Source organism: Tenacibaculum sp. A30, assembly GCF_051200845.1.
Taxonomy (GTDB): Bacteria; Bacteroidota; Bacteroidia; order Flavobacteriales; family Flavobacteriaceae; genus Polaribacter.
This window is the reverse complement of record NZ_CP195160.1, coordinates 927,501-1,042,843: the sequence shown is the minus strand read 5'-3', so window position 1 is coordinate 1,042,843 and position 115,343 is coordinate 927,501. Positions and strand designations below refer to the sequence as shown.

Genomic DNA, 115,343 nt, shown 5'->3' with positions numbered 1-115,343 from the left:
TAGAAAAAGGATTCAAAGAAGCTATGAAGAATGGTCCTTTAGCAGGATACGAAATGGATGCAATGAAAGTTACTTTAGTAGATGGTTCATTCCACCCTGTAGATTCTGATCAATTATCATTCGAATTAGCTGCTAAGTTAGGTTACAAAGCTGCTGCAAAAGCTGCCAGAGCCGTAATTATGGAGCCAATGATGAAATTAGAAGTGTTAACTCCAGAAGAAAATATGGGTGACATTGTTGGAGACTTAAACAGAAGACGTGGACAAGTAAACGATATGAGCGACCGTGCTGGATCTAAAGTAGTAAAAGCTATCGTTCCATTATCAGAAATGTTTGGATATGTTACTTCATTAAGAACATTATCTTCAGGTAGAGCAACTTCTACTATGGAATTCTCTCACTATGCAGAAACTCCTAGTAACATTGCAGAAGAAGTAATCGCTAACGCTAAAGGTTAATTAAGATGAGTCAAAAAATTAGAATAAAGTTAAAATCTTACGATTATAATTTAGTAGACAAGTCTGCTGAAAAAATCGTAAAGACAGTAAAGAGTACTGGAGCTGTAGTAAACGGACCAATTCCTTTACCAACAAATAAAAAGATTTTTACAGTATTACGTTCACCACACGTAAACAAAAAATCTAGAGAGCAATTTCAATTATCTGCTTACAAAAGATTATTAGACATCTATAGTTCATCATCAAAAACTATTGATGCTTTAATGAAACTTGAGTTACCAAGTGGAGTTGAAGTTGAGATTAAAGTATAAGTAAATCAATAACTTTCGGTTTAATTTTGTTAAGCCGAAAGTTTTTTATACTTTTGCACACCGAAATTTATGTTTCGGCGTGTAAATATTTCTGTAAAGTATACAGAAATGACATGTCCTGAGGGTTTCGCGAAGGAAAAATGGTAAAAACAAATTCAGAGTGAAGGTGTTTTTCGCTCTTTTTTTTTGAAAAATTCAAAGGAAAAAATAGAAACATTCGTTTCAAATAATCATTTATTAATAGACGCGCTGGATAAAATATATCTATTCGTCTGAAAATTAACAAATATGTCTGGGTTAATAGGAAGAAAAATTGGAATGACCAGCTTATTCGACGAGAACGGGAAGAATATTCCTTGTACTGTAATCGAAGCAGGTCCTTGCGTTGTTACCCAAGTCAGAACCGAAGAGGTTGACGGCTATAACGCTTTACAACTTGGTTTCGATGACAAAAAAGCAAAAAGCTCTAATAAAGCTTTAGATGGTCACTTTAAAAAAGCTGGTACATCTGCTAAAAAGAAAGTTGTTGAATTCCAAGAGTTCGAAGGTGAGTACAAATTAGGTGACTCAATTACTGTTGAATTATTTACTGAAGGAGAATTCGTTGATGTATCAGGAATTTCTAAAGGTAAAGGATTTCAAGGTGTTGTAAAACGTCATGGTTTTGGCGGAGTTGGACAAGCAACTCACGGTCAACATAACCGTTTAAGAGCTCCTGGTTCAATTGGTGCAGCATCATACCCTGCAAGAGTATTCAAAGGAATGCGTATGGCAGGTCGTATGGGTGGAGACAAAGTAAAAGTTCAAAATTTAAGAGTATTAAAAGTGGTTGCTGATAAGAATCTTATCGTAGTAAAAGGAGCTATTCCTGGTCACAAAAACTCTTATGTAACTATCGAGAAATAATGAAAGTAGCAGTATTAGATATTACAGGAAAAGATACTGGTAGAAAAGTTGAACTTTCTAACGAGGTATTCGGAATTGAGCCAAATGATCACGCAATTTATTTAGATGTAAAGCAGTATTTGGCTAATCAAAGACAAGGTACTCACAAATCGAAAGAAAGAGCTGAGATTGCTGGTAGTACAAGAAAGATTAAAAAACAAAAAGGAACTGGTACAGCTCGTGCGGGTAGTATCAAGTCTCCAGTTTTTAGAGGTGGTGGACGTATTTTCGGTCCAAGACCAAGAAACTACTCTTTTAAGTTAAATAAAAACTTAAAGCGTTTAGCACGTAAGTCAGCTTTAAGTATTCAAGCAAAAGAAAACAATTTAGTAGTTGTTGAAGATTTCAACTTTGAAGCTCCAAAAACTAAAGAGTTTATCAATGTATTAAAAGCTTTAGAATTAGACGCTAAAAAGTCTTTATTCGTATTAGGTGAAGAAAGTAAAAATGTTTACTTATCATCTCGTAACTTAAAAGGTTCTAAAGTAGTAGATGCTTCAGGAATTAACACGTATAGCGTTTTAAATGCTAACAAAGTAGTTATTGCTGAGAGCTCTCTAGAAGGAATTGAGTCTAATTTAAGTAAATAGGGAAGAAGATGAGTATTTTAATTAAACCTATTATTACAGAAAAAGCTACAAATGATAGCGAGTTAAACAACCGTTATACATTTGTTGTAAACAAAAAAGCTAACAAGTTAGAAATCAAAGGAGCTGTTGAGGCTGCTTATGGTGTAGCGATCGAGTCTGTAAAAACTATGAACTATCCAGCATTAAGAAAAACTAAATACACTAAAAAAGGTTTAGTTTCTGGATTAACAAGTGGATACAAGAAAGCAATCGTTCAGTTAGCTGAAGGAGAAACTATTGATTTTTATAACAATCTTTAAGAAAAGACAGAATGTCAGTTAGAAAATTAAAACCAATAACACCAGGTCAGCGTTTTAGAGTTGTAAATGGGTTCGACACCATTACTACTGATAAGCCGGAGAAATCTTTATTAGCTCCGAAAAAACGATCTGGAGGTCGAAACAACCAGGGTAGAATGACTACACGTAACATCGGTGGAGGTCATAAACAAAAATACCGTATTATCGATTTTAAAAGAGATAAGCAAGGTGTTCCTGCAACAGTAAAAACTATCGAGTACGATCCAAACCGTACTGCATTTATTGCATTAGTTAGTTATGCTGATGGTGAAAAACGTTATGTAATTGCACAAAACGGTTTAAAAGTAGGTCAAACAATCGTATCAGGAAAAGAAGCTACGCCAGAAGTTGGTAACGCTATGTTCTTAAGCGATATTCCATTAGGTACTACAATTTCTTGTATTGAGTTACACCCAGGACAAGGAGCTGTTATGGCTCGTTCAGCTGGTTCATTTGCTCAATTAATGGCAAGAGATGGTAAGTATGCAACAGTAAAGTTACCTTCAGGTGAAACAAGATTAATATTATTAACTTGTATGGCAACTATCGGAGTTGTGTCTAACTCTGACCACCAATTATTAGTATCTGGTAAAGCAGGTAGAAGTAGATGGTTAGGTAGAAGACCAAGAACGAATGCTGTTCGTATGAACCCAGTTGATCACCCAATGGGTGGTGGTGAAGGACGTTCTTCTGGAGGACATCCAAGATCTAGAAACGGTATCCCAGCTAAAGGATTTAAGACTAGATCTAAGACCAAAGCTAGTAACAAGTATATTATAGAACGTAGAAAGAAATAATAAACCATGGCAAGATCATTAAAAAAAGGACCTTACGTTCACTATAAGTTAGAGAAAAAAGTGTTAGCTAACGTAGAAGCAGGAAGTAAATCAGTTATCAAAACTTGGTCTAGAGCAAGTATGATTACTCCAGATTTCGTAGGGCAAACAATTGCAGTTCACAACGGACGTCAGTTTGTACCAGTTTACGTTACTGAAAACATGGTAGGTCATAAATTAGGCGAATTTTCACCAACACGTTCTTTTAGAGGGCACGCTGGTGCAAAAAATAAAGGTAAAAAATAGTAGGAAATTATGGGAAGTCGTAAACATAACATGGCAACACAGTTAAAAGAAGCTAGAAAGTCTAGAGCTTTTGCTAAATTAACTAATTGTCCTACATCACCAAGAAAAATGCGCTTGGTAGCAGATTTAGTAAGAGGAGTAGAAGTAGAAAAAGCTTTACAAATCTTAAAATTCAGTCCAAAAGAAGCATCACGTAACTTAGAAAAGTTATTGTTATCAGCTATCGCTAACTGGCAAGCTAAAAACGAAGATGCTAGCATCGAAGATGCAGGATTATATGTAAAATCAATTTGTGTTGATAGCGCAGGTATGTTAAAAAGGTTAAGACCAGCTCCACAAGGGCGTGCACACAGAATTCGTAAGCGTTCTAATCACGTAACTTTAGAGTTAGGAACTAAAAATAACAGTAATTAATCAAAGTAGAAATGGGACAAAAGACAAATCCAATAGGAAATCGTTTAGGAATTATCAGAGGATGGGAATCTAACTGGTATGGTGGAAATGACTACGGAGATAAGATTGCTGAAGATGATAAAATCAGAAAGTATATCAACGCTCGTTTATCAAAAGCAAGTGTTTCTCGTATTATTATTGAGCGTACTTTAAAACTTGTAACCGTTACTATCACTACTGCACGTCCAGGTATCATCATTGGTAAAGGAGGTCAAGAGGTAGACAAGTTAAAAGAAGAGCTTAAGAAAATTACAGGAAAAGAAGTTCAAATTAATATTTTCGAAATTAAGCGTCCAGAATTAGATGCAAACTTAGTTGCAGCTAGTATCGCACGTCAAATCGAAAACAGAATTTCTTACAAGCGAGCTACTAAGATGGCGATTGCTGCTGCAATGAGAATGAACGCAGAAGGAATTAAAGTGCAATTATCAGGTCGTTTAAACGGAGCTGAAATGGCACGTTCTGAGCATTACAAAGAAGGAAGAATTCCTCTTTCTACCTTCAGAGCAGACATCGACTATGCACTTGTTGAAGCACATACTACATACGGAAGAATCGGTGTGAAAGTATGGATTATGAAAGGTGAGGTTTATGGAAAGCGTGAATTATCTCCATTAGTAGGATTATCTAAACAAAAAGGTAACTCTAACAAAGGTGGTGGTAATGCAAAACGTCAACCTCGCAGAAGAAAATAATTTTTAAAAGAAATTAAAAATGTTACAGCCAAAAAGAGTAAAATACCGTAAGGTACAGAAGGCGAAAGGAAATATGAAAGGTAACTCTGGTAGAGGTACTCAACTTTCTAACGGAATGTTTGGTATCAAATCATTAGACCAGAATTTACTTACCTCTCGTCAAATTGAGGCAGCTCGTATTGCGGCAACTCGTTATATGAAAAGAGAGGGGCAACTTTGGATTAAAATTTTCCCAGATAAACCTATCACTAAGAAACCATTAGAGGTACGTATGGGTAAAGGTAAAGGTGCACCTGATCATTTTGTTGCTGTTATTAAACCAGGTAGAATTTTGTTTGAAGTTGGTGGAGTACCAATGGAAGTAGCAAAAGAAGCTTTACGTTTAGCAGCTCAAAAACTTCCTGTAAAAACGAAGTTTGTAATAGCAAGAGATTTTGATTATAACGCTTAATTCTATTTAGATCATGAAACAATCAGAAATTAAAGAATTATCAACAGCTGACTTACAAGAAAAGCTTGGAGCGTTGAAGAAAAATTATACTGATCTTAAGATGGCTCACGCCATAACTCCATTGGAAAACCCATTAGAGTTACGTAGCTTAAGAAAAACTGTGGCAAGAATTGCTACAGAGTTAACTAAAAGAGAATTACAATAATTCTAGTCAGTTTTAAAGATGGAAAAAAGAAATCTTAGAAAAGAGAGAATCGGTGTAGTATCTAGCAACAAAATGGAGAAATCTATCGTAGTTAGCGAGGTAAAAAGAGTAAAGCACCCAATGTACGGAAAGTTCGTATTAAAGACTAAGAAGTACGTTGCACATGACGAGAATAACGATTGCAACGAAGGTGATACTGTAAGGATCATGGAAACACGTCCTATGAGTAAATCTAAGCGTTGGAGATTAGTAGAAATCCTAGAAAGAGCTAAATAATATGTTACAGACAGAATCAAGATTAAAAGTCGCAGATAACACTGGAGCAAAAGAAGTTTTAGTGATTAGAGTTTTAGGAGGAACAAAAAAGCGTTACGCTAGCGTTGGAGACAAAATCGTTGTTACGGTAAAATCTGCAACTCCAAACGGAACTGTAAAGAAAGGTCAAGTATCTCGTGCAGTTGTTGTTCGTACTAAGAAGGAAGTTAGACGTAAAGACGGATCATATATCAGATTTGACGATAATGCTTGTGTACTTTTAAATCCTTCAGAGGAAATGAGAGGAACACGTGTATTCGGTCCTGTGGCTCGTGAATTACGTGAGAAACAATTTATGAAAATAGTATCATTAGCACCTGAGGTGTTATAAAATCAGATTTTAAAATGAAAAAATTTAAAATTAAATCAGGAGATACTGTTAAAGTTATAGCAGGAGATCACAAAGGATCTGAAGGTAAAGTTTTACAAATCATCAAAGATAAGGATAGAGTTGTAGTAGAAGGTGTAAACATGGTGTCTAAACACACTAAACCTTCAGCAGCTAATCCACAAGGAGGAATTGTAAAAAAGGAAGCTCCATTACATATATCAAACGTTGCTTTAGTTGAAAACGGTGAAGCAGTAAGAGTTGGTTACAAAGTAGAAGGAGATAAGAAAGTAAGAGTATCAAAAAAATCAGATAAAGCAATATAACCATGAGTTACGTACCAAGATTAAAAGAAGAGTACAAGAGCAGAGTTATCAAAGCTCTTACTGATGAATTTGGTTATAGCAATGTAATGCAAGTACCTAAATTACAAAAAATCGTTGTAAGTAAAGGTGTTGGTGCAGCTATAGCAGATAAGAAATTAATAGAATATGCTATTGATGAGTTAACTACAATTACAGGTCAAAAAGCAGTATCTACAATCTCTAAGAAAGACGTTGCAAACTTCAAATTACGTAAAGGAATGCCAATTGGTGCAAAAGTTACGTTAAGAGGTGATAAAATGTACGAGTTTTTAGATAGATTAGTTACAGCTTCTTTACCACGTGTAAGAGACTTTAACGGAATCAAAGCAAACGGTTTTGATGGTAGAGGTAACTACAACTTAGGTATTACTGAACAAATCATCTATCCAGAGATTAATATTGATCAAGTGAAAAAAATTAGTGGTATGGATATTACTTTCGTAACATCTGCTAACACTGATAAAGAAGCAAAATCATTATTAGGAGAATTAGGATTACCATTTAAAAAGAATTAATAAGATGGCTAAAGAATCAATGAAAGCGCGTGAGCGCAAAAGAGCTAAAATGGTTGCTAAGTATGCTGAAAAGAGAAAAGCTTTAAAAGAAGCTGGAGACTACGAAGCATTACAAAAGTTACCAAAAAACGCATCACCAATTAGAATGCACAACCGTTGTAAGCTAACTGGACGTCCTAAAGGATACATGCGTCAGTTCGGAATTTCACGTGTTACTTTCCGTGAAATGGCTAACCAAGGATTAATTCCAGGAGTAAAAAAAGCAAGCTGGTAACAGCTCTTTACTATACAAGTAAAAGGTGTATAACGATAAAACGTTATGCACCTTTTTGTGTTTAAAAAGGTAGCTTTTTAAAGAATTATCACTCTATTTTAAAGGATAAAATTTAGTTTTTAAAGGCTGAAAAATCCGCAATAAATTAGTACTCAAAATGATAATTATTAAAATGGTTTGATTTTTAAAAAGTTTATGTATATTTGCACACTGTTTTTATAGGGTAAATTGTGCCTTGTAAGTAAATACTTGTAGCAAGTATAATACCTATGAGATTTTACCCAAAAAACGAACTAAATAAATATTAACTGGTTTCAGGTTTAGTATCAGTAGTTTACCTAGTAAAGTAAGGACGCTAAAAACCAAAACCGCAATTTAATTAACTATGTATACAGATCCAATCGCGGATTTTCTTACTCGTGTGAGAAATGCTATTGCAGCTAACCACAGAGTAGTTGAAGTTCCTGCTTCTAAATTGAAGAAGGAAATGACGAAAATTTTGTTCGATCAAGGTTACATTTTAAGTTATCAGTTCAATGACGATAAAGTGCAAGGAACTATCAAGATAGCTTTAAAATACGACCGTGATACGAAAGAATCAGTAATCAGAAAGATTCAAAGAATTTCAACACCAGGTTTACGTAAGTACGTTGGCGCTAAAGAAATGCCAAGAGTATTAAACGGTTTAGGTATTGCTATTGTTTCTACATCTAAAGGTGTAATGACAAACAAAAAAGCAAGACAAGAGAACGTTGGTGGAGAGGTATTATGTTACGTTTACTAAAAAAACATTTTGTAAGATGAGTAGAATAGGAAAAAATCCAATCGCATTGCCACAAGGTGTTGAAGTAAAAGTAGACGGAAACGTGGTAACAGTAAAAGGTAAATTAGGAGAGTTAACTCAAGAGTTATCTTCTGATATTACTGTAAAGGTAGAAGATGGTACAATCACTTTAGAAAGACCATCAGATAGTAAAGAACACAGAGCTGCACATGGTTTATACCGTGCTTTAATCAATAATATGGTTGAAGGTGTAAGCAAAGGATTTACTAAAGAGTTAGAGTTAGTAGGTGTTGGTTATAGAGCATCTAACCAAGGACAAAAATTAGATTTAGCCTTAGGTTTCTCTCATAACATTATTTTAGATTTAGCTCCAGAAGTTAAGGTTGAAACAGTATCTGAAAAAGGTAAAAACCCAATCGTAAAATTAACTTCACATGACAAGCAATTAGTTGGTCAGGTTGCAGCAAAAATTCGTTCTTTCCGTAAGCCAGAGCCTTACAAAGGAAAAGGAATTAAGTTTGTAGGAGAAGTATTAAGAAGAAAAGCAGGTAAATCTGCATAATAAATTAAGAGAAATTATTATGGCATTATCAAAGCTTGAAAGAAGACAACGAATTAAGCATAGAATTAGAAAAATAGTTACTGGTACCGCTGAAAAACCAAGATTATCAGTTTTTAGAAGTAACAAAGAAATCTATGCTCAGTTAATTGATGACGTTGCTGGTGTAACATTAGCATCTGCATCTTCAAGAGATAAAGAAATTACATCTAGTTCTAAGGCAGAAGCAGCAACAGCAGTAGGTAAAGCTATCGCTGAAAAAGCTGTAAAAGCTGGTGTTGATACTGTTGCTTTTGATCGTAACGGGTATTTATACCACGGTAGAGTTAAAGTATTAGCAGACGCTGCTAGAGAAGCTGGTTTAAAATTTTAAGAAATTATATTATGTTAGGATATAAAAACGTAGAAAGAGTAAAACCAAGCGGATTAGAGCTTGTAGATAAATTAGTAGGAGTACAACGTGTTACTAAAGTAACTAAAGGAGGTAGAGCATTTGGTTTCTCTGCAATCGTAGTAGTTGGTGATGGTAACGGTGTTGTAGGTCACGGATTAGGGAAATCTAAAGATGTTTCTTCTGCTATTGCAAAAGCAGTAGAAGATGCAAAGAAAAACTTAGTGCGTATTCCTATTTTAGACGGAACATTACCACACGAGCAAAAAGGTAAATTTGGTGGAGCTAAAGTATTCATCAAGCCAGCTTCACACGGTACCGGGGTTATCGCCGGGGGTGCTGTACGTTTGGTATTAGAATCTGTTGGAATTAAAGACGTATTATCAAAGTCTCAAGGATCATCAAACCCTCATAACGTAGTAAAAGCTACTTTTGACGCTTTATTACAATTACGTAGCGCAGCAACTATTGCTAAGCAAAGAGGTATTTCTTTAGAGAAAGTTTTTAACGGTTAAAATTTAAGACGATGAGTAAAATTAGAGTTACACAAGTAAAAAGTCAAATCGGTCGCCTTAAAAATCAAAAAAGAACGTTAGAGGCGTTAGGTTTACGTAAAATGAACCAAACTGTAGAGCATGATGCAACAGCTACAATTTTGGGTATGGTAAATAAAGTTCAACACTTAGTTTCTGTAGAAGAAATTAAATAAGATAATAAAAGATGAGTTTACACAACTTAAAACCAGCAGCTGGAGCAACTAAGAACAAAGGGAAGCGTGTAGGACGTGGAGAAGGTTCTGGTAAAGCTACTACTGCAGGAAGAGGACACAAAGGAGCTAAATCTCGTTCTGGTTATTCTCGTAAAGTAGGATTTGAAGGAGGACAAATGCCACTTCAAAGACGTGTGCCTAAATTTGGATTCACTAACATTAACCGTAAAGAGTATGTTGGTGTAAATTTAGACAAGTTACAATCATTAGTAGATAACGGAAAGATAACAGATACAGTTAATTTAGATGTTTTAGTTGAAAACAGATTAGCTCGTAAAAACGACTTAGTAAAAATATTAGGTGGTGGAGAGTTAAAAGCTAAATTAAATATAACTGTACATAAGTATACAGCATCAGCAAAAGCAGCTATCGAAGCAGCAGGAGGTGAAGCAGTAACTTTATAATAATTGTAAATGATGAATTTTATAAATACTTTAAAAGACATTTGGAAGATAGAAGAGTTAAAAGAAAAATTACTTTTAACTTTAGGTTTAATTGCTGTTTACCGTTTTATGGCAGCAGTTCCATTACCAGGAATTGATCCAACTCAATTAACAGCATTAAAAGACAGTACTTCTGATGGACTTTTAGGTTTATTAAACGCATTTACAGGTGGGGCATTTGCTAGAGCGTCAGTAATGGCACTTGGTATAATGCCTTATATTTCTGCTTCTATTGTAGTACAGTTAATGGGTATCGCAGTACCTTATTTACAAAAACTACAAAAAGATGGAGAAAGTGGACGTAAGAAGATTACGCAAATTACAAGATGGCTTACGATTGCTATTACGTTGTTTCAAGCACCTACTTATATTGGAGTTATCCAAAATCAAATGGGATTACCAGCTGAAGCATTCTTAGTAACAGGAGCAACATTTTGGGTATCATCTATTATTCTTTTAAGTGCAGGAACAATTTTTGCAATGTGGTTAGGAGAGCGTATTACTGATAAAGGAGTTGGTAATGGTATATCATTATTAATTACTGTAGGTATTATCGCAAACTTCCCAGCAGCATTTATTCAAGAATTAGTTTCTAAGCAAACTGCAGGAGCAGGAGGAATTATGATGATTTTAATCGAATTAATAGTTTGGTTTGTGGTAATCTTGTTAACCGTATTATTAGTTACCGCAGTACGCAAAGTTGCAGTTCAATATGCACGTCGTACAGCAGTTACAAACATTAAAGATGTTGATGGCGCAAGACAGTACATTCCTTTAAAATTGAATGCAGCTGGTGTAATGCCAATTATCTTTGCTCAAGCAATTATGTTTTTACCAATTGCATTAGGGCAAAAATACCCAGCATTAAACAGTTTAACTGATATTAACGGTTTATGGTATAACGTTATATTTGCTTTATTAATTATTGTCTTTAGTTACTTTTATACGGCTATTACTATTCCAACGAATAAAATGGCAGAAGACTTAAAGAGAAGTAATGGTTTTGTTCCAGGGTATAAACCAGGTGAAGAAACAGCTAACTTTTTAGATTCAGTATTGTCAAAAATTACATTACCAGGATCAATCTTCTTAGCAGCTTTATCTATTTTACCAGCAATCATTGTAAAGTTTGGAGTTACTCAAAACTGGGCAATGTTTTACGGTGGAACTTCATTAATCATTATGGTAGGAGTTGCAATAGACACCATTCAGCAAATAAACTCGTATTTATTAAATAGTCGTTACGACGGTTTAATGAAAACAGGAAACAGTAACAGAAAATCATTAAAATAATATGGCTAAGCAATCAGCAATTCAACAAGACGGAACTATTACAGAAGCTTTATCAAACGCTATGTTCCGTGTAGAATTAGAAAACGGACATATTGTTACGGCGCACATTTCAGGAAAAATGCGTATGCATTATATAAAGTTATTACCAGGAGACAAGGTAAAATTAGAAATGAGCCCGTATGATTTATCAAAGGCAAGAATTACTTACAGATATTAAAAACACACACTGATGAAAGTAAGAGCATCATTAAAGAAAAGAAGTGCTGACTGCAAAATTGTACGCAGAAAAGGCCGTTTATACGTAATTAACAAAAAGAATCCTAGATTTAAACAAAGACAAGGATAATAAATAAGACACTAGTCATTAGTAATTAGTAGTTAGATGAATCTGCTTGAAATAGAAATGTTTAGGATTCTAACAACTAAAAGCTAACAGCTAAAAACTAAATTATATGGCAAGAATCGCAGGTATAGATATTCCAAAGAATAAAAGAGGTGTTATCGCTTTAACATATATCTTTGGTGTAGGAAGAAGCAGAGCTAAAGAGATTTTAGCAGCTGCTAACATAGACGAAAGCATCAAAGTTCAAGATTGGACTGATGATCAAATTGCAGCAATTCGTGAGCAAGTAGGAACTTACACTATTGAAGGTGAGTTACGTTCTGAAGTTCAATTAAACATTAAACGTTTAATGGACATCGGATGTCAAAGAGGTATTCGTCACAGACTTGGTTTACCATTAAGAGGACAAAGAACGAAGAATAACTCTCGTACAAGAAAAGGTAAGAGAAAAACTGTAGCTAACAAGAAAAAATAATCATTGATTATTTTTTACTAATAGTAAAGAATTATGGCAAAGTCTAAAGTAACAAAAAAACGTAAAGTTATAATTGAATCAGTTGGTGAAGCTCACGTAACTGCATCATTTAACAATATTATTATTTCTTTAACAAACAAAAAAGGTGATGTAATTTCTTGGTCATCTGCTGGTAAAATGGGCTTCAGAGGTTCTAAAAAGAACACTCCTTACGCAGCTCAATTAGCAGCAGAAGATTGTGCAGAAGTTGCAAAAGAAGCTGGTTTACGTAAAGTAAAAGTGTATGTTAAAGGACCAGGTAACGGTAGAGAATCTGCAATCAGATCTATCCACAATGCTGGTATCGAAGTAACTGAAATCATCGATGTTACTCCAATTCCACACAACGGATGTCGTCCACCTAAAAGAAGAAGAGTATAAGTTGAAGTAATTCAACTTATACTTTATTTAGTGTACCTTTGTACACAAAAATTAAGTATTTTAACAACAGTAGGATTAAAAGATTATCGAAGGAGTACGCCTTAATTCATAATCCCTACTAAATTAATTAGAAATGGCAAGATATACAGGACCAAAAACTAAGATTGCTCGTAAGTTTGGCGAGGCAATTTTCGGAGATGACAAAAACTTCGAAAAAAGAAATTACCCTCCAGGGCAACACGGAATTTCTAAACGTAGAGGTAAAAAATCGGAATATGCTATCCAGTTAATGGAAAAGCAAAAAGCTAAATATACCTATGGTATTTTAGAGCGTCAATTCCGTAACATATTTAAGAAAGCACAAGCATCAGGAGGAATTACTGGTGAGGTGTTATTACAATTATGTGAGTCTCGTTTAGATAACGTTGTTTACCGTTTAGGTATCGCAACTTCACGTAGAGCAGCTCGTCAATTAGTATCTCACCGTCACATTACAGTAAACGGTGAAATCGTAAACATTCCTTCTTACAGATTACAAGCAGGAGATGTTGTTGCAGTAAGAGAAAAATCTAAATCATTAGAAGCTATCGAAAATGCATTAGCAGCTAACAGCGCAGTTTACGAGTGGTTAACTTGGAATGCTGATTTGAAATCAGGAACTTTTGTAAAAGCTCCAGAAAGATTACAAATTCCAGAGAACATTAAAGAGCAATTAATCGTAGAATTGTACTCTAAGTAATAAATTAATTATATTGGTATTCAGCCAAAGGGTTTATTCGAACTTCTTCAAACTTATAAACCGCGCAACTGACTAACAATTAAAACGAAGAAAACAAATTAATATGGCAATTTTAAATTTTCAAAAACCTGATAAAGTAATCATGATTGAATCTACTGATTTTTCAGGAAGATTCGAATTTAGACCTCTTGAACCAGGTTTTGGATTAACAGTTGGGAATGCTTTAAGAAGAGTGTTATTATCTTCATTAGAAGGATTCGCTATTACATCATTACGTATTGATGGAGTAGATCACGAGTTCTCAACTATTCAAGGTGTTGTAGAAGACGTAACTGAAATTATCTTAAACTTAAAACAAGTTCGTTTTAAGAAGCAGATTGAAGAATCTGACAGAGAAACAGTTTCTATCGCAATATCAGGACAAGAGCAATTAACCGCTGGAGATTTACAAAAATTTATCTCAGGTTTCCAAGTATTAAACCCAGAGTTAGTACTTTGTAACATGGATAAATCAGTAACGTTAAATGCTGAAATTACCATTGAAAAAGGTAGAGGTTTCGTACCAGCAGAAGAAAACAAAAGAGCTGGAGCACCTTTAGGAACAATTTTTACAGATTCTATTTACACTCCAATTAAGAATGTAAAATATGCAATTGAAAATTTCCGTGTAGAGCAAAAGACCGATTACGAAAAGTTAGTTTTCGATATCGATACTGACGGTTCTATCAACCCTAAAGATGCCTTAACCGAAGCAGCTAAGATTTTAATCCACCACTTTATGTTATTCTCTGACGAGCGTATCACTTTAGAGGCTGATGAAATTGCACAAACTGAAACATATGATGAGGAATCATTACATATGCGCCAGTTATTAAAGACGAAATTAGTTGATATGGATTTATCAGTTCGTGCTTTAAACTGTTTAAAAGCTGCAGAAGTTGATACTTTAGGAGACTTAGTATCATTTAACAAAAGCGATTTAATGAAGTTCAGAAACTTTGGTAAAAAATCATTAACTGAATTAGATGAGTTAGTGGCTAACAAAGGTTTAAATTTCGGAATGGATTTAAGCAAATACAAATTAGATAAAGATTAACCTTTCATAGTTTGCTCCTCTAAATTAGAGTAGTAGCAAGATGAGAGCTAAAACCAAATGTCATGAGACACGGAAAGAAATTTAATCATTTAGGTAGAAAAACAGCGCACAGAAAAGCGATGTTATCTAACATGGCTTGTTCTTTAATCGAGCACAAGCGAATCAATACTACAGAAGCTAAAGCGAAAGCTTTACGTAAGTTTGTTGAGCCTTTAATTACAAAATCTAAAGACGATACAACTCACAACCGTCGTGTAGTATTTAGTTACTTACGTAACAAAGAGGCTGTTACAGAATTATTTAAAGAAATTTCTGTAAAAGTAGCAGACAGACCAGGAGGATATGTACGTATCATCAAGTTAGGAAACCGTCAAGGAGATAACGCTCCTATGGCAATGGTAGAATTAGTTGATTACAACGAGTTATACAATCCAAAAGGAAACAAAGCTAAAAAGAGTACTCGTCGTAGCCGTCGTGGTGGAGCGAAGAAAACTGAAGCTGCCGCTGTTGAAACTCAAACTTCACAAGAAGAAGAATAAAAATGAAAGTTTTTATAAATTAAATCAAAGGGATAAACATTTTAATGTTTATCCCTTTTTTTATATATTTTTGCAACCAAATTACACAACACCACTAAATGAAATATCAAACACGTAAAAAAGCATTAGTTCTATTAGCAGACGGAACCATTTTCTACGGAAAATCAATTGGAATAGAAGGAACCGCTACAGGAGAGATTTGTTTTAACACAGGTATGACAGGGTACCAAGAAATTTTTACTGATCCATCTTACTATGGACAACTTATGGTAGCTACCAATGCACATATTGGTAACTATGGAGTTAATGACGAAGAAGTAGAATCAGAAGGAATTAAAATTTCAGGATTAATTTGTCGTAATTTCAGTTTTACACATTCTCGTGTAGATTCTGATGGAAATTTATTTGATTGGTTTAAAGAACACAATCTAGTAGCTATTTCTGATGTTGATACTCGTGCGTTAGTATCTTATATTAGAGATAATGGAGCAATGAATGCTATTATTTCTACAGAAGTAGATAATATTGAAGAATTAAAGAAGCAATTAGCTGATACTCCAAATATGGAAGGACTAGAGTTAGCTTCTAAAGTATCTACAAAAGAACCTTATTTTGTAGGAGACGAAAACGCACCGATTAAAATTTCAGCTTTAGATATTGGAATCAAGAAAAACATTTTAAGAAACTTAGCGAAAAGAGGCGCTTATATTAAAGTGTATCCTTATAATGCAAGTTTTGAACAAATGAGCGATTTCAATCCAGATGGGTATTTTATTTCAAACGGACCTGGAGATCCTGAACCTTTAGAAGAAGCTCAAAAGACAGCTAAAGAAATTATAGATAAAGATTTACCATTGTTCGGAATCTGTTTAGGGCATCAAGTTATAGCGTTAGCTAATGGTATTTCAACATATAAAATGCACAACGGTCATAGAGGAATTAATCATCCTGTTAAAAACTTATTGACAGGAAAAGGAGAAATTACTTCTCAAAACCATGGTTTTGCTATAAATCGAGAAGAAACAGAAGCGCATCCTGATGTTGAAATTACACATGTGCACTTAAATGATAACACGGTAGCAGGTATTAGAATGAAGTCTAAAAATGTATTTTCAGTACAATACCACCCAGAAGCAAGTCCAGGGCCACATGATGCAGAATACTTATTTGATCAGTTTATAGAAAATATCAAAAAAGTAAAAGCTTAAATAAATAAAAAATAAAGAAATTCCCGTGAACTAATATTCACGGGAATCTATAATTAAAAATAAATTTCACACCACTCTTAGCCTAGTTTAAGAGAAAAAAATAAACACTATGAGTATCATAATAAATATCCATGCACGTCAAATTTTTGATTCAAGAGGAAATCCAACAGTTGAAGTAGATGTAACCACTGAAAACGGTGTTGTTGGTAGAGCTGCGGTACCATCAGGAGCTTCTACAGGAGAACATGAAGCTGTTGAGTTACGTGATGGAGGTGATAGCTATATGGGGAAAGGTGTACTAAAGGCAGTGGAAAACGTAAACACTGTTATAGCACAAGAGTTATTAGGAGTATCAGTATTTGAACAAAACATGATCGATCAATTAATGATTGATTTAGATGGAACTCCAAATAAATCAGTTTTAGGAGCAAATGCTATTTTAGGTGTTTCATTAGCAGCAGCAAAAGCAGCAGCAAATGAATTAGGATTACCTTTATATAGATACGTTGGTGGAGTTTCAGCAAATACATTACCAGTTCCTATGATGAATATCATCAATGGAGGTTCGCATTCAGATGCACCAATTGCATTCCAAGAATTTATGGTTATGCCAGTAAAAGCCCAAAACTTTACAGAAGCAATGCAAGTAGGTTCTGAAATTTTTCATAATTTAAAGAAAGTATTGCATGAACGTAACTTGTCTACAGCAGTAGGTGATGAAGGAGGTTTTGCTCCAACTTTAGAAGGAACTGAAGATGCCATTGAAACTATTGCTTTAGCAACTAAAAATGCAGGATATAAATTTGGAGAGGAAGTAATGATTGCACTAGATTGTGCTTCAGCTGAATTTTTTGTAGATGGAAAATACGACTACACTAAGTTTGAAGGAAACAAAGGAGCAGTTAGAACTTCTGAAGAGCAAGCAACTTATTTAGCAGAGTTATGTGAAAAGTACCCTATTATTTCTATTGAAGATGGAATGGATGAAAATGATTGGGACGGATGGAAAATGTTATCAGACAAAGTAGGAGATAAAGTTCAGTTAGTAGGAGACGATTTATTTGTTACTAATGTAGAACGTTTGTCAAAAGGAATTGAAAATGGCATTGCAAATTCAATTTTAATTAAAGTAAATCAAATTGGTACCTTAACAGAAACAATTGCAGCAGTAAACATGGCACACAATGCAGGATATACTTCTGTAATGAGTCACCGCTCAGGAGAAACAGAAGATAATACCATTGCAGATTTAGCAGTAGCATTAAACTGTGGGCAAATTAAAACAGGTTCAGCTTCACGTTCAGATCGTATGGCAAAATACAATCAATTATTACGTATTGAAGAACAATTAGCGGATGTAGCTTATTATCCGCAAGAAAAGGCGTTTAAAGTAAAATAATTTACTACTACATAAATTAAAGAAAGCTCGTGCATTTGTACGAGCTTTTTTGTTGAGTATGGTATTGTTTTTGATAAAAAAATCGGTTAAAAACAACAAGTAAAAAGTAGGGTAAAATCCTTTTAGCTTTTTATAGAGGTGTTTATAAACAAAAAAGAACTATGAAAAAAACATTCCTACTTATTTGTAGCTTATTTGCTGTATCATTATTTTCTCAAGAAAAACAAACACAAAGCGTTTGGAGAATTAATTTTTTAAATCCTGGAGTAGAGTACGAAACTCCTACAGGGAATAATTCAACCTTATCTATAGGAGCAGGGATAGGATATAGCGTTAGTTATCCGCACACAGACCATACAGCAGGTTCTGGTTTTATCACCTCTTTTAATCCTTTTTTAGATATACAGCATAAATGGTTTTATAATTTTGATAAGCGTAAAACAAAAGGGTTAAATACAAGCAATAACTCAGGTAATTTTATCTCTGCACGATTTTTAACAAGAAGTGAATCATTGTTTGGAAATTCTAACGGAACCGACGGTCTAGATTTTGCAATAGGTCCAACATGGGGAATCCAACGTAAATATGGTGAAAATTTCCACTTCTTATTTGATATGGGACCTATATACTACTTTGATGTGAATGGAAATGGTTATTATTTTCCTTTGATGCTACAACTCAACTTAGGGTTTGATTTATAGAAATATAGAATGTGTAAACAACAACCTTGCTAGTTTTTAGTAAGGTTGTTGTTGTTTGACTAAACGAATTAAAATTGTTTTTTATGAAAAATAAATTGCTTGCTTTACTTGTAATGTTGTTTATTAGCGCATTTTCAAATGCTCAAATAAGTATTTATGATGCAGTACAAACAGGAAAAGAAATTACTAAAGATGAAAAGAAACCCAATGAGTTGCCTCCAAAATTTGTTCAAACAGTTGAGTTTGGTATATCATTACCAACTGAAATTAATTATGATTTTTTTGATGGAGATTATACTGGAAAAGAGTTAAAAAGGCGTTTGTCATTTGATTTGTTTTATAACATTGGTTATCCAATTTTAAAGAAGCTTACTTTTGGTGCTGTGGCTGGTGTACAGCATCAATCGCAAGGAAGTATTACAGGCTTAAAATTGGGCGTAAGTTTACGTTACTACTTAAAAAATTATGAAGGAGTTAACCTGTATTTAATGACGGCAAGAAGTATTGGTATTTCAAGCAATGTAAAGAATGAAGCAGGTAACGGTAATATTAGAGTAGGTTTACAATTTCCTATTAAAGAGTTAACGGATTTTGACAATTTTCGTGTAGTTTTTAATATTTTTTTAGATCATGATTCTTATGAGTTAAAAAAACCTTTGATAAATAATGAAATACCAGACGATATCATTTTTAGAAAAGGATATGGTTTAGCAATAGGGTTACAGTTTTAAACAGGACTTCACATAAGTAAAAGTTTTTTAGATAAAAAAACCTACCTATTCACTCTTTTAAAATACCTTTAAAAAAGTAAAACAAAAGCTGTTTTTAAATTATAAAAACAGCCTTTGAAATCAATTTCAATTCGTTTATTTTAGTCGATTATATTTTAATTTAAGTTTAAGAATTCTTCTTCAGAAATTTCTCCTGAAGCAATTTTTTGTAATTCTTCTAAGTGCGCTACAATATGCTCGTGCTGACCTTGTTCGATAGTAGCAGGCTTAACTAATTCTAACTTTAATCTACCACCTTTTACATAATAATCATAGTAGTAAAAAAAGTTTGCATCAAAGTTTCTGTTTGAATAAGTACCGTTATCCCCTAATAAGTAACCTAACCTAAAAGCAGATCTTCTTTGTGCAGCTGTACCATGAGAACTACCATTAGGACCAGCTAATGTTTGTGAGAAGTTGTAAGCACCCGCTGCAGTATTCCAATTACTAGTATAAGTTCTACGAATAAAATATCCTCCAAAACCATCAGCTTCTAATTCAGTAGCACTAACATGATTGCCGCTAGGAATGGTATTGTCTCTAAACTGTACTTGATGTGCCATTTCATGAGCAGCAACATAAGCAATAGCAACATTACCATAATTTAAAGCACTAGCTAGCAATTCTTCTCCCCATACTACATAACCATTAGAATAAGAAAGAGCATTGAAAGTTCCGTCTCCACCTGCTAAGTATAAAGGTACATTACCCATTCCAAAAAAACTCGCAGCTTCGTTGTGTTCAGTTTTTAAAAAATTGGTGGTAGATTGGTTAACTATATAATCAGCCCAATAAGAGTTTGGACCAAAACCGTCAACAGTGTAACACTCAGCATTGTTAATTTCTAGCATGCTTGGAGAGTTAATCCCCATAGGGGCGTTGTCGCTTGTTAAATTATTGTCTTCTTTGGTACATTGTACGGCAAGAATTGATATGCATAATAATGCAATAATAAATTTAATTTTTTTCATTGTGAAAGGGTTTTATGAATTGAATTAATTTTTTCTAAAAATATATGTTGTTTTGTTAACGGAGTTAAATAAAAGATATTGTGTATTTAATTTGTTATCAAGAAAAAAATACACACTCTAAAAGAATACGGAATTTGGTATGCTTAAATAAGTTTGTAAGGTCTGAAAAAATAAGAGAATTAAGATTAAATCAATTTTATAAGAGAAATTAATTGTGTCTTTCTTCTAGGTAAGGCGTTGTATTATAAGTAAGATTAGATTTGTTTTTTTTAATAAAATAAACTGATTTTTACATATTAAAAATCTATCAATTCTAACTTTTAAAATAATTCAAAAAATGGTATATTCGCAACTCACTTCAATCATTAAAATTTAAGAAATTTAAAATGTCAGATATAGCAAAATTACAAATTGGCGAAAAAACGTATGAGTTTCCTTTAATAAAAGGAACAGAAAATGAAACTGCAATTGATATTAAGGACTTAAGAGGAGCCACGGATGGTGTTATTACCATTGATCCAGGGTATAAAAATACAGGTTCATGCCAAAGTGCTATAACATTTTTAGATGGTGAGAAAGGAATTTTAAGGTATAGAGGATATTCTATTGAAGAATTAGCTGAAAAAGCAGACTTCTTAGAAGTAGCTTACTTGTTAATTTTTGGTGAATTACCAACAAAAGAGCAATTAGATAAATTCTATGCAGATATTTTGGATGAAGCAATTGTAGATGATGATATTAAGAAAATCATCGATGCTTTTCCTAAAAATGCTCACCCAATGGGAGTGTTATCATCGTTAACATCTGCACTAACAGCTTTTAATCCTTCTTCTGTAAATGTTGATTCAGAAGAAGATATGTATAAGGCGATCGTTAAAATTATGGGTAAATTCCCTGTTTTAGTAGCTTGGACGTTACGTAAAAAACAAGGATTACCATTGCACTACGGTTCTCGCAAGTTAGGATATGTTGAAAATATCTTAACAATGATGTTCCAAAAGCCAAACGATGAGTATGAGTTAAACCCTATTATGATTAATGCTTTAGATAAGTTATTAATCTTACATGCAGATCACGAGCAAAACTGTTCAACTTCAACAGTACGTATCGTAGGTTCTTCTCATGCAGGTTTATTCGCATCATTATCAGCAGGGATTTCTGCTTTATGGGGACCTTTACATGGTGGAGCAAACCAAGCTGTACTGGAAATGTTAGAAGCTATCAAAGAAGATGGTGGAGATACTAAAAAGTACATGGGTAAAGCAAAAGATAAAGAAGATCCATTCCGTTTAATGGGATTCGGACACCGTGTATATAAAAACTTTGATCCAAGAGCAAAGATTATTAAGAAGGCAGCTGATGAAGTGTTAGGAGATTTAGGAGTTGAAGATCCAATTTTAGATGTAGCTAAAGGTTTGGAAAGAGAAGCTTTAGAAGATCAATACTTTGTAGATAGAAAATTATATCCTAACGTAGATTTCTATTCAGGTATTATTTACCGCGCAATGGGTATTCCAGTAGAAATGTTTACTGTAATGTTTGCTTTAGGACGTTTACCAGGATGGATAGCTCAATGGAGAGAAATGCGCTTACGTAAAGAACCAATCGGTCGTCCACGTCAAGTATACGTTGGAGAAAATTTAAGGGAATTCGTAGAGATAGATAAAAGATAAAACATGAAAAAAAGTGTCATTTAGTAAATTAAATGACATTTTTTTTATTTAATATAATTGATGATGAAAGAAATTAAAATTATCAAAAATAGATCAGATATTGGAGCAGGAACTCGTGGTTCTGATATGGGAGTTGATGCTATTGAAATAGCAGCGATAAATAAAAAAAGTAATTACTTTGATTCGCATGATTTTGAAGACGTTATTACCGAAAATGAATCAATTTATAATAAAGTAAACAATTCATTTGCTAAGCGAATAGACAGTGTTTTTAATCAGTGTAAGCGTTTAAGTAACCATGTAAAAGTTAATTTACAGGAAGGGAAATTTCCAATTGTATTGTCAGGAGATCATTCTTCAGCATTAGGAACCATTAGTGGAGTGAAGGCAGCTTATCCAACACAAAGGGTAGGTGTAGTTTGGATTGATGCCCACGGAGATTTACATTCACCTTATACTTCTCCTTCAGGAAACATTCACGGTATGCCTTTGTCAGCAGCAATATCAGACGATAATTTAGATTGTCAAATTAACGATGTAAGTAGAGAAACCTCTGAGTTGTGGGAACGTATGAAAAACATCGGAGTTCCAGGGCAGAAAGTATTACCAGAAGATATTATTTTCTTTGGTGTTCGAGATACTGAAGAACCAGAGGATAAGCAAATGGAGAAATATGGTATTAAAAACTATATGGTTGCTGAAGTTCGTTATCGTGGATTGGATGTTTGTGTAAATGAAGCTTTAGAAAAGTTGTCAAATTGTGATGTAATTTATGTATCGTTTGATGTAGATGCAATGGACTGCGATATGATTTCTTACGGAACAGGTACACCAGTTCCAAAAGGATTTGATCAACATGAAATTATTGATATAATCAACGGATTATTAGCAAGTGAAAAAGTAGCTTGTGTAGAGTTTGTTGAAGTAAATCCGTTACTAGATTTCAAAGGAAACAAAATGGCAGAAACTGCTTTTGAAGTGCTTGAAGAAGTAACTAAGAAGGTTAAAAGTCTGTAGTTTTAAAAGATTTTTTAAAAAAGCGAACTTATTTAAGTTCGCTTTTTTTTTTAAAGAAGAAAATAAACAAGTACATTTGCGAGTATAGATTCTACTTGTTAGTATACACAAATAAAGAATTTATACATTTAATTTATTTCGAGGAAAAGTTTTAATACTTACTCTCGATTATCGAGTAAACTTTAGGAGTAGCTAGTTCGCTAGTTTGAGAAAGATCCTTTGAACCTGATATGGTTAACACCAGCGTAGGGAAAAGTTGTAAAATCTTATTTAGGCATTGTTTTTTGTAAAACAATTCTGAATTCCTTCTACAGTTTACTTTAAATAGATCAATATGATAACAATAAAAGTAAACGATAACCAACAAGAATTTTTAACCGAGGTGACATTGCAAGAATTAGTAGAAAAGCTACAAATTCAAACCAATGGAATTGCCATTGCTGTAAATAGTAGTGTGGTAAAAAAATCAGATTGGTCTTCAAAATTACTCCAAAATAATGATGCTATTTTAATCATTAGGTCTACCCAAGGAGGATAATATTTTCAGAAAACAAAACGTATAAAGCAATAAACAAGCAACCCTAAAATGAAGAAAAAAGATACAGCACCAAAACAAGATGGTGTAACAAGACAACCATTTCCGAATTCAAAAAAAATATATGTTCAAGGAAACATCCATCCACAGATAAAAGTAGCCATGCGTGAAATTGAATTGAGTGATACTGTGGATTCGATGACTAAAAAAAGAACTCCTAACGAACCAGTTACGGTATACGATACTTCAGGTCCTTATACAGACCCAAACAAAGAGATTAATATCCATAGCGGATTAGAACGTATTCGTGAACAATGGATTTTAGATAGAGGAGATGTGGATGAGTTAAATGAATTTACTTCTGATTATTGTAATGAGCGATTGAATGATAAAAGCTTAGATCATCTTCGATTTAACTTAAAACATAAACCTAAGCGGGCAAAAAAAGGACAAAATGTAACACAGTTACATTACGCAAAAAAAGGAATTATTACCCCAGAGATGGAATACATTGCCATTCGTGAAAATCAACGAATAGATGAAATGACACGTTTATCGAAACAACATCCAGGGCAAGATTTTGGGGCGAGTATTCCAGCAAAAATAACTCCTGAGTTTGTTAGAGAAGAAGTAGCAAGAGGACGAGCAGTTATTCCTTCAAATATCAACCATCCAGAAGCAGAGCCTATGATTTTAGGTCGTAACTTCTTGGTAAAAATCAATGCGAATATTGGAAACTCAGCTACCACCTCATCCATAGAAGAAGAAGTAGAAAAAGCAGTTTGGGCATGTCGTTGGGGAGCAGATAATATCATGGATTTATCTACAGGTAAAAACATCCATGAAACCCGTGAGTGGATTATTCGTAATTCACCTGTACCTGTAGGAACCGTACCTATTTATCAAGCTTTAGAAAAAGTAAATGGAATTGCTGAAGATTTAACTTGGGAAATTTTTAGAGATACTTTAATTGAACAAGCTGAGCAAGGAGTAGATTACTTTACGATTCACGCTGGTGTTCGTTTACGTTATGTACCTATGACGGCAAAACGTATTACAGGGATTGTATCTAGAGGAGGTTCTATCATGGCAAAATGGTGTTTAGCACATCATAAAGAAAGCTTTTTATATACTCATTTTGAAGAGATTTGTGAAATCATGAAAGCTTATGATGTTGCCTTTTCCTTAGGAGATGGTTTACGTCCTGGTTGTATTGCCGATGCGAATGACGAAGCACAGTTTGCAGAATTAGAAACTTTAGGAGAGTTGACTAAAATAGCACGTAAACATGAAGTACAATGTTTCATTGAAGGACCGGGTCATGTACCAATGCACATGATTAAAGCGAACATGGATAAGCAGTTAGAAGCTTGTGATGAAGCCCCGTTCTACACTTTAGGGCCTTTAACTACGGATATTGCTCCAGGATACGATCATATTACTTCAGGAATAGGAGCAGCGATGATTGGTTGGTATGGTTGTGCTATGTTGTGTTATGTAACTCCAAAAGAACATTTAGGCTTACCAAATAAAGAAGATGTTCGTACAGGGGTGGTTACCTATAAATTAGCAGCCCATGCAGCTGATTTAGCAAAAGGACACCCAGGAGCACAACACAGAGATGATGCTTTAAGTAAAGCACGTTTTGAGTTTCGTTGGGAAGATCAATTCAATTTAGGATTGGATCCAGAATTAGCTAGAGAATATCACGATGAGACCTTACCTGCAGAAGGAGCTAAAATTGCACATTTTTGCTCTATGTGTGGTCCAAAATTCTGCTCTATGAAAATATCGCAGGAAGTGCGTGACTTTGCAGCCGAGAATGAAGTAGAAGGAGATGAAGTCTTTGCAAAAGGAATGGAAGAAAAATCAAAAGAATTTAAGGACAAAGGTTCAGAAGTATACCTATAAATCCTGAACTTAGAATTATGAATTACGAATTGACAATTTCTAAATTAGTAATTCATAAATTAAAACTGATTATATGATTGTTCTAATAGCTCCAGAAAAAGACATTCCGAATGAAATTGAAATTCTTCAGCAATTATTTGAAGAAGGATTGGAATATTATCATTTCAGAAAACCTGATAAAAATTATGAAGAGCATGTAGCATATTTGAATCAGATAGATGAAAAGTATCATAACAGAATAGTTACACATTATTTTCATGAACTCATTAATGAATTCAACCTAAAAGGAATTCATTTTCAAGAGCAAAAAAGAAATGATGCTTTAGAGAATGGAAGTGAGTATTTTATTGGATTAGATATGATAGGAAAAACAATGAGTAGTTCTTTTCATGAACCTTCAGCCTTAGCGAATTGTGATATTGAGTTCGATTATCATTTATTAAGTCCTGTTTTTTCTTCTATTTCAAAGGAAGGATATGAAGGGAGAGGCTTTGATGTAAACCATATTGATAAAACCATTATCGGTATGGGAGGAATCAATACAGATACCATTCAAGAAACCTTAGAGTTAGGTTTTCAAGGAATTGGTGTTTTAGGAGGAGTTTGGAATACAGAAAACCCAGTTGAAAGCTTTAAAGATATCAAGCGTCATTATGAAGAACTTAAGATGAAATAAACTTTTAATCAAACTATATTGTATTAATAAAAGTAAAAACGTCATAGTCAAATCAAGTCATTAAAATCCACCGTAAGAAGTGTTAAAAATGAAAAGCTGTTTGAACGGAGTGAGTTCTTTTCATTTAACTTCGAGGATGAGATTTTATGAACGAAGAGGTGACAAGACTAGATTTTTTTGTTTCTTTTTTCATCAATGGAAAAAAGAAAGTATAGTAAAAGAATGAAGCGAAAAAATTACATATTAACAATTGCAGGATTTGATCCGTCAAGTGGAGCAGGATTGACTTCGGATATTAAAACTTTTGAAGCACATGGTTTATATGGATTATCGGTATGTACAGCAGTTACAGTTCAAAATGATATTGATTTTAAAGATTGTGTTTGGGTTGATAAAGAAACCATCATCAATCAAATAGAAACTTTATTTGAACGCTTTGAAATATCAGTAGCAAAAATAGGAATCATCCAATCTTGGAATGTATTATTGGAGGTTATTCAAACACTAAAAAAATACAATTCATCCATAAAAATAGTTTTGGATCCTATTTTAAAAGCCAGCGCTGGATTTGATTTTCATTCCGAAGAGAATATAAAAGTGTTTGAAGAAGTATTACAACACTGTGATTTTATCACTCCAAATTATGATGAAATAAAAGCTTTGTTTTCTAATAAATCGATAGAAGAAACCATTGAATTTATTTCAGAGAAGACTAATATCTATTTAAAAGGTGGACATAGAGAAGCTAAAAAAGGATGGGATGAAGTATATCACAGTAAGATAGTACAGTTGAATATTCCACCTAAAGCTACATCCGTTTTTGAAAAGCATGGAAGCGGTTGTGTATTGTCTTCAGCTTTAGCTTCAAATATAGCCAAACAACTTCCTTTAGAAGATGCATGTACAAATGCCAAATGGTATACAGAACAATTTTTAAACTCTAATAAAACGCTCTTAGGAGAGCACAACTATACATGATAAGTAAATTACACTATATAACTCAAGGGAAAACTCCAGAAGAGCATCTAGAAAATGTTCAAAGAGCTTGTGCTTCTGGGGCAGAATGGGTGCAACTTCGATTAAAGAATATAGATCCGAAAACTATTTTAGAAACAGCACAAAAAGCGAGAGAAATTACGAGTCATTTTCAAACTCGTTTAATCATAAACGATTATTACAAAGTAGCGAAAGAAATCAAAGCAGATGGAGTTCATTTAGGAAAAACAGATACGTGTCCGTTAAAAGCAAAAGAGTATTTAGGTGATTTATATATTGTAGGAGGAACAGCAAATACTTTAGAAGATTGTAAAATGCTACTAGAGAAAAAAGTAGATTATATTGGTTTAGGTCCTTATCAGTTTACTGAAACTAAAAAGAATTTGAGTCCAGTTTTAGGAACTACTGGTTACCAGATGCTTTTAGAAGAGTTGAAAACAACCACTCCAATAATAGCTATCGGTGGAATTACCACAGAAAATATACCTGAAATTATTGACACAGGAGTATATGGAGTCGCTGTTTCAGGAGCAATTACACAAAATTTCAACTCGATTCCTACATTTCATAAAATTTTAAAAGCTCCAAGTACCAATGAACAAGTGTACAAAATAGGAACGCAATAAATTAGCAATAATGAATACCAATTTAACAATAGCCGATAAAACATTTACCTCACGATTATTTACAGGAACAGGAAAGTTCAGTTCCTCACAATTAATGAAAGAGGCTTTGCTAGCATCAGAAAGTGAATTGATAACAGTAGCTTTAAAAAGAGTAGATGTTCAAAACGAAGAAGATGATATTTTATCACATTTAAGTCATTCAAGAATCAATTTATTACCGAATACTTCGGGAGTCCGTACAGCAAAAGAAGCTGTGTTTGCGGCAGAATTGTCTAGAGAGGCGTTAGAAACGAATTGGGTAAAATTAGAAATACATCCAGATCCAAGATATTTATTACCAGATCCCATTGAAACCTTAAAAGCTGCTGAAGAGTTAGTAAAAAAAGGGTTTGTAGTGATGCCTTATATTCATGCAGATCCGGTTTTATGTAAGCGATTAGAAGAAGTAGGAACGCAATGTGTAATGCCTTTAGGAGCACCTATTGGAAGTAATAAAGGATTAAAAACGTTAGAGTTTTTAGAAATTATCATAGAGCAATCAAATGTTCCTGTGGTAGTAGATGCGGGAATTGGAGCGCCTTCACACGCAGCGTATGCTATGGAATTAGGCGCCGATGCTGTTTTGGTAAATACAGCTGTTGCGGTATCACAAAATCCGGTAGCTATGGCACAGGCTTTTAAAATGGCGGTGGAAGCAGGAAGAATGGCATATGAAGCAAAACTAGCTCCTGTAAGAAGACAAGCAGAAGCGAGTAGTCCGTTAACAAGTTTTTTAAATTAAAGCTGTTGGCATTTCGCTAGTAGCTTATTTAAAATTAATACGATGTTAGTAAACAAAACAGAAAGTAGTAGCCAAGAGCTAACAGCCAAAAGCTTTAAAACTATATTCAACCAATACAATTGGGACGAAACCTTGCAAAGCATTTTTAATAAAACAACCGTTGATGTTGAAAGTGCTTTGTCAAAGAATAAACTCGATTTGGAAGATTTTAAAGCATTGATATCTCCTACAGCAAAACCTTTTTTAGAGCAAATGGCGCAAAGAAGTCGTATGCTGACAAAAAAACGATTTGGAAATACCATTCAAATGTATGCTCCGATGTATTTGAGTAATGAATGTCAGAATATATGTACGTATTGCGGATTCAGTTTTACGAACAAAATTCCGAGGAGAACCTTAACCGATGCAGAGATATTAAAAGAAGTCGCTTTTTTAAAAACGAAAGGATACGACCATATTTTGTTAGTAACCGGGGAGGCCAATAAAACAGTTGGAGTTGATTACATTAAAAATGCGATTCAGTTGATTCGTTCTCAGTTTTCAAATATTACTATTGAAATTCAGCCTTTAGATCAACATGAGTATGAATTGTTAATTGAAAGCGGATTATACGCGGTGTTGGTATATCAAGAAACCTACCATCAGCAAGAATATAAAAAACATCATCCAAAAGGGAAAAAATCAAATTTTGAGTACCGCTTGGAAACGCCTGATAGATTGGGGAAAGCAGGAATTCATAAAATAGGATTAGGAGCTTTATTCGGGTTGGAAGATTGGCGTGCTGATAGCTTTTTTACAGCATTACATTTAAAATATTTACAGAAGACCTACTGGAAAACAAAGTATTCTATTTCATTTCCACGTTTAAGACCACATTCAGGAGGATTAGAACCCAAAGTAGAAATGACGGATGCAGATTTGGTACAGTTAATCTGTGCATTTAGACTATTAGATGAAGACGTAGAGCTATCAATGTCTACCCGAGAAAGTGAAGTTTTTAGAAATAATATTGTTAATTTAGGAGCTACCTCAATCAGTGCAGAGTCTAAGACAAATCCAGGAGGATATATTGTTGAACCACAATCGTTAGAGCAATTTGAAATTTCAGACGAACGAAGCACCGAAGAAATTGTTCAGATGCTAAAAGGTCAGGGATTGGAAGTAGTTTGGAAAGATTGGGAGCAGTTTGGGTAGATTGGCTTTTAGCTGTTAGCACTTGGTTTTTTGAGGTAATGATTAAGGTTGAAAAACAAATAAAAAAGCTATGAGAAATTATCGAAAGTTTGAAGTGTGGAAAAAATCACATGAGCTAGCATTAAAAGTGTACGAGTTAACTAAAGGCTTTCCTAAAGAAGAAATATATGGAATAACCTCACAATTAAGAAGAGCTTCATTATCAGTTCCAACGAATATTGTTGAAGGAGTTAGTAGAAATACAGAAAAAGAATTTGCTTATTTTGTTAATATAGCATCAGGTTCATCAGCTGAGGTTGAGTACCTTCTAGAATTTGCAAGTGAATTGAATTATTTGTCGTACGAAGATCATGAAAATTTAAATAGAGAAATAATTTCAATAAGAAAAATGTTAAATGTATTATACTCAAGGTTAAGAAAATAAAGTTGTAAAATAAATACTAATAACCAAAAGCGAATAGCTAATAGCCAAATGCTAACAAAAGAAGAACAAAAGCAATATAATCGCCATCTTATTCTAGATAAAATAGGAGAAGAAGGGCAACTAAAACTAAAACAATCAAAGGTTTTGGTAATAGGGGCAGGCGGATTGGGTTGTCCTATACTACAATATTTAACGGCAGCAGGTGTAGGTACGATTGGAATTATCGATGATGATGTAGTAGATCAAAGTAACTTACAGCGTCAAGTATTATATACAATAGATGATATAGGGAAGTCTAAAGCGGAAACAGCAGCAAAACGCTTGTCAAAGTTAAATCCTTTTGTTCAGTTTCATGTGTATAAAGAAAAATTAACGAATCAGAATGCTATTTCTTTATTTGAGAAATATGATGTAGTTGTAGATGGTAGCGATAATTTTGCTACTCGTTATTTAACTAACGATGCAGCGGTACTCACTCAAAAACCATTGGTGTATGGTGCTATTTTTAAGTTTGAAGGACAGGTAAGTGTGTTTAATTATCAAGGAAGTGCTACGTATCGATGTTTATATCCAACTCCTCCAAAACCAGAGGAGTCACCTAATTGCTCAGAAATTGGTGTAATAGGTGTATTACCTGGAATTATAGGAAGTTTACAAGCAAATGAAGCTATTAAGATTATTTGCGGAATAGGAGAGGTGTTAGCCAATAAATTATTGATGTATGATACCTTAAGCATGCGTCAAATGATATTGAATTTTGAAAAGACAGACAAAGCAGAGGTTATTGAATTAGATAGTGACTATGAATTTTTCTGCGGAATTAAAACTGCTGCTAACGAGATAACGTTAGAAGAATTACAAAATAATCCGTCAGCTTATAATTTATTGGATGTTCGTGAAAATAGGGAACGGGAACAACATCATATAGGAGGGCAACACATTCCGTTAGGAGAACTTACTCAACGATATGATGAAATAGACATCGAAAAACCTGTGGTAGTTTATTGTAAATCAGGAGTACGTAGCCAACGAGCAATTGATTTTTTAGAACAACAATTCAACTCTGTTACTTTTCTAAATTTAAAAGGAGGACTAGGATAAACACAACATCAGCCTAATGATTTATAAGGCTGATGTTGTAGTATAAAAAGTAATATTCTTACTCTTTTTTTGAAAGAATATAAAATTTAGAAAGTTCTCCTTCAATTACTTTTCCTTCAGTATCTAAAGCAATCACAGAACCTTCGATACATTTATATTGAGGGTTTCTATCAGGAATATTTAAAGTAATATTTGTTCCTTTTTTGTCCCATGTAAAACTTCCTTTTTCAACAAAATTGTTTTGTTCTTCATCTAAGTAAACTTCAGTCAATTCAAACGTTAAATCAGCGTTTAATTTAAGTGTAGTGTTAATTCCAGGACAGCTAGCACAAGGTAGTGTACCTTCATAGATTCCGGCCCAATCTAAAGAGTTTTTAGCATTGTGCTCATCAACAAATTCTTGTTTAGGTTGTTGTTCAACTTTGTTTTCAGTAGTACTATTGCCTTGGTTTTTACAAGATAAAAATACTAACGAAGTCATGGCTAAAATAGCAGCCGATTTTTTAATTGTTTTTCTAGTCATTTTTTTAAAAGTTTTATCAAAGCTTTTACTAGCAGTTATTATGCCATAAATTACTTTTGAATATAAGAAAATAACATAAAATAATATTAAAATCTGTTACCTTCGCAGTATGCAACAAACAACGAATACAATTTTAATGATTCGTCCTGCAAATTTTAGGATGAATGAACAAACAGCAGTAAATAATTATTATCAGCAAGAGTTGTCGGGTATGCTACCTGCTTCTATCAATGCGAAAGCACAAGAAGAGTTTGACGCTTTTGTAGAAAAATTAACAGCTGTTGGAGTAGAAGTCCTAGTGATAGAAGACACCAAAGAACCTGACACCCCTGATGCGTTGTTTCCTAATAATTGGATTTCTTTCCATGAAAATGGAGATATTGCTATTTATCCGATGTTTGCAGAAAATCGTCGTTTAGAGCGAAGAGAAGATGTATTAGAGGTTTTGGAAGAAAAAGGTTTCTCAATAGAAAATGTAATTGATTATTCCGAAGCGGAAGAAGAAGGAATCTTTTTAGAAGGTACAGGAAGCATGATTTTAGATAGACAAAACAGAAAAGCTTATTGTGCGTTGTCTCCCCGAGCGGATGAAGAATTATTTATTGAATTCTGCGAAGATTTTGAATTTACTCCTGTAATTTTTGAAGCGAACCAAACAGTTGATGGACAAAGAGAAGCGATCTATCATACCAATGTCATGATGTGTGTTGCTGAAACTTTTGCTGTAGTGTGTTTAGATTCAATAGATGATAAAAAAGAAAAGAAAAACCTTTTAAAACATTTAAAGTCAGATAAAAAAGAGGTGATTGCTATTTCTGAGGAACAGGTAACTCAGTTTGCGGGGAATATGTTACAAGTTAGAGGGAATAATGACGAACGTTATTTAGTAATGAGTACCTCTGCATACGAATCGTTGACAAATCAGCAGTTGAAAAACTTAGAAAAGCACACAAAAATAGTCCATAGCTCATTACAAACTATTGAAACCTGTGGAGGCGGAAGCGCACGCTGTATGATGGCTGAGGTGTTTTTACCAAAAAACTAAGTAGCCATTGAGTTTGAAACTTTATAATTTTTATAGTATTGCATTAAGATAAAAGAACAAATTACCGAAGAGGCAATTCCTTCAATAGCCAGTGCAAATACAACTAGAGGTAAACTTAACTTTTGTCCCCAAAAAGAAGATTTTTCAAGAACATTCATAAAGCTTGGGTCAATAAAGTCTACATAAATAATTAAACTTACAATAGTTAATGCTACAGCAACAATAGAAGTTCCTATTCCCAATAAAAAATTGCTGAAGTATACTGACTCATGATTTCTAATAATGTTTGTTTTAATAGCTCTGTTAATGCCATACAGAACAAAAGCAAAGTTTAAAAAACGTAGTTCAGCAACATCTTCTAACCCAAAAATTTTCATAACTAAAAAGTAACCAGCAATGCCTGCAAAAATTAGCAAAGCATTGCTGAATATAATTCTATTGCTCGCCATAATATACTTTTTAAGATTTAGTAGTCTTAAAAGTACGAAATAATCGAATGAAAATCAATGATTTATAGCAAAGCTTCTCTTAAAATTGTTACAGGATGTTTTGCGATGCGTTTGGTTCCATCATAAATTTGATGACGACAACTTGTACCCGCAGCTACAATTTCTGTATAGTTTGAACAGTTTCTAACTTTAGGAAACAGAGTATCTTCACCTACTTGCATGCTTACTTTGTAATGCTCTTTTTCGTAACCAAAAGAGCCTGCCATTCCACAGCAACCTGTATTCATAATAGTAACCTTATAATTTTCAGGAATATTTAAAATTGAAAAGGATGCATGGGTACTCGATAAGGCTTTTTGATGACAATGCCCGTGAATTTTCAATGTTTTAGTTTCATTGGTAAAAGCATTCGTGTCAATGTTTCCTTTTGAATGTTCTGAAGCTAAAAACTCTTCAAGAGTAAAACAGTTTTCAGAAAGTTTTTTCGCTGCTACCTTATCACTTGCGATTCGCAAGTATTCATCTCTAAAGGTTAAAATAGCTGAAGGTTCAATCCCAACAAGAGGTGTTTCTTCAGAAATTAAGTTTTTAAAAGTAGCTACATTTTTATTAGCAATCTCTTTAGCTTCTTTTAAAAATCCTTTAGAAATATAGCTGCGTCCGCTTTCTTCGTGGTTTACGGTTTTTACTTCGTATCCTAGTTTTTCTAATACAACTACTGCATCTTTACCTATTTCAGCATCGTAGTAGTTCGTAAACTCATCGTTAAATAAGTAGATTATTTTTTGAGACTTCTCGACTGCGCTCGAAGTGACATTATGAATTTTCAACCAAGCACTTAAAGGCTGTTTAGCCAATTTAGGAACCGAACGTTGTGTAGCAACTCCCATTACTTTTTTAGCTAACGTAGTATTGGTAAAGAAGTTTGTTAATGCAGGAAATTTGCTTCCAAGCTTGTTGTATTTTGCATTGTTAGCAAATAATTTACTGCGGAAAGAATAACCGTTAGTTTCTTGATATTGGTACAAAAATTCTGCTTTCATAGAAGCGATATCTACATTACTTGGGCATTCACTAGCACAAGCCTTACAACTCAAACACAGGTCAAGAATATCTTTCAATTCTTTTGAATCGAATTTGTTTTGAGCAGTGTTGTTAGTTAAAACTTCTCGTAGTGTATTGGCTCTAGCACGAGTTGTTTCTTTTTCGTTTCGAGTTGCTCGATAACTTGGGCATAAAGTACCACCAGCTTCAGGAGATTTACGGCAATCACCTGAACCGTTACATTTTTCGGCTAATTTTAAAATACCTTCACTATCTGAAAAATCTTGAAGGGTTTCAATGTTAGGTTCTGTTCTATCTACCTCATAACGTAAGCTTTGATCCATAGGAAAAGCATCGGTAATTTTTCCTTTGTTGAACACGTTATTCGGATCAAAGGCTTTTTTAATTCTTCGTAATAACTGATAGTTTTTATCACCAATCATTAAAGGAATAAACTCTGCACGTACAATTCCATCGCCATGTTCACCACTAAAAGAACCTTGGTATTTCTTAACCAATTCTGCAGTTTCAGTAGTTATCTTTCTAAACAACGTAACATCTGCAGATTTCTTTAAGTTTAAAATAGGACGTAAGTGCAATTCACCAGCTCCTGCATGTGCATAATACACCGCATCTTGCTGGTATTTATCCATAATTTGCGTAAACTCCTCAATATATTCTGGTAAATCTTCAAGCGCTACTGCTGTATCTTCAATACACGCCACTGCTTTCATATCTCCTACAATATTACCTAATAAACCTAAACCTGCCTTACGCAACTCGTGTACTTTGGCAATATCGTTTCCGTATACTTTCGGGTAATGATATCCGAAGTTATTTGCTTTTAAATCTTCAATTAAATTATTAGCCAATACTTCAGCTTCTTCAATAGTATCAGCAGAAACTTCTAACATCAACACCGCTTCTGGATCTCCTTGTAAAAAGAAACGATTTTTAGTTTGTTCTCTATTGTTTTTGGTACAGTCTAAAATTACTTTATCCATCAATTCACAAGCATATAATTTGTGATTCATGGCGGTTACCGTCGCTTTTAAACTCTCATTAATACTACCAAAATGCGGACAAACCATAATGCTTTGCGTTGGAGGTAAGTCGTCTAATTGAATAGTAATAGCAGTAGAAAACACTAAGGTTCCTTCACTACCGGATAAGAACTTTGCAGGATTGATTGTAGGTTCTGTTCCTCCAAATAAATCAGAGGTTAAAAACTCATCAACAGCATACCCTGTATTTCTTCTATGAATACTTTCCTTAGGAAACTCATTTTTAATTTCTTGTTGAGCCGCTTCTGAAATAAGTTCAGTGTAAATTGCTCGATAGATATTTCCTTCTAAGGTGTTTTCTATTTTTTTCTGATTGAATTCTGCCGAAGTAACTTCAGAAAACATTACTTCACTACCATCACTCAACAATCCTTTAATAGCAATTACTTTATCTCTGGTAACACCATAACGGATAGAAGTACTTCCAGAGGAATTGTTACCAACCATTCCTCCAATCATACAACGGTTAGAGGTTGAGGTATTCGGACCAAAGAACAAGCCGAAAGGTTTTAAAAATCGATTTAAATCATCACGAATAATTCCAGGCTCTACTGTAATCGTTTTGTTAATTTCATCAAAAGCTAAAATATTCGTGAAGTGTTTAGATACGTCAACTACAATTCCGTCTCCTACACATTGTCCCGCTAAGGAAGTTCCTGCTGTACGTGGAATTAAGGTGATATTATTTTTAGTAGCAAAATCGATTAATTGCTGAATATCTTTTATATCCTTAGGATATGCCACAGCTAAAGGTATTTTACGATATACCGATGCATCGGTAGCGTAAATGTTTTTATGTAAATCGTCAAAAAACAATTCTCCTGTTAACGATTTTTCTAAGGCTTGTAGTTGTGTTGTTTGTGTCATTATCTAAATTACCTAAAAGGCTATTGTATTGATTGGGTAAAGTATTACTTTATCGTTACAAATATCTATAATTAAAATTTGTAAAAGAGTTTAATTGATGTTTACTCTATGGGGATGTTTCTTTTAAAACAGGTGTCAAAACATATAAAAGTATCGGTACCCGCTACTCCGTTTATCAAATGTACTTTGTCGTAGAGTATTTTTTGTAAATGTTGATTGTCTTTTGCGTAAATCAAGATGAAAATAGCGTAGTTTCCGGACACGAAATTACATTCTGTTATCTCAGGAATTTTTTCTAATTCGCGCATTACATCTTTCGCAAAACGAGCTTCACGTAAACGAATACCTGTGTATGATTTAGTTTTGTAGCCTAAGCTTTTTTCTTCTAAAACAAACTCTGCATTTTTAATTACACCTTCCGCAGTTAATTTTTTTATGCGTTGATGAATTAAGGAGTTAGAAACTTTTAACTCATCTGCAATTTGCGAATAGGCTTTACGGGCATCTAAACGAAGTTTTGATAGTATTTGTTTGTCTATATAATCAAATTGATTTTCCAAAAGAATAATGTTGTTTAGTTAGAATAAACCCAATGTAAGCTACAAGATAAAGAATCTCTTTAATGAAAAAAAGCGTAGCCACAAATTTACATTTACGGCTACACACTTTTTTTACTGTTTGATTTTATGATTAAGCATTTATTTCTGCCAAGCAGTTTTGTATGCTTTCATCTTGCATATCTTCATACCATTTTGTTAACGTATAAACAGGTTCCCCTAAATCTTTTTCAAATAAATCTTGATTTGAAGTACCTTGGTATTCACGTTTAGCATCATCTGTTCCTAAGTTTGAGGCAAAAATTCCTGCTGCACTTACAGGTAAGAAATCTTCGTAAACCATAGGTTCTATACTTAAATAACCATCCTCTAATAATTGGTTTACATCTACTTTTGTATACACTTTATCTTTAGATAAAGTAGCTGCTTTATTAGTAGTAAAGTAATGGAAATAAGCTAAATCTTCAGAATATAATTCTTCATAGTTATCAGGGAAAACTTTAAAATTTTCTGCTAATAATTCGTTGTATTCTGAGGCATTTTCGGCAGTTGGTGATCCACCAATAGCTTTACGTGTTTTACCTAACAGTTCATGATACAAATCAAGTCCTTTTTGAGTTAACGCTACACCACGTTGTTCAATCTCACCAAAACGAGCTTTGTGTTCACCTATTTCTTCTTTTTCAGCATTGTTTTTAAAAGTTACTTTTTCAGTCAATGCCTTAAAACTTGTTTGACGTAATAGAATAGGGCATTTTCTTGCTGGAGGTCCTTCGATATTGTCTTTTGGTGGAATATTACGAGCCTCCATGCTTACTTGCACCTTGTCTATGTCTAAGGTTCTAGGAGTTAGGTGGTTGATGTGAGGTCCTTTGAAAGCAACAACATCAGCAATTAATCTGTGTTGATTTAGTAAGGCTTCGTACATTTCATAATCTACGGTAGCAGTATCGTGCCAACGAAAAGTTTCCAATGCTTCTAGTACAAAGATTTCGGCATCTTCTTTATTTAACCCTCCTTCTTTTTCAGATTTATCAATAAGTTGTAAAACTTTTTCTGTAAAAATTTGACGTTTTTCTAAAATAGTTTCAACATTGTTACGAAGCTGAGGATCATCAATTAAATCTATACGTAATAAAGAGGTAAAAACTCTGAATGGAGCTTGATTAAGAGCGGTGCTTTCAATAGCTCTAAACGCTGTAGAATGAACAGGAACACCGGCTGGAGCTAAATCATAATAACCAACAGGATACATTCCCATTACTTTAAACAAACGTCTCATCGTAAATAACTCATAAGGCTTACCCAAACGAATTGCTCCGTGGCGTTCCATATTTAATCGAGTTAATTCGCCAGTATGTGCTAACTGTTCTTCAATTTCTTTAGATTCTGAAAGAACATTTTCATTTATGCCATGAACCAAATCAAGAAGTTCACCATAAAGAGGTACCTCTTTTTTATACATATCAGACATAATTTTAGAAAAGCGGTTACGAATGTATTCTGGAGAGACAAATTCTTCAGCTGTATATTCTAGTTTATTTTTTGAGGACATAGTTTGTTAAAATTTGTTGCAAATTAAATGAATTTAATCTTTTTTAATGTTTTTGAAAGTGAATTTTGTTTTATGGATGTTTTTTTTGAGTTAATTTAATTCTTTAAAGGAGGTTTGTTTAAATCAAAAAGACAATTTTCATAAAAAAAGTGTTTTTTAAAAGTCAATTTGACTTTGTTTTAGGGTATAAGCTTTAGTAAAACGTCTTAGAGTTTTTAGCAAACCAAGAGTAATTTAAAACCTCACATTATTCAATGTAGAGTTCTTTATTTTGAAGAGATTTAAAAGTATACAGACTCCCCATCTTCTGGAATAGCAACTTTTTCTTCTAGATTGTTTTGAATCAATATTTCTTTAAGCTTTTTTCGGGTTAAAGGACAGTGATTTATTGATTCCATGTGATTTGCCATAACTAAGCCATGTGAGTTTTTAACAAATTTGATGATATCGTCTACATTCATAATAAGATTTTTAAATACATCAAATTGAGCAGCACCACTAGCTAATACACTAATTTCAGGTTTGTATTCTTTATGTGAAGAGTATAGGTTGCTAAACTCACTAGAAAAAGATTGATCTTTTTGCGTAAAACCAATGGTAGAAAAATATACCATTGTAATAAAAAGGACGCTTAAAAATCGTAATATCTTATTCATACTACAAAATTACTTTAATAATTAAAATTAAAACCGATTATTAGTTAATTTTTAAGGCTTTCATTAATTTCTTTAAAAATAGTAGGTTTATCAGCAAGAACAATTAAAATGTCAGCAGCATTTATTGTCGTTGAACCATTAGGAGTTATATAGTTACCATCTCTTTTTATCAAGGCTATAATGGCGTTTTTAGGGAAATCTAATTCTACAATTTTTTTGTTTGCCGACTTGCATGATTTTGTAATTATAATTTCTTGCATTAAAGCTTTCGGATTTTCTTCTAAGAGCATATCTGTAGCACTGAGTTTTTTTGTTTCTTCAGGTAAAGCAACATTTAACCATTTTGCAACAATACTAAGCGTTGTACCTTGTATTAAAATAGAAGTAACCGATATAAAAAATACAATGTTAAAAATAATATTAGCTTTATCTATACCCGCTAAAAGAGGATAGGTTGCAAATACTATAGGAACCGCGCCACGTAAACCAACCCACGAAATATAAAAACGTCTTCTTAACTTCATTTTAAAAAAGAGTAAACTAATAAAAACTCCCACAGGGCGAGCAATAAAAATTAAGAAGAGAGAAATGATAAGTCCAATACCAATGTAAGGAACAATTTGTGAAGGAAAAACAAGTAATCCTAATGTTAAGAATAGTACAATTTGCATTAACCAAGCTAATCCATCAAACATTTTTAAGATCGTTTTTTTATGAATTAAGTTTTGATTTCCTAAGTAAACAGCACAAATGTAAATAGCTAAAAAGCCATTACCGCCTATAAAATTGGTAAAAGAAAAAGTAATAAACATAAGAGCAATAACCAAGACAGGATACAACCCTTCAAAGTCAAGCTTTATTGAGTTTATTATTTTTTTACTAAGCATTCCGAATAAAAAACCAGCAATAGCACCAACTCCCATTTGCTGTAAAAATAAAGGTATTATAGAGGCTAAACTTTGATCTTGATGGGTAACCAATGTTAAAAAAGCAATAGTTAGTACGTACGCCATGGGGTCGTTACTACCACTTTCTAACTCTAAAGTAGGACGTAAATTTTCTCTTAACGCTAAGTTTTTAGAGCGTAAAATAGAGAATACTGCAGCAGCATCGGTAGAAGAAACAATAGCTCCTAATAGTAAGCTTTCATAAATTGTAAAATCGGTAATATTCCATACGAAGAGACCCAAAGAAACAGCGGTAAGCAATACGCCTAAAGTAGAAAGTACCAATCCTTCTTTGAGTATGGGTTTAACAGCCTTCCAGTTTGTATCTAACCCTCCAGAAAATAGAATAAAATTTAAAGAAACAATTCCTATAAATTGTGCAGCTTTCGGGTCATCAAAAATAATGCCACCAATACCATCAGACCCAGCGAGCATTCCAATAGTTAAAAATAGTAGCAGAGTAGGAACTCCAAATTTATACGATGTTTTTCCAACTATAATACTTATTAAAAGTAAAACCGACCCTATTAATAAAATATTTTCAATGGTTAAATTCATGCAAGGAATGTTTTAAACAAATATATAGGTTTTCGTATTTTTATTATTAAGTTTTTATATGAAGAAAAAGCCAAAGCTATATAGCTTTGGCTTAACTAATAAAACCAAGTATTAGTGTCATCGGAGTTAGCTAACCAATGAACTAATGTTGTTAGTGTCAACTATATTTTAATGAAGACTGATAATTCTTGTCATTTGCCATTTATTATTCTCTTTTTTCCAAATAGCAATAAACTTACTTGGAACCGATTTGGCATCTGGTTCTTGATTGTTGAAAAACTCATGATATCCAATTTGCACTGCACCATATTGATTTATGGGATATACCTCTATACTTCCCTCAATTAATGTGCGTTTAACCTTGTTGCAAATATTCTTTTTTGTAGCAGCTATAATTTCACTTTTAGAAGTAGATAAACCTCCCATATCATGAAAAAACTCAATATCCTCACTTAAAATATCTGCTTGTGTTTTCATGTCACAAGTATTGTAAGCGTTAAAGTATATGCTATCCATTTTTACAATTTCGTTGTGTAACTTAATATCAACAGGTTTGTAATCTGGAATTTCTTGTACTTGTCCGTTCATTACCCATGATAGTAATAAGCTATAGAGTAGTGTAACTATTTTCATAAAGAAGTTACCTTTAAAAAAGAAGTCGAATAAATCATTCATAGTTTTTCAGTTTATGAGATTACCAAGTTTTAAAAGCTAATTCTCCATCTTCATCATACAATCTACGGAAACCTTTAGAGATATTATCTAGTGTATTATTAGCGATTGTAATAGTACCTACATGACCATCGTTACAGTCTACTTCTAAAACAAGTTTATCAATTGTTTTGTTCTTATTGAATTTAGAGCTGACAACGTTTATGTTTATGTTTTTACGATCCTCGAACCAATTAATTAATTTGTTAAGCTCATCTTCAGTAGTTTTTTTAGAAATGATAAATTCAGCTTTTATATCATTTATAGTACTGTCAAAAAGGAAACTTACTTCATCATTATTGTCAGAATTCCAATCTTCAGACTCTTCATTATTGTTGATGTCCTCTTCATCACAATCCATACATTCGAAACCTTTAGATGTCATTTTAAAATGATGATTAGCCATATCTCGATCATATATATTTTGTGTGTTTTTTACATCATCTAAGAAATTACGAGATGATCCTTCAAAATAAATAGTTGTTCCTTCAGGAATGTATATTACTGCGTTTATCTCTTCATCTTTCCAAATATTTTTAAAAGCACTTAAAAAGAAGGCGTCAAAAACAATAGTATTGTTATCGCTTTTATAAGCATATTTTATAGCTTCTGCATTATTGTTTGCATCATTACGCTTTTTTCCTTCAGATGTTTTTTTAATTTCAATATATGCGCTATCAGTTTCACTTTTGCGGACATCAATATTAATATTGTTAGAATACTTTAGTTCTTTATCGTCAACATTTACCAACATAGCGTTATCACGATTTCGCAAATTATGTTGGTAATGAATATTATCATCGTTAACAACTCGAATCTTTAAAGGTTCTTGCAGATTATAAGTAATACTATGTTTAGTAACATGTGTACCATCATACGCATGAGATGTTGCAAACTCTATTCCTGTAAAGCCTATTGCTAATAATGAGATCAACCATAAACCAAATAAGGTTAAAATAGAAGCAGTGCTTAATTTTTTAATATTCGGAGATAAAATTCTTAACCCTAAAATAAATAAGACTACAAAAGGAATACCGATTAAGAAAAACAAGAAGGTCATTAATAACCATTTAGGCATTACTGAATCGTAGAAGAATGGTGGGTATTGAACCATGTCTCCATCGAAATTTAAAATCTCTAAGCTTCCTACAGAGAATAAACCTAACAATAATGAAATGATAGTAATACCTGCAATGAAAATTAATAAAACGCCCATGAATTTACCGAACACTTTGAATAGTGTTAGTAAGATTTTACCCATTGTGTCTAAAAAATCTTGTAATCCTGATTTCGTTTGGTTACGTAATTTTTGGTAATCAGCATTCGAAATTTTATCCGATAAATCATGGGCGCCTTCCTTTACCTTTGATGATAAATTTTCAAATTCGTTACGAATTTTTTTTTCAATATTATCAATGTTTACGGCTTCACCTTCCATTTGTAATTTCTCAGAGGTCGTTTTAGCTTCAGGTAGAATAACCCATAAAATGATATATCCGATGATTCCAAAACCGAAACCAGCTAAGGTTAAAATAAGGAAAGCTAAACGAATCCAAACAACATCAATATTAAAATAGTGTCCAAGTCCAGAACAAACTCCTCCTAAAAATTTATCGTCACCATCTCTAAACATTTTTTTGCTAGCGGTGTTTCTTTTATAGTTGTAAGAAGTGTTTTCGCTATACGCTTCTTCAGCTTCAGCATAATCTTCAGGTTGGCCCATAATAGCGATGATTTCTTCAATATCGCTTTCATTTACTACTTGGCGAGCGTCTGTAATTCTTTCTGATAATAATTCACTAATGCGTGCTTCGATATCGGCAATGATTTCGTTTTTTCCTTGCGGATCATCACTTAACGAACGAGCGATAGCGTCTAAGTATCGTTTTAATTTCTGATAGGCAGTTTCATCTATGTGGAAGAAAAATCCGCCCAGGTTTATATTTATTGTCTTATTCATCTTTAGTTGATTTTGTACTTGTTACTTGGTTTACTGCGTTTACTAAATTATGCCATGTTTTGTCTAATTCTTTCAAGAACATTCCGCCATTTTCGGTGAGTACGTAATATTTTCTTGGAGGTCCAGAGGTTGATTCTTCCCATCTGTAACTTAATAGTCCTGCATTTTTTAAGCGGGTAAGTAACGGATATATGGTTCCTTCAACCACAATCATTTCTGCACTTTTAAGGTTAGAGAGTATCTCAGAGGTATAAGCATCTCCTCTTTGTAAGATTGATAAGATGCAATATTCTAAAACACCCTTACGCATTTGTGCTTTTGTGTTTTCTATCTTCATGTAATGCGGTTTATGGTTATTTTATAAATTTTATTGTAAAAGGGTAGTGATATAGTTCACCTTTATTTGCCTTCATAGCAGCGATAATTATCAATGCTATTTTTATCAGTGCTATAAGTCCTGCTAACGAAGTAAAACCTAAAATGCCAAATAGGCCTCCATAGCCATGATGTCCTCCAAAGTCGATGTCTATTCCATTAAATCCATGGAATATGTTTCTAAATAAGAACGGTAAAAATGAAGCACTAACTATAAAAATGTATAACCCGAAACTAATATTAAAGTTTACGGCTTCTTTACCGTGTTCATCTAAAAATACACTTCTCTCTTTTAAAGTTTGCCATAAGATTAAAGGAGTAATGATACTTCCTAGTGGGAATAAATATCCTGCAAATGCAGATATATGTATTAAAAAGGCATTGGTATTTTGGTTATTGTGTTGCATAATAAAATGAATTATATAATACTTTACAATGCAAATATATATCTTTTAGAAGGTATTATGCAATACATAGTACTAAAGATTAACAAAATTTAACGTTTGAGTTTCGTGATTTAATTGAATAAAAAGCCGTACATTGCCTGTAAATACTGAAAAAATGAAGTTTACACCTAGAAAAGTTAATGCTTTTTTATTTTTTAAATTACCTTCAGCTTTTTTTACTGGAGTACGTTTAAAATCACTTACTGATGATACTGCTGAGGTAAAAGTTACCTACAAATGGGTAAATCAAAATCCGTTTAAATCGATGTTTTGGGCAGTGCAAGGAATGGCGTCTGAATTAGCCACAGGAGTTTTGGTAATGAAAGAGATTGCAGCGTCAAATAGAAAAATTTCGATGTTAGTAACCAACATGAATGGGACTTTTACAAAAAAGGCAACAGGAAAAATTCGTTTTAAATGCAACCAAGGACAATTAATAAGAGAAACGATTCAAAAGGCGATTGAAACAGGTGAAGGACAAACAGTAATTGTTGCTGCAGAAGGTTTTAATAAGGAAGGAGTTTCGGTGTCGAAATTTGAATACGAATGGAGTTTGAAAGTTAAAGAGTAACTAACGATGAGGTTTAGCTTTTTTTTAATAATTACTGTGTTATTTTTTTCTTGTAAAAACGAAGAAAAATCTAAAAGTACTAAAGCTGAAACGAAGTATGTGGTTAAAGATGATTTTCAAGAAATTATTGATAAAGCCAAGCTAGAGGGAGCCATTCTTATTTACGATTTAAACAATGACACTTTTTACTCAAATGATTTTGATTGGTGTAACAAAGAAAATTTACCAGCATCGACATTTAAAATACCGAACTCTATCATTGGTTTAGAAACGGGAGTTCTAAAAAATGAGAATGTTGTTTTTAAATGGGATGGAGAGCCCAGATACTTAAAAATTTGGGAGCAAGATTTAACGTTACAACAAGCTTTTCATTTTTCTTGTGTGCCATGTTATCAAGAAATTGCCAGAAATATTGGGTTAGAAAGGATGAAAACTAACTTAACAAAGTTAAATTTCGGTTTAATGGATGTAAATGAAGGGAATTTAGACAGTTTTTGGCTAAATGGAAACTCTAAGATTAATCAATTTGAGCAAATTGATTTTTTAAAACGACTTTATAATTCAGAATTACCAATTTCTAAACAAACTGACAGTATTATGAAAAAGATGATGGTAATTTCTGAAAATAACCTCTATGTGTTAAGAGGAAAAACAGGATGGTCAATTAGGGGAGAAGAAAACAATGGCTGGTTTGTTGGATATATTTTGGTTAAAAAGAACGCTTACTTTTTTGCGACCAATATTATTCCTAAAAAGAATTTTAACAAGAAGTTTTTTAATAAAGAAAGAAAAGAAATAACTTTTAAAGCTTTAAATATACTTAAAATAGTAGGAGAAAAGGAATTGTTTGTAACAAAACAATAAAAAGTTCTTCTTATATATAAAAACTAAAAAATATGAATGCACACGAAATAGATTATCGCATTTTTGGAGAAGAAATGCAGTTTGTAGAAATAGAATTAGATCCGCAAGAAGGGGTAGTTGCCGAGAGTGGTAGCTTTATGATGATGGATTCTGGTGTAGGAATGAATACCATTTTTGGAGATGGCTCAAATCAAGAGAAAGGATTGTTGGGAAAGATTTTTTCTGCAGGAAAACGAATTTTAACAGGGGAAAGTTTGTTTATGACGGTGTTTACGAACGAAGGTCAAGGAAAAAAACAAGTTTCTTTTGCTTCTCCATATCCAGGAAAGATTATTCCAATCGATTTAACTGAGTTTGGTGGAAAGTTTATCTGTCAGAAAGATGCTTTTTTATGTGCAGCTAAAGGTGTATCGATAGGAATTGAATTTTCTAGACGTTTAGGTAGAGGTTTGTTTGGTGGAGAAGGTTTTATTATGCAAAAGATGGAAGGTGATGGTATCGGATTTGTACATGCTGGAGGTACGATGGCAAAGAAAGTATTACAACCAGGTGAAGTTTTGAAAGTAGATACAGGTTGTATTGTAGGTTTTACGCAAGATGTTGATTATGATATTGAGTTTGTAGGCGGAATAAAAAACACTATATTTGGAGGTGAAGGATTGTTTTTTGCTACTCTTAAAGGCCCAGGTACCGTATATATTCAATCGTTACCGTTTAGTCGATTAGCTGGAAGAGTATTGGCAATGGCGCCTCAAACAGGAAAAGGAGATAAAGGAGAAGGAAGTGTGTTAGGAGGTTTAGGTAATCTTTTAGATGGAGACAATCGATTTTAGAAAATAAACTGCATAAAAAAAGCCGCTAAATCTAGCGGCTTTTTTTATGTGTATAGGTTGTTTAGATTCCTAATTCATCAAACATGCTGATTAATTTTTCTCCTTCAGATGGAGCAGGAGCATTAGGACTTACAATATTTCCATCAGGATCAACGATGATAAATCTAGGCAACCCTTTAATTAAGAAGTTTTGAGCCCAGTCTAATTTTAAGTGACTATCTCCAGCCATTAACTGTACTCCAGTCATTTCTCTATCTTGGATTGTTTCTTTCCATTTCTCTTCATTTCCTTTATCATCAACATTAATACTCACAAATTCAATGTTTTTACCGTGGTATTCTTGCTCTAATCTTTTTAATAAAGGAATTTCTCTTTTACAAAAACCACACCATGTAGCCCAAACATCAATGTATAAGTACTTACCTTTACCTAATAAATCATCCATAGAGGTTGTTCCTCCATTATAATTAACGTAATCCTTAAATTTAGGAGCAGGTTGTCCTTTTGCAGTGGTTTTTAATAATTCATAATCTTCAGTAATTTCTTCTTTATGCGCTTCATTGGTAGAATAAGCCATAAACTTTCTATAAAACTCTTTTAAATCACTTGTATAGGTAATACTATTTTGGGCGCTTTTGTATAATAAATCGTTTTTAGCTACAGTGTCAGTTACTTCTGTATGAACAGTTTCTAAATAAGTTAAATATAAATCTTCACCTTCCTTATTTTTTTCTTTAGCGATTTTATTCAATTCAGTTTCTAACATAGCTCTGTAAGAAAATGAGTTTACGTAATCATCACCACTACTATAATTAAAGTTTTCTAAAGGATTTGGGAAGTTTTCAGAAACTTTAAAATCCTTGTTTCTTGTTAAAGTAGCATGAAAATCTTGGTAATTATATAAGTTTCTTAAGCACTCGTAATCAATATTTTTAACTTCGTGTTTTAAGAAATCAGCAGGTAACTGTTTAGAAATTGAAAGTTCAGTTAAGGCTTCTTTATATTCATCGGTTTTAGCTAAAAATTCCTCTTCTTCCAACGCAAAAAATTGGTTAGCACTAACAATAATATCACTCCAAGTCTTTTGCTTCTCAACAAAATAGTTGTTAATGTTTGCGTGTGCACCTTCAAAATTAACAACGTCAGCATTTTTATAATCAAATACAAGACCTGCGTCGTCTGTTTTAGTTAGGTATAGGTTAAGAGGTGTTTTGTTGAAAAACAAAGTATAGTAACCATCTCTATCAATTTTAAGGGTATCAACAAAAGAACCAGTTTCTCTATCAAACTTTATTTTTTTCTCAAATTTAAAGCCAGATAAAGTAATATCTCTTCGTTTAAAGTTTTCAACTTTACCAGATAAAATCAGATAGTCTTTTACAGGTGCTTGTTCCTCTTTTTTACATGAAATTATGGTAACTCCTATGAGGGCTAAAAGTACTAGTTTTTTCATTATTTCTCGTTTAATAAATATGGTGTTCAAGGCGTCGAAGTTAGTTTTTTTAACGTTTTTATCAAAGAAATTAACATATTATTTAAATACCCCTACTTTTTTGTACGAAAAGATCTTGAAAATTTATCTTTTTTTAGGTTCTTTGTACACCTCAAAAATATTAAAATGGATACTACACATATAATAAGTTCACAACCAATAGGTTTAGAAGATATTCATAGTATTGTATTACTAGATAAAAAACTTTCATTATCAGAAGAATCAAGACAAAAGATACAAAAGTGTCGTACGTATCTTGATGAGAAAATGAAAACACATAGCGATCCTATTTACGGAATTAATACAGGATTCGGTTCGTTGTGTAATGTGAAGATTAGCGGAGATAATTTACAACAATTACAAGAAAACTTAGTAATGAGTCATGCTTGTGGAACAGGTGATGAAGTGCCACAAGAGATTGTAAAATTAATGTTGTTATTAAAAATTCAATCGTTAAGCTACGGACATTCAGGTGTGCAATTAGCAACAGTTGATCGTTTGATAGATTTTTACAACAACGATATTCTTCCAGTAGTTTATACCCAAGGATCATTGGGTGCTTCTGGAGATTTAGCTCCGTTAGCACACTTATCGTTACCGTTAATTGGTTTAGGAGAAGTATATGTTGATGGAGAACGAATTTCAGGAGAAGCGTTGTTAGCAAAGTTTGGATGGGAAAAAATCAATCTACAATCTAAAGAAGGATTAGCCTTATTAAACGGAACTCAGTTTATGAGCGCTTACGGAGTGCATAATTTATTAAAAGCGTATAAATTATCGTACTTATCAGATGTTATTGGTGCGGTTTCGTTAGAAGCTTTTGACGGAAGAATAGAGCCTTTTAATGAGTTGATTCATTTAGTACGCCCGCACAACGGACAGTTAGCTACAGCAAAACGTATTTCTGAATTGTTAGCAGGAAGTGAGTTGATTGCGCAACCTAAAGAACACGTGCAAGATCCGTATTCGTTTAGATGTATGCCACAAGTTCACGGAGCAACCAAGGATACCTTAGAGTTTGTGAAGAAAACATTTGTTACAGAAATTAATTCGGTAACGGATAACCCAAATGTGTTTGTAGATGAAGATATCGTGGTTTCTGGAGGAAATTTCCACGGACAACCGTTAGCGTTAGCTTTAGACTATTTAGCAATTGCGATTGCTGAATTAGGAAATATTTCTGAAAGAAGAACCTATCAGTTAATTTCTGGTTTACGCGGATTACCAGCGTTCTTGGTTTCTAACCCAGGGTTGAATAGTGGATTTATGATTCCACAGTATACAGCAGCAAGTATTGTAAGTGCTAATAAGCAGTTCTGTACACCATCGAGTATTGATTCTATTGTGTCTAGTAACGGACAAGAAGATCACGTAAGTATGGGAGCAAATGCAGCTGTAAAAGCTAAAAAGGTAATTGACAATGTATGCTCGGTATTAGCTATTGAGTTGATGAATGCTTCACAAGGATTATCTTTTAGAGAGCATAATACTTCTGAGTTCTTGGCTTCTTTTGTAGAGATGTTCAGGCAAGACGTACCAGTGGTGAATGACGATAGAGTATTACATAACGACATTAAAAATGCAGAAAGTTTTATTAATAACTTAACTATTGAAGTAGAAGAGTTGTTTTAAGGAATAATAAAATCATATAAAAAAACTCCAGCTGTAATTTCCAGTTGGAGTTTTTTGTTTTTAACGGTCTTGTGTATGAAAAGTAGCAGAGTAAAAATACGATCACTTTTCAAGTTTATTAGAAAGATAGCAGAAAAGTATAAATCTTAACTGTTTGTACTTAACTGCTATTTTTTATATACGTGGTTGTGGTTTGTATTATTTTCGGATTACTTTAAACCCTCTTGTTCCTGTATAAGTCCAATCAACATCGTATTTCAAAATTCTATTTTCATATTTCTCTACAATAATTACTTTAAAATAATTGTGATTTTTGGTTATCGGCATTGGTCCAAGTATTTTATCTTCCTTTCCTTTTATTTTGTTTAAACTTTGTTTATAAAACAAATATTCTCTGTCGGATAGACCTTTTACTTTTTCTATTTTTATTTTTTTTAAATTTCTGATACTACAAGTGTCTACCCTAAACTTATTTCTCAAAAATTCAAATGTTTCTCCTTGAATAAAAAAATATATTTTATCATTAGTAGTTTTTTTTACATCCTCTTTAGAATCATACATCACATACTTGGTTTGCTTTGAAAACTTTTGCCCATTTATAAAAAAATAATTTGATGTTGATTCTTGAGAATATGATTTTACAATGATAAATAAAAACAATACTATTTTTCTCATAATTAATTACAATTTGAAGTTCCGTTAAAAAATATTGATTTAGTATGTCAATAATAGCTTGTTGTTCTGTAGAAGTTAAATTTTGCCAAGTAACAGTACTTTTATTATTTTCCTCATATGTTTAAATCAATTCAAAATATTATGAATAATTAAAAAAAGTAGTAGGGTAAACTACTACTTTTAAAATTTAATCGATAATTGAATCTTCCCATTTAACACAATACACATATATGCAATCATCTCGTTTCTCATAAAGAAAGATTTTTTGAAAGATTTGATTCTTTTTTTTAACTATAATTTTGTTGTCCTCTTTATTAATATTTTTTAATTGATGTGCTCTATTTAAAAAGCTATTCATTCTTAAAACTTCTGGCTTTAATTTTTTTTGAATACTTATGATTCTATAACAGTCTTTATCTTTGAAGTATGTAAAACTATTTTCACCTATAAAAAAAGTTACTGTCTTATCTGTTCTTGTTTTTATGTTTTTTTCTCCAAACAAATTATATGATAAATGAGCTTCCTGACAAAATAGAGAAGTACAACTTATTATCATTATTAAAATCAATAATTTATTTCTCATTGTTAATTACATGTTTTAGTTCCTGTGCTTTTATAATTTTTAACAGTATTTATTATTCTATCTTTTTCTGAACTAGAAAGATTATTCCAAGTAACTGTATTTTGTAACCCCTCCCAAGCTAAATCCGTATATAACGAATTGGTGTTTTGAGAATTATCAAATTCCTTCAGCATGTCTGCTATAGTTTCAACATAATGAGCAGCCATTTGTTCATGTTGCCAGTTTTTATGTCTTCTATAATAGTCATAAATTCCAGGAAAATCATTTATAGATACTTTATAGTTTACAGAACGCAATTTCCTGTACATTTCAGCATGTATAGTTTCATGAATCAATGTTCGTGCCAATCCCAATGCTGTTCTTTGAGAAAGGTTATTTCCATTTAATTTAATCTCAATTATATATTCACCACCATTATCTGTAATAGCATTAACACTATCAGGAAGAGAATCATCAACAGAATACTTTAAATGACTCACTGGAAAGTCACCATCAAACTTTTGCATCATATTTTTAAACCCTGTACTTGAATTTTTTAGTTTATTGTAAACACACTCCGCTTTACCTTCAAGTTTATTAATTATTTGTTCTTCCGTATCAATACAATACCCATCATAGGTTACATTATCATACCCTGGTCCACAATCCATGAGTATTTGCTCTCTCATATATTCAGATTTGTACACTTCATCTCCAGTGTGTGGTGTGTCGCACGAATAACTTGTATAAGTATAGGTTTGTGTTGTTGAACCTAAATATACCGATTTATAGGGTACGTCTGCTACTGTCATACTTCCTTCTACCATGTTTCCATTAGAGTCAACTCGGTAAGATGCTTTATAGTAATCTTGATAATGATGTGTTGTTTCATGAACATAAAGTATTGAAGGAACCTCTGTACAAGGCTGAACTTTTGCTTGGAAAGTTCCATCTTCTTTAGCTCTATTTAATGTGTTTCTTTCTATAGGTAAGTAGTTATCTTTGTTTGATTTTATCAAATATCCTTCTATATAAGCTTCTGAATTCTCTAACTCTCCCTTATCATTAAAATACCTAAATGAACCTGAGAAAGCTCCTAAATTAATAAAATCTATAGGGAGATTTTCTAAACTATAATCATATGCTCTTACCTCTATATATTTAATTATAATAGCGTTGTTTTCTTTATAGACTATTACATAAAAACTAGGGCTGTTAAAACTTTCAGAGGAGTTTTTTAAAGGAGCTATTAGTTCTGTTTTAAATTCATAGAACTCTAAACCATCACTTGTTATAATATTATAGTTGTTCCAGTCAACTGTTAAATTGTTCTTAGTATAAGGAAGGTCTATTAAGTCGGTGTTTATTCTATTTTTAACTTTACTTATAAAGTTGCTTTGTGTTTCTAACAAAGACTCATTTTCACAATTCCACAGAAATAAAGAAATACCAAAGAGAAAAATACCTACTTTGAAAAGGTTACTTATTTTGTTTTTTCTGTTTTTCATATCTGTTAAATTTAAGATTATTAATTCAAATTATTGAGTTACAATTTTTTCGTTTTCATCAGCCGTTTGAGTAGGGATATGAACCACAACGGTCTCCTTTACTTTGATATTATTAAATTTAACAAGAGTAGAGAGGAGAACTCGAACGGTCTTTAGGTAATACCTATTACACGTAATAGTCCTCTCTACTTCTTGCACGACGTTTAGTTGAACTACTTGGAATACCTAGCCACTATGGCTCATTAAAGGAAATAGTTGCAAAACGTCATTAATCATTAATTTTTTAAATATATGAAAAAAGTAAGAGATGTAATTGGGATTGATGTATCAAAAAAGACCATTGACGCCACCTTATACAACAGTAGGCAACATGCGGTATTTTCAAATGATGAAGAGGGATATGAAGAGCTTATCCGATGGAGTAAACGTCATTTAGAAACATCAGAGTATTTTTTCTGTTTTGAAAATACAGGGAATTATTCCTTAAAGCTATCGGTCTCCTTTACTTTGATATTATTAAATTTAACAAGAGTAGAGAGGAGAACTCGAACGGTCTTTAGGTAATACCTATTACACGTAATAGTCCTCTCTACTTCTTGCACGACGTTTAGTTGAACTACTTGGAATACCTAGCCACTATGGCTCATTAAAGGAAATAGTTGCAAAACGTCATTAATCATTAATTTTTTAAATATATGAAAAAAGTAAGAGATGTAATTGGGATTGATGTATCAAAAAAGACCATTGATGCCACCTTATACCACAGTAGGCAACATGCGGTATTTTCAAATGATGAAGAGGGATATGAAGAGCTTATCCGATGGAGTAAACGCCATTTAGAAACATCAGAGTATTTTTTCTGTTTTGAAAATACAGGGAATTATTCCTTAAAGCTATCGGTTTTTTTGTCGTCGCTATCACTTATTTATGTAGAAGAAAGCCCTATGCGAATTAAACGTAGTACAGGTCTTGCTAGAGAGAAGACAGATAAACTAGATTCCTACATGATTGCCCGATTTGGATGGATGTACCGAGAAGAATTAGAACCCAGTAATGTAAAGCCAAAAGAGTTTCAAGAGATTGGTAGGCTTTTAGCTTTGCGAGATCAAATGGTAAGAGACCGTAGTGGTTTAAAATCTACTTTAAAAGAGCAAAAGCATTTGCTTTCAAGTCCGTCAACAGACCCTTGTTGTAAGATATTAGAACGCTCAATAAAGTACATTGACAAGCAAGTATTATCTATAGAGAAACGTATGAAAGAATTATTAAAGACAGATGATAAGTTACAGCACAACTATGAGTTGTTAAGGACTGTAAAAGGAGTAGGTCTGATATTAAGTTGTCAATTACTTTATCATACATCCAATTTTATGAAATTTAATAACTGGCGTTCATTTTCAAGTTATTGTGGAATCGCCCCATTTGAATATAGCTCAGGAAGCTCTATTAGGCGACGAAAACAAAGCCACTATATAGGCGATAGAAAAATGAAGACATTATTAAGTATGGCTGCTGTTTCAGCGATACAGTCTGATCAGGAGTTAAAGAATTATTATCACAGAAAGTTAGAGGAAGGCAAACATAAAATGATTGCATTAAACAACGTTAGAAATAAAATTTTAGCACGCAGTTTTGCAGTAATTAAAAGAGGTACTCCCTTTGTAAATATAGCAGCAGTAAATTTCTAAAAAAAAACTTGTTTTTTACCTTGGAATACGTATAACCGTCAGTTACGGGATTAAAGATAATGTTTTCAGTTTAGCACTGATGTTAGCAATTCCGAGTGGATTCGGACGCAGTCGAATCCGCCGTAATTGCGGTTATACATTGTTATATAGCATTATCACTCTTTTTCTTTAAATTACTCTTAAACCCTTTATTTATAATGGTTTTGTGTTTTTGTCTAATGCTAAATAATGCAATAAAATACGACTAAAAGTTAGGTTTGTTATACCTAATGTTGTACCTTAGTATTGCGTTGCACTAGTTTGCATAGCTTAAAACCAGAGTTTTATGTCATCAATAAAAGTAGTTTTAAGAAAAGATAAAATAGATAAAGCAGGAGAAGCACCTCTTTATTTACGTGTAATCAAAGACCGTAAAACTAAATTTATTTCATTAAGTCTAAAATTACAACCTAATGAATGGGATGAAGATAAACAAAAAGTAAAGAAGAATCGTCAAAATTCTACTAGACTTAATGCGTATCTTTCTAAAAAGGTAGCTGATGCAACAGGAGAGGTTGCAGACCTTGAAAGAAAAAACAAAGCCACATCAGCCAGAAAAATTAAAGAAGCCATTAAAGGGAGGCCTTTAACTAATTTTTTTGACTATGCTTATAATCGTTGTGAGCAGTTAAAAGATACCGTTACGCTATCTACTTACAGAAGTTACAGAAACAATATAGAAAAGTTTGAAAGGTTTATAGGGCATCGTGAATTAATGTTTGATGATATTACAGCTACTACCTTAAAGGATTATGCAGCATATTGCAGTTCAAGGCTAGGTAATAACAATACAACTATTAATTACGCTTTCAGAATCCTAAATCTAATGTTTAGAGAAGCAAAGAAAGAAGATTTAATCTCCAATGAGCTTGTACCTTTTACAAAGTTTAAAGTAAAGAAAAACAAGACTACAAAGCGTTATTTAAACACAGAACAGTTTGAAGCCTTTATCAATTTAGAAGTACCACAAGAACATAAAGCACAAGTTATTAAAGATATGTTTATCTTTTCTGTTTTTTCTGGTGGGTTACGATTTGGTGATATTATTGAACTACAATGGAAACATTATGATAGCAAAAACCTTAGAATTACAAAGACGATAAGAAAAACGAAAAGACAGCACAGTATTAGAATAGGTCAAAAAGCGGTTGATATTTTAGAGAAATACAGAACCCAAGACCAAAAGCAAAACGATATAATTTTTCCTTTTGCTAAAGTTGATGAGTTGTATTTTAAAGACAGAGAATACAGAAGCTTAATAACTAGCAGAGCAATTTCATTAAGTAATATGTATTTGAGTAGAATGGGAAAAGAATTAGAATTGCCCTTTAATTTATCGTTTCATATAAGCCGACACACCTTTGCTACTAGAGCTTTAAATAATGGTATGCGAATAGAACACGTTTCAAAACTAATGGATCATTCCGATATAGGTATAACCCAAGTATACGCAAAAATAATAAGTAGTGAATTAGATAATGCAGTAGATAAATATATCAATTAAGCTATGACAAAAATAATATTTGATAGTTTTAAAAGCACACTGCAAGAAGTGAGGTTTTTAAATAATATTCTTAATAAAGAAAAAGTTAGTAAGTCAGAATTAATAAAGGGTTTAAATCAAGCAAAAGACTTATTGTTTTCTAGTTACAGTAGTTTAAGTATATTTTCTGAAGTGATTAAAAACGAAGTTTCAATTGGGTATAAAATAGATTTTAATGATAAAAAACAGAAAAATAATATATCTAAAACAGAAGCTAAAGTAATTTATAATGAACTACTAGGGATTATAAAATCGGAACTTGACGAAGGAGTTTTAAAACCAAAAGAATCTTTAATACTAGAAAACCAAATATCGGCAATGGGCTTACATTTAGTTTCAGCTTCAATAGATGAGGACTTTCGGAACTTTAATAATAACTTTAATAATGAGGAGTCAACGCTTAAAGAATTGTCTATTTCATTAAATAAGTATGTTGGAGTTATTGTAAAATACATAGAAGATATTTTGTTGTATGATGTTTTTATAATCTTTGAAAAACCAGACATTGTTTATACTAAAGAAATCTTATTTACGACCGACTACAAAAAAGAATACATAGATAAATGGTTGAATTGTACTGTAACTTTTAATGAATTAAGGAGAAATAAAAGAACAGATCATTGGGCAGAAATATATAAGTTGAATTTAGATTTCGAACATATAGATAAAATCGAAAAACATCAAAAAAAACTCTTTAACGAACGTATTGAATCTGAAATTAGAAGTGCTTTAAATGATTTTGATGAATTAGAAGATGATGTTAAAAAAGAAGCTTTAAATAAAGAAATTAATTTAATTCAAGACTTTTTTAATAGTAATACATCGAAGACCATTGTTAAAAGGCTTAAAAATATTATAAGTTTTTCAAAACCAAAAGAGGTTATTCTAGAGTATGATAATATTTTAAGGGATAGGTTACTGTTAAGTGATTTTAATATTTATTCAGCTGGTAAATCAACTTATTCTTCAGTATTCGTTGCATCTTTTTTTATGAGGTATTTAGATCAATTAAAAGAACATACAAAAGGACTGAATGGAGGTATTGTTCCAGTAAAAGAATTAAAAAAAGATTTTACTACCCTTATACCACAAACTAAAAAACAAGATTATATTTTGCAGTTACTAGAAGATTTAAGTATTACAGTAAATGGTAAGTATGCATTAAGTCCAAAACGTAAAGGAGCTATAAGAGGAGTGGTAGAAGCACTTAGAGAAAAAAATATTGTACAAAACTTAAGCTTAGAAAAGCTAAACAACGCAATAGCTTCTAAAATAGATCTAGAGTTAAAATCTAAACTTGACTGGTCTAAAACTTCAGATGATTACAAAATGAAAACATTCAAATACATAGAAAATAAACCATTTCAAAAAGAAACATAAGGTCTTAAAAGGTTAAATAAGGTCAACCTTATAATAACTAAAAACAGGTGCAATCTTGCGGTATAATTTCAAAATATATCAGCAAATGAGCGCAATTATTTTAACAGAACAACAGTACAAAGACCTTGTAAGTCGTTTAGACGAACTAAACAAAAAACTAGAAAAACAAAACCAAAAACCTCAAAATACTTTTTTAGATAACCAAGAGTTTATCCAGCTAATGAATATTAGCAAAAGAACAGCGCAAACTTGGAGAGACGAAGGTAAAATATCATTCTCTCAAATAGGTAGTAAAATTTACTATCAAATGAGCGATGTACAAAAGCTATTAGATAAAAACTACAACAAAGCATTTAATAGTAGAAGGTAATTAAGTTGTATGATACATTAAAAATAAAGTATCAAGTAACCCATTTACCTAAAGAAGTTATAGAAAGTACTGAACAATCTTTTATATGGAAAGGATTAACTTGGAATCCTACTTTTAACGATGCAACTCAAAAAGTAAACGGTTACAAAACCAGAGTAAACAATTTAGATTTACGCTTAAAAGGAAATACTATATTTTGTAATAACTCATTACAAAAATGGTATATGGGTAATAATTACGAGCCTTTTACCTACATAGAAGTAGTAAAAGCAATAAAAAAATTAAACCAAATACTACCTTTTAATGTGTACGAAGCTAAAGTGATTCTTTTAGCAGTTGGTATAGTTATAGAAGCAGAAGCAAAACCAATTCTAAATACTTGGTTAAGTCTAAATGGTAAAACACCAATACCAATGCTAGGTGCAAATAAACAATACGGTAAAAAATTCTATCTTACAGATTATAACGTAAAAGGCTATGATAAAACGTATGAGGTTAAAACGCATGACCGTAAAAAATTAAACAGGCAACTATTTCGATTCGAGTTAGAAATCTATACACGTAACTTAAATAAGCGTAAAAACGCTATAGGTATTTATAGTGTTAAAGACTTGATAGATAAATACAAATATCAAATGTTACTCGATGAGTTACAGAATAAGTATGAAAAAATAGATAAACAACAAGCTATTTCATTATCACAGCTTACTAATAAAGAAAAAGAAATACTAGCCTTGTTTCAAAATCAAGAAATATTACAACAGTATAAAGAAGATCATTACGAGAGTTATCGAAAAAAAAGAACCACTTACAATAAAATAAAAAAACAATCTAATAGTCAGTTTTTAAGTCATATAAAGCAAAAATTAAAAGCAAGTGTACAAGTCCTTTTTAATACTTGTAATATAACCTAAAACAAGGGTAAAAAGTAAATATATTAACTAGTAAAAGCATATCAATTTATATTTATATTTTTACCTCTAAAATTGAAAATAATAAATGAGCCAAAATATACTACAGTACGAATCTAAAGTGTGGTCTACTGCCGACCTTTTAATTGGTGCAGGAATTAAGCAATCAGACTTCCCAAAATATATGATGCCTTACTTTGCAATGATAATGTTGGAAAGTAGATTAGTTAGGCATTACAAAGAGTTATTAAAAGACTTTGATGCAGAAACCATTAAAGATATTGAAAATATAGACGACTTTTTAGAAGAGTTTAAAGATTACAATATTGGGTACAATGATTTAGTAATTAGAAGCCAAAAAACATTAGCTGAAATATGCAGAAACGATAAAACTTTTGACAACGATTTTGATGCCTACTTAAAAGCATTCGACCCAGAAACTAAAGAGTTATTAGGTGTTGATAGAGGGAATACAGAAGAGAAGTATTTAGATATTTCAGGAGTTAGTGGTCAACTACGTAAAAAAGATATTCTTTTTGATACCGTAAAAAAATGGAGTGAGATTGATTTAACACCTTTCAATAACTCGGATATAACAACTTTAGAAGAACACATAAAACGTAAATGGGCTGATATTTCTGCCGAAACTGCTGGAGAGCAATATACACCTGATGATATTATATCCTTAATTTCAGAAATTATATTATCTAAAATTGAAGATAATAACGAGTTTTTAACCATATACGACCCAACCTGTGGTGGTGGTAACTTGCTATTTGGTGTAGAAGATAGAATAAAAGAAAAGTTCAACAGACCAACAAAAACATACGGTGAAGATTGGAGCGATAGTTTATACGCTTTAGCAAAAATAGAAAGTCGTTTTCGTAATGATTCAGATATTAAGTATGGTAACACACTTACTAAAATTCATTTTATTGAAAAGCAATTTGATGTCATTGTAGCAAATCCACCTTACGGTGTAGATTGGAAAGGCTATAAAAAAGATATTGAAAATGATACTACAGACCGTTTTCACGCTTTGCCTTCCATTTCAGATGGTCAGTTTCTGTTTACGCAGCATATATTATCACAATTAGATACTAAAGGATTATCAGTAGTTGTACATAACGGTTCAACGTTGTTTAGTGGCGATGCAGGTAGTGGTGAGAGTAACATTCGTAAATACTTCTTTGATAACGATTGGGTAGAAGCTATTATACAAATGCCAACAGATGAATTTTTCAACACAGGTATTTATACGTACCTATGGATATTCAACAAAAACAAAGCCGAAGAACGCAAAGAAAAAGTAATACTAATTGATGGTAGTAACTTTTGGGAACCATTAAAAAAGAGCAAAGGTAAAAAGCGCAGAGAAATGGTTTTTGATAACAGAAAAACCATTGTAGATACCTTAACCGATTTTAAAGATACTGAACACGCAAAGGTATTTGATAAGTGGCATTTTTATTATAATAAACAGGCTATAATGCTAACCAATGTAGATGAAAATGGAAAGACTTTTGAAGACCAGTTACCAATTAAGAAAAACAAACAAGGTGAAGAAATTAGAGCTAAATCGATAAAGTTAAATCCTACTAAAATAACGCAAGTTTTAGAGGAAGAAACAATTGAGCTTACAGACTTTGAAATTACATCTTATGATGCTTCTAAATATAATTCTTTAATAGAATATTATACCGAAGGTTTAAAACCATTAATTGATAGTATAGACTATAAAGAAGCAGACTTAAAAGTATTTACAGCCAAAACAAGCTATTATTTTGATGAAGATAAAGAAACAATTATTGAAGTTTCTAAAAATGAAGATGGGTCATTGAGCGAAGTCGAAATGGGTTGCGGTAAAATAGTAGTAAAAGCATCTTATAAAAAAGCTACTAAAACTAAAGAAGCGCGTATTGAAATTTCTGTGGAGTTAACACCTGACTATGAGAAAGATTATGAAATAATTCCTTACAATCCTAACGAGGTAGAAAACCATCAAAACATTGCCGATTTTATGGCAAAATACATTACAAAGCCTTTTGATTACATAGAAAATACAATTGGTGTTGAGATTAACTTTAATAAAGTCTTTTACAAGCCAGAACAGTTGCGTTCATTACAAGAAATCACATCAGATTTAGAAGAATTAGAAAGTGAATTAAAGAAAATCGAACAGGCATTAACCCACTAAAACTGTCATCCTGAACTTGTTTCGGGATCTCAAAAATTATGAAACAACACTTAAAAAAATACAATAATTATAAAGATTCTGGTATTGAGTGGTTGGGTGAAATTCCTGAACATTGGATATTGGGAAGAGTAAAAGATTTAGTTAAAATAAAAGGTGGTCAAGATCAAAAAAAAGTTTTGAATCACAATGGTAAGTATCCTGTTTATGGTTCAGGTGGTATTTTTGGTAGAGCTGATAAATATCTTTACAATAAAACTTCAGTTCTTTTAGGAAGAAAAGGTACTATAGACAAGCCACTTTATGTTGATATCCCATTTTGGACAGTAGATACAATGTATTATACTGAAATTTTTAAAAACACAAATCCTAGGTTTTTCTATTATCGTTGTACTTGTATATCTTTTGATTTGTATCAATATGGCTCTGCAATCCCTAGTATGACACAAGGGGATTTAATCAATATAAATTTTGCTATTCCACCCCTAAAAGAACAAACTCAAATAGCCAACTATTTAGATGCTAAAACCACAGCTTTAGACAAAAAAATAAACTTATTAAAACAAAAAATAAAACACTATAAAGCCTACCGTAAATCTTTAATTAATAGTGCCGTTACCAAAGGTTTAGATAAATCGATAAAATTAAAAGATAGTGGTATAAATTGGATAGGTGAAATTCCAGCACATTGGGAGATAAAAAGAGTTAAAGATATATTTTCAATTAGTCGTGGTAGAGCTATTGGTAAAACAGAGTTGATGTCAAATGGTAAATATCCTGTTTACTCTTCTCAAACTAAAAACAAAGGTGTTTTAGGTTATATAAATACTTATGACTTTAATGCAAATTTATTAACCTGGACTACTGATGGTGTTAATGCTGGTACAGTTTTTATAAGAGAAGGTAAATTTAATTGCACTAATATATGTGGTACGTTAATACCAAAAAAGCATCCAAAACTATCTCTCGACTATATGGCTTTTGCAGTTCAAGAGAGCACACAACATAATAAACGTATAGATACAAATGGTGCTAAAATAATGAGTAATGAAATGGCGGTTATTGATATCGTTTTCCCACCAATTGAAGAACAGATTAAAATAGCTAACCATATTAAGTCAAAAACAGAGATTATTTCTAAAGTGGTAAATAACATAGAAACCCAAATCAATACCTTAAAAGAATTACGTAAAACCCTAATTAATGAGGTTGTAACGGGTAAAGTAAAAGTAACAGCATAATTTTATGGACGAACTAATACTACAAGATAAATACTTAATGAGCTTCTTTACCAATCCTACCAATGGTTTAGGGTATAAAGAAGTAAAAGCTAATACAGTATCAAAACTTCATTTTGTTGTTGAAGATTTAAAAGAGTTCATTAGCGAAACTACTTTAAATAAAAAAGCATACAGAACATTATTAAAGAAATTTAATAATAACGAAAAAGTGCTACTTCAAGAATTTCAAGAGTTTTTAAACAAACGTATTGGTGAGTCTATGAATATGGCATTATTTATTAATAATAATAAATCTGTCACATTCAAAGGGGTTAAAATTAACCTCTTCTATCCAAGTGGTAGCATCACGCACGGTGATAAATTATTTGAAGAAAACATATTTTCTGTAGTACAAGAATTACCATATATGTACCATTATCAAGGTAAAAAACAGTTCAGTTTTAGACCAGATATTACCTTTTTTGTTAATGGTATATTTTTAGGGTATTCAGAGCTAAAATCAAATTACAATAATCAAACTGCTAGTAAAGATGGTAAAACTAAAATAGCAAACGATTACCAAAAAGCAGTAACTAATTATTTAGAAATAGCAGATGGTAATGATGTAGATAAAAGTATTCGCAAAGACTTTTTAAAAATATTTGAAAAGGCAATACATATAACAACTACAGATGTTCAAGATACGTTTATTATTAGAAACATAGGTAATCACTTTGATACCATAAAAGCTAAAGTTGAAGATAAATCCTTTGATTTTGAAGAGTATAAAACTAAAGTCGCTTACGATTTAAAATCATATCCAGTACTAAACAGAGAAGCCAATAAGCAAGAACGTTTTGAAGAAGTTTTTAAAGCCTTGTACGGCAAAAAAATGATTGAGCGTGAGATATTGTATTACAACTTTATTGAGCGTGAATTAATAAAATCAGAAAAAGGAAAACAAAAAGAATACAAGCATAATGATGGTAGGCTAATAGCACCAAGACCAAAACAAAAATTCGGTGCAGATAAAATCATTAGCAAAATTGATGAGTTTTTAGAACACGAAGACGAGCCAGATTATTTCATAAATAAACTACGCCAACAACTAACTGAAAAAGGTTTAGGAGCTTCACAAATTGAAGAATTAATTAATAAAAGGCAGAAGTATCAAAACAACAAAAACGTCTATTCATTACTATTGCAATATGCAGCAGGTTTTGGTAAAAGTAACATTATAGGTTGGTCATCTTTAATGTTGAAAGATTTACGTAAAAATGATGAGTTTGTCTATGATAAAATAATGTTGGTTGTAGATAGAGTTCAATTACGCGATCAGTTAGATAGTAAAATGTATAATATGAATATTGCTAATAGTATGTTCATAGAGGCTAATAGTAAAAAATCATTTTTAGAAGCCTTAAATACAGATAAACGTATTGTTGTAGTCAATCTTCAAAAGTTCAATTCAATAAGAGAGTTTTTAGATGATGAAGTAGTAAAGACATTATCAACTTTGCGTATTGCTTTTTTAATTGATGAAATACACCGTTCTAATAGTGGTACACAGCACGAAGAAATGGTATCGTTATTTGATGAATTACAAAATAGCTTCGATTCTAATAAAGAATATAAAAAGGAATACAAAAAGAAAAACCTAATCATAGGTTTTACTGCTACACCAAGCGATGTTACTTTAGCTCGTTTTGGGGAGTATAATAAATATGCCGAAGCTGAAAAAATATGGGTTCCGTTCGATAGTTATACAATGAAAGAAGCTATTGAAGATGGTTATATTTTAAACCCAATTAAAGGTATTGTTCCGGTATCAGCTAAAATGTATTTTGAAAAGCCAGATGATGCAACAGAAGGTTTTGAGGGAGATACAGGGTATTATGAGCAATCATTACCTGATAATCCAGATGCTGGTGTTGATGCTAATGGTAAGAAATACAGAATTAGTAAAAAGAACATTTACGAGAACGAAGAACGTATTGAAGCTATTTCAAAGTTTGTTGCCAAACGATTAGTAACTGCGGTTTATCACAATATTCGTGGTACAGCAAAAGCAATGTTTGCAGCTTCTTCTATCAAAGCAGCTATAAAATATCGTAAGTATATACAGCAGTATTTTAATGAGTTAGTAGAAGAAAAGAAATATGAACGTTTTAAAGATGCACCAATCTATATAGTGTATAGTTCAGATGGTCAAAAGTATGAAAGCGCAACAACGCTAAACGGTGGTTTATCAGAAGCCAAAGTATTACAAAATTTTGCTATTAAAAAGAATGGTTTAATCATAGTAGTAGACAAACTACAAACAGGTTTTGATGAACCTAAATTACATACCTTATTTTTAGATAAAGAGATTAGCGGTATCAATGCGATACAAACAATTTCAAGAGTTAATAGAACAGCAGGTAAGTATAAAAAGGATTGTAAAATTATTGATTTGTCTTACAAGAATGTAAATGTTAATAATATAAAACAGGCGTTCGAGCATTTCAGTAATGTTGTAGTAAGTGACTTTGACCCATTAGGGCAAGAACAACTATTACAAGAAATATACGAGGGCTTAAATCAAGATAATATCTTCAAACAACATTTTCAATCCTTTAAACTTTATCAACAAGGAAAGAAAGAAGATATACAGCCTATTCAAGATTTTGAAAATACAGTTACTCAATTTGTAAGAAAACAACCAGAAGAAGCTAAAAAGCTAAAGCATAACATTAATAAATATTTCAAAATATTAAATCTAATAGCATTTGTAATAGAAATTGATGATAAGTATAGCGAAGAGCATTTTACAAGATTTTGGCAAAAATTCAGTATTCTTTATAACACCTTAAATGGTACAACAGTGTTGATAGATGATGTTGAAGTATATTTTGATAACAGAATAGGTATAGTTGCACCACCAGAAGAAAAAGAAAAGAAAGAGCGTACTTCAGAGGTAAATGAGCCAAGTGGAACTTATGGAGGAAAGCAATATAAATTTGATATTTTAGCAGTAATAGAAAAACGTAATGAAGAGGAAGAAGAAGTAGAAGCCTTAATAGTAGATTTTCAAAACAAAATAGAAGCCTTTTTTGAATATGTAAATAAGGAAGGTGCTCGTTTAATTGCAAAAATGAAAAGTACTAAAACCGTTTTTGATGAAGACGAAATCTATAAAGACTTTGAAATAATCTATAAAAAATACATCAGAAGAAATCGTAAAACATTAGGTCAATTCTTCATTAAAGAAACAGAAGATATAGTAAACCAACTTTGCGATGATTTTGAGAAAGCACTTTAATTAATTATTTAAAATGGCAAAAAAAGATAAAAGTAACCCTTACAATAGAAAAATTAACAAGCCTATATTTTTCAAAATTCATACACCTCCAGATATATGGCATCATGTATATGGTTTAACTTCTGCAATTGGTTTATTGATTACGGTTGGTATCATTGTCTATAATTACTTTAACCCCAATACTGAAAATAATTTTAATTACATTTTAACAATATTAGTTGTTTTATTAGCGTCTGTTTTACTGATGTTTTTAATCAGTGTGATTTATTACGGCAATAGGTTGAAAAAGTATTCGCAAATACCTGCAGATTATAGCTTTTTAAAAGAACAAACTGAACGTCATGATATTATTTTAAATCAATTATGTGAATGTTCACATATTATAACTCATTATTATAGAAATTTAGACTTTTTATTGCAAGACATTATTGATGTTGACGAAAAACAAGTTTCTAATGATAGCTTAATAAATGTAATTAATAAATTCGATTATTTTCTCATTAACATAACCACTAATCTTCAATCATACTTTAGTCAGGTAACCGATGATAATTGTTCCATAACCATAAAGCTCTTAAATTTTAATAATTCAGATGATGGTTCCAAAACGCTTGTTCGTACTTACTTCAGAGACCCAGTTAACTTTAAAAAAAGACGAAATTCAGACACTGTTTGTAGTCCTTGTTCTGTTAATGACAACACTGCTTTTTCAATTATTATGGATTCAAACTATCAGAATATTTATTTTTCAGAAGATAATTTACCTGATCTATATGATATACATCAATATAAAAATCCAAATCTAGATTGGTATAAATATTATCATAGTACTTTAGTTGTTCCAATATCCATTGTAACGGGAGCTAATAGTCGCAGTATATTAGGTTTTTTATCGGTAGATAACTTTAAAGGCGGTTTAGCCACAAATAGTAATAAGGAATATTTGTTTTTTGTGGCAGATTTATTATATTTAGCTTTCAGTAAATTTAATAGTATTATTGAATTAGCTAAAACTAAAAACTTAACAAATGAAAAAATCGACAGGTACACGAATTGGAATTAGTGTGGATAAATCTTCTGCTGCAAAAAAAGTGGTAATTAGAGATACTGTTTTTAGAAAGGGTTCTGTTTTAAATTCAAATAATAATTTTTACAGAGAAGAGAAGGTATCAATAGGGTTTAAAGTGAGGAGGTAAGTCAATTAAATAATTCTCCCCACAAAATAAAACCCAGTTTTTTCGTATCTCAAAATCCTCTGTCTTTTATTTTGTTCCGCTTGCCAATGCGCTTGTAGTTTTTGGTTGCTAAGTCTCACACAGCATATTACTTGTTTTATTTAAACGTTTATATTTTAATAAATAAGTACAATAAAAAAGTAAAAAGCTGTTGCCAACGCTCACACCAAAAACTACCCAAAGCTATGTTTACATAACAGGTAGTTATAGCCCTCTTTCGTAAACTACAGGGTCTATAACCTAATTATGTAAAATAGCCGCTATTCCAACGCTCAATTTACAACTACAAAGAGTAATTAGTTATCTCATTCAAGCTGCACAAAACCATCGTTAAGTCCAAGTATTCCTTACCTCAAGTCTTTGTTTGTTTCATTTCGTTAACAAATATCATAGTCCACTTTTCCCCACCACCCAAGTCAGCGGTTATAAAAAAATAGGTTTATAAAGTGTAGTGCTACGCCATAGCATATTCCTTTTTATCGTACCTCAAAAAAGCAATAAGCTATTGTCTAAAAGTCCTGTATAAGTAGCTTTTTTAAATGCTGTTTTATCAAACAACTATTTAAAACGCTACCCATACAATCGCTACATCCAACGCTCAATTTTGCAATAACCTATTTTTTTAAGAGTTTATACCCCAAAAAGTATAAAACAATAAACTAAAAACAAATTAAGATGATTACAAAAACTATTCAAATCACAGAAGTTACAGTAGAGGAATTAGCAGATGAGGTAGCAAATAAATTAATGCTTAAAATTGAAAACTACCTAAAAGAGTTATCTAAAAAGAAAAATGATGAAATACTTACAAGACAGGAAGTAGCCGATTACTTAAAGATAAGTTTTGCAACAATATACTCTTGGAATAAACACGGTATTTTAAATCCAATTCGTATGGGTAACAGAGTTTTTTACAGAAAACAAGACATATTAAATGTTTTAGAACAACAAAAAATAAATAAAAAAAAGTAGCAAATGTATGTGGCTGCAACAGCCAACGCGTAAGGCTATAAAGGTCAAGCCCTGCGGGTTTTAAATAAAACTTTTTAATAGCCTTTTCTATTTTATCAAATATTTTTACTCAAAAAAACTTTTATCCAAAAACCTTGACAGCCTTATCCACGCCACAATAATAGAAGCTATCATTTTTTTCTTTTCAAAAAAATAATGGTGCGAAGCGTAGCGAAGCAATTTTAAATTGGATAGCTATGTCAACTTTTGAACTGAAAACCCACCAAATCGGAAGAACCTACTCGAACCCTCATTTTTTTATCCTAAACAAAGGACTTAACAGCGGAAAACCTCTTTCAAATCCTTGTCCTAACTGTTTTGTAGTAATCACAAAAACCGAAACAGATAAAAACACGCTTTTTCATTTATCTATGATGTTGCAAATAGGCGGTTTTTACGCTTATTATTTAAAGGGTAGTGTTATTCCGTTTATTTCTGTAGATGATTGCAGAAACACGCTTAAAAAAAGTTTAAAATCTACTTCAAACATAAACGACCAGATGCAAAAGCATATTAAAGCGGTTGAGGTTATCAGTAAAAAAGAAAAGGAGCTACAAAATGTCATTGATAAAATGGCAGTTTTAAAGGTTGCATACATTCGTAATTGTTTCAAACTAATGCAAACAAAAGAAGCCTAATGCAAAGGCATCTCACAAGCCTAAAACAGTAACAAAATGGCATAATTCTCGTTATATTAGTAATGAAAACAAGGTTTAAAAGCAATGTCAAGTCCGTACCAAGTCCGAACAAGTATTAATTTTAAATAGTAATAAAAATGGGAAAGATTTCACAAGGTATTTTAGGAGGATTATCAGGTAAAGTAGGTAATGTTATAGGTGGTAATTGGAAAGGTATTGACTATATCAGAATAAAACCATCTAGTGTAGCAAACCCAAGAACTGAAGGGCAAGTAAATCAACGTAATAAATTTACTATCACGTTGGAATACTTACAAGCAAACAAAGATTTTGTAAAAATTGGTTACAAGTCTTTTGCAACAAAAAAAACAGAGTTTAATGCAGCGATGTCTTATGTGTTAAATAATGCGGTAGGAGGTACGGCACCTAACTTTACGATAGATTATTCATTAGCTCTTTTAAGTAGAGGTTCTTTATCAGGTGTTTTAAATGGTATAACAGATTTAGCAACACCAGGACAAGTGGATTTTGGTTGGGGAGATAACTCGGCAGAGGGTAACGCAAATGCAACAGATAAAGTAATGGTGTTGGTTTACAATCCAAGTAAAAAAGAATCTGTTTATATTTTAGATGGTGCAGACAGAACAGCAGGTTCTCAATCGGTAACAATTCCAAATACCTATGCAGGAGACACAGTAGAGCTATTTATGGCGTTTGTTTCTGCAGATGGTAGTCAAGTATCAAATAGTGTGTATTTAGGCTCTGGTACGGCTGCTTAATAACTTTAAGTTTAAATACATTTTGAAAATCGTTTTTATTAATTTAGAAGCGGTTTTTTTATACCTTTAGATCACTTCTAATTATAGGTTAAAATGTTATACCTATGTTGTACCTTTTTTAATTAAATCTATTAATCCTCTTTATTTATAGGGGTTTGTTGAGTTAATTAATATAATACATTGTTGTAACACGTTTTTTTATTTCCACTTTCATTATTTAAATCCGATATTTCCGTTCATAATTAAGTCAAAATTGCACTCAATATTCCGAGAATAGCCGTTATTAGTAACATAATTCCTGAAAATCGCCTCAACTTATTTGACTTCCCTTTTAATTTTTCATTTTCTCCCTCAACTTTCCATTTTAGTTTGAACATTGAGTTAAGCATTAATTCGTATGATGAAAAAGAGAAAGGATTTAAAATCGGAAATAATGGATATTTATTTTGGTCAGCAGAGTAATAAATCCAAAGATTCATATAAATCGCAATTCCAAACGAAAAGAAGCTCAAAGCAAATCCAATAAAAATTATTCCGAAAACAATGTCATTCATAAGTATTTGAGTGGTTTTTCAAATGTGTTACAACTAGTTTATATACGTAATAAAATTACTATTACACGGCTTATCTAGAAGTATATGCAGAATTTTTAGCAATTTTATTCTTTTTCAATTTGAGAGCTAAATATATTAAAAAAACCTAAGTGGTTGCTTAGGTTTTTTATTTTTAGTGTTTTTATACTGTTTTGGTATATGACTTTTTAGTTTTAAAATTATTTAACGGCAATAATGGCACTTGCAGGTCCTGTTAAATGCATCATTCTGGTGTCGTATTTAGAAAAATCAATATCACGAGCTAACTTCATAAAATTTCCTATCTGAACACCAGACATTCCATGTATAAATTCTCGGAGCCTGTTTTCATCGGCATAAATCGCTTCAAAAAGCGGTTTACCACCGTTTTTTGTTTCATTCTGTGGTTTTCCGGTTAGTAAAGCTTCTTCTAAATTGTTCCAAAAAGGATACAATCGGTTGTTAGACATTTCTAAAATACCACCGATGTAACTGGGTTTGTTTTTGTCTAAAAATAAGTTAGAGTCTTCAGAATTGCTATAGGTTGCATTTTCTTTTAATCCAGAACTATTTAAAAAACCTAAGGCAACCAGGGTGTCAAGAAAATCGAAAAGAGATCTGTCATGAAGATTGAGTTTCTCTTGGATTTCTTTTCCTGATAGTTCACCATTGGCTAAATGTGTAAACAAGCCCATTTTAAAAGCGGTAAGTAATGTTTTGGAAGCCCAAAATTCCATACCTACTTCCATAATTCTTGAGGGTGTAATTTGATTTTAAGTAGTAGAGTTCATAGTTTAGAAGTTGTAGTTAATAATTTAGTTAAGCTCAATTATTAGGGATTAATCAAACTATTTTATGAATGAGGGAAAATCAAGGGAATAAAAAAATCCCAAGTACTTTAGTGCTCGGGATTTTTATTTTTTAATTATCTTCGTCTATTTCTGTTCTAGACTCTTTAGGTTTTTCGCCTTTTTCTATTTTGATGAGTAGTTTTTGATCTTTCTCATCTAAATCCATAAAAATAGAATCTCCTTCGTCTAGTTTTGAGTTCACAATCTCTTCAGCCAAAGCATCTTCAATATATTTTTGAATCGCTCTTTTTAAAGGACGTGCTCCATATTGCTTGTCAAAACCTTTATCGGCAATATAGTCTTTAGCTTTTTCACTTAAGGTAAGCTTGTAACCTAAATCGTCAATACGTTTTAGTAACTTGTCTAATTCAATATCAATAATCTTATGAATGTCTTCACGCTCTAATGAGTTGAAGATGATAACATCATCAATACGGTTTAAGAATTCAGGTGCAAACGACTTTTTTAAAGCGTTTTCAATCACGCTGCGTGCATTGGCATCTTCTTGTTCCTTTTTAGAGGTAGTACCAAAACCAACACCGCCACCAAAGTCTTTCAACTTACGAACACCGATGTTAGAAGTCATGATAATCACCGTGTTTCTAAAATCGATTTTACGACCTAAGCTGTCCGTAATATGTCCGTCATCTAACACTTGTAATAACATGTTGAACACATCTGGGTGTGCTTTTTCAATCTCATCTAATAAAATTACCGAGTAAGGCTTACGACGTACTTTTTCGGTTAACTGCCCACCTTCTTCGTAACCTACATATCCTGGAGGCGCACCAATTAAACGAGAAATCGCAAATTTTTCCATGTATTCACTCATGTCAATTCTAATAAGAGAATCTTCAGAGTCAAATAACTCACGAGCTAATACTTTTGCTAATTGCGTTTTACCAACACCAGTAGAACCTAAGAAAATAAACGAACCAATTGGTTTGTTCGGGTCTTTTAATCCTACACGGTTTCTTTGAATTGCTTTTACCACTTTAGTAACCGCTTCTTCTTGACCAATTACCTTACCTTTAATTAATTGAGGTAACTCTGCCAATCGACTACTTTCAGCTTCGGCAACACGATTTACAGGGATTCCTGTCATCATCGATACTACTTCGGCAACATTGTCTTCAGTAACCGTTTCACGGTGTAATTTAGAATCTTCTTCCCATTGATGTTGAGCAGATTCTAAGGCTGTTTCAATATTTTTTTCGTCATCACGAAGCTTAGCAGCTTCCTCATATTTTTGTCCGCTAACTGCTTTGGTTTTACGATCACGAATTTCTTCAAGTTTAGACTCTAACTCTAAAATTTGTTGAGGTACTACGATGTTTGTAATATGAATTCTCGATCCAGCTTCATCCAACGCATCAATTGCCTTGTCTGGTAAAAAACGATCGGTCATATAACGGCTCGTTAATTTTACACAAGCTTCAATAGCTTCATCAGTAAAGGTAACATGATGATGTGCTTCATATTTCCCTTTGATGTTGTGTAAAATTTGAATAGTTTCTTCTACTGTGGTAGGATCAACAATTACCTTTTGAAAACGACGTTCTAAAGCTCCGTCTTTTTCAATATTTGTTCTGTATTCATCTAGAGTAGTGGCACCAATACATTGAATTTCTCCTCGTGCTAAAGCAGGCTTTAACATGTTAGATGCATCTAACGAACCTGTTGCTCCACCAGCACCTACGATGGTGTGAATTTCATCAATAAAAAGAATAATATCATCGTTCTTTTCAAGTTCATTCATCAACGCCTTCATACGCTCTTCGAACTGACCACGGTACTTCGTTCCTGCAACTAAGCTAGCCAAATCTAAAGAAACGATACGCTTGTCGAATAAAATTCGAGACACTTTTCTGTCAACAATACGCAACGCTAATCCTTCTGCAATGGCAGATTTACCAACTCCTGGTTCACCAATTAGCATTGGGTTGTTCTTTTTTCGTCTACTTAAAATTTGAGAAACGCGTTCTATTTCTTTTAAACGACCAACTACAGGGTCTAACTTACCTGCAATGGCTAAAGCTGTTAAATCACGCCCGAAATTGTCTAAAACAGGTGTTTTAGATTTCTTTACTTGCTTGCCTTTTTGAGGTTGTTGCCCATAAGGATTTGTTTTATCATCAGCAAAATCATCTTCAGAAGGCGTTTCACTTATAGGAGAGATGTACGTGTCGTCATCAACATGTAACTCTTTGTATAAGCTTTTTGCTTGCTCGTAATCTACATCATACTTTTGAAGTAGTTTTGTTGTAGGGTCATTTTCGTTACGTAAAATACATAATAATAAATGAGCAGTGTCAATAGCATTGCTTTGATATAATTTAGCTTCTAAAAACGTTGTTTTTATAGCTTTCTCTGCTTGTCTTGTAAGGTGTAAACTCTTTCTTTGAGAGTTTGCTATAGATGGGGTTGTAGGGTTTAACTTCTCTAATTTATTGCGAACTAAATCTAAGTCTACATCGAAAGTAGTTAATATTTCGATGGCTTTCCCGTCACCTTTCCTTATCAAACCTAACAATAGATGCTCTGTTCCGATAAAGTCATGACCTAGTCGTAAGGCCTCTTCTTTACTGAAAGTGATTACATCTCTTACTTGTGGTGAAAAATTATCGTCCATAAATTTATTTTCTGTCTTTGTAAAGTTAGTAAGTTTTTTTCTTAAAAATTACAAAAAAGGTGCCAATAGTTTTTAACTGACATTATGACGAGTAAAATAAGCGTTTTTAATGTTTAAAACCTCGTGAAATTGTTAATAAGTATCTTAAAAGAATAGGGATATTTTTTGTGTAAAACTGAGGGTTGTAGTATCTTGCAATGTTTTAGAAAATGCGACAAATAAAATTGCATTTTAAAAGTGAGTTTTATCGAGTGTAAAATTCACTTTTTTAACGAAAATAAATACTAATATTTTAAAAGAAAATATATGGCAGATGGCGAAAAGTTGATCCCTATCAACATTGAAGAGCAAATGAAGTCGGCATACATCGATTATTCAATGTCGGTGATAGTATCTAGAGCATTACCAGATGTAAGAGATGGTTTAAAACCAGTACACAGAAGAGTGTTGTTTGGAATGCATGAATTAGGAATAAAAGCTACAGGAGCATATAAGAAATCTGCAAGAGTTGTAGGAGAGGTGTTAGGTAAGTATCACCCACATGGAGATACTTCGGTGTACGACTCTATGGTGCGTATGGCACAAGACTGGAGTGTGCGTTACATGATGGTTGATGGACAAGGGAACTTTGGTTCGGTTGATGGTGATAGTCCAGCAGCAATGCGTTATACAGAGGTACGTATGCAAAAAATATCAGAAGAAATGTTATCTGATATTGAAAAAGATACGGTAGATCACAAGTTAAACTTCGATGATACTTTACAAGAACCAACGGTTTTACCAACACGTATTCCTAATTTATTAGTAAATGGTGCTTCGGGTATTGCAGTAGGTATGGCAACAAACATGGCGCCACACAACTTAACAGAAGTTATCAACGGTACTGTTGCTTATATAGACAATCGTGATATCGAAATTGATGAGTTAATGCAACACATCAAAGCTCCTGATTTTCCTACAGGGGGAATTATCTACGGGTATGACGGTGTAAGAGAAGCGTTCCATACAGGACGTGGTCGTATTGTAATGCGTGCAAAAGCTACGATTGAAGAGGTAAAAGGTCGTGAGTGTATCGTAGTAACAGAAATTCCTTACCAAGTAAATAAAGCAGAGATGATTAAGAAAACTGCTGACTTGGTAAACGAAAAGAAATTAGAAGGAATTGCGAGTATTCGTGATGAATCTGACCGTAAAGGAATGCGTGTTGTGTACGTATTAAAGCGTGATGCAATTCCTAATATTGTTTTAAATAAGTTATTTAAATATACACAGTTACAAACTTCGTTTAGTGTAAACAATATTGCCCTAGTAAAAGGTCGTCCTGAGCAGTTAAATCTAAAGCAGTTAATTCACTATTTTGTTGAGCACAGACATGAAGTAATTGTTCGTAGAACAGAGTTTGAATTAAAGAAAGCAGAAGCTCGTGCGCATATTTTAGAAGGGTTGATTATTGCTTCGGATAATATTGACGAAGTTATTGCAATTATCCGTGGTTCGTCAAATGCAGATGAAGCACGTGAAAAGTTAATGGAGCGTTTTGAGTTGACAGAAATTCAAGCCCGTGCCATTGTAGAAATGCGTTTACGTCAGTTAACAGGACTAGAGCAAGATAAATTACGTTCTGAGTATGATGAGATCATTAAGACTATTGCAGATTTAAAAGATATTCTTGCTAATGAACCGAGACGTTACCAAATTATTAAAGATGAATTACTTCATATTAAAGAAAAATATGGTGATGATCGTCGTTCAGTAATTGAATACGCTGGAGGAGATATGAGAATCGAAGATATGATTCCTAACTCTAAAGTAGTAGTTACTATTTCACATGCTGGTTACGTAAAACGTACAAATTTAGACGAATATAAAGTTCAGAATAGAGGAGGTCGTGGACAAAAAGGCGCAACTACTCGTAACGAAGATTTCTTAGAGCACTTATTTGTGGGTACGAATCATCAGTACATGTTATTCTTTACTCAAAAAGGAAAAGTGTTCTGGATGCGTGTGTACGAAGTGCCAGAAGGAGGTAAGAGTACCAAAGGTAGAGCAATTCAGAATTTAATCAACATTGAGCAAGACGATAAAGTAAAAGCATTCTTAGTAACAGGTGATTTAAAAGATGAAGACTATATCAACAGTCACTACGTAATCATGGCTACAAAACAAGGTCAGGTTAAGAAAACTCCTTTAGAGCAATATTCTCGTCCAAGAGCTAATGGTATCAACGCTATTACTATTAAGGAAGGAGATGAGTTATTAGAAGCGAAGTTAACTACCGGAGATAGCCAAGTAATGTTAGCGTTACAATCAGGAAAAGCGATTCGTTTTGAAGAAGAGAAAACACGTCCGATGGGTAGAACAGCTTCAGGAGTTCGTGGTATAACTTTAGCGCATGATAACGATGAGGTAATCGGTATGGTTGCTGTAGATGATGCTGAAAGTGATATTTTAGTAGTTTCTGAAAAAGGATATGGAAAACGTTCTAAATTAGAAGATTATCGTATTACCAACCGTGGAGGTAAAGGTGTAAAAACATTGAATATTTCAGATAAAACAGGTAATTTAGTAGCAATCAAGAATGTAGATGATTCTAACGATTTAATGATTATTAACAAATCTGGGTTAACCATCCGTATGGCAGTAGAAGATTTACGTGTTATGGGACGTGCAACTCAAGGGGTTAAGTTGATTAATATTAAAGATAATGACGATATTGCTGCAGTTGCAAAAGTAATGCATGAAAAAGACGAAGAAGAAAATGGCATAGAAATTGAAAATGAATCAAACGAAAGTCAAGAACAACAATAAATAAATCATAACTAAAAATGAAAAATCAATTTATAGCCCTTTCTTTAGGATTGATGTCGTTAGGGGCAGTGGCTCAAAAATCAGAATTAAAAGAAGCTGAAAAAGCAATTAAAAAACAAGATTTTACTACGGCATTAAGTACTCTTAAAACTATTGAAGGGTCTTTAATGATGAATGGTGAAGACAAGTACAAGTCTAAGTTTTACTTTTTAAAAGGTAAAGCATTAGCAGCACAAAAAGATTACAAAGGAGCAGCAGAATCTTTAAACGCTTTATTTGCAATGAATGAAAGCAAGTACGGAGATGAAGCTCGTCCTATCTTAAATCAGATGATTCAAGAAGTATCAAATAAAGCTGTTGATTTCTATAACAATAAGAAAGATTACAAAAATGCAGCTGAGAATTTTTACTTAACCTATCTTTTAAGTCCTGTAGATACTTCTTTTGCTTACAATGCAGCAGTTTCAGCTACACAAGCTAAAGATTATGATAAAGCTATTGAGTACTACAGAGAGTTACAAAAAATAGGGTACACAGGAATTGAAAAAGAATTCGTTGCTACAGATAAAGCTTCAGGAAAAGTAGAAAGCTTTGGTAATGACAAGGCAAGAAGAGATTTAATGGTAAAATCAGGTGGTTACCTTAAGCCAGATGTAAGATCTTCAGAGTCAAAAACAGCAACCATAGTTAAAAACGTAGCTTTAATTTTAAAAGAGCAAGGAAAAACAGAAGAGGCAATTGCAGCTTTTAAAGATGCTCGTACATCTAACCCTAAAGATCTTAACTTAATTTTAAACGAAGCTCAATTATATGTTGAGATGGGTAAAATGGATAAGTTTGGTGAATTGATGAGCGAAGCAGTAGCTTTAGATCCTGAAAATCCAACGTTATACTATAACTTAGGAGTAGTAAACTTCAATCAAGGTAGAATGGAAGATGCTAAGAAGTACTACGAAAAAACAATTGAATTAAAGCCAGATCATGCAGATGCTTATATGAACTTAGCTGTAGTAATTTTAGATCAAGAGAAAGCGATTGTTGAGGAAATGAACAAGAACTTATCTAACTTTAAAAAGTATGACGAGTTAGCAGCTAAACAAAAAGAAGTTTACAAAGAAGCAATTCCGTTTTTAGAAAAGGCAGATAGCTTAAACAGAAGTATCGATACAGTTAAAACTTTAATGAATTTATATGAAGTTTTAGAAATGAGTGATAAAGCTTCTGAATACAGAGAGTTATACAAATCTATGCAATAAATAATTGTTGTAAGACATAAAAAAAAGCGGAACTAAATTTAGTTCCGCTTTTTTATTATGATAAAAAGTTGAAAAATGTTTAGTCAACTAAACGTTTAATAACTCTTAGTTTATGCGTGTGTTGATGTGTGTCAACATTGTAAATACCACTATGATCCAATTTATCAATACGAACTTTTCCGTGGGCGTGAATAATGTTATAATCGTTCATGATAATTCCAACATGAGTAATAACACCTTCTTCGTTATCAAAAAAGGCTAAATCACCTGGTTCACTTTCTTCAATAAAGCTTAACACTTCTCCTTGAGTTGCCTGTTGTTTAGCGTCTCTAAGAAGGTTGTATCCGCATAATTTATATACGATTTGTGTAAATCCAGAACAGTCGATTCCGAAAGGAGATTTACCTCCCCATAAATAAGGAACATTTAAAAATAAAAAAGCGGTTTCTACAATAGTAGATTTTTCTAATTTATTACCACAAACTTTACCGTCATAAACAAATGAAGTGTTGTTAATGTTTATTTTATTTTCCTTGAATAATGGAAGACGAGCTCCCATAGGAATTGTTGTTAGATTACTATTGTTATCCGTAATAAAATCAATTAACTCACCAGCATACTGCTTTTTTTCTTTTGATAGAAGTGTATGTGTTTCTTCTGAAATTTCTTCGTATTGTTTGTTGTCGATATATCCTTCGTAGCTATCAAAATCTAAACGAATTTTACTCCATTTTTTTGACTTTTCTATAACTTCAAAGTGTTCACCAAAAAGAACCTGACTAACCATTTCCGAAGCATCAGAAGGTTCTAATCGAAGAGGAACAATACTTAAATTACAAATTCCGTAAGACATTGATGGGTTTCTATTGATTATTTATTATTGTTTATTTGAGTGGAAATTGTTTTTCTTGAAGCGACAAAAATAGAAGTCAATTCTTTAGCTTCTTCAATAACAATACTTAATTTAGCTACAAAAGAACGTTTAGATTGTCCTAAACAAGCAGCTCGGTAATTACTACCAACAGATGTTGAAGCTCTAACTAATTGTCCTTTTATGTGATTTCCAAGGTAAGTATTCGGTAATGAAAGAGCAACGTCTACAGCTGTGTGTGCAAATAATCTTGTTCGTTCTAAAAGTTGCTCTTTCATTAATAATTAGTAAATATAATTAAAAACTATACTCTTTCAATTACCATTGCGCTAGCACCACCACCACCGTTACAAATACCAGCAGCACCAATTTTAGCGTTATTCTGTTTTAAAATTGAAGTTAAAGCTATGATAATTCTAGCTCCTGAAACTCCTAACGGATGCCCTAACGAAACAGCCCCACCATTTACATTTACTTGATCAGCTGATAGTCCTAAGATTTTCATATTTGCTAAACCAACTACAGAGAATGCTTCATTTAATTCGAAATAATCAACATCTTCAATAGCAACTCCAGCTTTAGCTAAAGCTTTTGGTAGTGCTTTTGCAGGAGCGGTAGTAAACCATTTTGGTTCGTGAGCAGCATCTGCATATCCTCTAATTTTAGCTAATGGAGTTAATCCTAACTCAGCAGCTTTATCAGCAGACATTAATACTAAGGCAGCTCCACCATCATTAATAGTTGATGCATTGGCAGCAGTTACGGTTCCTTCTTTAGTAAAAGCAGGACGTAAAGCTGGGATTTTATCCATTTTTACGTTTTTGTATTCTTCATCTTCAGAAAAAATGATAGGCTCACCACGACGTTGAGGTATTTCTACAGGAACGATTTCATCTGCAAATTTCCCTTCGCTCCAAGCTTTAGCAGAACGGTTGTATGATTCAACAGCAAAAGCATCTTGGTCTTCTCTAGAAAATTCATATTCAACAGCACACTCATCAGCACAAACTCCCATAGCCACTTGCTCGTAAGCGTCTACTAATCCGTCTTTTTGCATTCCATCTTCCATCTTAATAGGTCCGAATTTAGAACCAGTTCTAGCATGTTGGTAATGAGGAATCATACTCATGTTCTCCATACCACCAGCTACAACGATTTCAGCATCACCTAAAGCAATGGTTTGTGCAGCTAACATGATAGATTTCATTCCCGAAGAACAAACTTTGTTTACAGTAGTGCAAGGTACAGTATCAGGAATTCCAGCAAAAATAGCAGCTTGACGCGCTGGTGCTTGACCTAAACCTGCCGAAACTACATTTCCCATAAAAACTTCTTCAACCATTTCTGGCTTTAAGTTAATTTTATCTAAAGCTCCTTTAATAGCTACCGCACCTAACTTCGGCGCTGGTATAGTTGATAAGGACCCTAAAAAACTACCAATTGGAGTTCTAGCTACTGATACTATTACTACTTCTTTCATTTGTTATATTGTTAATTGTATTCTTTTTGATAAACCTTTTAAAGGGTAGGTTTATTGTATTGAATATGTTGTATTAAGATTTGCTTTGCGAAAATAACCATTTTATAGTAAGTACTCAAATAATAGAGAAAGGTTATATTTACATTTTATAAATATCTAAAATGAACGATTTAATCAATAGGTTATATAAAAACAATACGATAATTTACAAAGTGTTATTGTTTTTAATAACAGTAATAGCTATTGTGTATTTATTTCCGAAAGGAGGGCAGTTTAAGTACGATTTCCCGCAAGGTAAACCTTGGCAGTATGATAATTTATACGCTCCTTTTGATTTTGCTATTCAAAAAACTCCTGAAGAAATTGCAACAGAGAAAAAGGAAATTGAATCAAATTCAAAAAAATATTTCGAAGTTGATACTTCTGTAAAAAATGACGTGCTAAATTCTTTTTCAAAAGATATAAACTCATTAGATTCACTATCAACCTATACTATAAGGGATTTAGTTAAAGAAGGAGAGAGGATTATCGATAAGATTTATACCTATGGTTTTTTAGATGATGCAAGTAATGATAAAGCTCGTATAAATGATATCGTAGTTTTAAGAAAAGGAAATTCGATAGATGATGTTCCCTTCTCAAAATTGATACAATCTAAGGAAATATTAAAGTTTTTACGGTTAAATACAGAAGCGTTTCCGTATTACAAACAAAGAATACTCATAAACTACTTATCGAGCAATTTAAAACCGAACGTAACGTATGATTATAAGTTTAGCGAGAAAGAATTAAATGAGCTTTTAAAAAACATTTCTTATGCAAAAGGAAAAGTATCAAAAGGAGAATTAATTATTTTAAAAGGAGATATTGTTGAAGGAAGAAAATTCAATGTTTTAAAATCGTACGAAGTAGCTTTTAGTTCTCTCATTTGGACAAAATCTAATTACAACTGGATTGTTTTCGGCTATACCATTTTGGTGGCATTTGCGCTTTTGATGTTATTGCTTTTTTTAGAAAAATACAGACTTGAAATTTTTAATGATAACAACAAAGTAACGTTTATCTTCTTCAATGTCTTTTTGATGATTTTGGTACAAACCATGGTGGTAAAGTACAATTCAGATTATTTGTATGTTGTTCCGCTAAGTATTTTGCCAATTGTTTTAAAAGCTTTTTTTGATGCACGTTTAGGGTTGTTTACACACGTGCTTACTGTGTTGTTACTTGGGTTCATAGTGCCTAACAGTTTTGAATTTATTTACTTACACATTATTGCAGGAATTGTAACCATTTTAACGGTATCAGAACTTTATAAACGAGCGAGTTTATTTATGTCAATAGGACAAATTACGTTGATTTACATGCTTACTTATTTTGCATTTTCTATTTTAAAAGAAGGAAATGCAGATAAAATAAATTGGGAGTATTTCGGATTATTTGCAGCTAATGGATTGTTGTCGTTTTTAGCGGTATTCTTCATTTATTTTTATGAAAAACTCTTCGGATTGGTTTCTGATGTCACATTGCTAGAGTTATCGAACACAAACTCTAAGTTATTGAGAGATTTAAATGAAAAAGCTCCAGGAACCTTTCAACATTCTATGCAAGTAGCAAACTTAGCTGAGGCAGCAGCGAATGAAATAGGAGCAAACTCGATGTTAGTTCGTACAGGGGCTTTATATCATGATATAGGAAAGATGGTGAATCCGATGTACTTTACCGAAAACCAATCAACTGGGGTGAATCCGCACAACGATTTGTTACCAGTAGATAGCGCTCGTATTATTTTAGATCATGTAATTAACGGAATAGAAATAGCTAAAAAGAACAAGTTACCAGATAGAATCATTGATTTTATTCGAACACACCATGGAACAAGCGTTACGTATTACTTCTATAAAATGGAGTTAGAAAACAACCCTGAAGTTGATATTAAGAAGTTTCAATACCAAGGACCGATTCCTTTTTCTAAAGAAACAGCTATTTTAATGATGTGTGATGCTGCTGAGGCGGCTTCTAAGAGCTTAAAAAACCCAACAGCACAATCTATAGATCAGTTAATAGATAGGATAGTTGACAAGCAAAAAAACGATAATCAGTTCATAAATTCGGATATTACGTTTAGAGAAATAGAAAAAATAAAAAAAATTATAAAGAATAAGTTAATGAATATCTATCACTTACGTGTAGAGTATCCAGAATAGTGATTTTTTTTCGAAAAAAAGTTTGTAGAAACGTATTTATAGTTATACATTTGCACTCGCAATTTTTAATTCACGCTTAGGCGCAGAATTAAGGAAGGAGAGGTGGCAGAGTGGTAATGCAGCAGCCTGCTAAGCTGTCATCGTTTTTCGATGCCCGGGTTCGAATCCCGGTCTCTCCGCAAAAAAATTGTAGATGACCCAATCGGGGTGTAGCGTAGCCCGGTCATCGCGCCTGCTTTGGGAGCAGGAGGTCGCAGGTTCGAATCCTGCCACCCCGACATACTGGTCGCGTAGCTCAGTTGGATAGAGCATCTGCCTTCTAAGCAGACGGTCACAGGTTCGAATCCTGTCGCGATCACTGGAAGCACAATTAAAATGTGTCAAAACCTTGCAAACTATATGATTTGCAAGGTTTTCTAGTTTTTAGACTATCATATTAAATGGTATAATTTGATACAATTCGGTGACACTTTCGGTGACACCTAATTAAATTTAATTGAGTGTTACCGAATTGGATGTAAGAATCTTGTTTTTAAATAGTTGATTTGATTTTTGTCTTAGGTAATTATTAATTTTTAAGACAGTAACTATGAAAACAAACCAATCATTTAGCCTGCTATTTTGGGCTAGAACTTCAAAGGATAGTGCTTTAAATGCTTCAATTTATGCGAGAATAACCGTAAACGGTAAAAGGATAGAATTTAGTTTGTCTAAGAATATTCTTAAATCAGAGTGGGATTCAAAAAAGGGGAGAGTAAAAGGAAGCAAAGAAAATTCCAGAGTCATTAACAACTACTTAGAGCACGTAAAAGGCCAAATAAATATGGCTTATAACGAGTTGTTACAAGAAGGTAAGCTAATTACTTCAGCATCCATTAAAGCTAGGTACTTTGGCGAAGACACAAAACATTACACAATTAAAGAGTTGTTTGAGTATCACAATACTGTTTCAGAGCATAAACTTAACAAGTATACAATGAAACATTACAAAACAACTCAAAAGTATATCAAGCTTTTTCTAGCAAAAAAATATAAAAAAAATGATGACTACCTAAGAAACCTTAACTATGCTTTTATCGTAGATTTTGAACACTTTTTAAAAGCACATACACCAAACGATCATCAACGAAAGATAAGTAATAATACGGCTATGAAACACCTTCAAAGACTTCGTAAAATGGTGACGATGGCTTTTCACAATGAATGGATTGATAGAGATCCATTTGTAAAATTCAAATCATCGTTTGAAAAAAGAGAACGAGAGTATTTAACAGAAGAAGAATTAAAAAGATTGGTGGAATTTAATAGTTCAATTAATCGATTGAATATTGTTAAAGATTTGTTTGTTTTTAGTTGTTATACAGGAGTATCGTATATTGATATTATGCAGCTGACTAGTGATAATATAATGAAAGGTATTGATGGAGAAGATTGGATAGTTACAAAAAGACAAAAAACAAATACTTCTATCAAGGTTCCATTGTTTGATATTCCCAAATATTTAATAGAGAAATATCGTGATCATCAAAGAACAGCTTTTTCCAATACATTATTTCCGGTAGTCTCAAACCAAAAAGTAAATAGCTATTTGAAAGAGATAGCAGATATATGTTCTATAAAGAAGAACTTAACATTTCATATGGCTCGTCATACGTTTGCAACGACAATAACACTAAGTAATGGAGTGCCAATTGAAACTGTTTCAAAACTGTTAGGGCATACGAAGATTGCTACGACACAGATTTACGCTAGAATCTTAGATAAGAAGGTGAGTGAAGATATGAGAGAGTTAAAAACACGGATTTCATAAAAAGTAAGTGTTAACTCTATGTTTTTAAAAATAATATATTCATTTTTAATGTGTTATGTTTGGTGTTTCGATTTTTTTTACAAAATTGAGGTGCTAAAAACTATGAAATGATGTCCCCTTCAATTGAGAACTATGAGTCTCAACAAAAGAGAACTGCCCAAGAGGTAGGTTCTAAAGTAGAAATACTTAAAAAGCACATACATAAAGCAAAGGTTTTTCTGTATGAACTTAGGCTTTTTATACGTGAAAATCATTTTGAATCTGATAAAGATGAAATTCATTTTTTCAAAAATGTAAAACCAAAGATTTGTGCAGATTTAACTTTTTATTCAGAGCAACTAGAGTATGAGGTTTTAAAACCGAATTCATCAATAAGTGTTCAAAAGCAATATGTAAAGTCTGTATTGAAAAAGCTGGAATCTCATAAAAGGAAGAATATAGTCTTCTATAAATACTACAAGCAAAAAGGGACGGTGTTAGATCATATTTATTTTCTAAGAGGAAACGAGCAGCTAGAATTATTCAATGTGAGTCTAATCCCATCCTTAGATCCTGAGTTTTTTACGAGTCATTGTCTTTTAGCATCTCAGGTGTTGAGTTATGATTTATTGACAGAATTTTACAAAAAAGAGCTTTTAAACTTTAAGAAAATTGAAAGCGGTCATTTCAATACCTCAGTAGAATCATCTATAGATTGGAATATCAATTGGACAGCATCTAAAACCGATTTAATAGAATTAATTTATGCGTTAAAAGTTTCTGGAGCTATAGATGGCGGAGTAGGAAATATCAATCAAATCTCTAAAGTACTTTCAGAATTATTTAATGTAGAATTGGGTAATTTTTATAAAACCTATTCAGAAATCAAGAATCGAAGTAAAGACAGAACTAAATTTCTCAACAAATTAGTCCAGAGTTTACAAGCAAAACTCGATTATGATGATAGTTTATAACTATTCGTAATACATACGTAACTACGATAGTAGTTTTTAGATGAAATTATAGTGCTAGAGTTGGCTTTATAATGCTTGTTTTATTCTAAAAACTACATTAATACTCTTGAAGTATGGAAAAAATATTTTTCGTTACTACCTAGTACATATCGAAATAGATCAAAAAAACACACTCACATTTGCAATACAAAAATCAAATCAACGATTCACGAGCACTTGTTTATCAAAATAGTAAAGTTCGTGAGCTAAATCAACAAGAAGAGGCTGTATGAATTGTGGGGGCATTCTGCAGCTTCTTTAATTAAAATGAATTTTACAAATGCCAACATCAATCATTACAACAGACGATTTAAGAGAGTTTAAACTTGAGTTATTAGGGGATATCAAAGAACTATTGAATTCACAATCTGCTTCAAAACCTAAAAAGTGGTTAAAATCACAGGAAGTAAGGGAGTTATTAAGCATCTCACCAGGAACATTACAAAACCTCAGGATAAATGGAACTTTACCATATTCTAAAGTAGGTGGAGTAATTTATTACGATTACGAAGAAATCCTAAAAGTAATCGAAGAAAACAAAATCCATAACAAATTCTAGAGGTGTCATTGCGTAGGGCAACAGCGACATGGTAATCTTATGAATAGAATTTGTTTGGTATTCCAAGGTATAGGCGAAAAAGCTCATTAATAAAAAACATAACCGACCTATTTTACTTTCATTAGAATTCAAGGTTATTGAGTATAAGAGAATCCAAAGAGTTTACGGTCTGGATTCGGATACGAAATACAACGTAAAATTCAAAAAAAAGGAAAATACGTCTAGATTTTTTTGGTTCGTTTTTTTATCAATGGAAAAAATGAACAACATAAATAAAACACGATGTGTAATTTGTTTATTGGATAAGTAAAAAATGAAAATGGAAACATGGATACAGACCTAATACACCAAGGCAAGAAAAAGAACATATAAAAACACATATGTCAGAAGTCAATTACATAAAACACTTAAATACTGTTTTCTTTCAATTCTCAAAAGACAAGCGGTTAAATCCAACTCACATCAGTTTGTACATGGCCTTGTTTCAATTATGGAATATAAACCGATTCCCAGAAGATTTTTTTATCAATAGGGAAGAAGTAATGCAACTGTCAAAAATAGGTTCAAAATCAACGTATCATAGATGTTTGAAGGAGTTGAATCATTGGAGTTACGTTGTCTATTTCCCTTCACATAATCCATATCGAGGTAGTAAAATAAAGATGCTCAAATTCAGTACAACCTCTAAACAAGTAGAAGGACACAATAGTGCCAAAAATGGTATTAGTACTAAACAAGCATTGGTACCTATATATAAACATATACAAACTATAGAAAACAATATAAACGGTGAAAATGAAAAAAATAGAAAAAATGGTTTTCAATCAGATAATGAAGTACATGCAGGTTACGACAAACAAAACAGAAACGCTTGTACTGAGCGAAGTCGAAGTATCCCAAATAAGGACAACCTAAAAATAAGTAACGATAAGAATTACAATGAACCACTTTAATCTCATTACGAGAATTAAGCAATTAAAAGTAAACCGTCATTGCGAGGAACTTAGTGATGTTGCAATCTTATTAATCGGAGCGCAGGATTCATAACCCTGAGGTTAAAGTTAGAATAGCGACCTAAGATTTGCAGGCGAGTGTCAAACATTTGAAAATAGCGCAAAAAAGAAAAGCTGTTTGAGTGAAGCGAGTTCTTTTCTTTTTAGCTATTAAAAATCAGATTGACCGCTGAAAATCCAAGTCTTGATTTTTTGTTTCGTTTTGCATCAAGGCAAAATGAAAAGAATTAAAAAAGGATGATTACACCACTAGTAAAAGAAGAAAAGAGATCTAAAAATAAAATCCGTCATTACGATGAATGTCATTTACGTGTTAATCTTATGAGTAAAATCTACTAGAAATTTTAAGTATAGACGAAAACCTCTTTTAAAAAAAATGAAAACCAAAAAGCCACATATCATTTACGAAAACGGAGTAGAGTACCAATTAGGAAGTTTAAGTGACAATCACATACACTACGACTTTACTAAAATACTTGTCTATCTCAATGTAAAAGGAAAATTATTATTTGGCGAATCATTTAAAATCTATGAAGAAGACATGCAGATTATTTACAAGCTATGCTGTTACTTTATACAGGATGAGGAAGCGTGTAAAAAAATGAACATAGATATTCATAAAGGATTATTGTTAACTGGTCCTGTAGGATGCGGAAAAACTTCGTTGATGAAACTATTACGTTATATGATACCACATCAAAAGAAATACAAAATCATTCCATGTCGTAACACAGTATTTAGTTTTAACCATTTAGGATTTAAAACAATAGACGATTACGGTAATGATGGGTTTTATTGCTTTGACGATTTAGGAATAGAACCAGCTGGAAGACATTACGGAAAAGATTGCAATGTAATGGGAGAAATCCTCTTATCTCGTTACGACCTCTTTTGTCATCCTGAACTTAGTCGAAGGGTCAAAACACATTGTACCACCAACCTCAACGCACAAGAACTTGAAGAACGATACGGAAACCGTGTCCGATCAAGAATGCGACAACTCTTTAATTTAATAGCTTTTGATAAGGAAAGTATAGATAAGAGAATATAAAATAAGACCTATTAATTTTGGTTTTAAAAACCAACACAACACTACGTTGTTGCGTATTATCAACATAATGTGTATTTTTGTTGAAAATAAGCAACAATAATGAGTTCGAAGAGAAATATACTCTTTCCCAAGCATCAGGAAATTATGGAGCGTTTGGGTGAAAATATCAAACTGGCACGCAAAAGAAGAAAACTAACAACTGTTCAGGTTTCAGAAAGAGCAGGTATAGATAGAACGACCCTGTATAAAATCGAAAAAGGAAACTCAAGTGTAACCATAGGGGCTTATTTCAATGTACTTCGGGTACTTGGGTTACAAGACGATTTCCTTAAGCTTGCAGCCGATGATGAATTTGGAAGAAAGTTGCAAGACCTTGATTTAATATAAACCAAAGAGCAAGAGTAACAACGCATAAAAAATAAAATTATTAAAACCGACTTATTTTTGTTTTAGTAGAATTCAAGGTTATTGAGTATAAGAGAATCCAAAGAGTTTACGGTCTGGATTCGAATACGAAATACAACGTAGAATTCAAAAAAAGGAAAAGTTTGTCTTGATTTTTTGTTTCGTTTTGCATCAAGGCAAAATGAAAAGAATTAAAAAGGATGATTACACCGCTAGAAAAAAATGAAAAGAGATCTAAAAATAAAATCCGTCATTGCGAGGAACATAGTGATGTGGCAATTTTATGAATCAGAGCTCAGGATTCATAACCCTGAGTTTTAAAGACAGTAAAATAAAATTTTAGTAGCCGACCTATTTTCATTTTAGTAGAATTCAAGGTTATTGAGTATAAGAGAATCCAAAGAGTTTACGGTCTGGATTCGAATACGAAATACAACGTAGAATTCAAAAAAAGGAAAAGTTTGTCTTGATTTTTTGTTTCGTTTTGCATCAAGGCAAAATGAAAAGAATTAAAAAGGATGATTACACCGCTAGAAAAAAAATGAAAAGAGAACTAAAAATAAAATCCGTCATTGCGAAGAACTTAGTGACGTGGCAATTTTATAAATCAGAGCTCAGGATTCATAACCCTGAGTTTTAAAGACAGTAAAATAAAATTATTAAAACCGACCTATTTTCATTTTAGTAGAATTCAAGGTTATTGAGTATAAGAGAATCCAAAGAGTTTACGGTCTGGATTCGAATACGAAATACAACGTAGAATTCAAAAAAAGGAAAAGTTTGTCTTGATTTTTGTTTCGTTTTGCATCAAGGCAAAATGAAAAGAATTAAAAAGGATGATTACACCGCTAGAAAAAAATGAAAAGAGAACTAAAAATAAAATCCGTCATTGCGAAGAACTTAGTGACGTGGCAATTTTATAAATCAGAGCTCAGGATTCATAATACTGAGGTTAAAGTTAAACCAGTGACCTAAGAGTTGCAAGCGAGTGTCAAACATTTGAAAATAGCGCAAAAAAGAAAAGCTGTTTGAGTGAAGCGAGTTCTTTTTCTTTTAGCTATTAAAAATCAGATTGACCGCTGAAAATCCAAGTCTAGATTTTTTTGGTTCGTTTTTTTATCAATGAAATCAACTTTGTTGATTCATGAACACCATGAACAGATAAAAGATTTGTGAACTAAAAAAATGAACAACATAAAATAAAAACAGTAGTATACTTTAAGTACAAAAAAAATGGCAAAAGGTAAACAAGACATATTCATCTACGCACATTGGAAAGGATTGGAAGAACCTCAATTAATGGGAATACTTTCTGCATTGTACGCTAAAGGAAAAAAAGCATTCAGTTTCGAGTATGATAAAGATTGGTTAAAATCTAAAGAACAGATGCTGTTAGATCCAGATATACAGTTCTATAGCGGACCACAATATCCCAATAATAAAGAAAATTTCGGAGTGTTTTTAGACAGTATGCCAGATACTTGGGGACGAACCTTAATGAAACGAAGAGCAGCGCAGCAAGCAATTGAAAAAGGAGAGAAGGCAAAGACATTATACGAAATTGATTACTTGTTAGGGGTTTATGATGAAAGCAGAATGGGAGCTTTACGTTTTAAACTAGACCCTGAAGGACAGTTTTTAGACGACAACGAACTAAACCCAACACCGCCGTGGTCATCTATTCGAGAACTACAAGAAGCAGCAAAGAATTTTGAAAACGACGATGATAATGATGAGGTAAGAAAATGGCTAGCGGTATTAATGGCACCAGGATCTTCTTTAGGGGGTGCAAGACCAAAGGCTAACATATTAGATGAAAATAAGGAGTTATTAATTGCAAAATTTCCCTCAAAAAACGATACGATAGACAAAGCTGCTTGGGAATACTTAGCGTATCAGTTAGCGACCAAGGCAGGAATTCTTATGGCGCCATCAAAAATTGAAAAGATTAGTGGTAAGTTCAATACATTTTTTACCAAAAGATTTGATCGTGAAGATGGGGCTAGACTTCATTTCGCTTCGGCTATGACCATGACAGGTAATAACGAAGATACCATAAGAGATAACCCCGCAAGTTATTTAGATTTGGCGGAATTTATCCAAAACTACGGAGCAATGGTTAACGATAATTTAGAACAGTTATGGCGTAGAGTAGTATTTAATATTGCCATTTCAAATACCGATGACCATTTACGCAACCATGGCTTTATATTAACCAATCAAGGTTGGGTATTGTCACCAGCCTATGATTTGAATCCCTCTATAGACAAAGATGGATTGGCACTTAATATCGATATGGATAATAATGCGCTTGACTATGATTTAGTAAAAAGTGTAGGAGAGTTTTTCCGTTTAGATAACAAACAAATGGATAAAATCATTCAAGAAGTAGTAGAAGTAGTAGGAACTTGGAAAGAAGTGGCGGACAAGATTGGAATTTCAAAAAGTGAACAACAAATAATGAGCAAGGCTTTTAATGTTTAAATAAATAGCCAAGAACTTGAAGAACGATACGGAAACCGTGTCCGATCAAGAATGCGGCAACTCTTCAATTTAATAGCTTTTAACCAAAGCTCATCGGATAAAAGAATATAATAAATGTGTATTATAATAAACAATTATGTTGTTTTTTGCTATATTTGTGTATTATAATAAACTATATAATGATTGATGCTGTTACAATTAAAGACGTTAAGTTACAATTAGGAGAACTTTGTAAGCAGAAGAGACAAAATTACGAGATGTCTCAACAAGACCTAGCAGAAGCATTAGGAATCTCTAGATATACCATTCAAAAATTTGAAAATGGTAAAAATGCGACATTAGATACCGTCTTAAAAATAGCAAATCATTTTGATTTATTAAATAGTCTATATCAAGCTTTAAAAGATATTGAAAAGTCTAATGATATAAATTCAATGTACTAAGATGGCTAAAAATAAGATTATAGAAGTTATGTTATTTGGTCAAGAGATAGGAAAACTAGGCTATGATGTAGATAAAAGGAATTCTTATTTTCAATACAACCCCGATTTTTTAGAATCCAACCAATACACCAATATTTTTCCCTACGTATTTAAAAGAATAAAACCAGTACAGGTATTTAATAAATTTGAAGGAGAAACATTTAGGGGACTACCGCCAATGATTGCCGATTCTTTACCAGATATGTTTGGAAATATTATTTTTAAGGAGTGGTTTGAGGCTAAAAATAAAGAGTTTAAAAAAATTACACCATTAGAACAGTTAACCTATGTTTCGAATAGAGGTATGGGTGCCTTAGAATATAAACCTACTGCTAAAATACCGAAATCATCAACAATTAATATTGACGAAATTGTTGAAGTTTTAAATAAAGTGTTAGATTTAAAAAATGAAACAACAGCAGAGACATTAAATGATGCAGCGCTGTTAAACGTTTTTAAAATAGGAACTTCAGCTGGAGGAGCTAGACCCAAAATTTTAATTTCCGAACATAAAGAAACAGGTAAAATAATTCCTGGAGATATTGAGTATGGAGATGATTATAACCACTATTTAGTAAAGTTATGTATGAATGAAGAATGGGGGTATAACAGAGAAAAAGTTGAATATGCGTATTACCTAATGGCAGAAGAAACAGGTATTCAAATGATGCCTTCAAAACTAATAGAAAATAAACATTTTGCTACACTGCGTTACGACAGACAAAAGGGAGAAAAACAACATGTGCTTACAGCAACAGGTTTAACGGGATGGGATTTTAAAAAACCAGAGGATGGAAGTTATGAAAATGTATTCAAATTAGCGTTAGACCTTAAAGTGCCTTATAAAGACATACAAGAATTGTTCAGGCGTATGGTGTTTAATTTGGTTTTTGCTAATATTGATGACCACTTAAAGAATCACAGTTTTATATATAACAAGGAAACAAATTCATGGAGTTTAGCCCCTGCGTACGATTTAACATACCCATTGAATATCAATTTCAATTATAATAATATAGCTAGAGCATTATCTATCAATAATAAAAGAGCAGAGATCACTTTAGAAGATATCATGACGATTGCCGAAACCTATGCAATAAAAAATCCTAAAGGAATTATAAAAGAAGTTCAAAATGTAAAGAAAAGTTGGGGAAGCATTACTAAAGAATTAGAAATACCGGAAAAAGTGAGAAATAGTATTAAAAAGGAGTTTCTAACTTTTTTATAAAAAGTATTACGAAAAATACATCAAATGGGTCTATTACCAAGCAAATGAACTAGACCCTCTAAAATAATTTAACACACCTCATAACTTCTCGAATACGTCATGCTGTTCCGAAATTTCGGAAGACTTCAGTATCTCATCATGTAAAATCACAAACCTGTCATTTCGATCCCGACACTTCAGGATGAGAAATCGCAAGGTTCAGCGAAGCTAAATCTTACCAATGTAACCAATACGTCATTTCGAATCCCGACACTTCGGGATGAGAAATCCTTTTATCTTGTTACGACCTCTTTTATCATCCTGAGTTTAGTCGAAGGGTTAAAACACATTGCACTACCAAACTCAACGTACAAAAACTAGAAGAACGATACGGTAACCGTGTCCGATCAAGAATGCGACAGCTATTTAATTTGATTGCTTTTGATAAAGAAAATGTAGATAAACGAAGGTAAATTTTACCCATGTTTATTAAACGAGTGTAAAATAACCAATAATTCACTCTCATTTACCGTCTTTGCGAGAAGGTACACCGAAGCAATCTCATAAAATAAGTCAGAATCTAAACCCGTCATAGAATCTGGCAGGCGAGCGTCAATAGTTTAAAAACGCCGTTAAAAAAGAAAAGTTGTTTGAGCGAAGTGAGTTATTTTTCTTTTAGGCGTAGAAAACGTAATTGACCGCCGAAGATTTAAGACTAGCGTTTTTTGTTTCTTTTTTGGGCAATGCAAAAAAGAATGAATTATTTATAAAACCACAAGAATGAATTCATATTTTAATTATCATAAAGCAACCAAATGGCTAGAATCTAAAGGACAAGAACTATTTGGCATTCACATCAAAATTTATGATGAAGACATAACCATCATTCATAAACTCATGGCGTATTGCACAGGTGATGAAGAAATAGCACGTCAACTCAACATCAATTTAGAAAAAGGGATTCTGCTTTCTGGTCCTATTGGTTGCGGTAAAACAACCTTAGTGACTCTGATGAAATATTTGGCAACTCCTCAAAATAAATACTATGTAAAATCCGGTAGAGAAGTGAGTTTCGAATTCATTAATGAAGGTTACCAAGTAATTAACAGATATAGCAAGCCAAGTTTGCATCAATCCAAAGTAGGCATCATCTGCTTTGACGATCTTGGTACTGAAAATAATTTAAAATACTTCGGCAACGAATGTAATGTGATGGGAGAAATTCTTTTAAGTCGCTACGATCTATTTATTAGTAAAAAAGTCAAGACACATCTCACCACCAACCTGTCTGCATCAGAACTAGAATATTTTTATGGCAATCGAGTAAGAACCAGATTAAGAGAATCGTTTAATCTAATCGCCTTTAGCAATAAATCAAAAGACAAACGAAGGTAATTATTTAATCTTTTCAAACATAATTGATGTCGGTGTTCATTATTCTTTGATGTTCATTGTCAATGAACACGTTAAAGCAGTGAACAAGTGATTCCTTACATAACTACACCCTTAAAGGTATAAACACAATATAATTATAAAGTTTACACCCTTTAAGGTATAATTGTAAAATAATTCCCTATATTGTACCCATAAAGGTATAATATAATGGAATGGGATAGAGAAAACACCATAGCCCAATTTGTAAGGGATAGACGTAAAAAAGCAAATCTAACACAAGTAGAGTTATCAGACTTCACTGGTGTAGGCTTGCGTTTTGTACGCGAACTCGAACAGGGAAAACCAAATGTAATGACCGATAAAGTAAATCAGGTTCTTTTATTTTTTGGACACACACTAACACCAACACCTATAAGCGATGAGACAAGGAGAAATATGGGTAAATAAAACGTTAGCTGGTATATTAACCGAGGACGATAACGGCTATCTTTTCCAATATGAAAAAGCATATCTAGAAAATGAAAACAGATTAGCAGTCAGTTTAACCTTACCATTACAAGAAGAACCGTTTAGTGCCGAATACCTATTCCCTTTCTTCGATGGTTTAATTCCGGAAGGTTGGTTATTGGACATTGCACATAAAAATTGGAAAATAAATCCAAGAGATCGCATGGGCTTATTACTAACCACCTGTAGAGATTGTATTGGTAATATTAGCATTATAGAGAAAGTATGAACTATTGTTTAGCATGTCATAAAAAATTAGAAGATAGCGATATAAACTACCATCAAAACTGCCTAATTACATTTTGGCAAGAAGACACACCTGTGCTAAAATTAGACTATGAGCTATCTCAAATCGAAGCACTCGCAAAAGAAAACGTAGCGCAGCGTATTATTGTTACAGGCGTACAACCAAAATTATCATTAGGGTTCATCCAAGAAAATGCTCAAAATCGCTTGACCATTGTAGGTGCATTAAATGGCAGGTATATTTTAAAACCACCATTTCAAATGTATCCACAAATGCCGGAAATTGAAGCGTTATCTATGTTATTAACACAAGCTTGTGGAATAGCAACAGTACCCTTTTTATTAATACCTCTTAAGGATGGTGCTTTAGCCTATTTAACCAAACGCATAGATCGCACTACCAATAACGAAAAGTACCCAATGGAAGATGCTTGTCAATTCACAGAGCGACTCACAGAGCATAAATATCGTGGATCTTACGAGCAAATTGCAAAAGGCATTATAACCTATGCCCAAAACCCATTACTGGATGCCGTAAAATTTTATGAGCAAGTTATTGTTTCTTTCCTCATTGGAAATAACGATATGCATTTAAAAAACTTTTCACTCATAGCTAACGACAGTAAAAACTATAAATTGGCTCCAGCCTATGATATGGTAGCGGTTAAATTATTAATTCCGGAAGATCAAGAAGAGTTGGCACTAAACCTCAACGGTAAAAAGCGAAAAATTAAACGTCTAGATTTTAACGAAGCTATGTCCAAAGCACAAATCCCTGCAAAGGCAATTGAAAACCTATGGAATCGTATAGAAAAAGGCATGCAGCAATGGCAAGAATTAATTGCCTGTAGCTTTTTAAGTGAGGAAAATAAAAGCACTTTAATAGCACTGATAGAAAATAGAGCGAAACAATTAGAATTAAAATTCTAAACTAAATTTAAACATGGAAATATTCCTAATTACCTAAAAAAAGATTTATATTTTTATAGCTCTATATAGAGGTTAAGTAAATCAAAAAAAGCAATGAAATTCAACGAAGATTCAAGGGTCAAAATACCATCTATACTACACCTTACTCGATTAGGTTATAAATACTTATCTCTTAAAAATGCGGTTTGGAATGAAGAAACAAACATCTTTACAGATGTTTTTATAAAAAGCATACAGAAAATAAATCACGATTTAGAAGAAGACGAAGCTAAACGTTTATTAAGTGATGTATCATTACTTTTAGACAACGAAGATTTAGGAAAAGGCTTTTATGATAGGTTAATTCAAAAGACAGGACATAAAATTATTGACTTCGATAATTTTGAAAACAACACATTTAATGTAGTTACTGAACTGACCTATAAAAATGGTGATGAAAACTTTAGACCCGATATTATTCTTTTAATCAATGGTTTGCCTTTAGTGTTTATTGAGGTTAAAAAGCCAAATAATAAAGAAGGCATTATAGATGAACGTAATAGAATTATTAGACGTTTCCAAAATAAAAAATTTAGACGCTTTGTAAACATCACGCAACTAATGGTATTCTCTAATAATATGGAATACGATAGTGATGATGTAGATACTGTTCAAGGGGTGTTTTATGCGTCACCATCATACCATAAACCAGTATTTAACTATTTCAGAGAAGAAGAAACTTTCAATTTAGATAGCTTATTATTACCTGAAAATGATAATATTGAAAATGAAATATTAAAGGACAATAATTTGGTTATTATCAAACACTCACCAGAGTTTTTAACCAATAAAAACCCTAATTCACCAACCAATCGAGTATCAACATCTTTATTTTCAAAAGACCGCTTATCTTTTGTATTGCAATATGCCATAGCCTATGTAAATGAGAGTACAGGCATACAAAAGCATATTATGCGTTATCCTCAACTATTTGCCACCAAAGCAATAGAAAACAAGTTAAACGAAGGCACTCGCAAAGGTATTATTTGGCATACACAAGGAAGCGGAAAAACAGCTCTAACATACTACAACGTTAAGTTTTTGACTGACTATTTTCAAAAACAAAACATCATACCTAAATTCTATTTTATCGTAGATAGATTAGATTTATTAATTCAATCTAAAAGAGAATTTGCAAGTAGAGGTTTAACGGTACATACAGTTAATTCAAGGGATGAATTTGTAAAAGATATTAAATCTAAAGCAGCACTTCATAATGAAAGAGGTAATGCTGAAATTACAGTTGTTAATATCCAAAAGTTTTCTGAAGATGCTCAAATTGTAACCGAACAAGACTACGACATTAATATTCAAAGAATCTACTTTTTAGATGAGGTACATAGAAGTTACAATCCTAAAGGTAGTTTTTTAGCAAATTTAGAGCAGTCAGATAAAAGTGCTATCAAGATTGGTTTAACCGGAACACCGTTATTGGGTAACGATTATAATTCTAAATCTTTATTCGGCGATTATATACACAAGTACTATTACAACGCCTCTATTGCAGATGGTTATACTCTTAAATTGATTAGAGAGGAAATAGCCTCTAATTATAAAATGGTACTTGAAAATGCGTTAAAAGAAATTGAAGTATTACAAGGCGATATATCCAAAAAGAAAATATTTGCAGACAGAAGATTTGCAGAACCTATGCTGGATTACATCGTAGAGGATTTTGAAAACTTCCGTTTAACTTATGATGACAATTCAGTTGGTGCTATGGTAGTATGTGATAGTTCAGATCAAGCTAAAATGCTATTTGAAATATTCAATAGCAAATATAGCGATAGTGATGCTGTTGTTTTAGACAAAGTTGCAGAAGAAAGAGAATCTTATGGAGATAAAAAAAGAGAAAGCTATAAGGTTAAAAAAGCAGCTTTAATTCTTCACGACATAGGTACTAAAGAGGAACGTAAACAAGAAGTAGAAGATTTTAAAGATGGTAAAATAGATTTTCTTTTTGTGTACAATATGTTATTAACAGGTTTTGATGCTAAAAGGTTAAAGAAATTATACATAGGTCGTTTAATTAAAAAACATAATCTATTACAAACCTTAACCAGAGTAAACAGAACATATAAAGATTATAAATATGGTTTTGTAGTCGATTTTGCAGATATTAAAGCAGAGTTTGATAAAACTAATAAAGATTACTTTGAAGAGCTTCAAGAGGTTTTAGGTGATGAAATGGAGCATTATTCCAACATCTTTAAATCTAAAGAAGAAATACAAGAAGAAATAGCAGATATAAAAGAGATATTATTTCATTATGATACCTTAAACGCTGAGAACTTCTCACAACAAATTTCTCAAATCTCAGACCGTAAAAAAATGTTAGGTTTGGTTAAGGCTTTAGGTAATGCTAAAAGTCTATACAATTTAATTCGTTTATTTGGGCATTATGAGTTATTAGAAAAAGTAGATTTTAAAAAGCTATCAGTGTTATATAGAGAAGCTAATAATCACTTACAACTACTAAACCAAAAGGAAGCATTAGAAAATAATATAGATACTACAAATCTATTAAATGTAGCCTTAGAAGATGTAGTGTTTATGTTTAATAAGGTTGGGGAAGAAGAACTAATCTTAGCAGACCAATTGAAAGATACATTGCGTAAAACAAGAGAAGAATTAGCAAGTAATTTTGATAAAAAAGACCCTGAATTTGTAAGTTTGTACGATGAATTAGAACGTTTGTTTAAAAAGAAGAAACTAAACGAAGTCACTCAAGACGAAATGAAAGCCAATATTGGTGCTTTAAAAGAAATACACGCCAAAATATTAGAGTTAAACAGACAAAACAAACTATTACAAGCAAAATATAATAACGACCCTAAATACTGTCGTATTCACAAACGTATAGTAGAAAAAGGCGGTTTAACCCAAAGAGAAAGCCAATTATTTGAAGCCTTACAATCGGTCAAAAATGAAGCAGACCTTCAAGTGATACAAAACAGTCGCTTGTTACAAAACGAGGGCTATTTAGATAAGATGATGATAAAATTGATAATCAATCAATTTGTCAATCAAAACAAAATTAAATTAAATCCAGAGACTTCTAAATTCATAAACAATTTAGTAGTACAAGAATATACCAATGAATTTCACGGGCGAACAGCCTAATAGTAGAGAGTTGATTAAATGACGACAACAGTACAATTTCAAACACAAGTAAAAAACCTTATAGACAGTCTTAAAGGGATCTGTTCTAATTATGGTTTAGGAAATAGCGGTGATGAATACATTATCATTACCCAAACATTCTTATACAAATTCTTAAATGATAAATTTGCCTACGAGGTAAAGCAACTAAATCCTGAATTGGCTAAAGCCGATAATTGGCAAAAAGCAATTGAGCAATTAAGTGAGGAAGAATACGAAATGCTAACCTTAAAGTTAAGTGCCGATACAGCAGTTTTAAAACCACATCATTTTATATCACATTTATTCGGCAACCAAAATAAATCAGATTTCGCATTGACTTTTGATGACACCTTAATGGATATTGCCGTTCAAAACAATGATATTTTCTCAGTAGTAACTACAAGTGGCTCAAAAGAACCTTTATTTGAAAGAATTAGCGAAAAAATTGATGAAGGCGATAGAAACGCATTTGCTAAAGCAGTTATTAACCAATTAGTTGATTTTAGCTTCGAGCACATTTTCAATGAAAAATATGACTTCTACGCTACTATTTTCGAGTATTTAATCAAAGACTATAATAACGATAGCGGTGGCACGTATGCAGAGTATTACACACCTCACGCAGTCGCTAAAATTATGGCATCTATTTTGGTAACCGAAGATAACATACAAGATGTAACTTGTTATGACCCAAGCGCAGGTTCAGGTACATTATTAATGAATTTGGCTCACGCTATTGGTGAGGATAAATGTACCATCTACTCACAAGATGTATCTAAAAAATCATCGAAGCTATTACGCTTAAATTTAATCCTTAACAATTTAGTGCACTCGTTACAAAATGTAGTACGTGGTAATACCATTTTAGCACCCTATCATAAAGATGAGAACGGTCAATTACAAAAGTTCGATTACATAGTATCTAATCCACCATTCAATTTAGATTTTAGCGAGTATAGAGACGATTTAGATAGTAAAGAAAATAACGAACGCTTTTTTGCAGGCATACCAAACATTCCTAAAAAGAAAAAGGAATCAATGGCTATCTATAGTTTGTTTTTACAGCATATTATGCACAGTTTAACCAAAACAGGGAAAGCGGCTATTGTTGTTCCAACTGGTTTTATTACGAAACAATCAGGTATTGATTTAAAAATAAGAGAAAAGATGGTGGAAAGCAAAATGTTGGCAGGTGTGGTAACTATGCCTTCTAATATTTTCGCTACAACTGGAACTAACGTTTCCATCATTTTTTTAGATAAAAACAATACGGATAAAGTTGTATTGATTGATGCTTCAAATTTAGGAACCAAAGTAAAAGAAGGGAAAAATCAAAAAACGGTTTTAAGTGCAAAAGAAGAGCAATTTATTATTGATACATTTAACAATAAAAAAGCAGAAGAAGATTTTTCTGTAGAGGTAAACTATGATGAAATTAAAACAAAAAACTATTCTTTAAGTGCAGGTCAATATTTTGAAGTCAAAATTGAATATGTAGAGATTACAGCGGATGAATTTGAGATCAAATTAAAAGGTTTTGAAACAAATTTAGAAAATTTGTTTACCGAAAGTGAAATATTGGAAAATGAAATTCAAAATAATTTAAAGGAGTTAAATTATGAGTAAAGTAGTTTTTAGGAGAAGAGTTATACCAAAAGGATGGATTTTAAAAACTATTGGTTCTATTACCAAAACAGGTTCTGGTGGAACACCTTTAAGCTCTAATAAAGAATTTTATGAAAGAGGTAATATACCTTGGATAAATAGTGGTGAAGTAGGACAAAATGTAATTAATTCACCTCAAAAATTTATAACTAAAAAAGGTTTAGACAACTCAAGTGCCAAAATTTTTCCTGTAGATACAATTCTTATTGCTTTATATGGTGCAACTGCAGGAAGAGTAAGTAAATTAGGAATCCAAGCATCAACTAATCAAGCGGTATGTGGTATTTATCCAAATAGTAATTTTAATTCATTCTTTTTAAAGTATTATTTGGACACTCTTTATAAATATCTTGTAGGTGTAAGTACTGGTTCCGCGAGAGATAATCTTTCTCAGGATGGTATTAAAAAATTAGAAGTACCATTTCCTAACATTAAAGTTCAAAATCAAATCGCTAAGATTTTATCGGATTTAGATGCTAAAATAGAAGTCAACAACAAAATCAACGAAGAATTAGAAGCACTCGCTAAAACCATTTATGACTATTGGTTTGTACAGTTCGATTTTCCTGATGCAAACGGAAAACCATATAAAGCTTCAGGTGGTAAGATGTTGTATAATAAAAACCTTAATAAAGAAATACCTGAAGGTTGGAAAGATAAAACCATTGCAGATTGGATAGAAAATGATAAAAGTGGAGATTGGGGTAAAGAATCAAAACAAGGTAATTATACAGAAAAAGTGTCTTGTATTCGTGGCGCAGATATTAATGGTTTAAATGGTAATGGAGAGGTAAAAGCACCTGAACGTTTTATTTTAGAAAAAAACACCCATAAACTTTTAGAACACGGTGATTTAATAATTGAAATATCTGGAGGTAGCCCTACGCAGTCTACAGGTAGAATGGCTTTTATAACACAAGAAACTTTAGAGCGTTTTGAGAATCCATTAATCTGCTCAAATTTCTGTAAAGCAGTTACATTAAAAGACGAAACCTATTTATATAATTTCGTTTACCAGTGGAATCGACTATATGATGCAGGCGTATTATTTGGTTGGGAAGGTAAAACAAGCGGTATCAAAAACCTATTATTCGAGAGCTTTGTAACTAATTATAAAACCGTTTTCCCTCAAAAAAACATCGTAGAAAAGTTCTACCAAAAGGTAAAACCATTACACGCTAAAAAGCAAAAGAACCTGCAAGAAAACCAAAAATTAGCAGAATTAAGAGATTGGTTATTACCTATGTTAATGAATGGTCAAGTAACCGTTAAAGAAGCACAAGAGCATATTAACCAAGCAGCAGAACCACAAGAGAAGTACCAATAATCCATCATAAAATTAACTTAAAAGTGAAAAATATTTGTAATTTAACTTATAAGTGAATAACTTTGCACACATAAAACCATTGTTTAAGTATAATAAAGTAGCATATTACTCTGTTGTATTAAACGATAATAAAGAGACCTTGTACGAAGAGTTTGTTAAAAGGCACGAGCTAAATAACAAGAACAAACTTTACCATATTTTAAAATGGTTACAAGTAATTGGGAAAAAGTATGGAGCACAAAACCGTTTTTTCAGAAATGAAGCTTATACCGCAGATACTTCAGCATTACCACCTGTGGGCAAAGACAGAAAACCGTATTATATCGAAAATGGCAAAAAGAAAAACAACACATTAAGATTGTATTGTTTACGAGCCAATGAGCACGTAGTCTTTTTGTTTAGTGGAGATATTAAAACGGCTAACAACGCCCAAGACTGCCCTAATGTGAAACCACATTTCTTATTGGCTAATCAACTTACAAAAGCAATTGATGAAGCATTCAAAAATCAAGATATAGTTTGGAATGATGATTGTACTTTAATTGATTGTGATAAAAACTTTAAACTCTATTATTAACTATGGAATTTCCAAAAAACAACATATTAGACAATTGGTTAGAAGCTAATCAAAATACTGAAATAGACAGATTCATTGAAAGAAACTTGGCTATAACAGAAAAGGTATGCGCTGTTTTAAAAGAACGTGGTATCAAGAAAAAGCAATTTGCAGAAATGTTAGGTAAATCGCCTTCTGAAGTATCAAAGTGGTTGTCTGGTTTGCATAATCTCACCCTAAAGAGTATTACAAAAATGGAAGAGGTTTTAGATATTAATTTAATTAATATTGAACCTATAAAAGAAATTGAATACGTTTATTTAGGTTCTATTCCAGGTGGTGGTATGGAAGATGCTATCAATGATTATGAAGAAACAAACTATAGTGCAGCAAGTTAATGAATAAAGAGGTTAAAATAGACCCAGAAAGAATACACCTATTTCACATAAATATTGTGGAAAGCTCTATTAAAGATGTTGCTCAAAAAGGAGACAACAACTTTAAAATAAATATTGCCCAAACCACAATGCATAATTTGAAAGATGAAAGGGTTAAAATAGGGTTGTTTATAGATTTAATTCACGATGAAGTAACATCAGATGCTAAAGCTCATTTTGTTTTTGATTTTCATTTTAAAATTGAAGAATTAACCAATTACTACGAGTTAAAAGAAGATAATTCACCTATCTTTACAGGAGTACTCATCGCAACTCTTTTAGGTATTAGCTTTTCAACAGCAAGAGGTATTATTTTTGAAAGACTTTCAAACACCAATATGCAAGGTATGATTTTACCTGTGGTATCACCTCAAAAAATGTTATCATTACAGAAAAAAGAAAATTATAAATAAATTACAGGGTTTTAATCAAAAAGTAAAGGATAATTTAGATGTTACATCTGTCCTTTTAAAAAGAATAGAAAATAGCAGATGAATAGTTTTTATTCCATATTAAAGTTGTCCCCAAACATTGCAACAGAAGATTCTGTAGCAATAGGAATGCTTTTGTTTGATGGTAAAAAGTTCCGTACTTATTTTTCGGATAAGAAAAAAAGATTAGCCAATAATCTACTTGATGATAAGAATGTGAATATAAACTTCATTGTCAATCAAATTATCGAAAAGTGTAATACGGTAAATTCAGATAAGGAAGAACTAAAGTTATTTTACAAATTCGATAAACTTTCTGAAATATCTTATTTTGATTATTTAAGTAATTATTCCAACGGTATAATTCAGTTTTCTAAACCGAAACCTTTATATGAAGAAATGAATGATGTAGCTTTTGAAAAGCTAATCAATTTCTTATTTAATGAGTCACTTTATAAGTACCTTAAAGAAGAATATAATTTTCAGTTATACCGCTCAATAGAATTAATAGAAAGAAAACTAATTAATAAAGTTGATAAAAAGGTACACACGCATTACAAGTTTAAACCAGAGGCATTTCCTTCTATTTATTTCTCTTACGAAATGGATTGTATAGGATTAAACGGTTCATTAATTGGTGCTAAATCATTGCCTTTTGATAAATCGGCACAAAGTTTAGATAAAGATATAAGCCATTATTTCACTTTAATATCTTCCTTAACAAGTAAGTACAACAAATCTTTAAAGGATAATAATTTCTATTTAATTTCTGAAGAGCCAGAAAATATTGGAAGTAAAGAGCATAAACTTTGGGAATCTGTTCGCTACAACGAATTAATTTCTGTAATTCATCCTGAAGAATCCAATTTAGTTGCAGACAAAATTATTGAGAAAAAAGCTGCTAAATTCCTTGAAGAAGTAGAATAATATATTTTCCACACAACCCAAAACCCAGTTTTTTGCGAAAAAGCAAAAACCCATAGCCTGTATTGAGCGTAGTCGAAATATCTTTTGTGTTGTTCCGCTCGCCAACGCACTTGTAGTTTTTGGTTGCAATTCTCACACAGCATATTACTTGTTTTATTTACACTTTTGTATTTTAATAAATAGGTACAATAAAAAAGTAAAAAGCTGTTGCCAACGCTCACACCAAAAACTACCCAAAGCTAAGTTACATAACACGCAGTTATGGTACTTTTCCGTAAACTCCAGGTAGCCATAACTCCATTATGTAAAATAGCCCGCATTCTAACGCTTTAAATAGTAACTATAAATGGTATTTAGGGCTATTCATGAGTACCTTAATATAAAAAATATAATGACACGAACTAAATAGCCCGCCTTCTAACGCTTTAAATGGTAACTATAAATAGTATTTAGGGCTATTCATGAGTACATAAGAGTTAGTAAAGGATATATTCACAGTATTTGGAACATTTTTTGATTATCTTTGTACTATAAAACCGTTAGGTACAATAGGTGAAAACAAATAGTAACATAGCGAATACATTTCCAAAACACTTATTTTGGGATATGGATTATAGTAAATTATCTTTAGAAGAAGATAAAGAGATTATAATCCCAAGAGCTTTGTATGCGACAACCAAGGCTACGTTTAAAAACGATATAGCCAAATTAGAAAACTTGTATTCATTTCAAGATATTTTATCAGTCTTACAAAATACCAAAGAACGAATTAGTAATGCCGTTTGTGAGTTAGTTGCTAAACATTACAACGTTCCTGTTTTTTATCGTTACAAATTATGAGTGCTGTTTCCAAAGTACTTATAGAAACCATTAAAGAATTACAAAACTTACCAAGTCTATCAAAATTTGCATTAGGCGGTGGTACCAATTTAGCAATTCGATATAACCATCGAAAGTCAATCGATATCGATTTATTTTGTAGTGAAATTATAGGTTTTAACGGATTTGAAAAACATAGAAAAAGAACTCAAAGAATTTTACGGAGATAATTTATTAGGGATTGATTACCCTTGTAAAATTAACGATCAATATATCTTTTTAAGAACTTTTATATCAAAACCTGATGGGACTACTATTAAAGTAGAAATATTACAAAACATGAAATTAATATATGATACTGATACAATTAATGGTATCCGTTTAATTTCAACAAAAGATATTGCAGTCTTCAAATTAATCAGTGCATCAAGTCGATTAGCAAAAAAAGATATTTACGATTTAAACTATATTACAGATAATAATAACCTTATCGAATTGTTTAAAGATTTAGCAACGAAACAAGAACGTTACAATTCAGAAGAAGATAAAACGATATTCGATTTAGATGGCAAAGTAAACCCGATTCAAAACCCACACTTATTGTTAGATTTTGATAACCCTAAACAAGGAAAGTCATCGCGTCCAAATCATTCAAACGATTTAATCGAAACTGTTCCCAATAGTAAAACTTGGATAACCACAGGTATTGAATGGCGTGCTAAAATGAGAAGTTTATATCGTCATTTAGAGTTAGATTTTCCAAAACCAAAAGGAAGAAGTGTTTAATTGTTAGCTCATTCAAGCTGCACAAAACTTTCGTTAAGCCTGTTCAGAGAATAATCGTAGAATCCAAGTATTCCTTACCTCAAGTCTTTGTTGGTTTCATTTCACTAACAAACAAGGGAGCCACAATTCCCCAAGTGTATCCTGAGCGTAGTCGAAGGACCCTTTTAGCGGTGTAAGTTCCAGCAATTTTTAAAGTCCTCCATGTGTCTGCGGTATATAGAGCATCTGCTTAGAAGGCAGACGCTCTATACACCTCAACACCGCGCATAAAAAAAGAACGTTACAAACGTCCTTTATTTATTTCTCCTAGCTGAACTTTAAAAATTACGTACACTTACGTCATTCAGCCCCTGAAAATATACTCTTAATTATACTTCTTCAACGGGTGCTTTAGGAGCATTTGTTTTTACAGATTCAATTCCGTTTTTCATACCTGAAGAACTCTCGTACATTTCACTAGTTCCAATAACTTGACCATTACTAGCTTTTAAATTAAAATAATGCTTACCGTTACTAGATACTTTTTGATCAAATTTGCTATCATCTTGCGAATTGGTTTTAACGGATTCTATACCATTCATACAACTTGCTTTAGCAGTATATCCTTCACTTGCTAAAATTTTTTGACCATTGCTTGCTTTTAATCTAAAACGATATTCAGATTTTGAATCTTGATAAACTTCGAATTTTGCCATAATATTTGATAGATTTTGAATCTAAATATAACAAAAAAGTATTCCAAAAGAAAGAATCCATGATGAGGTTTTTACAAAATGTATTAATACGGTGATTATATGTATTTAGATATAATTTAATGTTTTTCGATAGAATTATATGTTTTTACATATAACAGTGAAGAACTGTTTCCAGTAATAAGGGTGTTTATTAAAGTAAAAAAGGAAAGAGGAAGCAAAAGTAAGCACTATCGTGCTTGATGTTCTTCGCTTTCTCTTTCCTTTTTCGGTTTAAATTAAAATTTGAGTTGTTTAGATAACCACCTAAGAAAAGCGGATACACTAAAACTGACAACAGCTCCAATAATGGCTAAAATTACAGTTGTAATGATATCTTCTACACCAATGTTTACAATAGAAGATAAAAGAGTGCCTCCAATAATACCCGCTTTTGTATTATGGTCCATGCTCAGCATCTTCTTTAGGGATTTCCTCATCTTTTACAACGGCTTGACTTACTGCAGTAGCAACAGTTCCTGCAACCGTCATATAAGTTGCAATAGTTACAATCACAGCGGGCATAGCAATTGGAGCAGCGATAATGGCACCGCCAGCTGTAGCCAAAGCAATACCTATATTACGTAAAGTCTTGAAAAACTTAGGAGTCGGTTTTTTATAACGTTCTACAATGTTCATAATTTTGAGATTTAATAGTTAATAAAACAGTTTCATTTCTTTCTTTAGCTTGATATACTAAAGACAATAATTGCTGCATAGCACCCTTTGAGTAGAGTCCTTTTCCAATACCAGTGAGATAAGTAACCGGAGCAATACAACCCTCTAAATCTTTTAAAGCATCATTAGCGGGATGAAATAGAATCAAACTTCTTCCTATAACATCCTTTAAGATTAGGTGATGTTTGAAACGTTTTGAAAAACGAGGTTCAATCTCGTACTTCCCTTCAGGAATACAAGAAATATTTCGTTTGTTATTGTTCCAGGGCAATTCAATAGTATAGCAAAGAAATCTATTTTGAGCACGTTCATTGAGCGTAGTCCAAATGAAGAGAGTACCGTTGGTACCCTCTTTATAATAGGCTCTATACAGTACTAACTCCATAATTAAGGAGTGTCAACAATCACAACAGCCAAAGCATTGTAAGCTCCGTTCTTTAAAGCATACATTTGACCGTTTACTTCCTGATAAAACTCAATACCAAGAACCTGCACAACAGGTAAGGTAGAGTTTGCAGTCAAAGAGGCTGTTAAAGCGATTGCTGCAGTATCAGCTGCTGTGTAAGGTAAAATAGTAGTTTCATCATGCTCAAAAGTTGAGGTTTCATTCTCAAAATCCAATTCAGAAGCTCCCATTACTACTTTAAAATGCGTTGCTCCAGTAGGAGCTGCAATTCTAACAGTCGGAGAAAAAGCATCGATAGTTAACGTTGCTTCTCCAGATACACGGTCAAAAGCATTTGCAAAAGCAGCAAAAAGAGTAGTTCCTAACTTTCCGTTCAAGTTAAATTCAAAGCTTTCTAATAAGCTTAAATCCCCATCTTGAACTGTTCGTAAACCTCTTTCATTTGTTGAGTCGGTTTTGGTAACAGCAACAAGGTTTTTAGTTAAACGAGAAACCACACGTTTGTCCTTTGCGTTTTGCAAAAGAATACGAATAGCATTTCGCAACAGCTTACCACCTTTACCAGCACGTCCAAATTCAGACCCATTTTCACGCGTTCTCTGAAACGCAGGATCATTAGCAATGCGATTGGCATCAACGCCACCTTTTTCACGAGCTAGGTATCCGTCACTTGTTTTGTAAAAAGAAATACCTCCGATAGTTCCTTTTAGTTTAAAAATTCCTGTTTGTCTTGCCATAATAATTCGTTTTTTGATTACTAATTCAAATCACGTAACTTTATGTTTCCCAGAAAAAAATAGGATGCCGTTTTTGGTCATCGATACCGATACAACCAAAAACGTCATTAAAATATTGATAACACGTGCGTGTTACCAACATTTTAACAACGGATTATCATCACCATCATAAATAGATGAGGTATAGTTTAAGTATGGATAAAGCATATATAAAGCAGTATGAATCTAAAAAGAGTGTGCATATACCCAAAAGATATTCAACGTATCACAGGACGTAGTGAACGCTACGGGCGTAAGCTTTTAAATGACATAAGAAATTACTTTGGAAAAGAATCTTACCAGTTTGTAACGATAAAAGAATTTGCAGAATATAGTGGGATAGAAGAGGAGTTAATAGTAGAATACATTACCGATTAAGGTAATATTATTAAGCTCTATTTAGTTGCTTTTGAATAGTATAATTCTTAAATTTACTAGGTAATTAGACAAATAAAAATCACTATTTACCACCAATGTTTAAGTGCGTAATTCGGTTACACTTAAATTTTAGTTATCAAAAATCATAGAGTTTATAAGGTATACAGCGATTAGGATATGTTCCTGTCGCGATCACAATAAGCCTTGTTAATCTTTTGATTTTCAAGGCTTTTTTGTGTTTTAGGGGGGTAGGGGGTAAATGTTTTGCACTGCTAAACTTCATTATTATAAAATGAAAAAATTAAAGGGGTAGTGTGTTTTAAATAACTACAATTTCCCAATGCCTAATTAAATAATTATCTTTTACTTTTTCAAAGTTTTTGTTTCGATAAGAAGTATTGAAAATTAGTGGTTTTTCAGTAAATACAGAGTTTAAGAGTGTAAAGGTTACGTTGGCTTGGCTGTATCAAAGCTACTAGAACCAAAGTTATAGGTGCCGATGCATTCAATAATTAGCTCTTTTAGGTAAATTCCTTTATCAAAAACTAATAGGAGTGTTTAAATTTTCAACATTATATAAAGGGAAAAGAGTAGTAGAGTTTAGGAGTTCGTTAAACGGAATTTTCGCTATTTTTTTTCTTTCAAACCAAATTTCAATTTTCCAAGGCGAGAGAGGAAGTAGCCCTCCAAATGAATCTACTATAAGACCATCTATCGATTGTACATCCGAATGTAATTTATAATAGTAACTCCAATATGGTTTTTAATTATATTTCAGGAGCTGGTATAGATACTTCTGAAAAAGGAAAAGTAATGTGGACAAGAGTCAAGGGGAAAACAGAGAGTTATATCTTACAAAAGGGTTTTAAAAAAGTCTATATGTTCAGACCTGGCATTATCATTCTTGAAAAAGGAACAAAATCAAGAACAGGATGGTTAAATACTACATATATCATTATAAGTCCGTTGTTTCCATTGCTTAAAAAAATAAGCGGTGTGACAACATCAACTAATATTGGTTTGGCTATGATAAACTCACTCTTTTTTGATTTAGACACAAATTACCTTTCAAATAAAGACATCAATACACTTGCTAAAAAATAATTTTTGAAGTATGATTGTTACAAAGAATATAGGGTTTATTCGTTTATTAAAACTTACAGGACAGCATTTTTTATGGCTGATACCATTAATGGGAGGTATTGCATTATTGTACCATTTCAATGTTATTACATTCAAAATTCCGTGGGTTCCTGTATAGGTTATTGGTACAGATGTAGCGTTTTATGTAGGTTTCAAAAACAATCAATCGTATGATAGATTATGGGAAGCACGTAAAATATGGGGAGGTATTGTTAATGATAGTCGTACTTGGGCGATGATGGTTGATGGTTTTATTACGAATCAATTTGCTAATTCGACCGTTTCTGATGAAGATTTAAAAGAAATAAAGAAAAGACTAATTTATCGCCATATAGCGTGGTTGTATGCACACCGTAGCCAATTATTAGTTCCTACGTCTTGGGAACATATCAATCAATCAGGTCATTTTGGAAAAACTGCCGAAAGGTTCCAAAAGTATTTTGGGGTAGGTTTAATAGATGATGAACAAACCAAAAGTAATCTAGATGTCTTTTTGCAACCTGAAGAGTATGAAAGATTAATAAATGCAACCAATACTGCAACCCAAATTATTAATGAACAATCAAGAGATTTAACTCAATTAAGAAAAGAGAATGTTATTGATGACTTTCGTCACATGAGAATGGAAGATGTTTTAAGAACATTTTATGAATTACAAGGTCGAAATGAGCGTATCAAAAAATTTCCGTTGCAAGACAATATGCTAATATGAGCCGTTATTTTGTAGGTATATTTATCGCATTTTTATCATTTAGTATGATACCTGAAATGATGAATGTGGGACAGTTTGGTTTTTGGATATCAATACCTGTGGTAGCTTTAATAGGATGGATTTATGTAGCTATGGAACTGGTAGGAGATTACTCTGAAAACCCTTTTTCTGGTATGGCTAATGATATCCCTATGCTTTCGCTATGTAGGGTTATTGAAATTGATTTGAAAGAAATACTAGGCGAAACAGATTTACTATCTGCAATTGAAGCTAAAAGAGGTGTTTTAATGTAATATAATTACCAAATCAACAGTGCAAACTATTAAGAAAAAGAGGACTTTTATTCCTCGTTTTTTTTTGTGTATACTTATAGTTTATTGAGTTACTTTCAGTATATACTTGTTTTTTTAGCATTAACTCCAGATAATAATATTTTTAAAACAATATCTCTCATTAGATTTATGGTTTATTAAAGTAAACATACAGACGTGAGATTGCTTATCAATACATATATTATATATAATTGTTCGTTTGAATTAATAGTTAACCACACATCAGAAGAACTTCCGTATGTAAAGCATTAATTTTTAAAGTATTAAAAAAAGGTTTTTAAAAAAGGTAAAAAAAGTACTTGTTATAATGAAAAAGGTATCTATATTTGCACCCGCAAACGGAAAGGCGGTAAGCTAATAAGTTAGCAAGAGTTCATTAAAATAGGGTGTAGGATACATCAAGAAAAGGTTAAAAAATAGTTTAATTTTTTCTTGTTTTATTAAAATTAAACGTAGTATCTTTGCAGTCCGATTTTGGTGGTAGAGTTCATTAAAATAGTGCAGTAAACAAACGAAAAAAAACTTCAAAAAAGTTTTTGTCAGAATAAAAAGAGTTTGTATGTTTGCACCCGCTTTAAGAGAGCGGTTACGATCAGAGAGATTTTGGAAAGCGATAAGCTACTAGTTCGAGTCTAGTGTTTCTACAAGAAGGTTGAGTTAAAGAGATGAGTTTAAGGCTTGTTATTGGCGACTCGCCACGTTCATTGAAAATATTGAAATTGACAGCGTAATTAAAAGAGTAGAATTACCACGGATAATCTAAAAGATTACCGAAAAAATTCTTTTGGAACTTAACATTTAAAATAATTAAAGATTTTACAATGAAGAGTTTGATCCTGGCTCAGGATGAACGCTAGCGGCAGGCTTAACACATGCAAGTCGAGGGGTAACAGGGTGCTTGCACCGCTGACGACCGGCGAACGGGTGCGTAACGCGTATAGAATCTGCCTTGTACAGGAGGATAGCCTTTAGAAATGAAGATTAATACTCCATAATACTGAGATGTGGCATCACAATTTAGTTAAAGATTTATCGGTACAAGATGACTATGCGTCCTATTAGCTAGATGGTAAGGTAACGGCTTACCATGGCAACGATAGGTAGGGGGTCTGAGAGGATTATCCCCCACACTGGTACTGAGACACGGACCAGACTCCTACGGGAGGCAGCAGTGAGGAATATTGGTCAATGGAGGCAACTCTGAACCAGCCATGCCGCGTGCAGGAAGACTGCCCTATGGGTTGTAAACTGCTTTTATACAGGAAGAAACAGTCGTACGTGTACGACCTTGACGGTACTGTAAGAATAAGCACCGGCTAACTCCGTGCCAGCAGCCGCGGTAATACGGAGGGTGCAAGCGTTATCCGGAATCATTGGGTTTAAAGGGTCCGCAGGCGGTCAATTAAGTCAGAGGTGAAATCCCATAGCTTAACTATGGAACTGCCTTTGATACTGGTTGACTTGAGTTATACGGAAGTAGATAGAATAAGTAGTGTAGCGGTGAAATGCATAGATATTACTTAGAATACCGATTGCGAAGGCAGTCTACTACGTATATACTGACGCTCATGGACGAAAGCGTGGGGAGCGAACAGGATTAGATACCCTGGTAGTCCACGCCGTAAACGATGGACACTAGTTGTTGGGTGCAAATTCAGTGACTAAGCGAAAGTGATAAGTGTCCCACCTGGGGAGTACGATCGCAAGATTGAAACTCAAAGGAATTGACGGGGGCCCGCACAAGCGGTGGAGCATGTGGTTTAATTCGATGATACGCGAGGAACCTTACCAGGGCTTAAATGTAGAGTGACAGGGGTAGAGATACCTTTTTCTTCGGACACTTTACAAGGTGCTGCATGGTTGTCGTCAGCTCGTGCCGTGAGGTGTCAGGTTAAGTCCTATAACGAGCGCAACCCCTATCGTTAGTTGCTAGCAGGTAAAGCTGAGGACTCTAGCGAGACTGCCGGTGCAAACCGTGAGGAAGGTGGGGATGACGTCAAATCATCACGGCCCTTACGTCCTGGGCTACACACGTGCTACAATGGTATGGACAATGAGCAGCCACAACGCGAGTTGGAGCGAATCTATAAACCATATCACAGTTCGGATCGGAGTCTGCAACTCGACTCCGTGAAGCTGGAATCGCTAGTAATCGGATATCAGCCATGATCCGGTGAATACGTTCCCGGGCCTTGTACACACCGCCCGTCAAGCCATGGAAGCTGGGGGTGCCTGAAGTCGGTTACCGCAAGGAGCTGCCTAGGGTAAAACTGGTAACTAGGGCTAAGTCGTAACAAGGTAGCCGTACCGGAAGGTGCGGCTGGAACACCTCCTTTCTAGAGAAAGATGGTGAGTTACATAAGAGGTTAATTTTACTCTTTGCTGTTAATTTTAAAAATAGACTAAGATCTTAAGGAGTCATTAGTATTTAGTCGATAGTAGTTAGTTGTATAACTAACGTCTAAAGACTACAAACTACAGGCTAAAAAAAGTCTCGTAGCTCAGCTGGTTAGAGCGCTACACTGATAATGTAGAGGTCGGCAGTTCGAGTCTGCCCGAGACTACAAATTATTCAAAGATTGAATGATTAAAGAATTGAAAGATTTTAGTTAAAGGAAATTTTAGAAGTTGAGGGATTTGGTTTTACGTGTTGAGTGCTAAGTTTTAAGTTAAACTCACACCAACTAATAACTAACGACTAATAACTCATAACTAAAAGAGATGGGGGATTAGCTCAGCTGGCTAGAGCGCTTGCCTTGCACGCAAGAGGTCATCGGTTCGACTCCGATATTCTCCACCAGGCGATGCCTGGAGATAAGTAATATTATCTTCAAGAGTATTGCAGGCAGATTGTGACTAACAAGTTTAATTACTTGTCAGTGGCGACTCGCCACAACGTTCATTGACATATTGGTAAAATGATATCGTAAAGAATCAAGATAGAGAGTTAGATAATATCTAACGAAATATTTTTATAAGAACAAGAATTATAAAGAGCTCGTTCTAGCGTAAAGCTAGAGCAAAAAGTACAATAAGCTAAATAAGGGCGTATGGAGGATGCCTAGGCTTTCAGAGGCGATGAAGGACGCGATAAGCTGCGATAAGCTACGGGGAGAAGCACATATTTTATGATCCGTAGATTTCCGAATGGGGCAACCCGTCATGTTGAAGACATGTCACACCTTCGGGTGAGCAAACCTGGTGAACTGAAACATCTAAGTAACCAGAGGAAGAGAAAACAAAAGTGATTCCGTTAGTAGTGGCGAGCGAACGCGGATTAGCCCAAACCAATGTTGTTACGGCAATATTGGGGTTGTAGGGCTGCGACATTAGAATCTAAGAGAACTGGAATCGTTTGGAAAGACGAACCGAAGAGAGTGATAGTCTCGTACAGGTAATCGAAGAGGATATAGCAGTACCCTGAGTAGTGCGGGACACGTGTAATCCTGTATGAATCCACCGGGACCATCCGGTAAGGCTAAATACTCCTGAAAGACCGATAGTGAACTAGTACCGTGAGGGAAAGGTGAAAAGAACCCTAAGTAAGGGAGTGAAAGAGAACCTGAAACCGTACGCCTACAAGCGGTCGAAGCACATTAACTGTGTGACGGCGTGCCTTTTGCATAATGAGCCTACGAGTTACTGTTACTAGCAAGGTTAAGATTTTAAGGATCGGAGCCGAAGCGAAAGCGAGTCTGAATAGGGCGCGATTAGTTAGTAGTAGTAGACGCGAAACCGAGTGATCTACCCATGGGCAGGTTGAAGCTGTGGTAACACACAGTGGAGGACCGAACCAGTTGACGTTGAAAAGTCTTTGGATGACCTGTGGGTAGGGGTGAAAGGCCAATCAAACTCGGAAATAGCTCGTACTCCCCGAAATGCATTTAGGTGCAGCGTTGAATAAAAGTTTTATAGAGGTAGAGCTACTGATTGGATGCGGGGGCTTCACCGCCTACCAATTCCTGACAAACTCCGAATGCTATAAAATGTTTTTCAGCAGTGAGGGCATGGGTGCTAAGGTCCATGTCCGAGAGGGAAAGAACCCAGACCATCAGCTAAGGTCCCCAAATATATGTTAAGTTGAAAAAACGAGGTTTGACTGCCCAGACAGCTAGGATGTTGGCTTGGAAGCAGCCATTCATTTAAAGAGTGCGTAACAGCTCACTAGTCGAGCGGTCGAGCATGGATAATAATCGGGCATAAACATATTACCGAAGCTATGGACTTATTAAAGTGGTAGGGGAGCATTCTATATGTGCTGAAGGTGTGCTGTGAGGCATGCTGGAACGTATAGAAAAGAAAATGTAGGCATAAGTAACGATAAAGGGGGCGAGAAACCCCCTCACCGAAAGACTAAGGTTTCCTCAGCGATGCTAATCAGCTGAGGGTTAGTCGGGACCTAAGGCGAATCCGAAGGGAGTAGTCGATGGACAACAGGTTAATATTCCTGTACTTCTTATAACTGCGATGGGGTGACGGAGTAGTGAAAGCACCGCGAACTGACGGAATAGTTCGTTGAAACATTTAGGTATTAGACTGGTAGGCAAATCCGCCGGTTTAGCTGAAGTGTGATAGTACCACAAGTCTTCGGATGCGTGGATAGTGTGCCTAAAAACTTCCAAGAAAAACCTCTAAGCTTCAGGTTATAAGAACCCGTACCGTAAACCGACACAGGTAGTTGGGATGAGAATTCTAAGGTGCTCGAGAGATTCATGGCTAAGGAACTAGGCAAAATAGACTCGTAACTTCGGGAGAAGAGTCGCCAACAGCAATGTTGGCCGCAGTGAAAAGATCCAGGCGACTGTTTATCAAAAACACAGGGCTTTGCTAAATTGAAAGATGATGTATAAGGCCTGACACCTGCCCGGTGCTGGAAGGTTAAGTGGAGTTGTTAGCTTCGGCGAAGCAATCAAATGAAGCCCCAGTAAACGGCGGCCGTAACTATAACGGTCCTAAGGTAGCGAAATTCCTTGTCGGGTAAGTTCCGACCTGCACGAATGGTGCAACGATCTGGATACTGTCTCAGCCATGAGCTCGGTGAAATTGTAGTATCGGTGAAGATGCCGATTACCCGCAGCGGGACGAAAAGACCCCGTGAACCTTTACTATAGCTTCGTATTGACTTTGGATAAGTAATGTGTAGGATAGGTGGGAGACTTTGAAGCAGCGTCGCTAGGCGTTGTGGAGTCATCCTTGAAATACCACCCTTTGCTTATCTAGAGCCTAACTCAGCAATGAGAACAGTGCGTGGTGGGTAGTTTGACTGGGGTGGTCGCCTCCAAAAGAGTAACGGAGGCTTCTAAAGGTTCCCTCAGCACGCTTGGTAACCGTGCGTAGAGTGCAATGGCATAAGGGAGCTTGACTGAGAGACATACAGGTCGATCAGGTACGAAAGTAGAGCATAGTGATCCGGTGGTTCCGCATGGAAGGGCCATCGCTCAAAGGATAAAAGGTACTCCGGGGATAACAGGCTGATCTCCCCCAAGAGCTCACATCGACGGGGGGGTTTGGCACCTCGATGTCGGCTCGTCACATCCTGGGGCTGGAGAAGGTCCCAAGGGTTGGGCTGTTCGCCCATTAAAGTGGCACGCGAGCTGGGTTCAGAACGTCGTGAGACAGTTCGGTCTCTATCTGCTGTGGGCGTTAGAAATTTGAGTGGATCTGACTTTAGTACGAGAGGACCGAGTTGGACTGACCTCTAGTGTATCTGTTGTCTCGCCAGGGGCACTGCAGAGTAGCTACGTCGGGAAGGGATAAGCGCTGAAAGCATATAAGCGCGAAACCCACCACAAGATGAGATTTCTTTAAAGGGTCGTGGAAGATCACCACGTTGATAGGCTATAAGTGTAAGTGCAGTAATGTATGTAGCTGAGTAGTACTAATAACCCATAGGCTTATGTACGTATCCCGGTCCTAGTGGCCGGGAGCAAACTCTTTGA

General features: G+C 33.0%; 122 protein-coding genes, 5 tRNA genes, 2 rRNA genes, 2 pseudogenes and 1 riboswitch (1 of these 132 only partly in view). Of the genes and pseudogenes, 104 read left to right on the top strand and 27 right to left on the bottom strand.

Features of this window, described 5'->3' with window-relative positions; translation table 11 throughout:
* From fusA to ACR9ES_RS04865, 34 genes are all read left to right on the top strand, one after another.
* Window positions 1-458: the 3' end of an elongation factor G gene (gene fusA / locus ACR9ES_RS05030; protein WP_435255325.1), read on the top strand. Its footprint begins 1,660 nt before the window's first position; only the last 458 of its 2,118 coding nucleotides appear in the window; the start codon falls outside the window, past its left edge; its stop codon occupies window positions 456-458.
* A gap of 5 nt (window positions 459-463) precedes the next feature.
* Window positions 464-769 (top strand): 30S ribosomal protein S10, encoded by a 306-nt coding sequence (gene rpsJ / locus ACR9ES_RS05025; RefSeq protein WP_024740605.1) that lies wholly within the window; start codon window positions 464-466, stop codon window positions 767-769.
* 288 nt (window positions 770-1,057) lie between these two features.
* The gene (rplC, locus tag ACR9ES_RS05020; RefSeq protein WP_274635328.1) at window positions 1,058-1,675 is read left to right on the top strand and encodes a 50S ribosomal protein L3; all 618 of its coding nucleotides are present in this window, start codon (window positions 1,058-1,060) and stop codon (window positions 1,673-1,675) included.
* Window positions 1,675-2,304, top strand: a complete 630-nt coding sequence (gene rplD, locus ACR9ES_RS05015; protein ID WP_435255324.1) for a 50S ribosomal protein L4 — start codon at window positions 1,675-1,677, stop codon at window positions 2,302-2,304. Before rplC ends, rplD begins: the two co-directional genes overlap by 1 nt.
* An 8-nt stretch (window positions 2,305-2,312) precedes the next feature.
* Window positions 2,313-2,603: a 50S ribosomal protein L23 gene (gene rplW, locus ACR9ES_RS05010; protein WP_274635083.1), complete on the top strand. Its 291-nt coding sequence runs from the start codon at window positions 2,313-2,315 to the stop codon at window positions 2,601-2,603.
* Window positions 2,604-2,614: 11 nt separating this feature from the next.
* A complete protein-coding gene (rplB, locus tag ACR9ES_RS05005; RefSeq protein WP_028890728.1) occupies window positions 2,615-3,439 on the top strand; it encodes a 50S ribosomal protein L2 in 825 nt (274 codons plus the stop codon).
* Between the two features lie 6 nt (window positions 3,440-3,445).
* Window positions 3,446-3,724, top strand: a complete 279-nt coding sequence (rpsS, locus tag ACR9ES_RS05000; RefSeq protein WP_028890729.1) for a 30S ribosomal protein S19 — start codon at window positions 3,446-3,448, stop codon at window positions 3,722-3,724.
* A gap of 9 nt (window positions 3,725-3,733) precedes the next feature.
* Complete coding sequence (rplV, locus tag ACR9ES_RS04995; protein WP_028890730.1) at window positions 3,734-4,138, top strand: 50S ribosomal protein L22; 405 nt, start codon at window positions 3,734-3,736, stop codon at window positions 4,136-4,138.
* 11 nt (window positions 4,139-4,149) lie between these two features.
* The gene (rpsC, locus tag ACR9ES_RS04990) at window positions 4,150-4,872 is read left to right on the top strand and encodes a 30S ribosomal protein S3 (protein WP_028890731.1); all 723 of its coding nucleotides are present in this window, start codon (window positions 4,150-4,152) and stop codon (window positions 4,870-4,872) included.
* Between the two features lie 19 nt (window positions 4,873-4,891).
* Entirely contained in the window at window positions 4,892-5,323 is a 432-nt protein-coding gene (gene rplP / locus ACR9ES_RS04985) for a 50S ribosomal protein L16 (protein WP_028890732.1), read from the top strand.
* Window positions 5,324-5,336: 13 nt separating this feature from the next.
* Window positions 5,337-5,528 (top strand): 50S ribosomal protein L29, encoded by a 192-nt coding sequence (gene rpmC, locus ACR9ES_RS04980; RefSeq protein ID WP_028890733.1) that lies wholly within the window; start codon window positions 5,337-5,339, stop codon window positions 5,526-5,528.
* A gap of 18 nt (window positions 5,529-5,546) precedes the next feature.
* Window positions 5,547-5,804 (top strand): 30S ribosomal protein S17, encoded by a 258-nt coding sequence (gene rpsQ / locus ACR9ES_RS04975; RefSeq protein WP_028890734.1) that lies wholly within the window; start codon window positions 5,547-5,549, stop codon window positions 5,802-5,804.
* Window position 5,805: 1 nt separating this feature from the next.
* On the top strand, window positions 5,806-6,174 hold the full coding sequence (gene rplN, locus ACR9ES_RS04970) for a 50S ribosomal protein L14 (RefSeq protein WP_028890735.1): 369 nt from the start codon (window positions 5,806-5,808) through the stop codon (window positions 6,172-6,174).
* Between the two features lie 14 nt (window positions 6,175-6,188).
* Complete coding sequence (rplX, locus tag ACR9ES_RS04965; protein WP_028890736.1) at window positions 6,189-6,497, top strand: 50S ribosomal protein L24; 309 nt, start codon at window positions 6,189-6,191, stop codon at window positions 6,495-6,497.
* A 2-nt stretch (window positions 6,498-6,499) separates the two neighbouring features.
* Window positions 6,500-7,051: a 50S ribosomal protein L5 gene (gene rplE / locus ACR9ES_RS04960; RefSeq protein ID WP_028890737.1), complete on the top strand. Its 552-nt coding sequence runs from the start codon at window positions 6,500-6,502 to the stop codon at window positions 7,049-7,051.
* A 4-nt stretch (window positions 7,052-7,055) separates the two neighbouring features.
* The gene (gene rpsN / locus ACR9ES_RS04955; RefSeq protein WP_028890738.1) at window positions 7,056-7,325 is read left to right on the top strand and encodes a 30S ribosomal protein S14; all 270 of its coding nucleotides are present in this window, start codon (window positions 7,056-7,058) and stop codon (window positions 7,323-7,325) included.
* A gap of 385 nt (window positions 7,326-7,710) precedes the next feature.
* Entirely contained in the window at window positions 7,711-8,109 is a 399-nt protein-coding gene (rpsH, locus tag ACR9ES_RS04950) for a 30S ribosomal protein S8 (RefSeq protein ID WP_028890739.1), read from the top strand.
* Window positions 8,110-8,125: 16 nt separating this feature from the next.
* Window positions 8,126-8,671: a 50S ribosomal protein L6 gene (gene rplF / locus ACR9ES_RS04945; protein ID WP_435255323.1), complete on the top strand. Its 546-nt coding sequence runs from the start codon at window positions 8,126-8,128 to the stop codon at window positions 8,669-8,671.
* Window positions 8,672-8,690: 19 nt separating this feature from the next.
* On the top strand, window positions 8,691-9,041 hold the full coding sequence (gene rplR, locus ACR9ES_RS04940) for a 50S ribosomal protein L18 (protein ID WP_047789824.1): 351 nt from the start codon (window positions 8,691-8,693) through the stop codon (window positions 9,039-9,041).
* An 11-nt stretch (window positions 9,042-9,052) separates the two neighbouring features.
* A complete protein-coding gene (gene rpsE, locus ACR9ES_RS04935; protein ID WP_028890742.1) occupies window positions 9,053-9,574 on the top strand; it encodes a 30S ribosomal protein S5 in 522 nt (173 codons plus the stop codon).
* Window positions 9,575-9,585: 11 nt separating this feature from the next.
* Window positions 9,586-9,768 carry a 50S ribosomal protein L30 gene (rpmD, locus tag ACR9ES_RS04930; RefSeq protein ID WP_274635086.1) on the top strand — a complete coding sequence of 61 codons (183 nt, stop codon included), beginning with the start codon at window positions 9,586-9,588 and terminating at the stop codon, window positions 9,766-9,768.
* An 11-nt stretch (window positions 9,769-9,779) separates the two neighbouring features.
* Window positions 9,780-10,232, top strand: coding sequence for a 50S ribosomal protein L15 (gene rplO / locus ACR9ES_RS04925; RefSeq protein WP_028890744.1), 453 nt, complete (start codon window positions 9,780-9,782; stop codon window positions 10,230-10,232).
* A gap of 12 nt (window positions 10,233-10,244) precedes the next feature.
* Window positions 10,245-11,564, top strand: coding sequence for a preprotein translocase subunit SecY (gene secY / locus ACR9ES_RS04920; protein ID WP_028890745.1), 1,320 nt, complete (start codon window positions 10,245-10,247; stop codon window positions 11,562-11,564).
* A gap of 1 nt (window position 11,565) precedes the next feature.
* A complete protein-coding gene (gene infA, locus ACR9ES_RS04915; RefSeq protein WP_004568721.1) occupies window positions 11,566-11,781 on the top strand; it encodes a translation initiation factor IF-1 in 216 nt (71 codons plus the stop codon).
* Between the two features lie 12 nt (window positions 11,782-11,793).
* Window positions 11,794-11,910: a type B 50S ribosomal protein L36 gene (gene ykgO, locus ACR9ES_RS04910; RefSeq protein WP_010181906.1), complete on the top strand. Its 117-nt coding sequence runs from the start codon at window positions 11,794-11,796 to the stop codon at window positions 11,908-11,910.
* A gap of 106 nt (window positions 11,911-12,016) precedes the next feature.
* On the top strand, window positions 12,017-12,382 hold the full coding sequence (gene rpsM, locus ACR9ES_RS04905) for a 30S ribosomal protein S13 (RefSeq protein WP_028890746.1): 366 nt from the start codon (window positions 12,017-12,019) through the stop codon (window positions 12,380-12,382).
* A gap of 33 nt (window positions 12,383-12,415) precedes the next feature.
* Window positions 12,416-12,802, top strand: coding sequence for a 30S ribosomal protein S11 (rpsK, locus tag ACR9ES_RS04900; RefSeq protein ID WP_028890747.1), 387 nt, complete (start codon window positions 12,416-12,418; stop codon window positions 12,800-12,802).
* A 133-nt stretch (window positions 12,803-12,935) separates the two neighbouring features.
* On the top strand, window positions 12,936-13,541 hold the full coding sequence (rpsD, locus tag ACR9ES_RS04895; RefSeq protein WP_435255322.1) for a 30S ribosomal protein S4: 606 nt from the start codon (window positions 12,936-12,938) through the stop codon (window positions 13,539-13,541).
* Window positions 13,542-13,644: 103 nt separating this feature from the next.
* Window positions 13,645-14,637 carry a DNA-directed RNA polymerase subunit alpha gene (locus ACR9ES_RS04890; RefSeq protein WP_408036333.1) on the top strand — a complete coding sequence of 331 codons (993 nt, stop codon included), beginning with the start codon at window positions 13,645-13,647 and terminating at the stop codon, window positions 14,635-14,637.
* A gap of 62 nt (window positions 14,638-14,699) precedes the next feature.
* The gene (gene rplQ, locus ACR9ES_RS04885; protein WP_435255321.1) at window positions 14,700-15,176 is read left to right on the top strand and encodes a 50S ribosomal protein L17; all 477 of its coding nucleotides are present in this window, start codon (window positions 14,700-14,702) and stop codon (window positions 15,174-15,176) included.
* Between the two features lie 98 nt (window positions 15,177-15,274).
* On the top strand, window positions 15,275-16,384 hold the full coding sequence (carA, locus tag ACR9ES_RS04880; RefSeq protein WP_435255320.1) for a glutamine-hydrolyzing carbamoyl-phosphate synthase small subunit: 1,110 nt from the start codon (window positions 15,275-15,277) through the stop codon (window positions 16,382-16,384).
* Window positions 16,385-16,493: 109 nt separating this feature from the next.
* Window positions 16,494-17,783: a phosphopyruvate hydratase gene (gene eno / locus ACR9ES_RS04875; RefSeq protein ID WP_435255319.1), complete on the top strand. Its 1,290-nt coding sequence runs from the start codon at window positions 16,494-16,496 to the stop codon at window positions 17,781-17,783.
* Between the two features lie 161 nt (window positions 17,784-17,944).
* Window positions 17,945-18,484 (top strand): hypothetical protein, encoded by a 540-nt coding sequence (locus ACR9ES_RS04870; protein ID WP_435255318.1) that lies wholly within the window; start codon window positions 17,945-17,947, stop codon window positions 18,482-18,484.
* A gap of 83 nt (window positions 18,485-18,567) precedes the next feature.
* Window positions 18,568-19,215, top strand: coding sequence for a hypothetical protein (locus ACR9ES_RS04865; RefSeq protein ID WP_435255317.1), 648 nt, complete (start codon window positions 18,568-18,570; stop codon window positions 19,213-19,215).
* A 155-nt stretch (window positions 19,216-19,370) separates the two neighbouring features.
* On the opposite strand, the gene ACR9ES_RS04860 is transcribed toward ACR9ES_RS04865, so the two are convergent.
* Window positions 19,371-20,225, bottom strand: a complete 855-nt coding sequence (locus ACR9ES_RS04860) for a hypothetical protein (RefSeq protein WP_274634242.1) — start codon at window positions 20,223-20,225, stop codon at window positions 19,371-19,373.
* Between the two features lie 386 nt (window positions 20,226-20,611).
* On the opposite strand from ACR9ES_RS04860, the gene ACR9ES_RS04855 reads away from it, so the two are divergent.
* The 11 genes from ACR9ES_RS04855 (at window position 20,612) to moeB (ending at window position 31,159) form a co-directional block, all read left to right on the top strand.
* Window positions 20,612-21,898: a citrate synthase gene (locus tag ACR9ES_RS04855; RefSeq protein ID WP_435255316.1), complete on the top strand. Its 1,287-nt coding sequence runs from the start codon at window positions 20,612-20,614 to the stop codon at window positions 21,896-21,898.
* A 63-nt stretch (window positions 21,899-21,961) separates the two neighbouring features.
* Entirely contained in the window at window positions 21,962-22,915 is a 954-nt protein-coding gene (locus tag ACR9ES_RS04850) for an arginase (RefSeq protein WP_274634244.1), read from the top strand.
* A 174-nt stretch (window positions 22,916-23,089) separates the two neighbouring features.
* A riboswitch (TPP riboswitch) is annotated at window positions 23,090-23,184 on the top strand.
* A 65-nt stretch (window positions 23,185-23,249) separates the two neighbouring features.
* The gene (thiS, locus tag ACR9ES_RS04845; RefSeq protein ID WP_274634245.1) at window positions 23,250-23,453 is read left to right on the top strand and encodes a sulfur carrier protein ThiS; all 204 of its coding nucleotides are present in this window, start codon (window positions 23,250-23,252) and stop codon (window positions 23,451-23,453) included.
* A 48-nt stretch (window positions 23,454-23,501) separates the two neighbouring features.
* Window positions 23,502-25,361, top strand: a complete 1,860-nt coding sequence (gene thiC, locus ACR9ES_RS04840) for a phosphomethylpyrimidine synthase ThiC (RefSeq protein ID WP_435255315.1) — start codon at window positions 23,502-23,504, stop codon at window positions 25,359-25,361.
* Between the two features lie 73 nt (window positions 25,362-25,434).
* The gene (locus ACR9ES_RS04835) at window positions 25,435-26,037 is read left to right on the top strand and encodes a thiamine phosphate synthase (protein ID WP_435255314.1); all 603 of its coding nucleotides are present in this window, start codon (window positions 25,435-25,437) and stop codon (window positions 26,035-26,037) included.
* A 222-nt stretch (window positions 26,038-26,259) separates the two neighbouring features.
* Window positions 26,260-27,015 carry a hydroxymethylpyrimidine/phosphomethylpyrimidine kinase gene (locus tag ACR9ES_RS04830; RefSeq protein ID WP_435255313.1) on the top strand — a complete coding sequence of 252 codons (756 nt, stop codon included), beginning with the start codon at window positions 26,260-26,262 and terminating at the stop codon, window positions 27,013-27,015.
* Window positions 27,012-27,659, top strand: coding sequence for a thiamine phosphate synthase (gene thiE / locus ACR9ES_RS04825; protein ID WP_435255312.1), 648 nt, complete (start codon window positions 27,012-27,014; stop codon window positions 27,657-27,659). Before ACR9ES_RS04830 ends, thiE begins: the two co-directional genes overlap by 4 nt.
* 10 nt (window positions 27,660-27,669) lie before the next feature.
* Window positions 27,670-28,440 (top strand): thiazole synthase, encoded by a 771-nt coding sequence (locus tag ACR9ES_RS04820; RefSeq protein WP_435255311.1) that lies wholly within the window; start codon window positions 27,670-27,672, stop codon window positions 28,438-28,440.
* 42 nt (window positions 28,441-28,482) lie between these two features.
* Window positions 28,483-29,634 (top strand): 2-iminoacetate synthase ThiH, encoded by a 1,152-nt coding sequence (gene thiH / locus ACR9ES_RS04815; protein ID WP_435255310.1) that lies wholly within the window; start codon window positions 28,483-28,485, stop codon window positions 29,632-29,634.
* Between the two features lie 70 nt (window positions 29,635-29,704).
* Window positions 29,705-30,058 (top strand): four helix bundle protein, encoded by a 354-nt coding sequence (locus ACR9ES_RS04810; RefSeq protein WP_435255309.1) that lies wholly within the window; start codon window positions 29,705-29,707, stop codon window positions 30,056-30,058.
* A 48-nt stretch (window positions 30,059-30,106) separates the two neighbouring features.
* Entirely contained in the window at window positions 30,107-31,159 is a 1,053-nt protein-coding gene (gene moeB / locus ACR9ES_RS04805) for a molybdopterin-synthase adenylyltransferase MoeB (protein ID WP_435255308.1), read from the top strand.
* 58 nt (window positions 31,160-31,217) lie between these two features.
* Here moeB and ACR9ES_RS04800 read toward each other — a convergent pair whose 3' ends face one another.
* Window positions 31,218-31,682 carry a copper resistance protein NlpE gene (locus ACR9ES_RS04800; RefSeq protein WP_435255307.1) on the bottom strand — a complete coding sequence of 155 codons (465 nt, stop codon included), beginning with the start codon at window positions 31,680-31,682 and terminating at the stop codon, window positions 31,218-31,220.
* A 109-nt stretch (window positions 31,683-31,791) separates the two neighbouring features.
* Here ACR9ES_RS04800 and ctlX point away from each other — a divergent pair, with 109 nt between their 5' ends.
* The gene (gene ctlX / locus ACR9ES_RS04795; protein ID WP_435255306.1) at window positions 31,792-32,727 is read left to right on the top strand and encodes a citrulline utilization hydrolase CtlX; all 936 of its coding nucleotides are present in this window, start codon (window positions 31,792-31,794) and stop codon (window positions 32,725-32,727) included.
* Here the strand turns inward: ctlX and ACR9ES_RS04790 are convergent.
* The 10 genes from ACR9ES_RS04790 to ACR9ES_RS04745 form a co-directional block, all read right to left on the bottom strand.
* Window positions 32,724-33,176, bottom strand: coding sequence for a hypothetical protein (locus tag ACR9ES_RS04790; protein WP_435255305.1), 453 nt, complete (start codon window positions 33,174-33,176; stop codon window positions 32,724-32,726). The genes ctlX and ACR9ES_RS04790 overlap by 4 nt on opposite strands.
* Window positions 33,177-33,238: 62 nt before the next feature.
* Window positions 33,239-36,151, bottom strand: coding sequence for an FAD-binding and (Fe-S)-binding domain-containing protein (locus ACR9ES_RS04785; protein ID WP_435255304.1), 2,913 nt, complete (start codon window positions 36,149-36,151; stop codon window positions 33,239-33,241).
* Between the two features lie 101 nt (window positions 36,152-36,252).
* Window positions 36,253-36,711 carry an Lrp/AsnC family transcriptional regulator gene (locus ACR9ES_RS04780; protein WP_274634258.1) on the bottom strand — a complete coding sequence of 153 codons (459 nt, stop codon included), beginning with the start codon at window positions 36,709-36,711 and terminating at the stop codon, window positions 36,253-36,255.
* Window positions 36,712-36,841: 130 nt separating this feature from the next.
* Window positions 36,842-38,263: a 2-oxoadipate dioxygenase/decarboxylase HglS gene (gene hglS / locus ACR9ES_RS04775; protein WP_435255303.1), complete on the bottom strand. Its 1,422-nt coding sequence runs from the start codon at window positions 38,261-38,263 to the stop codon at window positions 36,842-36,844.
* 281 nt (window positions 38,264-38,544) lie between these two features.
* On the bottom strand, window positions 38,545-38,919 hold the full coding sequence (locus tag ACR9ES_RS04770; RefSeq protein ID WP_435255302.1) for a hypothetical protein: 375 nt from the start codon (window positions 38,917-38,919) through the stop codon (window positions 38,545-38,547).
* Window positions 38,920-38,963: 44 nt separating this feature from the next.
* A complete protein-coding gene (locus ACR9ES_RS04765) occupies window positions 38,964-40,424 on the bottom strand; it encodes a potassium/proton antiporter (RefSeq protein WP_435255301.1) in 1,461 nt (486 codons plus the stop codon).
* Between the two features lie 168 nt (window positions 40,425-40,592).
* Window positions 40,593-41,099: a nuclear transport factor 2 family protein gene (locus tag ACR9ES_RS04760; protein ID WP_298997589.1), complete on the bottom strand. Its 507-nt coding sequence runs from the start codon at window positions 41,097-41,099 to the stop codon at window positions 40,593-40,595.
* 19 nt (window positions 41,100-41,118) lie between these two features.
* Window positions 41,119-43,095 carry a PspC domain-containing protein gene (locus ACR9ES_RS04755; protein ID WP_435255300.1) on the bottom strand — a complete coding sequence of 659 codons (1,977 nt, stop codon included), beginning with the start codon at window positions 43,093-43,095 and terminating at the stop codon, window positions 41,119-41,121.
* Window positions 43,088-43,432, bottom strand: a complete 345-nt coding sequence (locus tag ACR9ES_RS04750; RefSeq protein ID WP_435255299.1) for a PadR family transcriptional regulator — start codon at window positions 43,430-43,432, stop codon at window positions 43,088-43,090. The genes ACR9ES_RS04755 and ACR9ES_RS04750 overlap by 8 nt, the downstream gene beginning before the upstream one ends.
* A gap of 16 nt (window positions 43,433-43,448) precedes the next feature.
* Window positions 43,449-43,877 carry a DUF4870 domain-containing protein gene (locus ACR9ES_RS04745; RefSeq protein WP_435255298.1) on the bottom strand — a complete coding sequence of 143 codons (429 nt, stop codon included), beginning with the start codon at window positions 43,875-43,877 and terminating at the stop codon, window positions 43,449-43,451.
* A 154-nt stretch (window positions 43,878-44,031) separates the two neighbouring features.
* On the opposite strand from ACR9ES_RS04745, the gene ACR9ES_RS04740 reads away from it, so the two are divergent.
* From ACR9ES_RS04740 to ACR9ES_RS04730, 3 genes are read left to right on the top strand one after another with little or no spacing between them, the layout of a single operon-like run.
* Entirely contained in the window at window positions 44,032-44,487 is a 456-nt protein-coding gene (locus ACR9ES_RS04740; RefSeq protein WP_435255297.1) for a DUF4442 domain-containing protein, read from the top strand.
* 6 nt (window positions 44,488-44,493) lie between these two features.
* Window positions 44,494-45,351 carry a class D beta-lactamase gene (gene blaOXA / locus ACR9ES_RS04735; protein ID WP_435255296.1) on the top strand — a complete coding sequence of 286 codons (858 nt, stop codon included), beginning with the start codon at window positions 44,494-44,496 and terminating at the stop codon, window positions 45,349-45,351.
* A gap of 32 nt (window positions 45,352-45,383) precedes the next feature.
* Entirely contained in the window at window positions 45,384-46,184 is an 801-nt protein-coding gene (locus tag ACR9ES_RS04730; protein WP_435255295.1) for a TIGR00266 family protein, read from the top strand.
* Between the two features lie 61 nt (window positions 46,185-46,245).
* On the opposite strand, the gene ACR9ES_RS04725 is transcribed toward ACR9ES_RS04730, so the two are convergent.
* Window positions 46,246-47,637 carry a TlpA family protein disulfide reductase gene (locus ACR9ES_RS04725; RefSeq protein ID WP_435255294.1) on the bottom strand — a complete coding sequence of 464 codons (1,392 nt, stop codon included), beginning with the start codon at window positions 47,635-47,637 and terminating at the stop codon, window positions 46,246-46,248.
* A 165-nt stretch (window positions 47,638-47,802) separates the two neighbouring features.
* Here ACR9ES_RS04725 and hutH point away from each other — a divergent pair, with 165 nt between their 5' ends.
* A complete protein-coding gene (gene hutH, locus ACR9ES_RS04720; RefSeq protein ID WP_435255293.1) occupies window positions 47,803-49,308 on the top strand; it encodes a histidine ammonia-lyase in 1,506 nt (501 codons plus the stop codon).
* A gap of 198 nt (window positions 49,309-49,506) precedes the next feature.
* Here hutH and ACR9ES_RS04715 read toward each other — a convergent pair whose 3' ends face one another.
* From ACR9ES_RS04715 to ACR9ES_RS04705, 3 genes are all read right to left on the bottom strand, one after another.
* Window positions 49,507-49,983, bottom strand: coding sequence for a hypothetical protein (locus ACR9ES_RS04715; protein ID WP_435255292.1), 477 nt, complete (start codon window positions 49,981-49,983; stop codon window positions 49,507-49,509).
* Between the two features lie 187 nt (window positions 49,984-50,170).
* Window positions 50,171-50,566: a hypothetical protein gene (locus ACR9ES_RS04710; protein WP_435255291.1), complete on the bottom strand. Its 396-nt coding sequence runs from the start codon at window positions 50,564-50,566 to the stop codon at window positions 50,171-50,173.
* A gap of 2 nt (window positions 50,567-50,568) precedes the next feature.
* Window positions 50,569-52,053: a hypothetical protein gene (locus ACR9ES_RS04705; protein ID WP_435255290.1), complete on the bottom strand. Its 1,485-nt coding sequence runs from the start codon at window positions 52,051-52,053 to the stop codon at window positions 50,569-50,571.
* 291 nt (window positions 52,054-52,344) lie between these two features.
* Between ACR9ES_RS04705 and ACR9ES_RS04700 the strand changes: the two genes are divergently transcribed.
* The 14 genes from ACR9ES_RS04700 to ACR9ES_RS04635 all read left to right on the top strand — a co-directional run bounded on the left by ACR9ES_RS04700 (window position 52,345) and on the right by ACR9ES_RS04635 (window position 68,362).
* Entirely contained in the window at window positions 52,345-52,617 is a 273-nt protein-coding gene (locus tag ACR9ES_RS04700; protein ID WP_435254381.1) for a hypothetical protein, read from the top strand.
* Window positions 52,618-52,748: 131 nt separating this feature from the next.
* On the top strand, window positions 52,749-53,741 hold the full coding sequence (locus ACR9ES_RS04695; protein ID WP_435255289.1) for an IS110 family transposase: 993 nt from the start codon (window positions 52,749-52,751) through the stop codon (window positions 53,739-53,741).
* Between the two features lie 325 nt (window positions 53,742-54,066).
* Window positions 54,067-55,284, top strand: a complete 1,218-nt coding sequence (locus ACR9ES_RS04690) for a tyrosine-type recombinase/integrase (RefSeq protein WP_435255288.1) — start codon at window positions 54,067-54,069, stop codon at window positions 55,282-55,284.
* Between the two features lie 3 nt (window positions 55,285-55,287).
* The gene (locus ACR9ES_RS04685) at window positions 55,288-56,703 is read left to right on the top strand and encodes a hypothetical protein (RefSeq protein WP_435255287.1); all 1,416 of its coding nucleotides are present in this window, start codon (window positions 55,288-55,290) and stop codon (window positions 56,701-56,703) included.
* A gap of 85 nt (window positions 56,704-56,788) precedes the next feature.
* On the top strand, window positions 56,789-57,073 hold the full coding sequence (locus ACR9ES_RS04680; RefSeq protein WP_435255286.1) for a helix-turn-helix domain-containing protein: 285 nt from the start codon (window positions 56,789-56,791) through the stop codon (window positions 57,071-57,073).
* 5 nt (window positions 57,074-57,078) lie between these two features.
* Window positions 57,079-57,987 (top strand): hypothetical protein, encoded by a 909-nt coding sequence (locus tag ACR9ES_RS04675; RefSeq protein ID WP_435255285.1) that lies wholly within the window; start codon window positions 57,079-57,081, stop codon window positions 57,985-57,987.
* Between the two features lie 85 nt (window positions 57,988-58,072).
* Window positions 58,073-60,181, top strand: coding sequence for an HsdM family class I SAM-dependent methyltransferase (locus ACR9ES_RS04670; RefSeq protein ID WP_435255284.1), 2,109 nt, complete (start codon window positions 58,073-58,075; stop codon window positions 60,179-60,181).
* Window positions 60,182-60,219: 38 nt separating this feature from the next.
* Complete coding sequence (locus tag ACR9ES_RS04665) at window positions 60,220-61,419, top strand: restriction endonuclease subunit S (protein ID WP_435255283.1); 1,200 nt, start codon at window positions 60,220-60,222, stop codon at window positions 61,417-61,419.
* Between the two features lie 4 nt (window positions 61,420-61,423).
* Window positions 61,424-64,699 carry a DEAD/DEAH box helicase family protein gene (locus tag ACR9ES_RS04660; protein WP_435255282.1) on the top strand — a complete coding sequence of 1,092 codons (3,276 nt, stop codon included), beginning with the start codon at window positions 61,424-61,426 and terminating at the stop codon, window positions 64,697-64,699.
* 13 nt (window positions 64,700-64,712) lie between these two features.
* Window positions 64,713-65,762 carry a hypothetical protein gene (locus ACR9ES_RS04655; protein ID WP_435255281.1) on the top strand — a complete coding sequence of 350 codons (1,050 nt, stop codon included), beginning with the start codon at window positions 64,713-64,715 and terminating at the stop codon, window positions 65,760-65,762.
* Window positions 65,728-65,895, top strand: coding sequence for a hypothetical protein (locus ACR9ES_RS04650; protein ID WP_435255280.1), 168 nt, complete (start codon window positions 65,728-65,730; stop codon window positions 65,893-65,895). The genes ACR9ES_RS04655 and ACR9ES_RS04650 overlap by 35 nt, the downstream gene beginning before the upstream one ends.
* 714 nt (window positions 65,896-66,609) lie before the next feature.
* On the top strand, window positions 66,610-66,906 hold the full coding sequence (locus ACR9ES_RS04645) for a helix-turn-helix transcriptional regulator (protein WP_435255279.1): 297 nt from the start codon (window positions 66,610-66,612) through the stop codon (window positions 66,904-66,906).
* 236 nt (window positions 66,907-67,142) lie between these two features.
* A complete protein-coding gene (locus tag ACR9ES_RS04640; protein ID WP_299032683.1) occupies window positions 67,143-67,583 on the top strand; it encodes a DUF6943 family protein in 441 nt (146 codons plus the stop codon).
* A 137-nt stretch (window positions 67,584-67,720) separates the two neighbouring features.
* Window positions 67,721-68,362, top strand: a complete 642-nt coding sequence (locus ACR9ES_RS04635) for a DUF6266 family protein (protein WP_435255278.1) — start codon at window positions 67,721-67,723, stop codon at window positions 68,360-68,362.
* A 242-nt stretch (window positions 68,363-68,604) separates the two neighbouring features.
* Here the strand turns inward: ACR9ES_RS04635 and ACR9ES_RS04630 are convergent, their stop codons facing one another.
* The 3 genes from ACR9ES_RS04630 to ACR9ES_RS04620 form a co-directional block, all read right to left on the bottom strand.
* Window positions 68,605-68,916, bottom strand: a complete 312-nt coding sequence (locus ACR9ES_RS04630; protein WP_435255277.1) for a hypothetical protein — start codon at window positions 68,914-68,916, stop codon at window positions 68,605-68,607.
* 218 nt (window positions 68,917-69,134) lie between these two features.
* On the bottom strand, window positions 69,135-69,701 hold the full coding sequence (locus ACR9ES_RS04625; RefSeq protein ID WP_435255626.1) for a methyltransferase family protein: 567 nt from the start codon (window positions 69,699-69,701) through the stop codon (window positions 69,135-69,137).
* Between the two features lie 154 nt (window positions 69,702-69,855).
* The gene (locus tag ACR9ES_RS04620) at window positions 69,856-72,417 is read right to left on the bottom strand and encodes an ATP-dependent Clp protease ATP-binding subunit (protein ID WP_435255276.1); all 2,562 of its coding nucleotides are present in this window, start codon (window positions 72,415-72,417) and stop codon (window positions 69,856-69,858) included.
* A 306-nt stretch (window positions 72,418-72,723) separates the two neighbouring features.
* On the opposite strand from ACR9ES_RS04620, the gene gyrA reads away from it, so the two are divergent.
* Window positions 72,724-75,225 (top strand): DNA gyrase subunit A, encoded by a 2,502-nt coding sequence (gene gyrA, locus ACR9ES_RS04615; RefSeq protein ID WP_274634950.1) that lies wholly within the window; start codon window positions 72,724-72,726, stop codon window positions 75,223-75,225.
* Between the two features lie 17 nt (window positions 75,226-75,242).
* Window positions 75,243-76,481, top strand: a complete 1,239-nt coding sequence (locus ACR9ES_RS04610) for a tetratricopeptide repeat protein (protein ID WP_435255275.1) — start codon at window positions 75,243-75,245, stop codon at window positions 76,479-76,481.
* Between the two features lie 79 nt (window positions 76,482-76,560).
* On the opposite strand, the gene ACR9ES_RS04605 is transcribed toward ACR9ES_RS04610, so the two are convergent.
* The 3 genes from ACR9ES_RS04605 to ACR9ES_RS04595 are packed head-to-tail and all read right to left on the bottom strand — an operon-like array spanning window position 76,561 to window position 78,832.
* Window positions 76,561-77,334, bottom strand: a complete 774-nt coding sequence (locus tag ACR9ES_RS04605; RefSeq protein WP_435255274.1) for an NlpC/P60 family protein — start codon at window positions 77,332-77,334, stop codon at window positions 76,561-76,563.
* Between the two features lie 17 nt (window positions 77,335-77,351).
* Window positions 77,352-77,630 carry a four helix bundle protein gene (locus ACR9ES_RS04600; RefSeq protein WP_274634947.1) on the bottom strand — a complete coding sequence of 93 codons (279 nt, stop codon included), beginning with the start codon at window positions 77,628-77,630 and terminating at the stop codon, window positions 77,352-77,354.
* A 26-nt stretch (window positions 77,631-77,656) separates the two neighbouring features.
* Window positions 77,657-78,832 carry an acetyl-CoA C-acyltransferase gene (locus ACR9ES_RS04595; protein WP_435255273.1) on the bottom strand — a complete coding sequence of 392 codons (1,176 nt, stop codon included), beginning with the start codon at window positions 78,830-78,832 and terminating at the stop codon, window positions 77,657-77,659.
* Between the two features lie 161 nt (window positions 78,833-78,993).
* On the opposite strand from ACR9ES_RS04595, the gene ACR9ES_RS04590 reads away from it, so the two are divergent.
* The 29 genes and pseudogenes from ACR9ES_RS04590 (at window position 78,994) to ACR9ES_RS04450 (ending at window position 104,248) form a co-directional block, all read left to right on the top strand.
* Entirely contained in the window at window positions 78,994-81,036 is a 2,043-nt protein-coding gene (locus tag ACR9ES_RS04590; RefSeq protein WP_435255272.1) for an HD family phosphohydrolase, read from the top strand.
* Between the two features lie 96 nt (window positions 81,037-81,132).
* Window positions 81,133-81,215 (top strand) — tRNA-Ser (locus tag ACR9ES_RS04585).
* 24 nt (window positions 81,216-81,239) lie between these two features.
* Window positions 81,240-81,314: transfer RNA gene (locus tag ACR9ES_RS04580), tRNA-Pro, on the top strand.
* 6 nt (window positions 81,315-81,320) lie between these two features.
* Window positions 81,321-81,394: transfer RNA gene (locus ACR9ES_RS04575), tRNA-Arg, on the top strand.
* 231 nt (window positions 81,395-81,625) lie between these two features.
* Window positions 81,626-82,846 carry a site-specific integrase gene (locus ACR9ES_RS04570; protein WP_435255271.1) on the top strand — a complete coding sequence of 407 codons (1,221 nt, stop codon included), beginning with the start codon at window positions 81,626-81,628 and terminating at the stop codon, window positions 82,844-82,846.
* Window positions 82,847-82,956: 110 nt separating this feature from the next.
* Complete coding sequence (locus ACR9ES_RS04565; RefSeq protein ID WP_435255270.1) at window positions 82,957-83,799, top strand: RteC domain-containing protein; 843 nt, start codon at window positions 82,957-82,959, stop codon at window positions 83,797-83,799.
* A 319-nt stretch (window positions 83,800-84,118) separates the two neighbouring features.
* A complete protein-coding gene (locus ACR9ES_RS04560; protein WP_435255269.1) occupies window positions 84,119-84,397 on the top strand; it encodes a helix-turn-helix domain-containing protein in 279 nt (92 codons plus the stop codon).
* A gap of 380 nt (window positions 84,398-84,777) precedes the next feature.
* Window positions 84,778-85,350, top strand: a complete 573-nt coding sequence (locus ACR9ES_RS04555; protein WP_435255268.1) for a hypothetical protein — start codon at window positions 84,778-84,780, stop codon at window positions 85,348-85,350.
* Window positions 85,351-85,786: 436 nt separating this feature from the next.
* Window positions 85,787-86,461 (top strand): ATPase, encoded by a 675-nt coding sequence (locus ACR9ES_RS04550; RefSeq protein ID WP_435255267.1) that lies wholly within the window; start codon window positions 85,787-85,789, stop codon window positions 86,459-86,461.
* A gap of 144 nt (window positions 86,462-86,605) precedes the next feature.
* Window positions 86,606-86,848, top strand: coding sequence for a helix-turn-helix domain-containing protein (locus tag ACR9ES_RS04545; protein ID WP_435255266.1), 243 nt, complete (start codon window positions 86,606-86,608; stop codon window positions 86,846-86,848).
* A gap of 1,251 nt (window positions 86,849-88,099) precedes the next feature.
* On the top strand, window positions 88,100-89,350 hold the full coding sequence (locus ACR9ES_RS04540; protein WP_435255265.1) for a type II toxin-antitoxin system HipA family toxin: 1,251 nt from the start codon (window positions 88,100-88,102) through the stop codon (window positions 89,348-89,350).
* Window positions 89,351-89,461: pseudogene (locus tag ACR9ES_RS04535) on the top strand (ATPase); the annotation flags it as partial.
* Window positions 89,462-89,529: 68 nt separating this feature from the next.
* Window positions 89,530-89,793 (top strand): helix-turn-helix domain-containing protein, encoded by a 264-nt coding sequence (locus ACR9ES_RS04530; RefSeq protein ID WP_435255264.1) that lies wholly within the window; start codon window positions 89,530-89,532, stop codon window positions 89,791-89,793.
* 1 nt (window position 89,794) lies between these two features.
* Complete coding sequence (locus ACR9ES_RS04525) at window positions 89,795-91,060, top strand: type II toxin-antitoxin system HipA family toxin (RefSeq protein ID WP_435255263.1); 1,266 nt, start codon at window positions 89,795-89,797, stop codon at window positions 91,058-91,060.
* Between the two features lie 263 nt (window positions 91,061-91,323).
* A pseudogene (locus ACR9ES_RS04520) lies at window positions 91,324-91,512 on the top strand (ATPase); the annotation flags it as partial.
* Between the two features lie 307 nt (window positions 91,513-91,819).
* Window positions 91,820-92,434 carry an ATPase gene (locus tag ACR9ES_RS04515; protein ID WP_435255262.1) on the top strand — a complete coding sequence of 205 codons (615 nt, stop codon included), beginning with the start codon at window positions 91,820-91,822 and terminating at the stop codon, window positions 92,432-92,434.
* A gap of 207 nt (window positions 92,435-92,641) precedes the next feature.
* Window positions 92,642-92,881, top strand: a complete 240-nt coding sequence (locus ACR9ES_RS04510; protein ID WP_435255261.1) for a helix-turn-helix transcriptional regulator — start codon at window positions 92,642-92,644, stop codon at window positions 92,879-92,881.
* Entirely contained in the window at window positions 92,853-93,170 is a 318-nt protein-coding gene (locus ACR9ES_RS04505; RefSeq protein WP_435255260.1) for a HipA N-terminal domain-containing protein, read from the top strand. Before ACR9ES_RS04510 ends, ACR9ES_RS04505 begins: the two co-directional genes overlap by 29 nt.
* Window positions 93,167-94,117 (top strand): HipA domain-containing protein, encoded by a 951-nt coding sequence (locus ACR9ES_RS04500; RefSeq protein ID WP_435255259.1) that lies wholly within the window; start codon window positions 93,167-93,169, stop codon window positions 94,115-94,117. Before ACR9ES_RS04505 ends, ACR9ES_RS04500 begins: the two co-directional genes overlap by 4 nt.
* A gap of 93 nt (window positions 94,118-94,210) precedes the next feature.
* Window positions 94,211-97,279, top strand: coding sequence for a type I restriction endonuclease subunit R (locus tag ACR9ES_RS04495; protein WP_435255258.1), 3,069 nt, complete (start codon window positions 94,211-94,213; stop codon window positions 97,277-97,279).
* A gap of 18 nt (window positions 97,280-97,297) precedes the next feature.
* On the top strand, window positions 97,298-98,926 hold the full coding sequence (locus ACR9ES_RS04490) for an HsdM family class I SAM-dependent methyltransferase (protein WP_435255257.1): 1,629 nt from the start codon (window positions 97,298-97,300) through the stop codon (window positions 98,924-98,926).
* Window positions 98,919-100,292 (top strand): restriction endonuclease subunit S, encoded by a 1,374-nt coding sequence (locus ACR9ES_RS04485; RefSeq protein WP_435255256.1) that lies wholly within the window; start codon window positions 98,919-98,921, stop codon window positions 100,290-100,292. Before ACR9ES_RS04490 ends, ACR9ES_RS04485 begins: the two co-directional genes overlap by 8 nt.
* Window positions 100,293-100,371: 79 nt before the next feature.
* Window positions 100,372-100,869 carry a hypothetical protein gene (locus ACR9ES_RS04480; protein ID WP_435255255.1) on the top strand — a complete coding sequence of 166 codons (498 nt, stop codon included), beginning with the start codon at window positions 100,372-100,374 and terminating at the stop codon, window positions 100,867-100,869.
* Window positions 100,870-100,871: 2 nt separating this feature from the next.
* The gene (locus ACR9ES_RS04475; RefSeq protein ID WP_316982116.1) at window positions 100,872-101,246 is read left to right on the top strand and encodes a helix-turn-helix transcriptional regulator; all 375 of its coding nucleotides are present in this window, start codon (window positions 100,872-100,874) and stop codon (window positions 101,244-101,246) included.
* Entirely contained in the window at window positions 101,246-101,698 is a 453-nt protein-coding gene (locus ACR9ES_RS04470; RefSeq protein ID WP_435255254.1) for a hypothetical protein, read from the top strand. The genes ACR9ES_RS04475 and ACR9ES_RS04470 overlap by 1 nt, the downstream gene beginning before the upstream one ends.
* A gap of 78 nt (window positions 101,699-101,776) precedes the next feature.
* A complete protein-coding gene (locus ACR9ES_RS04465; protein WP_435255253.1) occupies window positions 101,777-102,643 on the top strand; it encodes a DUF3037 domain-containing protein in 867 nt (288 codons plus the stop codon).
* A 552-nt stretch (window positions 102,644-103,195) separates the two neighbouring features.
* The gene (locus ACR9ES_RS04460; protein WP_435255252.1) at window positions 103,196-103,483 is read left to right on the top strand and encodes a DUF6922 domain-containing protein; all 288 of its coding nucleotides are present in this window, start codon (window positions 103,196-103,198) and stop codon (window positions 103,481-103,483) included.
* Window positions 103,480-103,692, top strand: a complete 213-nt coding sequence (locus ACR9ES_RS04455) for a nucleotidyl transferase AbiEii/AbiGii toxin family protein (protein ID WP_435255251.1) — start codon at window positions 103,480-103,482, stop codon at window positions 103,690-103,692. Before ACR9ES_RS04460 ends, ACR9ES_RS04455 begins: the two co-directional genes overlap by 4 nt.
* On the top strand, window positions 103,649-104,248 hold the full coding sequence (locus tag ACR9ES_RS04450; protein WP_435255250.1) for a hypothetical protein: 600 nt from the start codon (window positions 103,649-103,651) through the stop codon (window positions 104,246-104,248). The genes ACR9ES_RS04455 and ACR9ES_RS04450 overlap by 44 nt, the downstream gene beginning before the upstream one ends.
* 368 nt (window positions 104,249-104,616) lie before the next feature.
* Here the strand turns inward: ACR9ES_RS04450 and ACR9ES_RS04445 are convergent, their stop codons facing one another.
* The 5 genes from ACR9ES_RS04445 to ACR9ES_RS04425 all read right to left on the bottom strand — a co-directional run bounded on the left by ACR9ES_RS04445 (window position 104,617) and on the right by ACR9ES_RS04425 (window position 106,800).
* Window positions 104,617-104,943 (bottom strand): YegP family protein, encoded by a 327-nt coding sequence (locus tag ACR9ES_RS04445; RefSeq protein WP_298997474.1) that lies wholly within the window; start codon window positions 104,941-104,943, stop codon window positions 104,617-104,619.
* A gap of 275 nt (window positions 104,944-105,218) precedes the next feature.
* A complete protein-coding gene (locus ACR9ES_RS04440; protein ID WP_298997471.1) occupies window positions 105,219-105,389 on the bottom strand; it encodes a hypothetical protein in 171 nt (56 codons plus the stop codon).
* Entirely contained in the window at window positions 105,379-105,618 is a 240-nt protein-coding gene (locus ACR9ES_RS04435) for a hypothetical protein (protein ID WP_435255249.1), read from the bottom strand. Before ACR9ES_RS04435 ends, ACR9ES_RS04440 begins: the two co-directional genes overlap by 11 nt.
* Window positions 105,596-106,042, bottom strand: coding sequence for a DUF5675 family protein (locus ACR9ES_RS04430; protein WP_298997465.1), 447 nt, complete (start codon window positions 106,040-106,042; stop codon window positions 105,596-105,598). The genes ACR9ES_RS04435 and ACR9ES_RS04430 overlap by 23 nt, the downstream gene beginning before the upstream one ends.
* A gap of 2 nt (window positions 106,043-106,044) precedes the next feature.
* Window positions 106,045-106,800 carry a hypothetical protein gene (locus ACR9ES_RS04425; RefSeq protein ID WP_435255248.1) on the bottom strand — a complete coding sequence of 252 codons (756 nt, stop codon included), beginning with the start codon at window positions 106,798-106,800 and terminating at the stop codon, window positions 106,045-106,047.
* Window positions 106,801-107,019: 219 nt separating this feature from the next.
* Here ACR9ES_RS04425 and ACR9ES_RS04420 point away from each other — a divergent pair, with 219 nt between their 5' ends.
* The 9 genes from ACR9ES_RS04420 (at window position 107,020) to ACR9ES_RS04380 (ending at window position 115,306) form a co-directional block, all read left to right on the top strand.
* Window positions 107,020-107,217, top strand: coding sequence for a hypothetical protein (locus ACR9ES_RS04420; RefSeq protein WP_298997459.1), 198 nt, complete (start codon window positions 107,020-107,022; stop codon window positions 107,215-107,217).
* Window positions 107,218-107,973: 756 nt separating this feature from the next.
* A complete protein-coding gene (locus ACR9ES_RS04415) occupies window positions 107,974-108,321 on the top strand; it encodes a hypothetical protein (RefSeq protein WP_435255247.1) in 348 nt (115 codons plus the stop codon).
* 10 nt (window positions 108,322-108,331) lie between these two features.
* Window positions 108,332-108,478: a hypothetical protein gene (locus ACR9ES_RS04410; RefSeq protein WP_435255246.1), complete on the top strand. Its 147-nt coding sequence runs from the start codon at window positions 108,332-108,334 to the stop codon at window positions 108,476-108,478.
* Window positions 108,479-108,481: 3 nt separating this feature from the next.
* Entirely contained in the window at window positions 108,482-109,072 is a 591-nt protein-coding gene (locus ACR9ES_RS04405; RefSeq protein WP_435255625.1) for a bestrophin family ion channel, read from the top strand.
* Window positions 109,069-109,365 carry a bestrophin family ion channel gene (locus tag ACR9ES_RS04400; protein WP_435255245.1) on the top strand — a complete coding sequence of 99 codons (297 nt, stop codon included), beginning with the start codon at window positions 109,069-109,071 and terminating at the stop codon, window positions 109,363-109,365. The genes ACR9ES_RS04405 and ACR9ES_RS04400 overlap by 4 nt, the downstream gene beginning before the upstream one ends.
* A gap of 857 nt (window positions 109,366-110,222) precedes the next feature.
* Window positions 110,223-111,740, top strand: a 16S ribosomal RNA gene (locus ACR9ES_RS04395).
* Between the two features lie 154 nt (window positions 111,741-111,894).
* Window positions 111,895-111,968: transfer RNA gene (locus ACR9ES_RS04390), tRNA-Ile, on the top strand.
* A 159-nt stretch (window positions 111,969-112,127) separates the two neighbouring features.
* A tRNA-Ala gene (locus ACR9ES_RS04385) sits at window positions 112,128-112,204 on the top strand.
* A 229-nt stretch (window positions 112,205-112,433) separates the two neighbouring features.
* Window positions 112,434-115,306: ribosomal RNA gene (locus ACR9ES_RS04380) — 23S ribosomal RNA — on the top strand.
* The 16S and 23S rRNA genes sit together here with 2 tRNA genes alongside, the layout of an rRNA operon.
* The last annotated feature ends 37 nt before the right edge of the window (window positions 115,307-115,343 follow it).

Coding starts and splice junctions, on each gene's coding strand:
- ACR9ES_RS04740 (WP_435255297.1), top strand. CDS start 44,032: ATGAAGTTTACACCTAGAAAAGTTAATGCTTTTTTATTTTTTAAATTA.
- ACR9ES_RS04435 (WP_435255249.1), bottom strand. CDS start 105,618: ATGAACATTGTAGAACGTTATAAAAAACCGACTCCTAAGTTTTTCAAG.
- carA (WP_435255320.1), top strand. CDS start 15,275: ATGAAATATCAAACACGTAAAAAAGCATTAGTTCTATTAGCAGACGGA.
- ACR9ES_RS04500 (WP_435255259.1), top strand. CDS start 93,167: ATGAACTATTGTTTAGCATGTCATAAAAAATTAGAAGATAGCGATATA.
- ACR9ES_RS04755 (WP_435255300.1), bottom strand. CDS start 43,095: ATGAATAAGACAATAAATATAAACCTGGGCGGATTTTTCTTCCACATA.
- secY (WP_028890745.1), top strand. CDS start 10,245: ATGAATTTTATAAATACTTTAAAAGACATTTGGAAGATAGAAGAGTTA.
- ACR9ES_RS04865 (WP_435255317.1), top strand. CDS start 18,568: ATGAAAAATAAATTGCTTGCTTTACTTGTAATGTTGTTTATTAGCGCA.
- ACR9ES_RS04645 (WP_435255279.1), top strand. CDS start 66,610: ATGATTACAAAAACTATTCAAATCACAGAAGTTACAGTAGAGGAATTA.
- rplV (WP_028890730.1), top strand. CDS start 3,734: ATGGGAAGTCGTAAACATAACATGGCAACACAGTTAAAAGAAGCTAGA.
- ACR9ES_RS04800 (WP_435255307.1), bottom strand. CDS start 31,682: ATGACTAGAAAAACAATTAAAAAATCGGCTGCTATTTTAGCCATGACT.
- ACR9ES_RS04695 (WP_435255289.1), top strand. CDS start 52,749: ATGAAAAAAGTAAGAGATGTAATTGGGATTGATGTATCAAAAAAGACC.
- rplC (WP_274635328.1), top strand. CDS start 1,058: ATGTCTGGGTTAATAGGAAGAAAAATTGGAATGACCAGCTTATTCGAC.
- ACR9ES_RS04640 (WP_299032683.1), top strand. CDS start 67,143: ATGTCAACTTTTGAACTGAAAACCCACCAAATCGGAAGAACCTACTCG.
- ACR9ES_RS04475 (WP_316982116.1), top strand. CDS start 100,872: ATGGAATTTCCAAAAAACAACATATTAGACAATTGGTTAGAAGCTAAT.
- ACR9ES_RS04485 (WP_435255256.1), top strand. CDS start 98,919: ATGAGTAAAGTAGTTTTTAGGAGAAGAGTTATACCAAAAGGATGGATT.
- ACR9ES_RS04870 (WP_435255318.1), top strand. CDS start 17,945: ATGAAAAAAACATTCCTACTTATTTGTAGCTTATTTGCTGTATCATTA.
- ACR9ES_RS04890 (WP_408036333.1), top strand. CDS start 13,645: ATGGCAATTTTAAATTTTCAAAAACCTGATAAAGTAATCATGATTGAA.
- ACR9ES_RS04510 (WP_435255261.1), top strand. CDS start 92,642: ATGGAATGGGATAGAGAAAACACCATAGCCCAATTTGTAAGGGATAGA.
- rpsK (WP_028890747.1), top strand. CDS start 12,416: ATGGCAAAGTCTAAAGTAACAAAAAAACGTAAAGTTATAATTGAATCA.
- gyrA (WP_274634950.1), top strand. CDS start 72,724: ATGGCAGATGGCGAAAAGTTGATCCCTATCAACATTGAAGAGCAAATG.
- rpsJ (WP_024740605.1), top strand. CDS start 464: ATGAGTCAAAAAATTAGAATAAAGTTAAAATCTTACGATTATAATTTA.
- ACR9ES_RS04765 (WP_435255301.1), bottom strand. CDS start 40,424: ATGAATTTAACCATTGAAAATATTTTATTAATAGGGTCGGTTTTACTT.
- ACR9ES_RS04810 (WP_435255309.1), top strand. CDS start 29,705: ATGAGAAATTATCGAAAGTTTGAAGTGTGGAAAAAATCACATGAGCTA.
- ykgO (WP_010181906.1), top strand. CDS start 11,794: ATGAAAGTAAGAGCATCATTAAAGAAAAGAAGTGCTGACTGCAAAATT.
- hglS (WP_435255303.1), bottom strand. CDS start 38,263: ATGTCCTCAAAAAATAAACTAGAATATACAGCTGAAGAATTTGTCTCT.
- ACR9ES_RS04555 (WP_435255268.1), top strand. CDS start 84,778: ATGTCAGAAGTCAATTACATAAAACACTTAAATACTGTTTTCTTTCAA.
- ACR9ES_RS04670 (WP_435255284.1), top strand. CDS start 58,073: ATGAGCCAAAATATACTACAGTACGAATCTAAAGTGTGGTCTACTGCC.
- ACR9ES_RS04505 (WP_435255260.1), top strand. CDS start 92,853: ATGAGACAAGGAGAAATATGGGTAAATAAAACGTTAGCTGGTATATTA.
- ACR9ES_RS04635 (WP_435255278.1), top strand. CDS start 67,721: ATGGGAAAGATTTCACAAGGTATTTTAGGAGGATTATCAGGTAAAGTA.
- ACR9ES_RS04860 (WP_274634242.1), bottom strand. CDS start 20,225: ATGAAAAAAATTAAATTTATTATTGCATTATTATGCATATCAATTCTT.
- infA (WP_004568721.1), top strand. CDS start 11,566: ATGGCTAAGCAATCAGCAATTCAACAAGACGGAACTATTACAGAAGCT.
- blaOXA (WP_435255296.1), top strand. CDS start 44,494: ATGAGGTTTAGCTTTTTTTTAATAATTACTGTGTTATTTTTTTCTTGT.
- ACR9ES_RS04465 (WP_435255253.1), top strand. CDS start 101,777: ATGAATAGTTTTTATTCCATATTAAAGTTGTCCCCAAACATTGCAACA.
- ACR9ES_RS04420 (WP_298997459.1), top strand. CDS start 107,020: ATGAATCTAAAAAGAGTGTGCATATACCCAAAAGATATTCAACGTATC.
- ACR9ES_RS04515 (WP_435255262.1), top strand. CDS start 91,820: ATGAATTCATATTTTAATTATCATAAAGCAACCAAATGGCTAGAATCT.
- ACR9ES_RS04525 (WP_435255263.1), top strand. CDS start 89,795: ATGGCTAAAAATAAGATTATAGAAGTTATGTTATTTGGTCAAGAGATA.
- ACR9ES_RS04650 (WP_435255280.1), top strand. CDS start 65,728: ATGAAAAAATCGACAGGTACACGAATTGGAATTAGTGTGGATAAATCT.
- ACR9ES_RS04745 (WP_435255298.1), bottom strand. CDS start 43,877: ATGCAACACAATAACCAAAATACCAATGCCTTTTTAATACATATATCT.
- ACR9ES_RS04570 (WP_435255271.1), top strand. CDS start 81,626: ATGAAAACAAACCAATCATTTAGCCTGCTATTTTGGGCTAGAACTTCA.
- ACR9ES_RS04445 (WP_298997474.1), bottom strand. CDS start 104,943: ATGGCAAAATTCGAAGTTTATCAAGATTCAAAATCTGAATATCGTTTT.
- ACR9ES_RS04690 (WP_435255288.1), top strand. CDS start 54,067: ATGTCATCAATAAAAGTAGTTTTAAGAAAAGATAAAATAGATAAAGCA.
- ACR9ES_RS04540 (WP_435255265.1), top strand. CDS start 88,100: ATGGCAAAAGGTAAACAAGACATATTCATCTACGCACATTGGAAAGGA.
- ACR9ES_RS04610 (WP_435255275.1), top strand. CDS start 75,243: ATGAAAAATCAATTTATAGCCCTTTCTTTAGGATTGATGTCGTTAGGG.
- ACR9ES_RS04665 (WP_435255283.1), top strand. CDS start 60,220: ATGAAACAACACTTAAAAAAATACAATAATTATAAAGATTCTGGTATT.
- rplE (WP_028890737.1), top strand. CDS start 6,500: ATGAGTTACGTACCAAGATTAAAAGAAGAGTACAAGAGCAGAGTTATC.
- rplD (WP_435255324.1), top strand. CDS start 1,675: ATGAAAGTAGCAGTATTAGATATTACAGGAAAAGATACTGGTAGAAAA.
- ACR9ES_RS04770 (WP_435255302.1), bottom strand. CDS start 38,919: ATGAATAAGATATTACGATTTTTAAGCGTCCTTTTTATTACAATGGTA.
- thiH (WP_435255310.1), top strand. CDS start 28,483: ATGTTAGTAAACAAAACAGAAAGTAGTAGCCAAGAGCTAACAGCCAAA.
- ACR9ES_RS04470 (WP_435255254.1), top strand. CDS start 101,246: ATGAATAAAGAGGTTAAAATAGACCCAGAAAGAATACACCTATTTCAC.
- ACR9ES_RS04400 (WP_435255245.1), top strand. CDS start 109,069: ATGAGCCGTTATTTTGTAGGTATATTTATCGCATTTTTATCATTTAGT.
- hutH (WP_435255293.1), top strand. CDS start 47,803: ATGGATACTACACATATAATAAGTTCACAACCAATAGGTTTAGAAGAT.
- rpmC (WP_028890733.1), top strand. CDS start 5,337: ATGAAACAATCAGAAATTAAAGAATTATCAACAGCTGACTTACAAGAA.
- ACR9ES_RS04750 (WP_435255299.1), bottom strand. CDS start 43,432: ATGAAGATAGAAAACACAAAAGCACAAATGCGTAAGGGTGTTTTAGAA.
- rpsS (WP_028890729.1), top strand. CDS start 3,446: ATGGCAAGATCATTAAAAAAAGGACCTTACGTTCACTATAAGTTAGAG.
- ACR9ES_RS04595 (WP_435255273.1), bottom strand. CDS start 78,832: ATGAAAGAAGTAGTAATAGTATCAGTAGCTAGAACTCCAATTGGTAGT.
- ACR9ES_RS04705 (WP_435255290.1), bottom strand. CDS start 52,053: ATGAAAAACAGAAAAAACAAAATAAGTAACCTTTTCAAAGTAGGTATT.
- ACR9ES_RS04590 (WP_435255272.1), top strand. CDS start 78,994: ATGAACGATTTAATCAATAGGTTATATAAAAACAATACGATAATTTAC.
- thiE (WP_435255312.1), top strand. CDS start 27,012: ATGATAAGTAAATTACACTATATAACTCAAGGGAAAACTCCAGAAGAG.
- ACR9ES_RS04725 (WP_435255294.1), bottom strand. CDS start 47,637: ATGAAAAAACTAGTACTTTTAGCCCTCATAGGAGTTACCATAATTTCA.
- ACR9ES_RS04785 (WP_435255304.1), bottom strand. CDS start 36,151: ATGACACAAACAACACAACTACAAGCCTTAGAAAAATCGTTAACAGGA.
- ACR9ES_RS04530 (WP_435255264.1), top strand. CDS start 89,530: ATGATTGATGCTGTTACAATTAAAGACGTTAAGTTACAATTAGGAGAA.
- rplR (WP_047789824.1), top strand. CDS start 8,691: ATGGCATTATCAAAGCTTGAAAGAAGACAACGAATTAAGCATAGAATT.
- rplF (WP_435255323.1), top strand. CDS start 8,126: ATGAGTAGAATAGGAAAAAATCCAATCGCATTGCCACAAGGTGTTGAA.
- ACR9ES_RS04425 (WP_435255248.1), bottom strand. CDS start 106,800: ATGGCAAGACAAACAGGAATTTTTAAACTAAAAGGAACTATCGGAGGT.
- rpmD (WP_274635086.1), top strand. CDS start 9,586: ATGAGTAAAATTAGAGTTACACAAGTAAAAAGTCAAATCGGTCGCCTT.
- rplW (WP_274635083.1), top strand. CDS start 2,313: ATGAGTATTTTAATTAAACCTATTATTACAGAAAAAGCTACAAATGAT.
- ACR9ES_RS04440 (WP_298997471.1), bottom strand. CDS start 105,389: ATGGACCATAATACAAAAGCGGGTATTATTGGAGGCACTCTTTTATCT.
- ACR9ES_RS04490 (WP_435255257.1), top strand. CDS start 97,298: ATGACGACAACAGTACAATTTCAAACACAAGTAAAAAACCTTATAGAC.
- moeB (WP_435255308.1), top strand. CDS start 30,107: ATGCTAACAAAAGAAGAACAAAAGCAATATAATCGCCATCTTATTCTA.
- rpsH (WP_028890739.1), top strand. CDS start 7,711: ATGTATACAGATCCAATCGCGGATTTTCTTACTCGTGTGAGAAATGCT.
- ACR9ES_RS04495 (WP_435255258.1), top strand. CDS start 94,211: ATGAAATTCAACGAAGATTCAAGGGTCAAAATACCATCTATACTACAC.
- rplN (WP_028890735.1), top strand. CDS start 5,806: ATGTTACAGACAGAATCAAGATTAAAAGTCGCAGATAACACTGGAGCA.
- ACR9ES_RS04820 (WP_435255311.1), top strand. CDS start 27,670: ATGAATACCAATTTAACAATAGCCGATAAAACATTTACCTCACGATTA.
- ACR9ES_RS04715 (WP_435255292.1), bottom strand. CDS start 49,983: ATGAGAAAAATAGTATTGTTTTTATTTATCATTGTAAAATCATATTCT.
- ACR9ES_RS04830 (WP_435255313.1), top strand. CDS start 26,260: ATGAAGCGAAAAAATTACATATTAACAATTGCAGGATTTGATCCGTCA.
- ACR9ES_RS04680 (WP_435255286.1), top strand. CDS start 56,789: ATGAGCGCAATTATTTTAACAGAACAACAGTACAAAGACCTTGTAAGT.
- rpsC (WP_028890731.1), top strand. CDS start 4,150: ATGGGACAAAAGACAAATCCAATAGGAAATCGTTTAGGAATTATCAGA.
- ACR9ES_RS04655 (WP_435255281.1), top strand. CDS start 64,713: ATGGCAAAAAAAGATAAAAGTAACCCTTACAATAGAAAAATTAACAAG.
- rplX (WP_028890736.1), top strand. CDS start 6,189: ATGAAAAAATTTAAAATTAAATCAGGAGATACTGTTAAAGTTATAGCA.
- thiS (WP_274634245.1), top strand. CDS start 23,250: ATGATAACAATAAAAGTAAACGATAACCAACAAGAATTTTTAACCGAG.
- rpsQ (WP_028890734.1), top strand. CDS start 5,547: ATGGAAAAAAGAAATCTTAGAAAAGAGAGAATCGGTGTAGTATCTAGC.
- ACR9ES_RS04560 (WP_435255269.1), top strand. CDS start 84,119: ATGCCAACATCAATCATTACAACAGACGATTTAAGAGAGTTTAAACTT.
- ACR9ES_RS04605 (WP_435255274.1), bottom strand. CDS start 77,334: ATGTCTTACGGAATTTGTAATTTAAGTATTGTTCCTCTTCGATTAGAA.
- ACR9ES_RS04545 (WP_435255266.1), top strand. CDS start 86,606: ATGGAGCGTTTGGGTGAAAATATCAAACTGGCACGCAAAAGAAGAAAA.
- ACR9ES_RS04620 (WP_435255276.1), bottom strand. CDS start 72,417: ATGGACGATAATTTTTCACCACAAGTAAGAGATGTAATCACTTTCAGT.
- rplB (WP_028890728.1), top strand. CDS start 2,615: ATGTCAGTTAGAAAATTAAAACCAATAACACCAGGTCAGCGTTTTAGA.
- ACR9ES_RS04565 (WP_435255270.1), top strand. CDS start 82,957: ATGTCCCCTTCAATTGAGAACTATGAGTCTCAACAAAAGAGAACTGCC.
- rpsD (WP_435255322.1), top strand. CDS start 12,936: ATGGCAAGATATACAGGACCAAAAACTAAGATTGCTCGTAAGTTTGGC.
- ACR9ES_RS04710 (WP_435255291.1), bottom strand. CDS start 50,566: ATGAGAAATAAATTATTGATTTTAATAATGATAATAAGTTGTACTTCT.
- ACR9ES_RS04685 (WP_435255287.1), top strand. CDS start 55,288: ATGACAAAAATAATATTTGATAGTTTTAAAAGCACACTGCAAGAAGTG.
- rpsN (WP_028890738.1), top strand. CDS start 7,056: ATGGCTAAAGAATCAATGAAAGCGCGTGAGCGCAAAAGAGCTAAAATG.
- eno (WP_435255319.1), top strand. CDS start 16,494: ATGAGTATCATAATAAATATCCATGCACGTCAAATTTTTGATTCAAGA.
- ACR9ES_RS04600 (WP_274634947.1), bottom strand. CDS start 77,630: ATGAAAGAGCAACTTTTAGAACGAACAAGATTATTTGCACACACAGCT.
- rplO (WP_028890744.1), top strand. CDS start 9,780: ATGAGTTTACACAACTTAAAACCAGCAGCTGGAGCAACTAAGAACAAA.
- ACR9ES_RS04455 (WP_435255251.1), top strand. CDS start 103,480: ATGAGTGCTGTTTCCAAAGTACTTATAGAAACCATTAAAGAATTACAA.
- ACR9ES_RS04760 (WP_298997589.1), bottom strand. CDS start 41,099: ATGAATGATTTATTCGACTTCTTTTTTAAAGGTAACTTCTTTATGAAA.
- ctlX (WP_435255306.1), top strand. CDS start 31,792: ATGCAACAAACAACGAATACAATTTTAATGATTCGTCCTGCAAATTTT.
- ACR9ES_RS04850 (WP_274634244.1), top strand. CDS start 21,962: ATGAAAGAAATTAAAATTATCAAAAATAGATCAGATATTGGAGCAGGA.
- ACR9ES_RS04410 (WP_435255246.1), top strand. CDS start 108,332: ATGATTGTTACAAAGAATATAGGGTTTATTCGTTTATTAAAACTTACA.
- ACR9ES_RS04700 (WP_435254381.1), top strand. CDS start 52,345: ATGAAAAAAGTAAGAGATGTAATTGGGATTGATGTATCAAAAAAGACC.
- ACR9ES_RS04835 (WP_435255314.1), top strand. CDS start 25,435: ATGATTGTTCTAATAGCTCCAGAAAAAGACATTCCGAATGAAATTGAA.
- ACR9ES_RS04630 (WP_435255277.1), bottom strand. CDS start 68,916: ATGAATGACATTGTTTTCGGAATAATTTTTATTGGATTTGCTTTGAGC.
- ACR9ES_RS04415 (WP_435255247.1), top strand. CDS start 107,974: ATGGTTTTTAATTATATTTCAGGAGCTGGTATAGATACTTCTGAAAAA.
- rplQ (WP_435255321.1), top strand. CDS start 14,700: ATGAGACACGGAAAGAAATTTAATCATTTAGGTAGAAAAACAGCGCAC.
- rpsE (WP_028890742.1), top strand. CDS start 9,053: ATGTTAGGATATAAAAACGTAGAAAGAGTAAAACCAAGCGGATTAGAG.
- ACR9ES_RS04660 (WP_435255282.1), top strand. CDS start 61,424: ATGGACGAACTAATACTACAAGATAAATACTTAATGAGCTTCTTTACC.
- ACR9ES_RS04730 (WP_435255295.1), top strand. CDS start 45,384: ATGAATGCACACGAAATAGATTATCGCATTTTTGGAGAAGAAATGCAG.
- rplP (WP_028890732.1), top strand. CDS start 4,892: ATGTTACAGCCAAAAAGAGTAAAATACCGTAAGGTACAGAAGGCGAAA.
- ACR9ES_RS04855 (WP_435255316.1), top strand. CDS start 20,612: ATGTCAGATATAGCAAAATTACAAATTGGCGAAAAAACGTATGAGTTT.
- ACR9ES_RS04430 (WP_298997465.1), bottom strand. CDS start 106,042: ATGGAGTTAGTACTGTATAGAGCCTATTATAAAGAGGGTACCAACGGT.
- thiC (WP_435255315.1), top strand. CDS start 23,502: ATGAAGAAAAAAGATACAGCACCAAAACAAGATGGTGTAACAAGACAA.
- rpsM (WP_028890746.1), top strand. CDS start 12,017: ATGGCAAGAATCGCAGGTATAGATATTCCAAAGAATAAAAGAGGTGTT.
- ACR9ES_RS04790 (WP_435255305.1), bottom strand. CDS start 33,176: ATGGCGAGCAATAGAATTATATTCAGCAATGCTTTGCTAATTTTTGCA.
- ACR9ES_RS04550 (WP_435255267.1), top strand. CDS start 85,787: ATGAAAACCAAAAAGCCACATATCATTTACGAAAACGGAGTAGAGTAC.